91 protein-coding genes, 3 pseudogenes and 6 riboswitches (1 of these 100 running past the window's edge) are annotated in these 115,343 nt (G+C 47.4%); of the genes and pseudogenes, 59 read left to right on the top strand and 35 right to left on the bottom strand.

All coding sequences use genetic code 11. From position 1 onward, the window contains the following. From AC0TWI_RS10235 to AC0TWI_RS10210, 6 genes are all read left to right on the top strand, one after another. On the top strand, positions 1–1,015 hold the 3' portion of the coding sequence (locus tag AC0TWI_RS10235) for a YhfT family protein (protein WP_488126248.1). The gene continues 278 nt to the left of window position 1, outside the view; the window shows 1,015 of its 1,293 coding nt (coding positions 279–1,293); its start codon lies off the left edge, out of view; its stop codon occupies positions 1,013–1,015. Between the two features lie 57 nt (positions 1,016–1,072). Beyond that, the gene (locus AC0TWI_RS10230; RefSeq protein WP_488126247.1) at positions 1,073–1,993 is read left to right on the top strand and encodes a phosphotriesterase family protein; all 921 of its coding nucleotides are present in this window, start codon (positions 1,073–1,075) and stop codon (positions 1,991–1,993) included. After that, positions 1,990–3,126 (top strand): aminotransferase class V-fold PLP-dependent enzyme, encoded by a 1,137-nt coding sequence (locus tag AC0TWI_RS10225; protein WP_488126246.1) that lies wholly within the window; start codon positions 1,990–1,992, stop codon positions 3,124–3,126. Before AC0TWI_RS10230 ends, AC0TWI_RS10225 begins: the two co-directional genes overlap by 4 nt. A gap of 34 nt (positions 3,127–3,160) precedes the next feature. Further along, the gene (locus AC0TWI_RS10220; protein WP_488126245.1) at positions 3,161–4,321 is read left to right on the top strand and encodes a YhfX family PLP-dependent enzyme; all 1,161 of its coding nucleotides are present in this window, start codon (positions 3,161–3,163) and stop codon (positions 4,319–4,321) included. Between the two features lies 1 nt (position 4,322). Further along, positions 4,323–5,513 carry a phosphopentomutase gene (locus tag AC0TWI_RS10215; protein WP_488126244.1) on the top strand — a complete coding sequence of 397 codons (1,191 nt, stop codon included), beginning with the start codon at positions 4,323–4,325 and terminating at the stop codon, positions 5,511–5,513. Positions 5,514–5,745: 232 nt separating this feature from the next. Continuing rightward, the gene (locus AC0TWI_RS10210; RefSeq protein ID WP_488126243.1) at positions 5,746–7,128 is read left to right on the top strand and encodes an alkaline phosphatase; all 1,383 of its coding nucleotides are present in this window, start codon (positions 5,746–5,748) and stop codon (positions 7,126–7,128) included. Positions 7,129–7,180: 52 nt separating this feature from the next. Here the strand turns inward: AC0TWI_RS10210 and AC0TWI_RS10205 are convergent, their stop codons facing one another. From AC0TWI_RS10205 to AC0TWI_RS10175, 7 genes are all read right to left on the bottom strand, one after another. Continuing rightward, positions 7,181–7,864: a hypothetical protein gene (locus tag AC0TWI_RS10205; protein WP_488126242.1), complete on the bottom strand. Its 684-nt coding sequence runs from the start codon at positions 7,862–7,864 to the stop codon at positions 7,181–7,183. 145 nt (positions 7,865–8,009) lie between these two features. Further along, positions 8,010–8,612, bottom strand: coding sequence for a stalk domain-containing protein (locus AC0TWI_RS10200; protein WP_488126241.1), 603 nt, complete (start codon positions 8,610–8,612; stop codon positions 8,010–8,012). Positions 8,613–8,765: 153 nt separating this feature from the next. Next, positions 8,766–9,860 (bottom strand): nitric oxide synthase oxygenase, encoded by a 1,095-nt coding sequence (locus AC0TWI_RS10195; RefSeq protein WP_488126240.1) that lies wholly within the window; start codon positions 9,858–9,860, stop codon positions 8,766–8,768. A gap of 208 nt (positions 9,861–10,068) precedes the next feature. Beyond that, on the bottom strand, positions 10,069–11,067 hold the full coding sequence (pdxA, locus tag AC0TWI_RS10190; protein WP_488126239.1) for a 4-hydroxythreonine-4-phosphate dehydrogenase PdxA: 999 nt from the start codon (positions 11,065–11,067) through the stop codon (positions 10,069–10,071). After that, the gene (locus tag AC0TWI_RS10185) at positions 11,060–12,355 is read right to left on the bottom strand and encodes a four-carbon acid sugar kinase family protein (protein ID WP_488126238.1); all 1,296 of its coding nucleotides are present in this window, start codon (positions 12,353–12,355) and stop codon (positions 11,060–11,062) included. Before AC0TWI_RS10185 ends, pdxA begins: the two co-directional genes overlap by 8 nt. 30 nt (positions 12,356–12,385) lie before the next feature. Next, the gene (locus AC0TWI_RS10180) at positions 12,386–13,372 is read right to left on the bottom strand and encodes a 2-keto-3-deoxygluconate permease (protein WP_488126237.1); all 987 of its coding nucleotides are present in this window, start codon (positions 13,370–13,372) and stop codon (positions 12,386–12,388) included. Between the two features lie 193 nt (positions 13,373–13,565). Then, positions 13,566–15,302 (bottom strand): PrpR N-terminal domain-containing protein, encoded by a 1,737-nt coding sequence (locus AC0TWI_RS10175; protein ID WP_488126236.1) that lies wholly within the window; start codon positions 15,300–15,302, stop codon positions 13,566–13,568. Positions 15,303–15,436: 134 nt separating this feature from the next. Between AC0TWI_RS10175 and AC0TWI_RS10170 the strand changes: the two genes are divergently transcribed. Continuing rightward, complete coding sequence (locus tag AC0TWI_RS10170) at positions 15,437–15,832, top strand: hypothetical protein (protein WP_488126235.1); 396 nt, start codon at positions 15,437–15,439, stop codon at positions 15,830–15,832. A gap of 141 nt (positions 15,833–15,973) precedes the next feature. Here the strand turns inward: AC0TWI_RS10170 and AC0TWI_RS10165 are convergent, their stop codons facing one another. Next, a complete protein-coding gene (locus tag AC0TWI_RS10165; protein ID WP_488126234.1) occupies positions 15,974–16,465 on the bottom strand; it encodes a DinB family protein in 492 nt (163 codons plus the stop codon). Positions 16,466–16,799: 334 nt separating this feature from the next. Then, positions 16,800–16,891: riboswitch (cyclic di-GMP riboswitch) on the top strand. 93 nt (positions 16,892–16,984) lie between these two features. Between AC0TWI_RS10165 and AC0TWI_RS10160 the strand changes: the two genes are divergently transcribed. From AC0TWI_RS10160 to AC0TWI_RS10140, 5 genes are all read left to right on the top strand, one after another. Then, on the top strand, positions 16,985–17,830 hold the full coding sequence (locus AC0TWI_RS10160) for a M48 family metalloprotease (protein WP_488126233.1): 846 nt from the start codon (positions 16,985–16,987) through the stop codon (positions 17,828–17,830). Positions 17,831–17,860: 30 nt separating this feature from the next. Further along, a complete protein-coding gene (locus AC0TWI_RS10155; RefSeq protein ID WP_488126232.1) occupies positions 17,861–18,256 on the top strand; it encodes a hypothetical protein in 396 nt (131 codons plus the stop codon). Next, positions 18,253–19,194 carry a hypothetical protein gene (locus AC0TWI_RS10150; RefSeq protein ID WP_488126231.1) on the top strand — a complete coding sequence of 314 codons (942 nt, stop codon included), beginning with the start codon at positions 18,253–18,255 and terminating at the stop codon, positions 19,192–19,194. The genes AC0TWI_RS10155 and AC0TWI_RS10150 overlap by 4 nt, the downstream gene beginning before the upstream one ends. Positions 19,195–19,328: 134 nt before the next feature. Continuing rightward, the gene (locus AC0TWI_RS10145; protein ID WP_488126230.1) at positions 19,329–20,357 is read left to right on the top strand and encodes an NADP-dependent oxidoreductase; all 1,029 of its coding nucleotides are present in this window, start codon (positions 19,329–19,331) and stop codon (positions 20,355–20,357) included. Positions 20,358–20,413: 56 nt separating this feature from the next. Further along, on the top strand, positions 20,414–20,893 hold the full coding sequence (locus AC0TWI_RS10140) for a glutathione peroxidase (protein WP_488126229.1): 480 nt from the start codon (positions 20,414–20,416) through the stop codon (positions 20,891–20,893). A 59-nt stretch (positions 20,894–20,952) separates the two neighbouring features. Here AC0TWI_RS10140 and AC0TWI_RS10135 read toward each other — a convergent pair whose 3' ends face one another. After that, a complete protein-coding gene (locus tag AC0TWI_RS10135) occupies positions 20,953–21,264 on the bottom strand; it encodes a hypothetical protein (protein WP_488126228.1) in 312 nt (103 codons plus the stop codon). Beyond that, complete coding sequence (locus AC0TWI_RS10130; protein ID WP_488126227.1) at positions 21,254–21,865, bottom strand: competence protein ComK; 612 nt, start codon at positions 21,863–21,865, stop codon at positions 21,254–21,256. The genes AC0TWI_RS10135 and AC0TWI_RS10130 overlap by 11 nt, the downstream gene beginning before the upstream one ends. A 324-nt stretch (positions 21,866–22,189) precedes the next feature. Beyond that, positions 22,190–22,298, top strand: a riboswitch (SAM riboswitch). A gap of 82 nt (positions 22,299–22,380) precedes the next feature. Here AC0TWI_RS10130 and AC0TWI_RS10125 point away from each other — a divergent pair. The 3 genes from AC0TWI_RS10125 (at position 22,381) to AC0TWI_RS10115 (ending at position 25,835) form a co-directional block, all read left to right on the top strand. Further along, on the top strand, positions 22,381–23,580 hold the full coding sequence (locus tag AC0TWI_RS10125) for an acyl-CoA dehydrogenase family protein (protein WP_488126226.1): 1,200 nt from the start codon (positions 22,381–22,383) through the stop codon (positions 23,578–23,580). Beyond that, the gene (locus AC0TWI_RS10120) at positions 23,570–24,940 is read left to right on the top strand and encodes an LLM class flavin-dependent oxidoreductase (protein ID WP_488126225.1); all 1,371 of its coding nucleotides are present in this window, start codon (positions 23,570–23,572) and stop codon (positions 24,938–24,940) included. The genes AC0TWI_RS10125 and AC0TWI_RS10120 overlap by 11 nt, the downstream gene beginning before the upstream one ends. A gap of 70 nt (positions 24,941–25,010) precedes the next feature. Then, complete coding sequence (locus tag AC0TWI_RS10115) at positions 25,011–25,835, top strand: MetQ/NlpA family ABC transporter substrate-binding protein (RefSeq protein WP_488126224.1); 825 nt, start codon at positions 25,011–25,013, stop codon at positions 25,833–25,835. A gap of 56 nt (positions 25,836–25,891) precedes the next feature. On the opposite strand, the gene AC0TWI_RS10110 is transcribed toward AC0TWI_RS10115, so the two are convergent. Then, complete coding sequence (locus AC0TWI_RS10110; RefSeq protein ID WP_488126223.1) at positions 25,892–29,875, bottom strand: NHL repeat-containing protein; 3,984 nt, start codon at positions 29,873–29,875, stop codon at positions 25,892–25,894. Between the two features lie 322 nt (positions 29,876–30,197). On the opposite strand from AC0TWI_RS10110, the gene AC0TWI_RS10105 reads away from it, so the two are divergent. The 10 genes from AC0TWI_RS10105 to AC0TWI_RS10060 all read left to right on the top strand — a co-directional run bounded on the left by AC0TWI_RS10105 (position 30,198) and on the right by AC0TWI_RS10060 (position 43,213). Beyond that, positions 30,198–30,959 carry an IclR family transcriptional regulator gene (locus tag AC0TWI_RS10105; protein ID WP_488126222.1) on the top strand — a complete coding sequence of 254 codons (762 nt, stop codon included), beginning with the start codon at positions 30,198–30,200 and terminating at the stop codon, positions 30,957–30,959. Positions 30,960–31,092: 133 nt separating this feature from the next. Continuing rightward, positions 31,093–32,505, top strand: coding sequence for an APC family permease (locus tag AC0TWI_RS10100; protein ID WP_488126221.1), 1,413 nt, complete (start codon positions 31,093–31,095; stop codon positions 32,503–32,505). An 18-nt stretch (positions 32,506–32,523) separates the two neighbouring features. Further along, positions 32,524–33,333: a creatininase family protein gene (locus AC0TWI_RS10095; protein WP_488126220.1), complete on the top strand. Its 810-nt coding sequence runs from the start codon at positions 32,524–32,526 to the stop codon at positions 33,331–33,333. Between the two features lie 169 nt (positions 33,334–33,502). Beyond that, positions 33,503–35,530, top strand: coding sequence for a methyl-accepting chemotaxis protein (locus AC0TWI_RS10090; protein WP_488126219.1), 2,028 nt, complete (start codon positions 33,503–33,505; stop codon positions 35,528–35,530). A gap of 272 nt (positions 35,531–35,802) precedes the next feature. After that, positions 35,803–36,852 carry a LacI family DNA-binding transcriptional regulator gene (locus tag AC0TWI_RS10085; protein WP_488126218.1) on the top strand — a complete coding sequence of 350 codons (1,050 nt, stop codon included), beginning with the start codon at positions 35,803–35,805 and terminating at the stop codon, positions 36,850–36,852. Between the two features lie 119 nt (positions 36,853–36,971). Then, entirely contained in the window at positions 36,972–38,252 is a 1,281-nt protein-coding gene (locus AC0TWI_RS10080) for a Gfo/Idh/MocA family protein (RefSeq protein WP_488126217.1), read from the top strand. Between the two features lie 91 nt (positions 38,253–38,343). Continuing rightward, positions 38,344–39,612, top strand: a complete 1,269-nt coding sequence (locus AC0TWI_RS10075) for an ABC transporter substrate-binding protein (protein WP_488126216.1) — start codon at positions 38,344–38,346, stop codon at positions 39,610–39,612. A gap of 54 nt (positions 39,613–39,666) precedes the next feature. Then, positions 39,667–40,575 (top strand): carbohydrate ABC transporter permease, encoded by a 909-nt coding sequence (locus AC0TWI_RS10070; RefSeq protein WP_488126215.1) that lies wholly within the window; start codon positions 39,667–39,669, stop codon positions 40,573–40,575. A 26-nt stretch (positions 40,576–40,601) separates the two neighbouring features. Continuing rightward, complete coding sequence (locus AC0TWI_RS10065; RefSeq protein ID WP_488126214.1) at positions 40,602–41,417, top strand: carbohydrate ABC transporter permease; 816 nt, start codon at positions 40,602–40,604, stop codon at positions 41,415–41,417. Positions 41,418–41,458: 41 nt separating this feature from the next. Then, on the top strand, positions 41,459–43,213 hold the full coding sequence (locus AC0TWI_RS10060) for a glycoside hydrolase family 35 protein (protein ID WP_488126213.1): 1,755 nt from the start codon (positions 41,459–41,461) through the stop codon (positions 43,211–43,213). A 53-nt stretch (positions 43,214–43,266) separates the two neighbouring features. Here the strand turns inward: AC0TWI_RS10060 and AC0TWI_RS10055 are convergent, their stop codons facing one another. The 4 genes from AC0TWI_RS10055 to AC0TWI_RS10040 form a co-directional block, all read right to left on the bottom strand. After that, complete coding sequence (locus AC0TWI_RS10055) at positions 43,267–44,952, bottom strand: methyl-accepting chemotaxis protein (RefSeq protein ID WP_488126212.1); 1,686 nt, start codon at positions 44,950–44,952, stop codon at positions 43,267–43,269. A 303-nt stretch (positions 44,953–45,255) separates the two neighbouring features. Beyond that, positions 45,256–47,229, bottom strand: a complete 1,974-nt coding sequence (locus tag AC0TWI_RS10050; RefSeq protein ID WP_488126211.1) for a methyl-accepting chemotaxis protein — start codon at positions 47,227–47,229, stop codon at positions 45,256–45,258. Between the two features lie 280 nt (positions 47,230–47,509). Continuing rightward, positions 47,510–49,471 carry a fructose-specific PTS transporter subunit EIIC gene (locus AC0TWI_RS10045; protein WP_488126210.1) on the bottom strand — a complete coding sequence of 654 codons (1,962 nt, stop codon included), beginning with the start codon at positions 49,469–49,471 and terminating at the stop codon, positions 47,510–47,512. Positions 49,472–49,622: 151 nt separating this feature from the next. Then, complete coding sequence (locus tag AC0TWI_RS10040) at positions 49,623–51,554, bottom strand: BglG family transcription antiterminator (RefSeq protein ID WP_488126209.1); 1,932 nt, start codon at positions 51,552–51,554, stop codon at positions 49,623–49,625. Between the two features lie 316 nt (positions 51,555–51,870). Here AC0TWI_RS10040 and AC0TWI_RS10035 point away from each other — a divergent pair, with 316 nt between their 5' ends. The 8 genes from AC0TWI_RS10035 (at position 51,871) to AC0TWI_RS10000 (ending at position 63,634) form a co-directional block, all read left to right on the top strand. Continuing rightward, complete coding sequence (locus AC0TWI_RS10035) at positions 51,871–55,680, top strand: DEAD/DEAH box helicase (RefSeq protein WP_488126208.1); 3,810 nt, start codon at positions 51,871–51,873, stop codon at positions 55,678–55,680. Positions 55,681–55,715: 35 nt separating this feature from the next. After that, the gene (locus AC0TWI_RS10030) at positions 55,716–56,450 is read left to right on the top strand and encodes a hypothetical protein (RefSeq protein WP_488126207.1); all 735 of its coding nucleotides are present in this window, start codon (positions 55,716–55,718) and stop codon (positions 56,448–56,450) included. 30 nt (positions 56,451–56,480) lie between these two features. Next, positions 56,481–56,927, top strand: coding sequence for an OsmC family protein (locus AC0TWI_RS10025; protein WP_488126206.1), 447 nt, complete (start codon positions 56,481–56,483; stop codon positions 56,925–56,927). Between the two features lie 658 nt (positions 56,928–57,585). Continuing rightward, a riboswitch (cyclic di-GMP riboswitch) is annotated at positions 57,586–57,681 on the top strand. Between the two features lie 80 nt (positions 57,682–57,761). After that, positions 57,762–58,223, top strand: coding sequence for a chemotaxis protein CheX (locus AC0TWI_RS10020; protein WP_488126205.1), 462 nt, complete (start codon positions 57,762–57,764; stop codon positions 58,221–58,223). A 396-nt stretch (positions 58,224–58,619) separates the two neighbouring features. Beyond that, complete coding sequence (locus tag AC0TWI_RS10015) at positions 58,620–60,704, top strand: glycoside hydrolase family 3 N-terminal domain-containing protein (protein ID WP_488126297.1); 2,085 nt, start codon at positions 58,620–58,622, stop codon at positions 60,702–60,704. A gap of 23 nt (positions 60,705–60,727) precedes the next feature. Further along, positions 60,728–62,017: an exo-beta-N-acetylmuramidase NamZ family protein gene (locus AC0TWI_RS10010; RefSeq protein ID WP_488126296.1), complete on the top strand. Its 1,290-nt coding sequence runs from the start codon at positions 60,728–60,730 to the stop codon at positions 62,015–62,017. 166 nt (positions 62,018–62,183) lie between these two features. After that, positions 62,184–63,134 carry a hypothetical protein gene (locus AC0TWI_RS10005; protein ID WP_488126204.1) on the top strand — a complete coding sequence of 317 codons (951 nt, stop codon included), beginning with the start codon at positions 62,184–62,186 and terminating at the stop codon, positions 63,132–63,134. An 83-nt stretch (positions 63,135–63,217) separates the two neighbouring features. Further along, positions 63,218–63,634 (top strand): GNAT family N-acetyltransferase, encoded by a 417-nt coding sequence (locus AC0TWI_RS10000; protein WP_488126203.1) that lies wholly within the window; start codon positions 63,218–63,220, stop codon positions 63,632–63,634. On the opposite strand, the gene AC0TWI_RS09995 is transcribed toward AC0TWI_RS10000, so the two are convergent. Further along, positions 63,598–63,999, bottom strand: coding sequence for a VOC family protein (locus tag AC0TWI_RS09995; RefSeq protein ID WP_488126202.1), 402 nt, complete (start codon positions 63,997–63,999; stop codon positions 63,598–63,600). The genes AC0TWI_RS10000 and AC0TWI_RS09995 overlap by 37 nt on opposite strands. 259 nt (positions 64,000–64,258) lie before the next feature. Here AC0TWI_RS09995 and AC0TWI_RS09990 point away from each other — a divergent pair, with 259 nt between their 5' ends. Next, a complete protein-coding gene (locus tag AC0TWI_RS09990; RefSeq protein WP_488126201.1) occupies positions 64,259–65,362 on the top strand; it encodes an NAD/NADP octopine/nopaline dehydrogenase family protein in 1,104 nt (367 codons plus the stop codon). A 51-nt stretch (positions 65,363–65,413) separates the two neighbouring features. On the opposite strand, the gene AC0TWI_RS09985 is transcribed toward AC0TWI_RS09990, so the two are convergent. From AC0TWI_RS09985 to AC0TWI_RS09965, 5 genes are read right to left on the bottom strand one after another with little or no spacing between them, the layout of a single operon-like run. Beyond that, positions 65,414–65,596 (bottom strand): hypothetical protein, encoded by a 183-nt coding sequence (locus tag AC0TWI_RS09985; RefSeq protein WP_488126200.1) that lies wholly within the window; start codon positions 65,594–65,596, stop codon positions 65,414–65,416. Further along, the gene (locus AC0TWI_RS09980) at positions 65,583–66,788 is read right to left on the bottom strand and encodes a M20 family metallopeptidase (RefSeq protein WP_488126199.1); all 1,206 of its coding nucleotides are present in this window, start codon (positions 66,786–66,788) and stop codon (positions 65,583–65,585) included. The genes AC0TWI_RS09985 and AC0TWI_RS09980 overlap by 14 nt, the downstream gene beginning before the upstream one ends. 23 nt (positions 66,789–66,811) lie before the next feature. Then, the gene (locus AC0TWI_RS09975; protein ID WP_488126198.1) at positions 66,812–67,642 is read right to left on the bottom strand and encodes a MetQ/NlpA family ABC transporter substrate-binding protein; all 831 of its coding nucleotides are present in this window, start codon (positions 67,640–67,642) and stop codon (positions 66,812–66,814) included. A 20-nt stretch (positions 67,643–67,662) separates the two neighbouring features. Beyond that, complete coding sequence (locus AC0TWI_RS09970; protein WP_488126197.1) at positions 67,663–68,313, bottom strand: methionine ABC transporter permease; 651 nt, start codon at positions 68,311–68,313, stop codon at positions 67,663–67,665. Further along, complete coding sequence (locus AC0TWI_RS09965) at positions 68,303–69,334, bottom strand: methionine ABC transporter ATP-binding protein (protein WP_488126196.1); 1,032 nt, start codon at positions 69,332–69,334, stop codon at positions 68,303–68,305. Before AC0TWI_RS09965 ends, AC0TWI_RS09970 begins: the two co-directional genes overlap by 11 nt. Before the next feature lie 86 nt (positions 69,335–69,420). After that, positions 69,421–69,525, bottom strand: a riboswitch (SAM riboswitch). Between the two features lie 85 nt (positions 69,526–69,610). Next, positions 69,611–69,715, bottom strand: a riboswitch (SAM riboswitch). Positions 69,716–70,143: 428 nt separating this feature from the next. Between AC0TWI_RS09965 and AC0TWI_RS09960 the strand changes: the two genes are divergently transcribed. The 9 genes from AC0TWI_RS09960 to AC0TWI_RS09920 all read left to right on the top strand — a co-directional run bounded on the left by AC0TWI_RS09960 (position 70,144) and on the right by AC0TWI_RS09920 (position 81,196). Continuing rightward, positions 70,144–71,301 carry an ROK family transcriptional regulator gene (locus AC0TWI_RS09960; protein WP_488126195.1) on the top strand — a complete coding sequence of 386 codons (1,158 nt, stop codon included), beginning with the start codon at positions 70,144–70,146 and terminating at the stop codon, positions 71,299–71,301. A gap of 15 nt (positions 71,302–71,316) precedes the next feature. Beyond that, complete coding sequence (locus AC0TWI_RS09955; RefSeq protein ID WP_488126194.1) at positions 71,317–72,309, top strand: asparaginase; 993 nt, start codon at positions 71,317–71,319, stop codon at positions 72,307–72,309. A gap of 19 nt (positions 72,310–72,328) precedes the next feature. After that, on the top strand, positions 72,329–73,903 hold the full coding sequence (locus tag AC0TWI_RS09950; protein WP_488126193.1) for a glutathione ABC transporter substrate-binding protein: 1,575 nt from the start codon (positions 72,329–72,331) through the stop codon (positions 73,901–73,903). 54 nt (positions 73,904–73,957) lie between these two features. After that, on the top strand, positions 73,958–74,878 hold the full coding sequence (locus AC0TWI_RS09945) for an ABC transporter permease (protein ID WP_488126192.1): 921 nt from the start codon (positions 73,958–73,960) through the stop codon (positions 74,876–74,878). A gap of 28 nt (positions 74,879–74,906) precedes the next feature. Then, on the top strand, positions 74,907–75,800 hold the full coding sequence (locus AC0TWI_RS09940) for an ABC transporter permease (RefSeq protein WP_488126191.1): 894 nt from the start codon (positions 74,907–74,909) through the stop codon (positions 75,798–75,800). 14 nt (positions 75,801–75,814) lie between these two features. Continuing rightward, entirely contained in the window at positions 75,815–76,819 is a 1,005-nt protein-coding gene (locus AC0TWI_RS09935; RefSeq protein ID WP_488126190.1) for an ABC transporter ATP-binding protein, read from the top strand. Continuing rightward, the gene (locus AC0TWI_RS09930; RefSeq protein ID WP_488126189.1) at positions 76,809–77,825 is read left to right on the top strand and encodes an ABC transporter ATP-binding protein; all 1,017 of its coding nucleotides are present in this window, start codon (positions 76,809–76,811) and stop codon (positions 77,823–77,825) included. The genes AC0TWI_RS09935 and AC0TWI_RS09930 overlap by 11 nt, the downstream gene beginning before the upstream one ends. After that, positions 77,794–79,158 (top strand): leucyl aminopeptidase family protein, encoded by a 1,365-nt coding sequence (locus tag AC0TWI_RS09925; protein WP_488126188.1) that lies wholly within the window; start codon positions 77,794–77,796, stop codon positions 79,156–79,158. The genes AC0TWI_RS09930 and AC0TWI_RS09925 overlap by 32 nt, the downstream gene beginning before the upstream one ends. Before the next feature lie 385 nt (positions 79,159–79,543). Next, the gene (locus AC0TWI_RS09920; RefSeq protein WP_488126187.1) at positions 79,544–81,196 is read left to right on the top strand and encodes an alpha-L-fucosidase; all 1,653 of its coding nucleotides are present in this window, start codon (positions 79,544–79,546) and stop codon (positions 81,194–81,196) included. A gap of 89 nt (positions 81,197–81,285) precedes the next feature. On the opposite strand, the gene AC0TWI_RS09915 is transcribed toward AC0TWI_RS09920, so the two are convergent. From AC0TWI_RS09915 to AC0TWI_RS09905, 3 genes are all read right to left on the bottom strand, one after another. Then, the gene (locus AC0TWI_RS09915) at positions 81,286–81,447 is read right to left on the bottom strand and encodes a hypothetical protein (RefSeq protein WP_488126186.1); all 162 of its coding nucleotides are present in this window, start codon (positions 81,445–81,447) and stop codon (positions 81,286–81,288) included. Continuing rightward, the gene (locus AC0TWI_RS09910; RefSeq protein ID WP_488126185.1) at positions 81,444–81,587 is read right to left on the bottom strand and encodes a hypothetical protein; all 144 of its coding nucleotides are present in this window, start codon (positions 81,585–81,587) and stop codon (positions 81,444–81,446) included. Before AC0TWI_RS09910 ends, AC0TWI_RS09915 begins: the two co-directional genes overlap by 4 nt. Before the next feature lie 86 nt (positions 81,588–81,673). Then, a riboswitch (SAM riboswitch) is annotated at positions 81,674–81,773 on the bottom strand. A 52-nt stretch (positions 81,774–81,825) separates the two neighbouring features. Further along, positions 81,826–82,299, bottom strand: coding sequence for an S-ribosylhomocysteine lyase (locus AC0TWI_RS09905; RefSeq protein ID WP_488126184.1), 474 nt, complete (start codon positions 82,297–82,299; stop codon positions 81,826–81,828). Positions 82,300–82,471: 172 nt separating this feature from the next. On the opposite strand from AC0TWI_RS09905, the gene AC0TWI_RS09900 reads away from it, so the two are divergent. Both AC0TWI_RS09900 and AC0TWI_RS09895 read left to right on the top strand, forming a co-directional pair. Continuing rightward, positions 82,472–83,803 (top strand): Na+/H+ antiporter NhaC family protein, encoded by a 1,332-nt coding sequence (locus AC0TWI_RS09900; RefSeq protein ID WP_488126183.1) that lies wholly within the window; start codon positions 82,472–82,474, stop codon positions 83,801–83,803. 327 nt (positions 83,804–84,130) lie between these two features. After that, positions 84,131–84,850 (top strand): ZIP family metal transporter, encoded by a 720-nt coding sequence (locus tag AC0TWI_RS09895; RefSeq protein WP_488126182.1) that lies wholly within the window; start codon positions 84,131–84,133, stop codon positions 84,848–84,850. Positions 84,851–85,481: 631 nt separating this feature from the next. On the opposite strand, the pseudogene pulA reads toward AC0TWI_RS09895, so the two are convergent. From pulA to AC0TWI_RS09870, 5 genes and pseudogenes are all read right to left on the bottom strand, one after another. Beyond that, positions 85,482–88,013 (bottom strand): annotated as a pseudogene (gene pulA, locus AC0TWI_RS09890) (type I pullulanase); the annotation flags it as partial. Positions 88,014–88,043: 30 nt separating this feature from the next. After that, positions 88,044–88,199 (bottom strand): annotated as a pseudogene (locus AC0TWI_RS09885) (pullulanase-associated domain-containing protein); the annotation flags it as partial. 131 nt (positions 88,200–88,330) lie between these two features. Further along, positions 88,331–90,484: pseudogene (locus AC0TWI_RS09880) on the bottom strand (glycoside hydrolase family 13 protein); the annotation flags it as partial. A 649-nt stretch (positions 90,485–91,133) separates the two neighbouring features. Then, positions 91,134–92,834, bottom strand: coding sequence for a glycoside hydrolase family 13 protein (locus tag AC0TWI_RS09875; protein WP_488126181.1), 1,701 nt, complete (start codon positions 92,832–92,834; stop codon positions 91,134–91,136). Beyond that, the gene (locus tag AC0TWI_RS09870; protein WP_488126180.1) at positions 92,827–94,608 is read right to left on the bottom strand and encodes an alpha amylase N-terminal ig-like domain-containing protein; all 1,782 of its coding nucleotides are present in this window, start codon (positions 94,606–94,608) and stop codon (positions 92,827–92,829) included. Before AC0TWI_RS09870 ends, AC0TWI_RS09875 begins: the two co-directional genes overlap by 8 nt. Before the next feature lie 250 nt (positions 94,609–94,858). On the opposite strand from AC0TWI_RS09870, the gene AC0TWI_RS09865 reads away from it, so the two are divergent. The 7 genes from AC0TWI_RS09865 to AC0TWI_RS09835 all read left to right on the top strand — a co-directional run bounded on the left by AC0TWI_RS09865 (position 94,859) and on the right by AC0TWI_RS09835 (position 102,282). Then, complete coding sequence (locus tag AC0TWI_RS09865) at positions 94,859–96,142, top strand: sugar ABC transporter substrate-binding protein (protein ID WP_488126179.1); 1,284 nt, start codon at positions 94,859–94,861, stop codon at positions 96,140–96,142. 87 nt (positions 96,143–96,229) lie between these two features. After that, positions 96,230–97,525, top strand: coding sequence for a carbohydrate ABC transporter permease (locus AC0TWI_RS09860; RefSeq protein WP_488126178.1), 1,296 nt, complete (start codon positions 96,230–96,232; stop codon positions 97,523–97,525). Further along, positions 97,525–98,367, top strand: a complete 843-nt coding sequence (locus tag AC0TWI_RS09855; RefSeq protein ID WP_488126177.1) for a sugar ABC transporter permease — start codon at positions 97,525–97,527, stop codon at positions 98,365–98,367. Before AC0TWI_RS09860 ends, AC0TWI_RS09855 begins: the two co-directional genes overlap by 1 nt. Positions 98,368–98,461: 94 nt before the next feature. Beyond that, complete coding sequence (locus AC0TWI_RS09850; protein ID WP_488126176.1) at positions 98,462–99,487, top strand: LacI family DNA-binding transcriptional regulator; 1,026 nt, start codon at positions 98,462–98,464, stop codon at positions 99,485–99,487. Positions 99,488–99,609: 122 nt separating this feature from the next. Further along, on the top strand, positions 99,610–101,280 hold the full coding sequence (locus AC0TWI_RS09845; RefSeq protein WP_488126175.1) for a glycoside hydrolase family 13 protein: 1,671 nt from the start codon (positions 99,610–99,612) through the stop codon (positions 101,278–101,280). A 397-nt stretch (positions 101,281–101,677) separates the two neighbouring features. Further along, the gene (locus tag AC0TWI_RS09840) at positions 101,678–101,932 is read left to right on the top strand and encodes a hypothetical protein (protein ID WP_488126174.1); all 255 of its coding nucleotides are present in this window, start codon (positions 101,678–101,680) and stop codon (positions 101,930–101,932) included. Positions 101,933–102,135: 203 nt separating this feature from the next. Next, positions 102,136–102,282, top strand: coding sequence for a hypothetical protein (locus tag AC0TWI_RS09835; RefSeq protein WP_488126173.1), 147 nt, complete (start codon positions 102,136–102,138; stop codon positions 102,280–102,282). A gap of 89 nt (positions 102,283–102,371) precedes the next feature. Here AC0TWI_RS09835 and AC0TWI_RS09830 read toward each other — a convergent pair whose 3' ends face one another. Further along, positions 102,372–103,046, bottom strand: coding sequence for a TetR/AcrR family transcriptional regulator (locus tag AC0TWI_RS09830; protein ID WP_488126172.1), 675 nt, complete (start codon positions 103,044–103,046; stop codon positions 102,372–102,374). A gap of 375 nt (positions 103,047–103,421) precedes the next feature. Here AC0TWI_RS09830 and AC0TWI_RS09825 point away from each other — a divergent pair, with 375 nt between their 5' ends. Continuing rightward, positions 103,422–104,003 (top strand): hypothetical protein, encoded by a 582-nt coding sequence (locus AC0TWI_RS09825; protein ID WP_488126171.1) that lies wholly within the window; start codon positions 103,422–103,424, stop codon positions 104,001–104,003. 383 nt (positions 104,004–104,386) lie between these two features. Next, entirely contained in the window at positions 104,387–106,096 is a 1,710-nt protein-coding gene (mdcD, locus tag AC0TWI_RS09820; protein WP_488126170.1) for a biotin-independent malonate decarboxylase subunit beta, read from the top strand. Positions 106,097–106,194: 98 nt separating this feature from the next. Here mdcD and AC0TWI_RS09815 read toward each other — a convergent pair whose 3' ends face one another. Both AC0TWI_RS09815 and AC0TWI_RS09810 read right to left on the bottom strand, forming a co-directional pair. Then, entirely contained in the window at positions 106,195–107,463 is a 1,269-nt protein-coding gene (locus AC0TWI_RS09815) for a methyl-accepting chemotaxis protein (protein WP_488126169.1), read from the bottom strand. Continuing rightward, positions 107,460–107,813, bottom strand: coding sequence for a hypothetical protein (locus AC0TWI_RS09810; protein ID WP_488126168.1), 354 nt, complete (start codon positions 107,811–107,813; stop codon positions 107,460–107,462). Before AC0TWI_RS09810 ends, AC0TWI_RS09815 begins: the two co-directional genes overlap by 4 nt. A gap of 182 nt (positions 107,814–107,995) precedes the next feature. Between AC0TWI_RS09810 and AC0TWI_RS09805 the strand changes: the two genes are divergently transcribed. Both AC0TWI_RS09805 and AC0TWI_RS09800 read left to right on the top strand, forming a co-directional pair. After that, the gene (locus tag AC0TWI_RS09805; RefSeq protein WP_488126167.1) at positions 107,996–109,291 is read left to right on the top strand and encodes a DUF6612 family protein; all 1,296 of its coding nucleotides are present in this window, start codon (positions 107,996–107,998) and stop codon (positions 109,289–109,291) included. Between the two features lie 108 nt (positions 109,292–109,399). Then, complete coding sequence (locus tag AC0TWI_RS09800) at positions 109,400–109,846, top strand: hypothetical protein (protein WP_488126166.1); 447 nt, start codon at positions 109,400–109,402, stop codon at positions 109,844–109,846. Between the two features lie 72 nt (positions 109,847–109,918). On the opposite strand, the gene splB is transcribed toward AC0TWI_RS09800, so the two are convergent. Together splB and AC0TWI_RS09790 are read right to left on the bottom strand one after the other, a co-directional pair. Then, on the bottom strand, positions 109,919–110,947 hold the full coding sequence (gene splB, locus AC0TWI_RS09795; protein ID WP_488126165.1) for a spore photoproduct lyase: 1,029 nt from the start codon (positions 110,945–110,947) through the stop codon (positions 109,919–109,921). Then, entirely contained in the window at positions 110,941–111,198 is a 258-nt protein-coding gene (locus AC0TWI_RS09790) for a transcriptional regulator SplA domain-containing protein (RefSeq protein WP_488126164.1), read from the bottom strand. Before AC0TWI_RS09790 ends, splB begins: the two co-directional genes overlap by 7 nt. A gap of 129 nt (positions 111,199–111,327) precedes the next feature. Between AC0TWI_RS09790 and AC0TWI_RS09785 the strand changes: the two genes are divergently transcribed. From AC0TWI_RS09785 to AC0TWI_RS09775, 3 genes are all read left to right on the top strand, one after another. Next, positions 111,328–112,254 (top strand): AEC family transporter, encoded by a 927-nt coding sequence (locus AC0TWI_RS09785; RefSeq protein WP_488126163.1) that lies wholly within the window; start codon positions 111,328–111,330, stop codon positions 112,252–112,254. A gap of 63 nt (positions 112,255–112,317) precedes the next feature. Then, positions 112,318–113,070, top strand: a complete 753-nt coding sequence (locus tag AC0TWI_RS09780) for an NAD-dependent epimerase/dehydratase family protein (protein ID WP_488126162.1) — start codon at positions 112,318–112,320, stop codon at positions 113,068–113,070. A gap of 251 nt (positions 113,071–113,321) precedes the next feature. After that, positions 113,322–114,815: an extracellular solute-binding protein gene (locus AC0TWI_RS09775; RefSeq protein WP_488126295.1), complete on the top strand. Its 1,494-nt coding sequence runs from the start codon at positions 113,322–113,324 to the stop codon at positions 114,813–114,815. A gap of 430 nt (positions 114,816–115,245) precedes the next feature. Here AC0TWI_RS09775 and AC0TWI_RS09770 read toward each other — a convergent pair. After that, on the bottom strand, positions 115,246–115,343 hold a 98-nt coding region (locus tag AC0TWI_RS09770; protein ID WP_488126294.1), incomplete at its 5' end, for an IS3 family transposase.

Raw genomic sequence — 115,343 nt, 5'->3', positions numbered from 1 at the left:
AACTCCACTTGCTGCTCTGATCGGCGGTACGTACGGTGCCGCCTTGCTGGTCGGCCTTGAAGGCTTCGTCAAACTGTTTACGTACTTGCCAGTCAATTTCCTTGAGGCGATGGGACAGGTCGGGACGCCAGTCGTTGTTACATTCATGGCATTTCCTGCATTGGCGGTTGCTATGCAGTTCAGCATTAGAAAAGGGGTCATCACGTTCATTGTTGCGGCTCTTGTCCGTCAGCTTGCAGTTGCCTTGAATGACAGCGGTTTATTGAAGGTTTCCGGTTCAGCGATCACGCTCAACCAGGAAGGAATGGCACTGATTACTGGAATGATCTTTTTATTAGTTTTTGCCATGAAAGAAAAACGAGAAGAAGGGACCTCGATCGATTTGGCTGCCGTGTTCAGTGACAAAGTTGCCAAGATCCGGAAGAATGTCGTGTTCTTCATGATCATCGGCGGTTTGATTGCTGCTGCAACAAACTTGGCGATCATGGCGGGCGATCCCATTTCACTTACGCTGTTAGCGGAAGGGAAGAAGTCGGATGCAGGGATTGCAGCGGCTGCCCGGGCGCTCGGCTTCATTCCGCTTGTCGCCAGTACCGCAATCGCTACAGGGGTGTACAGTCCGGTTGGTTTCACACTCATCTTCGTAGTCGGGTTCTTCTCGCCAAATGTGTGGGTTGCGTTGATTCTTGGGGTCGCCGTCATCTTCCTTGAAGTCATGCTTTTAAGTTCGATTGCGAGATTCCTTGATAAATATCCAGGGGTTCGGAATTCTGGAGAAAACATCCGCGGTGCGATGACGAAGCTGCTCGAGGTGGCATTGCTCATCGGTGGTGCTAATGCGGCGAATGCGATTGCACCGGGCTTCGGGTTCTTCTTTATCGCAGGCTTCTACCTGCTTAACGAAATTGCCGGACGTCCGATTGTGCGGATGGCGGTTGGCCCGGTCGGTGCGATTGCCGTCGGCGTTATCGCCAATATTTTAGTCGCCATCGGGTTAATGAACATACCGCAATAAAAGCGGGGCGGCCTTGCATAATTGGAGGCCGCCCATGGAAGGGAAGGAGCATCGAGAATGATACAGACAGTGTTAGGGACGATTGCAAAAGAGGAGCTTGGGATCTGTGCCGCGCATGAACATTTATCAATTGATCTATCCCGGATTAAAAAAGATCCGGACACGATATTGGATGATGAACCGGGGATGCTCTCGGAATTGCGGGACTTTAAAGCGGCGGGCGGCCGTTCGCTTGTTGAGGTGACAAATGAAGGCATGGGCCGGGATGCGGAAAGGCTGAAACGGCTTAGCAAGGAAACGGGTGTTCATATTGTCGCTTGCACCGGATTTTATAAAGATCCATTTATCCCTGAGTTTGCTGCCGGCTGGGGTGCAGAAAGATTCGCCGAGTATTTTATCGGGGAGGCAGAAGAGGGAATCGGTTCTACCGGCATCAAGCCCGGGATTATCGGGGAAGTGGGGACGAGCCATCATGAAATGAAGCCGATTGAACGTGAACTGCTGATTGGTGCCGCTCTCGCCGGAGTCGAAACCGGCCTTACGGTCACTACCCATACAACGCTTGGAACTTTAGGGTATGAACAAGTCGAACTGCTGACAGGGAAGGGACTGCCTGTAGACCAGATCATTATCGGCCATCAGGATTTGAATGCGAATTTTGAAGAAGTGCTGTCCGTCCTGGAAACAGGCGTGTATATCGCCTTTGATACGATCGGCAAAGAAAATTATCGGCCGGACGAGGAAAGACTTGAGTTCCTCCTTGAATTTCTGGGCAGGGGCTTTGAAAAGCAGATTTTGCTTTCGGCAGACCTGACGAGAAAGTCCCATTGGAAAAAGCATGGCGGACCGGGATACGGCCTAGTCCTGCGTGATTTCATCCCCAGACTAAAAAAGGCGGGTGTTGAAGAGGGCATTATCCGGCTTTTGCTTGAGAAAAACCCGGCAGAAGCCCTTTCCAGGAAGGAGCGAACAAGATGACTTATGACCCGAAAACATTGAAATATGCAGATTCCGTCCTGCCGGCACTATCGATACAGGAGGCCCAGGAGAAGCAATTTGCGCTCGTCGGGGCGATGAGCCGGCATTTTGAAGGTCGGCAATTCCTCTCGCTCGGCGACCTCGGTGTGTCTCCGGAATGGAAGCGGCCGGAGCAGACGTATCGGGCTGAGCAGGTACTGGCTGACTTTTTCGGTGCAGAAGATTGCGCACTTGTGAGAGGGGCCGGGACCGGAGCGATCCGCTCGATTCTCGCGGCACTTATCGCACCGGGTGAAAAAATGATAATCCACAGCGCCCCGGTTTATACGACGACAAAAGAGACAATCCGCATGTTTGGAATCGAGACCGTTTCCGCCGATTACAATCAATTGGACGAAATAAGCCGGGCGTTGGAGGCGCACTCCGACATCAAAGTGTTCTATGTCCAGCATGCACGGCAGCAGCCGACCGACCATTATTCGCTGAAAGAAGTCATCAAGCTTGTGAAAAGACTGCGGCCGGAACTGCCTATTGTGGTCGATGACAATTACTGTGCCTTGAAAACACATGGAGTCGGTGTCGAGTACGGAGCGGATTACTCGACATTCTCCGGTTTCAAGCTTCTCGGTCCGGAAGGGGTCGCCGTCATTGTCGGTAAAAAAGATGGGATTGACCGGGTGCACAAGCTGAATTATTCAGGTGGAGGCCAGGTGCAAGGCTTTGAAGCGATGGAACTGCTTAGAATGATGACACTCGCTCCCGTCTCGCTGGCCATCCAGAATGAGCAGGTGGAAGCGTGCTGCCGGATGCTGAATGAAGGAGCGGTACCGGGAGTGGCGGCGGCGTATATGACGAATGCGCAGTCAAAAAACGTGATTGTCGAACTGACCGATCCGGTTGCCGAGAAGGTGATCGCTTTAAGTGACAAGGCGGGCGCGGGCACGCACCCGGTTGGCGCTGAATCGAAGTATGAAATTCTCCCGATGATCTACCGGGTTTCCGGGAGCTTTTTAGAGGCGCAGCCTGAGCTGAAACAGTACGGCTTGCGGATCAATCCGATGAAGGCGGGTGCAGGCACAATTATCGAGATTTTGCGGCGTGTCATTCCCGAGGCAAAGGCTGAAGCGGAATGATGGGAGCACCGGGAGACAAAGGGAGGGAACTTCCATGTTTTTAGACATTACGAAAAAGAAAAATCCACAGCTGATCAAAACGGGTGTATCCCTGCATCAAAACGCAATTATTCCACCAAACACCTATGTGATTGACTTGGATACCGTTGCGGAAAATGTGCGTGCCCTGGCAAAGACGGCAAAGGAAAACAAGATGACGCTTTATTTTATGAGCAAGCAGCTCGGCCGCCTGCCTTTCATCGGCGAACTCATCCGGGAGAATGGAATCGAGAAGGCGGTCGCTGTCGAGTTCGATGAAGCAAAAACTTTGGCGGAAGCGGGCGTGCCGATCGGAAACGTCGGGCATCTTGTCCAGCCGGGAAAACACCAATGGAAAGAAATTTTAGGCTGGAAACCGGAAGTGGTAACGATCTTTTCAGTGGAAAGGGCACGGCAGTTGTCCCAGACCGCCCAGAAGCTTGGTGTGGAACAAGCTGTTATTTTAAAGGTTTATCGCGAAGAGGATTTGATTTATCCGGGACAGGAAGGCGGATTCCCCTTAACCGAACTGAAAGCGCAGCTTCAAGAGCTGAAGAGGCTGGACGGCATCCAGATTGTTGGGGTGACCACGTTCCCGAATCTTCAGCTCTCTGAAGACAAACAGTCGATGGAACCGACTCCGAATCTTGAGACACTTCTGCTCGCAAAAAAGATTTTGGAAGAGAGCGGCATCGAGGTCCAACAGGTTAACGGGCCGAGTGCGACAAGCTGTGCGACGATCCCATTTTTAGCGGAGCAAGGTGTAACACATGGGGAGCCGGGACATGCCCTGACGGGGACAACACCGCTCCATGCTTACCGTGATGATTTGCCCGAGAAACCGGCGATCGTTTACGTGACAGAGGTTTCGCATGAAGATTCGAACCATTTTTACGTGATCGGCGGGGGCTATTACGGGCGCTCCCATTTGCACGGCTGCCTAGTCGGCCATGATGAAAATGTACTGGGGCAGTTTGTCGAGGCCTTTGAACCCTCCCCAGAATCGATCGATTATTATGGGGCGATTGCAAAGCCGGAAAGTGTTCCGATCCAGATTGGTGATACGGCCGTATTTGCCTTTCGGACCCAGGTATTTGTGACACGGGCGCATATTGCTCTCGTCCGCGGCATCCAGAGCGGGAAACCGGAGCTCGCCCATTTTGAAAGGAAGTGGTGACGTGGCGAAGGCGATTGTACTCGTACTCGATAGTTTTGGCATCGGAGCAATGAAGGACTGTGAAGAGAAGGAGAGCAAAGCCGATACATTCCGGCATATTCGGGAAATGGCGCCTCATCTGCATATCCCTACGCTCATGTCATTGGGTCTCGGAACACTCGTTGACGGGGATGCTGCACCAGATAACGCCTATGGCTATTCCGCTTTGGCCCATCATGGGGCAGATACGTACTTGGGGCATCAGGAAATTGCCGGCAGCACGCCGAAAAAGTCGAATAAAAGACTGATGAAGGACATCCACCGCAAATTGGCAGAAGCATTGCGAAAGGCTGGCTTTACTGTCGAATATCCAATCGACGGCGTGCCTGTCCTTCTTGTGGACGGTGCATGCGTAGTCGGGGATAATCTCGAATCAGCCGTCGGCAACATCATTAACCTCACGGCGGACTTCAATAAAATGCCTTTCGAAGAACTGAAAAAGGTTGGCCGGCTTGTCAGGGGAAATGTTGACACGACGAGGGTCATCGCTTTTGGCGGCCCGTACACGACGATTGAACATATCCTGTCTGTTGTCCATGAGAAAAACCCTGGTCAGTGGGGAGTCGACGCCCCGAAGGCGAAGGTATATGGCCCAGGATATGAGGTGTATCATATGGGATATGGCGTGGACATTGACGCTCAGTTCCCGATGATTGCTGCTGAAAATGGCCTAAAAGTATACCGGATCGGGAAAACAGCCGATGTTCTGCACGGAGAAGGTCCGGCGATGCCAATCGTTAATACGGCAGAAGTGCTGGAGACGTTGGAGAAGTGCTACTTGGAAGAGAAGGGGAATGCGGCCTTCCTCGTCAATGTCCAAGAAACCGACCTTGCCGGACACGCGGAAAACGCGGAATGGTATGCCGACCTGCTGAATTTGGCGGACCGCTGGCTCGCCACCTTCCTTCCTCTACTTGATGATGAAGACCTAATGGTCATCATGGCCGACCATGGGAACGATCCGACGATCGGCCATTCCAACCATACACGGGAATATGTCCCGCTTTTGATAACAGGACCGAAAGTGAGGAAATGCTATATTGGCAAACGCGAAACGATGGCAGACGTCGGCGCGACATTATGCGATTTCTTCTCTTTGCCGCCGACTGCTGAAGGGAAGAGCTTTTTAAGAGAAGTCATGGAGTGGCAGTAAAACATATATCAACATTGAAACATCGCCATTTGGGGGCGGTGTTTTCTTTAGCTATCGATAAAAACATTAGCAATGAGGAAATCTTTAAAAGATGTACTCCATCTGTTTTTTTTAGGAAGCATTTTGACTCCAAAGTCCCCCTCACCTTTTCCCTATTGTTAGGGAGCGAGTATATTTATTATACTAGAGTTCAATTGGTAGACTTTTCTAACTATTCAGGGAGGGGATTCATTTGTTGAACTTTATCAGGAAGAAGCCGTTCATTCTTTTGGCTGCACTGGTGCTTGTCCTTGCTGGTTTCGGCGGTATCGGGGTGGCCAAGCCTCAGGCTGAGGAAGAAACAAAAGTCAAAAATGTGATATTCCTGATCGGTGACGGAATGGGCATTGCGGCCATGACAGGTCACCGGTACATGAGCAGTGAAGACACATCCAGTTCCTTATTGAAAGATACCGGATTTGATCCGTATCTTGTCGGCATGCAGTCTACATTCCCGGATGACGACGATGAAAATGTCGTCGACTCGGCTGCGGCGGCTACTGCCATGGCTTCAGGAATCAAGACTTACAATGGCGCCATTTCCGTCGATAAGGACAAGCAGCCGGTAGAGACGGTGCTGGAGTGGGCGAAAAAAATCGGCAAATCGACAGGGGTTGTCTCGACATCCCAGATTAACCACGCTACGCCGGCCTCATTTGCGGCACATAATGAATCCCGCAGCAACTATGATGAGATTGCGGATGCAATGTATGACGAACTGATTGACGGAGAGCATAAGGTGGACGTCATGCTTGGCGGAGGGACGCAGTATTTTGTCCGCGACGACCGCAATATTGCAAATCTGTTCAAACAGGATGGCTATAGTTACGTAACAAACCGCGAACAATTGCTGAATGACAAGAGCGATAAGCTACTCGGTCTGTTCGCGCCGGTCGGGCTGCCGATGGCGATCGATCGGACAGAAGACATCCCATCTCTCGTCGAAATGACAGAGGCAGCGATTGACCGGCTGAACAAGAATGAAGAAGGATTTTTCCTGATGGTCGAAGGTTCCCAGGTTGATTGGGCAGCACATGACAATGACATTGTCGGAACGATGAGTGAAATGAAGGATTTTGAAAACGCCTTCAATGCGGCGATCGAGTTTGCCAAAAAAGACGGAGAGACGCTCGTACTGGCAACAGCTGATCATGCAACAGGCGGTCTGACAATCGGCAGCAACGGCAAGTACAACTGGGACCAGGACGTCATCAAAGCCGTGAAGCGCTCGCCTGGATTCATTGCGGAGCAGATTGTAAAAAGTGGAAACATCAAACCTGCCATGGAAGAGTACATCAACTTTGAACTGACTGAGGAAGAAGTTCAGTCTGTCATTGATGCGAAGGCGAAAGCCGAAGCGAAGGAAGGGGTCAAAGCAGAGGATATAACGGATGATGTGGCAGCAGCGATTAAGAAAATCATCGACCTCCGCAGCAACACAGGCTGGCATACGGGCGAGGACGTCCCGGTCTACGCTTTCGGGCCTGGAAAAGAGAAATTAGCCGGTAAGATTGACAACACCGATACGGCGAAGACGATTTTTGAGTTTTTCGGGAAGAAAGTAAAAGAGGATTAATAGAACAGAAAAAGCACTCCTGCGCAAAAGGAGTGCTTTTCCATGTGGTGGGTTATCCTTTCATCCGGTAGTCCGGATTGGATTGCTCCCAGCCATTGTATGTATTTACGGATGAATTGCCGTCACCGTCCACCCATATTGTTTCCCCGGAAGGAAGTGTGCGGAAATGTGGAGACACATGGTGTGAATTTGGATTCTCGGCAAGCTGGACATCATCTTGTACCGCCGCAATATTTGCATCTGCATGCATGTCGCCAGCTTGAGCCATATCAGTGCCGGGGTTGTCCAGACCGCCATCTACTCCGTCGACAAGATCAATGACTCCGATGGAAAGGGCGCCTACAACCCCAACTTTGATGAGACCCTTTGCTCCTTCCTTCAGCCGGTCTGAATCCCCGTCGATGAGTCCGCCAACAACATTTGCTCCGTTGTCGACTACGTTGCAGACAGCATGTCCGGCTGAGACTACCGTATCGCCTACTGCTTTTCCGATATCTTGAAATCCGGCCTCGAACTGGCTGGAATCCTGAGTAATGATTCCCGCAGCCACATCCCAAGTGCCACTTGCGGCTTCGCCTAGTTTTTCACCTGCAAAGGAGGAAGCCTTCTTAATGCCATCGCCAATTTCCCCAATAAATTCACTGCCAGTCAGCTCGCCGACGACATTAACAGCCCCTCCGACAACACCGCCTGCCACATCTCCCACTAATGTTCCTAAACTCTTTAAAAATCCCATATGATGCCCTCCTGCCTAATCAAGTTTATTATAAAGCCATCTGGCAGGGTTGTATAGATATTTTGGCATAGGATAAAAGGTGCTGATGAAGGCGTAAAAAAGGCAGTTGCCGAAGAAAAGCGCAACTGCCTTTTATGATGCGGGTTTAATTTTGGGTGATATAAATTGCCTGGTTTGCAGAGTCAAATTCGACTTTCGCTCCGAGTGCCTCTCCTACAAAGTGCAAAGGTACGAGTGTTCTGCCGTTTGTGAGTTTTGCCGGAACATCAATTGCCTTCGCCTTTCCATTTACAGTCGGTGATTTAGAGCCGATTTTTAATTTGACGACGGTATTTTCACGATTTGCTGTTACGGTCTGACTGTTTGCGTCCCAATTCACGCTTGCTCCTAAACTTTCAAAGATGGCACGCATCGGAACGAGTGTCCGGCCGTTGTCGATAACGGGGGACTGGTCATAGTTTTGCTTAATGCCATCGATATAGACACTGATCGGTTTCGCTGCTGGCTTTGGTTTTGGAGCTGGTGCAGGAGCTGGAGCCGGTTTTGCTGTTGATGGTTTGGTTTGTGCCGCAGATCCACCCGAGTTGTGGTAATGGTACTCTCCGGTTTTCAATCCCCATTTTGCACAATTTGTCCGGCAATAATGACCGCCATTCGCGTCCGTTCTGCCCGGATGGGCGAATGCCTGGTCTGCAAATGGCAAGAGAATAAGTGCAAGTGCTAGAATCACTGGTGCAAATCTTTTCAAACTGAACCCTCCTAGTTATTTGGTACTACCAGTATATTACATAATTTACAGGAGGGAAATACCATTTTCATCTAAGAGAAAAAAGATTTTGAGAAAGATATAAAGCCGATTCTGCATTTTTCACTATGTATATTTATATTTCAGTTCATTTAATTACTCAGGGTCTGGCTGGTAAAAATAGTTCGGCGTTTGAATCTCATTTTTATACGGCTTGTGGTAAATATGAGTCGTTGCCGGAGAGACAGGCGGAATGAGCCATGTCCAATTTCCGGTAACGGGCCGGCCGGATTCCTGTTCCTTTTTCTCGAAGGCTTTGAATTGCTTGGCAGCGGTATGATGGTCGACGATCGTCACTTTTGCCTGCTGGTAAGAATGAAGCACAGCGATGTTCAGCTCCACTAGGGCCTTGTCCTTCCAAAGGGAGCGGTTGGACTTTGTGTCGAGCCCCATCAGTTCTGCAACTTTCGGCAGCAGGTCATAACGGCTTTCGTCCGCAAGATTTCGCGCGCCGATCTCCGTTCCCATATACCAGCCGTTGAAAGGGGCCATCGGATAGTCGATTCCCCCGATTTCAAGGCGCATATTGGAGATGATGGGAACCGCATACCAGCGCATCCCCAGTTCTTTCATCCCTCCTAGCTCTGGATGGACAATCGGCACCTCCTTGATGATTTCTTTTGGCAGTTCAAAGAAACGCGGTGCCTTGTCTTGCTCCTGCAGGACGAGAGGAAGGACATCAAATTGCGTTTTCTCGCTATGCCATCCTAAGCTTTCACACATTTGGGTGAATTGTAGAGAGGTAGAATCCCCGATAATCGTTTCCCCGTCCTTGTAGCCTGCATACCGAATGAGTTGATGATTCCAGATCCGAATCGGATCTTTCCCATCTCTTCCCGGCGCAAAGATGGTAATAGCGGAGCGGATGTCCCCGCCGTTTGTAGCAAAGTTGATATGCTCGACTAATTTTTTGAACGCTGAATCTGCCGTATCCGTTTTTCGCTCATCAAACACTTGTAACGTTTCCCATAACAAGCGTCCAATGCAGCGATTGCTGTTGCGCCAGGCCATTTTAGCCCCATGTTCCAATTCCTCAGATGTATGCGTATATGTCCCTTCGGATGAAATTTCCGCTTTGATTTCTTCAATTCTCTGCAGCTGCATTTCTTCAGGCAATCCCAATTCCCTGTAACAGATGTGGATGAATTGGATGGCCTTTTGCAATAAGCTCTCGTTTTGATGTGCATCCATTGTGATCAACTCCTTGCGGCTAGTGTAGCATGGAAACCTTTGACAAACGCAAAGCGATTGGGGTGATTTGTTGAACGAAAAAGAACTTTTAGGTTACAGGAAGGGGGGAGGGGGCTTTGATAAGTAAAGAAGCTTAGCATGGGAGAGACACTTTGCTGTATGTAAAAAAACTGGTCAGAACATCATGTCCTGACCAGCGTGGCTGCTATTATTTTTTTGGAGCCAGTTCAATTGCCTGTCTTAGTGCTTCAAGCATGCTTCCTTCATCGACAATACCTTTTCCCGCAATATCAAATGCGGTTCCATGGTCAACGCTTGTCCGGATGATTGGAAGTCCGACCGTAATGTTTACACCTGATTCGAGTCCCAGTACTTTGATCGGGCCGTGGCCTTGATCATGGTACATCGCTACAACGATGTCGAAATCGCCGCGCTGAGCACGGAAGAATAACGTATCGGCAGGAAGGGGGCCTTCTACATTTATGCCTTCAGCAGTCGCTTTTTCAACAGCAGGGATAATTTTTTCTTCTTCTTCACCGTAGCCGAACAATCCGTTCTCACCAGCATGGGGATTGATGCCGCAAACGCCGATTTTCGGATTGGCGATTCCGGATTTGGTCAATGTGTCGTGGGCCAGCCGGATTACTTTGTATACACGTTCTGGGTTGATCATATTGATGGCATCAATCAGCCCGACGTGGGTGGTGACATGAATGACTCTCAGTTTCGGAGAAGACAGCATCATCGAAAAGTCTTTAGTGCCTGTCAGTTCTGCCAAAATTTCAGTGTGGCCCGGATAGATATGGCCGCCTTTATGCAATGCCTCTTTGTTTAGCGGTGCGGTGCAGATAGCATCAATTTTTTCCTCGTTAGCCAGTTCAATCGCAGTTTTTAGATATTGGAAAGCTGCATTTCCGGCCTCGGCTGAAACCTTGCCGACAGGAAGATCTGCCGGTAGGAGGTCAAGATCCAGGCAGGCAATTTCGCCAAATTTGGTTTGGGTGAAGTCATCATCTTTGCCAAGTTCTTTTATAGTAATATTGACGCCAATGGAGTTTGCTGCGCGTTCCAGCATTTTTGCATCTCCGATGACGATCGGATGTGACTGTTCATATACTTTTTCGTGCTGGAGGCTTTTGACAATGATTTCTGGCCCAACGCCTGCAGCATCGCCCATTGTAATACCGACAATCGGTTTGTTATCCATGTAAATGATCTCCTTTCAGAATACGCATTGCGTGATAAAGGGAGTTTTCTTTGCCGAAAGCTCCTGCTTTCGTGACGACAGTGAACTCTCTCTCTGTACCTATTAATGTACCCAGCGGAATGCCCGCTTCAATCTGCCGGATCAGGCGAAACCCGATTGCTCCTAGCTGCTTCGCTGTATCTTTTGCCGTATCTCCGCCAGTCATGACAAGTCCAGTCAGGTTGCTGCGATCAGCAATATATTTTACCACTTGTCCGATGGACCTTGAAATCTGCTCTCCGATTTCAGCTCCGGAAAGCTGTCTTTCTTCACCGAGCCTCTTCACCTGTTCACGGATTTGCCCGTCAGAGGGAACATATAAAACGAGATCATTTCCTTCTTCTAACTTTTTCAGGCACTCATTTCCATAGTTCTCAGCAGCCCGGCCCCAGCCTTCTTCGAACATTAGCAGTGTATTCATTTCTACAGAGTCGACTCCAGGCTGGTTCAACGTATATTGCACTTGCTCATTGGAAGTCCGTGACAAGCTGCCGCTCACTGTCATCACTTGATTTGATAGAGGAGCAGCCGCCTTTTCTTTGTTGGTGCCACTGATACCGAGTACATCAGGCAGAATTTCAGCCAAACCCGCTGAACCGGACCAGATAATATTCTCCGAAAAAGCAGCCAGTTTTTCCGCCGCTGTTTTTAGATCCGCCTCGGTTTCAGCGTCACAAACGATGTATCGTACCTCACCTGCAATCAGTTCCTGCATTTTCTCCCTGAATTGGGGTTCAGCGAAGTCTGTTCTTTTTAATAGACCAACAGGCTGATTGATTTCCTCTTCAATTAGAGTAGGGATGGAGGAGACTGTTACAGGGTGTTTCGGGTCATTGGCCATCTCGGTTTTAATGATTTCAGTTCCGTTAACGAAATGAATTCCTTCTTTTGTTGTTCTGCCGAGAGCCGGGAAGGCAGGCGCAACGATGATGAAATCAGGTTGGAATGTCTCCTGCAGAACTTGGAGCTCGGCAGCGACATGGCCTCTCAATGTTGAATCCATCTTTTTATAAATATACCGGTAGCCGGTCTTCTTTAAAAACTCTGCAGCTTCTTTTGTTTTCTCAATCGCTTTTTGCTTGGACAGTGCCCGGGAATTGGTATCGAAGACAATCCCGCTGTCCAGTTTTTCAATGGAATCCGGTACATCAAAGAGCACAGATGTCCGGATTCCTTTTTCCGCCAGTTGGACCCCGCTGTCATTCGCACCTGTCAGGTCATCAGCAATGATGCCAATCTGTTTATCCATGGCGTTTCCCTCCTTTTCCACTTGTAGCCTTCACGCTTCTTTGATGTAGTCTTCCGGGAGTTTTACACCTTTTTTCTCCAGCCGCTTCACCAAAAAGGCTACATACAGAGGAAGAAGAATAGCAGTTGTAACGGTGGAAGCCGCTACCTGAACGGTTGCAATATCAACGTTAGATGCAAAGCTGGCACTCGCTGCTGCAATTGCGGCTGGAGTGGCTACGGCGTTTCCGGCAGTTGAACCTTCAGAGGCGCCGACAATCGGATTCCATTTAAGAGCTTTGAAGACGAAGTATCCTGCTGTTCCTGTAACGAATACTGTTAAGACACCAAGGATAATTCCGCCCAGTCCGCCTTCAATGATTTTTCCAAAGTCAATCCCCATACCGAGCGCAAAGGCGAAGAATGGAATGAGCATGGAACTTCCTTTATCAAGAAAATCTCTCATCTCGTCATCCAAGTTGCCCAATACCATACCGACAATGATCGGCAGCAATACGGCGATGAAGGAAACAAAGGAGAACATGCCGTTCACAAAGCCCATTGCGCCGAAAATGGCGAGGGCAACCATTGTGAAAAATGGTCCGTCGTTCAACGCCAGCAATGAATAGGCAGCCCGGTCTGTTTTGTCTCCGTATTGACCGACGAGTGCAACATACAATCCGCCGTTGCTGTTTGTCATGGCAGCAATGATCGCAATCGGTGCAAGCCCGAGCCAGAGCCCGTTCTCATTTGCAAACATGTACGCAAGCAAGCCGACAGCAGCGCCGACAACCCATTTTGTTGCTAAAAGAGTAGCGCCTTTCCCAAGACTTACCCCTACATTCCGGAAATTGATCTGTGCTCCGGTACATAGCAGGAAGAGGGCGATAAGTGTGCTAGACCCGTCAACGAATAGTGCCTGTGTGAAATTGCCGATTCTCAGCAAGTCCGGCACGAAAGTGTTTAAAATTGCAGCTAACAGCAAAGGCACAACCATCATGCCTCCTGGGATACGTTCCAAAGTTGCTTTAATTTTCACGATTATTCCTCCTTAAATAGATAAATTGTTTAAAAGTAAAGCAGATAAGTAGAAATGCAACGCTTACAAAAAGTATTGTAACCCCTTTCGTTTTAAAAAGCAACATAATATTTTATTTTTTCGAGTTACGTATGTTGCAATTTGAGACAAAAAAAGACTGCGCTCAATTGAGTAGCAGTCCTTCAAGATATTATTATGATTTCAACTTTCTCCATAAAGTGGAACGGTTAATGCCTAATCGTACGGCAGCCTTCGATTGATTATTGTCTTCCTCAGCCAACACCTGCCGGATGATTCGCTGTTCCATCTCCTCCAATGTTCCATTCAGCGGCATGCCGGTTGGTTGCGACTCTGCTGATTTATATTGATGGATTAGCGCCTTTACCTGTTCAAGTTCGATAAAATTTCCTGGAGCAGTTAAGCTAAGCTCCTTGATTGCTTGTTTTAATTGGTGAATATTCCCTGGCCAGTGGTAGCTTTGCAGGAATTCAAGAGCGTCACGTCGGATCCCAAGAATATTGCTGCCGTTTTCGGCGTGGAACTCGGCGAGAAAATAATCGATGTACGCAGGAATATCCTCTTCCCTTTCACGTAAAGCGGCCAAGTGGAGAGGGTTTTTTGACAGCAGTTTGTACAATCGCTTGTCAAATGATCCTTCCGTAAAGGAGGCAAGTGGCCTTTCGGAAATTGTAATGGGATAAACCGCGGAAGCGTACGTTTGAAGCAGGGAAAAGAGACTTTCCTGCGCGGCAGGCTGTAAATACTCCGGACTGTCTATGATGAGCGTTTTCTGAAGAGAACCTGTATGAATTGCCTGCTTCAGGCCCTCGATGTCTTGAGGGGAAGCCTGTTTCCCGGCAATCAAAATGGCAGGGGATTCCAGGCCGAATCGCTCAAAATGCAGGATGCGTGCGACCGTGTTCTTTCCTGATCCGTGCTCGCCCGAAATCCAGACGGAATCTGTGGCGGTTGCATATTTTTTTATTGTTGTCCGCAGCTGTTTTGCATAGTCACTTTCCCCTGGGATCGGCCTATGTGTGATTTGCCCCTGTATTAGAATAGCCGAGCTCGTCTGTTTTTCTGCATTTTGGAAGAGAAGGCCGATGGAGTTGTCCTTTTTGCCAGCCAAAAATATTTCTACATCATATGTCTGGCCTTCTGTTACTACTCTCGCCCAGCGGCCTGTACCATCTTCAGCGACGCTAGTGACCGCCTTTTTTAATCCCGGGTGATCCTTGAGCTGGAATTGTTGGAATTTCCGCTGAAAAGTGGCATTCGATTCGATGGGCTGGCCGTCCGTATGTGTCAGCAATACCGGACAGGGGAGCGAATGAAATGCGTCATGGATAATGCGGTTTTGACTTGTTATCTGTTTCAGCTGCCGATGCATCTCCCGGCTCGCGTCAATTGCATCTAACAGAGCCTCTCTTCCGGACGTAATTAATATGCCGCGGAGCCCCGTCATTTCAGCAAACTGTACAGTGACCACATCACCGATGACAACGCTATAACCGTCTTTCTTCAATTCTTCCAAAGCCGTCCGTACTTCTTCCCGATTATGAATGGTGATGCGGTGTATGTCGTATTCTAGTATATTGCAGATTGTCGCTGCTCCATCGGTAATATTTTTGTAACCGACTAGTGCAACCCCTTGTTTGATTCCTCGTATCAATGTGAAAACCCGTAGCATGTCATACCCTGTAATCCCTATATGAACCACAGGTATTGAAACCGCTTCTTGAAGCAGAGAGGCTGTTCCGCCGCGGCTGATGATCACATCAAAGCCTTCTGACTCCGCCGCTTTTGCAGCTTTAATGCTCTCTTCCAGGTTCGCTACCGTAATCTCCAAAAAGATATCATCGGGCAAGGTCAGATTTTTTGCTACTTCAGCCATGCCGGAATACGGAGCCACTAACAGAACCTTTATCATATTAATCCCTCATTCGTTGCATATTTCAACAATTGTATTATCACATAACTGGAAGAGGATGTCATTTATTTGTTGGTCCAAAGTTAGAGTTCATATTATACAAGGGGAGAAGAAGATAAGGGAGGAAGAAAGTGATGCGAAATCCAAGACTTACTGGAGTGAAAGCGGCTCTGTCTAGGCTGGAAGACCATCACCCGATGTACACCGCTTTAGCAGCAAAGCGTACGAGCCTGGAAGCTGGTATTGCTGGAGAGCAGAGAGTGAAAATTGTTTTTACCCAGCCATCATTTTTGATGAAGCATCAAGTTCTTTTTGACCTTTCCGGCATCCAAGAATGGTTCCTCCTCATCGGTCAAAATATGACAAACAAAGATTGCCGAGAATTCCTTCACGCTAATACCGACACCGCTTCCCGCCTCCTCAAAAGCTCCAACCTCCCGTGGACCGCCGCCAAACGCAACCGTACATACTACCCTAATTTGCAGATCATACAGGGGAACTGCGAATTACACACGGCTATGCAAGAGTAGGGAGCATCCATCTGAGAATAACCGGCGGCTATACGAGAATAAGTAGCGGCTATCCGCGAATAGCGCACACCCATCCGAAAACAACCGCCCGCCCATTCAAAAAAACGCTCCTGATGGTTCACTTCCCATCAGGAGCATTTTTCAGGCCAGACCTAATTTCCTTTTCACTTCTCTAATTTGATCTGTATGGCGCATTTCATGATAGGCGACGAAGGGGATCCATTGTTTTAGATTCATTTTTCCGAAGGCGGGATGCGGGTAGGATTTTGATTCAAGTATTGAGTCGTTTGAACTTTCAGCAAATGATCGTAAAGCAGCATGGGTGTGGTCGAGTTTCGCCTTTAGCTCGGCGAGGGTTTTGTAGTCTTCGCTCGGTACGGCGAAGTGAGGAGCGTCTACTTTTGTTGAGCGGTTGACGGACAGTTCGATTGGTTTGTCTTCAACATGGTTTTCTTCACCGGTTTTGTAGTGTTCTGCAATGGTCTGGGTGATGCCCCCTTCCATAAGGACGAGATGCTCCAGCACTTGGGCGATGGACCATTCGTTTTCGGCTGGTTTTTTGTTGATTTCCTCGTCAGTCAGGCTGTCTACTTCCTGTAATAGATCTTCGCGTGCTTTGTCATTGATTGTCATGTTTGTCACTCCTTCACTAGGTTGATTTATTATAGCATTACGGTTTGCCGCGGCAGCCTAGTTTTGACTTGAAGTAGCGGTGTGTTTATTGGAAGCCGCATACACATCGAACAGTTGGTGAAGCTGAGAATGGAGCGGACGACTTGGAGTCACGTAAAAAGAGGGTAATAGCTCATCGGTTGTTTTTGAATGTGAAAGCTGCCCCCTCTAATCTAAAAAGCTGTTTTTATAAAAACTAGCTCTTTTTACCTGGTTATTTAGTAGTAAAATTTTAATTTACAAAGAGAAGTTTCGGTTTTATAATTACCATGTTATAAAACTTTTTTCCTAAAAATCATAATAAAGGCAAACTTTTCGAAAGGGAAGGACGCAAAGCCATGAGTCTAAATCGCTGAAATAAGGCGACATGATTGTCAGGCTGCCGCAAAGTGGGAAAGCAATGTCTTCCTCTGAAGGGGCTATGGTTAGGAGACCATGGTTTTTTGTCGTGGAAAATTTTAAGTGAAAGGAAGGATGCATGTGTATATTGTTGATTTTGCAAAGCGGTTACTTAGGAAGCAGAATACAGGCCTTATCGTTTATCTTGTGCTGAATACGCTCATCGTAATGTTGCTTTTCCAAAATTGGCTGCTGGGACTCACTTTGTACGTTGCTTCGCTTGTTGCAGCACTTTCGCCATTGGGAGAGTGGATTCTCCGTATTCAGAACGGCTGCCGTCGAGTGGAGGAAGGGGCAATGAAGGAGCGATTGCAACCATTGTTCGAGGAGGTTTATGAGAGGGCGAAGGAACTGGATCCGAGCATTTCGGACAATGTTCAGTTGTTTGTGACAGATGAGCAGAGCCCCAATGCATTTGCGACAGGGAGAAAAACGATTTGTCTGACGACCGGTCTAATCGGTTATAGCGATTCGAAAATCAAGGCAACGCTTGCCCATGAGTTTGGCCATTTATCCCATAAAGATACGGATTTGGTACTGGTCGTGGCGGTCGGAAACATGATTGTTTCGTTCATGTTTTTGCTGTACCGATTGTTCATCACGGTTGCAGGTACGGTGGTGAGTATCGCTAACAGGAGTATCGGTTCATTGATTGTCTCATTTTTTATCGATTGGGTGCTTGTAGCGATGATGTGGCTTTGGACAAAGTTTGGAACCGCGCTTGTCATGCATACATCAAGGCAAAATGAGTTCGAGGCTGATGACTTTGCTCGTCGGATTGGTTATGGGGAGCCGCTAATCGATGTTTTATCTAGTTTCGAAAGAATGGAGGCGGAAGGTGCAAAAGGGCTGTGGGCGAATTTGGCAGCAAGCCACCCGGCGCCTACGATCCGGATTGAGAAGTTGAATATGAAACAAGCTGTTTGATTGGAATACATATATTGAGAGGCTGATAGAATGATGTTATATAAAAGGGAACTTAAAAAGATTCTAGCTTTGTTTGCCATAGGTCTAATTTTGGCGATTTTTACGCTTGTTTACGCAATGGTGACATACTCCGGAACGGTTTTTCGTTTCGGCATCAATGATGCCCTGATATTATTGATGATTCTTTGCTATCCGGTCGGAATCTTCTATGGATGGCGGCAAATCCTTGGCATCTATAACCGGATCAGACGCTCGGACAGGGAACATTGGGCGAATGGAGGAGGCCGTGGATATACGACGTTTGTCATCACGTTCCTTAACTTTTCCCTTGCCTTTATTCTAGCTGTGTTTTTTGCTTGGATTGTCGGCGTGTATAATGCTTTTGTGAAACTGCGATATTTGAAAAGGACGGAGACACAAGCGTGAGAAAAATATGGATGCTGCCTGCTATTGTACTAATGTTTGCTCTTGTCGGATGTTCAAGTACGGAAGAGGCGGGAAGGACAAAACCAGAATCCGCTGTTGAAAAACCGACTGATAAAAACGTGGACGCCGAGAAAAAGATAGAGGCAAAAGCTGTGGAGCCAGTCGCAGAAAAGCCGGCCGCAAAGGAAGAAATCGATTGGGAAGGGAACTGGGTTTTCCTAAGCGATGACAACCTCGGTCTTTTGAAAATTACAAAGACTTCAGAGGATGGGATTCAATATAATCTTACAGGCTCTGCTTACAATTCGTATAATGGCAATTCATACGGTAATGCTTTTGAGGGCCCCGGTAAGATTGCAGGGAACAAAATCGAATTCACTGATGACCTCACCGGCCATTGCAGCGGGGTGATGACAAAGGATGACAACATGATTACAGTGAAATTTGCCGACGAAAGCTGCCATACGCCTGCCGTATATTTGGATGGGACGTACAGAAAAGAAGGAACTGCGACAGCTCCGGAAAAACTAGTGCTTAGAGACGGCAATTTTGTTGTTGCCGGAGTTGCGCTCGGGGATAGTCTTTCAGTTGCAAAGAGTTACTGGGACAATCCGGAGTATGAGGGGCCGGATGAGGATGGATTCTATCTATTCATTCAAAAATTTCCGGCTGCTGATTTGATGCTTTCCTATGATGGGGATGATACGGTAGAGTCGATCGTCACATCAGCAGGGGTACAGGAGCTTGATACGTTTGCTGAGAATTTCGATGGAGAAATATATGCCGATGAACAATCCGTTTACTTATTCAATCCGAAGAACGGGCAATTATTGATTTATGCGGACCGTGGTGATGGCAACGCCAGTATACTGGTAACGATGGAGGACGGGAATTTCCGTGCCAGCGTGGAGAATGGCTGGATCCAAAAGAAAAATTGATTTGAATAGGCCTTTTTTGCATAATGCAGAAAGGGCCGTCTTTTTGAAAAAAACTGTCTCTACGCAGTATCTTTGCTGTCCTTCTTCTTCTGTGATACGATTTTTTGGATAACAAAAATGAAGGAGGAAGGGCAATGGAAAAGTTGAAGGTGCGCGAAATCCATTTAGCTAACCGACCAGTCGGTATGCCTGCTGAAAGCGATTACAGATTTGTTGAGCGGGAGATGCCGGTTCCAAACGACGGTGAAGTGCTACTTAGAACGCTGTATTTGTCAGTGGATCCGTATATGCGCGGACGGATGATCGATGCAAAATCCTATGTTGAGCCTTTTAAGCTCAATGAAGTGATTTCCGGCGGAGTGATTGCCGAAGTGGTTGAATCGAAGTCTGACCGTTTTCAACAGGGGGATGTTGTGATTGGGAATCTCGGCTGGGCGGAGTATTCGGTAGCGGGTGAAAGAGAAATCCGCTCGATCGATCCTTCAGTTGCACCAGTGACAACCCATCTCGGCATTCTCGGTATGCCAGGACTGACAGCTTATTTTGGCCTGCTCGACATCGGGAAGCCGAAGGAAGGGGAAACCGTTGTTGTTTCCGGGGCGGCCGGTGCTGTAGGCTCAGCTGTCGGGCAGATTGCGAAAATCAAAGGAACACGAGTTGTCGGTATTGCCGGTTCCCAGGAGAAGATTGACTACTTAATCAATGAACTCGGTTTTGATGCCGCGGTCAATTATAAGAACGAGACGTTCCGGCAGGATTTAAAAGAAGCTGTTCCTGACGGCGTCGATATTTATTTTGATAATGTTGGCGGTGAAGTTTCTGACGTAGTGTACACCTGCCTGAACGACAATGCCCGCATTCCGCTTTGTGGCACGATTTCTTCTTATAACGTGACAGGTGAGGACATTGGGCCGCGCGTCCAAACGATTTTGATTAAAACAAGTTCACTAATACAAGGTTTTACCGTTGGCAAATATGCTTCCGGATTCAAAGAGGCTGGTGCACAGCTCGGCAAATGGCTTGGTGAAGGCAAACTGAAATATGAGGAAACGATTGTTGAAGGCTTTGAAAATACGCCGGATGCGTTTCATGGCCTGTTTAAGGGGACCAATCTCGGAAAACAGATTGTGAAGGTCGCCGATCCGGAGTACGCAAAGTTTTGATGGGAAGGTAGATAAAAGCTGGTTCTCGATGAATGATTTTTTTAGGAGATGAGGGAATGGGCGTATATGATTTTGCGGCAAATACGATTTCGGGAGAGGAGAAATCGTTGGGGGATTATCAGGGAAATGTGCTTTTGATCGTCAATACGGCGAGCAAATGCGGCTTTACCCCACAGTTCGAAGGGCTGGAGAAGCTTTATACGACATACAAAGAGCAGGGTTTTGTTGTCCTTGGCTTTCCTTGTAACCAGTTCGGAAGCCAGGATCCTGGCAGCAACAGCGAGATTGTCGAGTTCTGTCAGCTGAACTACGGAGTGAGCTTTCCTATGTTCAGCAAAGTTGATGTCAAAGGAAAAGATGCCCATCCGTTATTCCAATACTTGACGAAGGAAGCAAAAGGATTGCTGACGGATGATATCAAGTGGAATTTCACCAAATTCCTTATCGACAAGAACGGGAATGTAATTGACCGTTTTTCTCCACAAACCAAGCCCGAAAAAATTGCTTCCGATATTGAAAAAGCGCTTGAGGCCTAAGCTGGCAACAAGGACACCAATCCTTCCGAGGATTGGTGTCTTTTTAAGTTAGGAGGCGATCAGCACTTTTTTTGAAAAGAGACGATGGCGACTCTTTTCGTCTGCGGATGGATGGTAGCAAAAACCGAACCCCTGCTAGCGTGTTCTTCCAGCTCGCTTTTTAAATTGAGGACGGCGAGTTTGATCGCTGTCTGTACATCAGATCCTGTTCCGGATCCGATAATGCTGTCCCCGCTTTTGTAATAATAATGGGCGAAAGCTTTAAAGTACTCTGGATAGACGAAAAACTCAATTTCGGTATGAAGTTTGCCCATCCGGATTTCGATGAATCCGTGATCGGACGGCTGCATTTTATCATGACTATATGTCATTGTATTCCCGGTCAATCCGGTCTGGCAGCCTGGAACGATTTCCGCCTGAACCTGACGGTGGGCTCTTTTCTTTCCGGTAGTACCGTCCATTGCTTTCTTTCACAATCATATAGCGCCGATTCAATATGCCGTCGTTTTTTGCACGATTGTCAAAAATCGATTTGAGTTTCCGTGTGTTGTTCACCCTGTTTTCAAAACGGGTGATACTGATATCTATCAGAGTGGAGCCGCCGTCTTTAAAGTGAACGAGCGTCTTATCCGGATGTTGTGAGGATTTTTCGTTATGATCGATATGGTCAAGTGCCAGCAGGCAGTTGTCTTCCCGTTCTGCCGAATAAATCATCAGCCAGTACATATTCAGACTCCGGCTGATTTTGACAGGAGGCATCTGAATATTACCCAATGCAAGTTTCGTTGCCCTGGCCGCGCTTTGTAGGCATGTTCCGTGGTATTGTAAGCTCTGATTCAAAATTTCCCGCGGTGATTGCTTCACTTTCATAAGCTTCCCGCACTCAAGTACTGAAGAAATACAGTTGCCGTGATCATCGAATTCTCCGCGTATCATGGCGGTATTCTGGTTAATAATATAGTACTTTGACATTGCTCTCTCCCCTATCTCCATATTTCGGTCCCACTCTTGCTGTGAGCCTGCCGTTCTGATAAGGAATAAACATGGAGGTATGTTGACTAAGGGGTAGAGCGGCAGGTCTTTTATACTGGAACCTATTTACCACTATACATAAAATTTACAAATAATTCTATACTTTTACAAAACTTTATTTATATGGTTGTCGAATAAGGATACTTCTAGGCATAAAAGAAAGAAAAATAAAAAGTGGAAAATAAGTATTGACTATTCAAAATTCATCAACTATACTCAAGCCAAGTTGAATTTACGGTTCTTTTACAAGTGAATACCGATTTTTTCTTATCAAGAGAAGCGGAGGGACTGACCCGATGAAGCTTCAGCAACCAGCAATTTGATTGCCCGGTGCTAATTTCAGAAGGATGTTTTACGATCCTAAAGATGAGACGATTGTTTATGTAAGCTGCCCTTCTCTCATCTTTTGCAGAGAAGGGCTTTTTGATTTTCAAAAAGAAGAGGGGGATTGCCGAATGGCAGTGGTGACAAGGAGAAGGAAAGAAAAGCTGAAGCCGGAGGAAGTGGAGGCAGAGATTCGAGAGCTGGCATCCCGGGTGATCGCGCCCAATGCAGAAAGGATTGACAGGGAAGGGGAATTCCCAAAGGAAAATATGAGGGTGCTCGGCGAGGAAGGATGGAACAGTGTGCTTTTGCCGGAAGAAATCGGCGGCCTGGGGCTCGATTATCAGGCATACGGAATCGTTGTTCGTGAGATTGCGAAGGCCTGTCCCTCGACTGCGCTTGTGTACACAATGAATATTGGCGCTGCGCTAATCATTTATCATTACGGGAATGAGGATCAGTGGAACCGGTGGCTGAAGCCGCTTCGGGCCGGAAAGTTCGGAACGATTGCAAACAGTGAGCGTGCATCAGGCGGGCAATTTTGGCTAAGTCACAGCCGGGCTGAATACGGGGATGATGGATATGTGCTCAATTTGGAAAAATCCTTTGCGACGAGCAGCGGATTTGCAGACTTTTATGTGCTACAGACGAGATCACCCCAAGCAGAACAATTTTCGGATCTTTGTTACTTTATCGTAGATGCAAAACAGGAAGGAATTGAGACAGGAACCTGGGACGCTCTTGGCGTGCGAGGAAATCATAGTTCTCCGATAAGGTTAAATAGCATAAAGGTCGGACGAGAGGATTTGATCGGCGAGGAGGGGACAGGCAAGCGGATTGTGGAGAACAGCAATGCCTATCTTTTTGGGCTTGGTGCCGCATGGACCGGAACAGCCTCTTCAATTTTTGAAGAGGCAGCGGCTTTTGCCAAAAGATCGGCTGGAAAGCAGCAGATTATCCGCCACCAGTTGGCTAAAGCGAAAATATTGGTCGACTCTTTGTCTGCCTGGCAAAATGATATCGCATCCCGGTTGAATGTTTGGGTCAGCTCGGGCGAAAATCTTTCCGATGAGCTAAGGACGCTTCTCTATGAATTTAAGGTGCATGCTTCAGAAACAGCCAATGAGGTTGCACAGATTGCAATGGATGTTGCTGGCGGCTACGGCTACAAAAAAGGAAAGCTAGAACGGCTGTACCGTGACGCAAGGGCAGGAATTGTTATGGGGCCATCCAATAATCTGGCGAAAGAGCTGATAGGCAAACAGATTGTATTCGGAGGAAATCGGCTATGGCCGGAAAACGAAGAGGAGGATAAGGAAAATGGGAAATAAACGAATTTTGCTGAACGCATTTGTCATGAATTGTCCGGGCAACCAGTCGCCGGGATTGTGGTCGCATCCGGAGGACCAGTCGCACCGATATAAGGATCTGGAACATTGGGCAGAGCTCGCAAAGACGCTGGAGGCGGCGAAGTTCGATGCGGTGTTTCTTGCTGATGTGCTTGGCCCGTATGACGTGTATCAGGGGAAGAGGGATGCGGCGCTACGCCAGGCGGTCCAGTCGCCGATCAATGACCCGCTCCTTGTGATTCCGGTAATGGCTGCCGTTACGGAACACCTCGGATTCGGAGTAACGGCATCGGTAACACATGAACATCCGTATACGTTCGCACGCCGGATGTCGACACTCGATCATCTGACGAAGGGCCGGGTCGGCTGGAATGTCGTCACCTCATATTTGAAAAGTGCTTCGATCAATATCGGACTGAAACAACAGATTGCTCATGATGAGCGGTATGATATCGCCGAGGAATATCTCGACGTGTGCTACAAGCTGTGGGAAGGGAGCTGGGAGGACGATGCGGTTGTTAGGGACACAGAGAGGAAAGCTTTCGTCGATCCGGAAAAGGTCCACGATATTGGCCACGAAGGCGAGTATTTCAGCGTTCCGGGCGCCCATCTTTGTGAGCCGTCGCCACAGCGGACACCTGTGATTTACCAGGCTGGCCTCTCATCAAGGGGGAGCGCCTTTGCGGCGAAGCACGCGGAAGGAATTTATATTTCTGTACCGACCCCATCCATAGCGAAAAAATTCATTGGCAAAATCCGCGGGCAGGCTGGCGATTACGGCAGAAAAGGCGAGGATATCAAGATTTTTAGCTTGTTCACGCCGATTGTTGGAAAGACACGCGAAGAAGCGGAAGCAAAATATGAAGAATACAAGCAGCATATCAGCCATGAAGGAGCGCTCAGTCTGTTCAGCGGCTGGACAGGGGTGGACCTTTCGGAATTCGACTTGGATGAGAATTTGCAGTACGTGGAAAATGATTCGATGCGTTCAAGACTCGAGATTTTTACGAAGGTTGATCCGGATAAGCAGTGGACGGTCCGTGAGATTGCCGAGTTCGTCGGTCTTGGCGGCATCGGACCGGTCGTTGTCGGGACAGCGGAAGAGATTGTTGATGAAATGGAGAAATGGATCGAAGAGGCCGGGGTGGATGGATTTAATATCACATATGCGGTCATGCCGGGTTCATTCGAGGATTTTGCTGAGCTTGTCGGACCGGTACTCGAGGAGCGCGGGCATCTCCGCGGTGAAGGGGAGCCGAAAACATTGCGCGGCAAGTTGTCAGGGCAAGAACAGTTGAAGTCCAGCCATCCGGGGAAACAATTTTCATTCGTCAAGGCGTAAAAAAGGCAAGTGCAGCATCAGGGAGCTGACATAGCGGAGGAACAATATTCTTTAAAACAGGAGGACGGAAATGAAAAGAATTTTGCTTGGCTTCATGATGATTGCAGGACTGCTCGGCCTTGTGGGCTGCGGTGCGGATGATGCAGGGACGGGAAAAGCAGCGGCTAAGAAGGAAATCACAATCGGTGCGACGGCCGGGCCATACAGCGATCAGATCAAAAACAGCATTGCCGGACTGCTGGAAAAGCAAGGATATAAGGTGAAGGTGATCGAATTCAGTGACTATGTCCAACCGAATAACGGGCTGAATGAAGGAAGCCTGGATGCAAATGTGTATCAGAATTTATTGTATCTGGATAATTTCAATGAGGAACACAAGATGGATCTGGTGAACACGATCATGGTGCCGACTGTTCCGATTGGAGCTTACTCAGAGAAGTATGAGTCTGTCAAAGATGTAAAAAAGGGAGCGAAGGTATCTTTGCCGAATGATCCAGTGAACGGCGCTCGGGCGTTGATTATGATGGAAGAGCAAGGATGGATTAAGCTGAGTTCCAATGTCGACGCGACGAAGGCATCAATTAATGACGTAGTGGAGAATAAACTTGATTTGGAATTCATCCCGCTTGAAGCAGCACAGTTGCCGCGTTCCATGAAAGATGCTGACATTGCCTTTATCAACGGGAACTTTGCCATTGCTTCTGGATTGAAGTTAGAAGAAGCGCTAGTTTTAGAAAATACTCCTGATCATTACATGATTCAAATTGTCGTCAAACGAGGAAACGAAAACGAGCCGTTCGTCAAAGCACTGGAAGAGGCTTATAAATCCAAAGAATTTCTCCAGTATACGGAAGAACAGCTTAAAGGATTTGTACGTCCGGATTATATGAAGTAAGGCAATTAAGTTTAGGCGCCAGAACCCGCGCAGGGCGGTGGACTGGCGCCTAATTCTTATTCAGTGATGAAATGTTCTTTTGATAATGGTGTCATGTTCGGATGCTGTTTTTTTCCTTCCCAGGCTGTGACCCGCAGTTTGTATCCGTTAATGTCGGCCGGAAGTTTTAGCTTGGCCGTCATTGTCTTCGTTTGGCTGGCGGGGATGGACCGGGAGGACGAGGTTTGATCTACCACCTTGCCGCTCTCATCGATCAGCTCCATCAGGATCAGGATATCGAGTTTTTTGTTTCTCGTGTTGGCTGCGCTGACTTCAGCAGTGACCATGTCCTGCGGAGTCAGTTTTGTAATGGAGTTCCCTCTTTTATCCTTGAACAATACATCAATGCCGATCGGGTATTCAGGTTGTGCCGGATCTTGGTTGGAGCGGATTTCATATTCTTTGACAGACTTGCCATCGGGTGCTGTCACTCTGATAAGGGTGATGCTGCCGTTTTGTTGCACATCCACCTCGGCCCCGGTTTGGCTTGCTTTTGCTTCAACCGTTCCGACTGTTTTATTGATTTGGTAATGCAGGACACCCGGCGAGAAATCCTGAAGCGGCATGCCATTAATTTGGATGGACTGCAAGGTAGCATCTGTCTCGGGGACTGCAATTTTAAATAACTCATTCCCTAAAGCGTAGTAAATGCTGCCGTCCGTACCGACTGTCATGTTGTTCATGAAGTCTTCTACGATCACCTGATAATCGAGGCTCTCCGGATCAATCGCGATCAGCTTTCTCGAGAGAGTCGTATAAAGCATGCCATCCGGTCCCCATTGAAGACGGTAAGGAAACCACTTGCTGCTATTGTACAGGCTGGGGCGGATCACCTTGCTCTTCACCACTTCCTTCGTATCAGGATTCATGGCGAAAATGGTACCGTCGACGGCTCCCCATAAATTCCCGTCAGGGCCGAATGACAGCTCGCCAATCATTTTCGGCGTTTCGTCTATTCCCGGTATTTCCGGAGTGAATTCTTCGATTTTCATGCCCTTCTCTACATCCCAGACGAATATTTTCGCTGCAGATGCTTTCGGGTCAATGCCGAGCCCGCCCCATACCGATGTCCCGCCATAAAGCATGCCATCCTTGTAAGCGAGGCCGATGATGCTCTGGTCTTGGACGACATTCCGGTACTGAGTCCATTTATCGGCCGCTTTGTCGTAAGTGGCCAATACCCCGCCAAGAACACCGTAGTCCGGCACAGTTCCGACGAAAAGCTGATCATCACTGTTTGTGATGGCAAACGGTCTGTCCTGCTGATCCTGGATATCGTACTCTAACGCAGGATTTTCCGGCAAATCAATGGGCTTTGAAGGATCAAAGCTGTACATGATGGCTCCGACGTACGTTCCATAAAACACTTTATCTCCTAAAAAGCCAATTCCTTCAGGCTGGGCGAACGAAGGAGCATTCACTTCGATTTCCTCTGTAAAGGGGTTGTATATGCTCATTCCGCGCTGATACCCGCCCATATACAGCTTGCCGTCCGGTCCTGTTTTCAAAGCTTGAATGGCAACCGCTTGAGAAGAGATGTCCAGTTCAATAAACTTCAGCTCGTTTGTCTCGGGGTTATACAGCATATATTCACCGTATTGCGTGACCATCGCCAAAACCTTTGAACCGGCAAACTCTCCCGAAGCCGGGGTGATCCATTGCATATCCTTGACCCGCACCGTATCGGGAAGAAGCGGGATGTTTTCATTGGCCGCAGATTTATTCGTGCTGACATTATATTGGTAGAGTCGGTTTTCAAATTTGTAATAAAGCAGGTCAGGGTTAAGGGGAGATGGGCTTGAGATCATATTGCTGTATTGAAATGTGTCGACAATCTTATTTGTCTTTGAATCAACCACAAGCATCGTAACGGAACCCGCCGAAACAAAAAGCTTGTCATCGATGACAAAAATGTTTTCAATCATTCCTTCTTCGCCGCTATGGCCCTCGATGATGATTTCTTCTTTTGCACCTGTTTTTCGGTCAATTTTGAGTAGATGCTTTGTCGTGCCAATTCCGACATAGATGGCATCCTCTGTAACTCCGATTCCGCGCGCGTATTGCTGCCCTTCTTTTATTTGTCCATAATCCTTGAAAGTGCCGGCAGCGATGTCATATTCGAATAGACTTGCATGCGGGTAGGTAGATCCATAGATTTTTCCGTCAGAGGAGGCTTCCAAGTCCCACACCCAATCATCGGACGGATTCACACCCAATTCCTCAATCTTTTTCAGCGACGGCACATAACGGTACAGCTTTCCGTCGCCTGTGCTGGCGAAGTAAACATTCTTATCTGGACCGACGGTCATGGCCCACAAAGCTTCCGTGTTCGGAATCACCTGGGAATACTTCAGTTTGCCGGTTTCAGCATCAAGCACAGAAAAAGTTCCCGGGAGGCCGTTGGAATGGTAGTAGACCTCATTTTCACCAAGCTCGTTTTCCTGAATGACTGCTGCCTGTCCAAGCTGAACTTGTACCATTGGCCCAAGCTTGACGGGCTTTGCGTACTCTCTTTCCAAAGGGACTTCTTCTTTCGCCAATTCAAAGGAAACATCGTCGAAATATGCTTCCGTCAAGCTGATGCCGCCAGAGTAAAACGCCAATCTGGCATAAGCTGCATCGGCAGGGGTGTCCGTAAACACCTTCAGCTCATTCCATTGATTTTTCGGCAAGTTTCCGAATAGCTCAATTTTCACTTTGTCTTTCAATTCCTGATCTTGCCCATTATAATAATGGATTTCATAGACAATATTATGCGTCTGCTGCACGGCGTTAGTGTAAGCAGTTGCCAAATAGGGTCTTCCCGGAGCAATGGAAATTTTATCACTGATCACGCGCAGTCCGCTTTTGTCCGAGGAATCGTGGAAATGAAGACTTTGTGTACCGGACCTGGACAGGTCTTGGCTGATCGAAACGCCGGCCGCACCTCCTTCTGTTTTCCACCCCGGGATGCTCCCATCATCAGTGAGAGGCATTTCGAAGCCAGGGTTGGGCACTTCCTCAGAAATCTCTTCTTCGGGAGGCTGATTCCCGATTTCTTCTAAATTAACGTCATCAACATACACATCCGTTATGCTTGGTTTTCCCGAACTGAAGGCAATTTGCATTGTTGCTGCGTCAGCCGGGGCTTTATCTTCAAGCGAGATATCGATCCATCCGAGTCCGGCCTTTGCTTTATGGAGTTCGTTTTTAAAGCCAACCTGCTTATTGTTCCGGTCATAAAAACTGATCGCGGCTTCAACAGAATGGGATTGCTGCTTCACATTCATTTTTGCGGTCATTTTATAGGTTTTTCCGCCAGTGATGGAAATAGGCCTTGTTTTTGCCTGAACTTGCAAATCAACAGAAGTATCATAGATTCGCAAGTGTTTGCCATTTTCTCCTAATGCAACGGTGACAAGGGACCCTGTGGAAATCCATTCCGGAATTTGTGGATCGCTTTCGAAGCTGCTGTTTTCTATCGGAATCACTTCACTTGTGTCGGCAGCCAAAAGCTTTACGTTATCAACATGCGCGCCTATTCTGCTGCTGACTACTAGATTGATGTGATCCGTTTCCGTTGGAGCTTCTGTTTCAAGACGAAATTCCTGCCAATTTGCCGAACCAGAGGCGGTTGCATATTCCTCGCGCAGTAGAGTTCCGTATTGGTCGTAAAAGAGGATGCCAAGCTGAAATGCCTCCTCCTTGTCAACATGTACCTGGGCAGTCAGAACATATGAGCCTTCTTGCAGCTTAATATCATGGCTTTGAATTTCCGCTTTTTCTCCTGCAGGCATCATCTGAAGGCTTTTCCTTCCATCTGATGCCATGTCTCCGGAAACGGTCGCTTCCCCGCTTGTGATGTTCCAGCCGGGAAGAATCAGTCCTTCTTCAAAATCAGAGTTCGGCACGGGAATACCCTGATCTTCCGCCCCTGCAATTTTCGGGTAAAACGGAAGCATTCCAAGAAACAGTACAAGAGAGACAACGATTGATCCTAGCTTTTTTATTGTAAACTCCACCATCCCACCCCTTTTATGTGTTGATGAACATTTGCAGCGTGAAAGATGTCGTATCTCTCTGTCGGTTTCTCGCCTATCCGCCACATGTTCAAGATAAGTGTAGGTGAGCCTTTCGATGGGAGTCAATATTGGTTATTTTCAGACAAATTTTCGTCTGTAAAGATCGAAAAGTGATGCAGGTATAAAGTATGAGGCTCGGCCGGCAGGAAAGGGATACGGAACTTTGCTTTTTGACCTTGCCCCCTCTCTACAATATGGATATTATAGGGGGGATTACTAGTATCCTATTTTTTCAGGATTCGGGAAAGGGACAGGGATTGTTATGAAGGAAGGGAAGAGGGCACCGTCCAGTATTCAAAAAGCGTTTGATGTGATGAATATTTTTACAAGAGAAAGTCCCGTATTAACATTGGAACAAATTTCGGAGAAGACGCTCATTCCGAAGACGACTGCTTTTCGTATACTGTCTCAGCTTGAGGATAACGGTTATATTCTCAAGCAGGACCAAGCGGGAAAGGTCTTTTATTCACTGGGCTATGCATTTTTGGAGAAGGGCCAGATGGTAAAAGAACAGATGAACATAAGGGAATTGGCGCGTGAGCATATGATCTCTTTGCGGAACGAACTGAACTTGACCATTCAATTGGCAATACGCAATAGAGAAAATGCTGTCTATATCGAGCAATTTGAATCTTGGCGGCCGATCCGGGTTTTCCCTTCAATCGGGAAGCAGGTTCCTTTGTATTCGGCAGCCTGTCCCCGAGTATTGCTGGCTTTCACAGACTCCGTAGAAAGGGATTGGCTGCTTAACCAGTACTCTTATGAACGATTTACGGAACATACAACTGTAGATCCAAAGCGGCTTGCTGACCTGCTGCTTGAAATTCGCGAGTCCGGGTTCAGTACAAGCAGGGGGGAGCTGCATGAAGGAACATTTGCCATTGCTGTCCCATTGATCGATCCGGCTTCAGGCGAGGTATTGGCGGCCTTGAGTGCGATCGGCATGGAATCGGATTTTGATGGAGATTATGCAAAGTATATTGACGTACTGAAAAAAGCAGCCGAGGATATTTTCCGAAAATGAACGAGACATTGGTTGGACTGGGAACAGTCCTTTTTTTGTTTCGTAACATTTCAGAATATTCATTGTAAAAGAGAGGTCTGTTGATTATAATGGAATAAACATTCCACTATACGGAATTAAGGAGGAGAGAAAATTGGCACTTCCAGCTGGTAATATGAATTCTGGTTCGGCAGTTGAGCCTAGCGGATTGAAAAGAGGGCTTGGGTTTGTAGACTTGTGGAGTGTGGGTGTTGGTGCACTCATTGGCGGAGGAATCTTTACTGTCATTGCTCCTGCCGTAGCCCAGGCCGGCCCTGGTTTGTTTATCGCGTTTATTATTGCCGGAGTCGTGGCTCTGTTGTCTTCCATGAGCTACGCAGAAATGGCATCCATTTGGCCTTACCAGGGAGCATCTTATGCCTATGCAAAATTTGCATTTGAACCCATCTCTAAATCGCTTGGGCAATTGATTGCATTATGGTGTGCAGGGCTTTACTTTCTCTCGTTCGCTTTTGCTGCAGGAGCAGTGAACTTGGGATTTGCCGGTTACTTAAGCTTTCTTTTCCCAGGCTTGCCGCCTGGAATCTCGGCACCGGTTATATCCATCTTGATCACTCTGATGCTGCTGGTCGGCATCAATGTAGCGGGTAAAATCAATACATTCTTTTCTATTATTCAGGTAGTCGCCTTATTTGCGATTGCAGCTATTGCGATCATTGCCAATCCTGCCGGTCCCTTTGAATATACAACATTCCTGCCAAATGGCTGGACTGGTGTATTTGCCGCAACGGCTTTGATTGCCTTTGGGCAGATGCAAGTAGAGGCAGTATTGACGCTTGGCGAGGAGGCGAAAAATCCAAGGCGGAATCTGCCGCTGGCACAAATTTCCGCACTCGTCACCGTTGTCATCCTATATATTATGACCGGCTATGGAGTTGTCTCAGCTGCCAATCCGGAAGAGCTTGCCGCTTCGGCAGCACCTCTGTCGTTAGCGATGGAAAATGTATTGCCGGGTATTGGTGCTGTCCTGATTGCCATTGCGGCACTGACAGCGACGGGCACCTCTACGATCGGCTGCCTGCTCGGCTCATCCCGAATGTTGTACGCAGCGGCCCGCGAACATGCAGCACCGAAGATCTTCGCAAAAGTCAGCAAACGATCCTCGGTGCCGACATATGCAGTGATTTTTACTGGGATTATTGCGCTGCTGGCCACTTTTACAAGTGCATATGGATATGGAAAAGCGATCGGGCTGCTCGTGAGCGCAGCAGTATTTGCCAACTGGTTTATGATGGCGTTAATCAATATTGCGCTCATCATTGTCCGAGTAAAACGTCCAGAATTAATAGCTGGTTTCCGATATCCGCTGAATATCAAAAACATTCCTGTGTTGGCGATCATCGCCACGATCGGCTGTCTCGGAATATTGACGTATATTGACTTAATTCCGCTTTTAATCGGCTTTTCCTGGATTGTGCTGTTAACTGTGTGGTATTTCGCCTATGCAAAAAAACGCTGGGTCTATTTGGATGAAGCGGCTATGGAGAAAATAGCTGAAAATGAATGACAGAGAGGAAGACATCTAATGAAATCAATATGGCTGCATGAGAATAAGTGGGAAGATGTTGAAAACTACCTTAAGAAAAAGAAGACAGTTATCGTTCCGTTTGGAAGCGTAGAACAGCATTCGCGGCATTTGCCGCTTGGTACCGATTCATTTGTTGCCCAAAAAGTGGCGGAGGATGCAGGAAAGCTGACAAATACACTCGTTGTGCCTCAATCTTGGTTTGGCTGGGCTCCTCATCATATGGCCTACCCGGGGACAATCACACTCCGTCCCGAAACTTTGACGGCCTTGGCAGAGGATATTTGCCAGAGCTTGATCCATCACGGGTTTGAAAAAATCATCCTGATCAACGGGCATCGCGAGGCGAATTTGCCGCCGCTGCGGATTGCGGCCACACGCCTCAGAAATAAAACCGGAGCATTTTTGCCAATCGTCGATCCTTTCTATTTTAATTTTGAGGCCGGAGAGGAAATTCGCAAATCGGAACCGGGTGGAATCGGCCATGCCGAGGAGTTGGAAAGCTCTCATATGTTTTATCTTTATCCGCATCTCTGTGAACCTGAAAACGTTGCTACCAATGTTCCGGACAAGCACAGATTTCTCGAGCATGATCCTTTTGTTAAAGGAGATCGGGTTCTCACTGCAAGCGATGTTCATGGATATCGGGAAGCAACAAAAGGAATTGGCTTGATGGGAGACGCTGCTCCTGCAACAAAAGAAAATGGAGAAAAATATCACCGCAGGTTCTTAGACAACCTAATAGAGCTTATCTACTACTGTGAAAACGAAGTGAAAGTAGAAATCAGGGAACCCGGCATCCCATTATAGGGGATAGATCTCTTGAATCCGCCTGGCCATGTTAACTCCATGTGGTCGGGTGGGTTCTTTTTTTGAATTTTCGGACTGTGACTTGGTAGATAAATAACTGGATTGCCCCGCCGATATATAGAAAGTCCGACTTTTTGGTGGAGTCGAGAGAATAAGCGGGGGATTCAAGATGAAGTTTAGAAGTATTTCTAGCAAAGTATCAGCTGTGTTATTTGTAGTGATTGTGATTGTGCTGTCTCTTACTTGTATAATTGTAAATTTATACACGAAGGATATGTTAACAAAGAATATTGAGGATCAAGTGGAGAGCGAGAGCCGTTCGGCTGCGGCACAGATCAATAGCTTCTTTCAGGATAAGGGGAAGTTGGTTGATGACGTGACGAGCAACCAAACGATCGTTCATTATTTGGAGTCTGCCGCGTCGCGTGATGAGGCAAAGACCAATCCTTATTACAAAGATATGATTCTTTCATTGGAAGACATGAAGAAGCAAAATCCTGATGTGGCAATGATTTGGGTTGCAAGTGAAAAGGCGAATTTTTTAACAGGGACGGGAGATGTCCTCTCCGCCCCAGATTTCGATCTGGCAGAACGCCCTTGGTATAAGCCTGTTTCGGAAGCGGAAGGGCTGTACTATACCGATCCATATATGGACCAGGTTTTTGGAAAAGTGATCATGAGTGTCATGAAGGTTGTCAGAGTAGGCGACAAGCAGGTCGGCGTTGTGGCAGCCGATCTGTTCCTGGATTCGATACCTTCCATCATGGAAGAGGTTAAGCTTGGCGAGACAGGGTACAGCATTCTTTTGGCACCGGATGGGAATATCATTTATCATCCTGATGAAGAGCAGGTCATGAAAGAGCCTCTGACGAAAAAACAGGGTGATCTCGGAACAATTGCAAAAAGCATGGTTGCCGGAAAGGACGGTTTGGAGACAGCGAGCATAGACGGAAAAGACTACTATGTCGGTTTTGAGCCTGTACAATCCGCCAACTGGTCTGTAGCGACAATGGTTACACAAAAAGAAGTTTTTGCGCCATTAAAAAGTATGACGACAAAGCTCATGATTTATTTTGCTGTGGCAGCACTGCTGCTGACGGGGCTCGCTTTCGTGTTGGTAAAATACATGCTGAGAAACCTTGGGAATATGTCAGAGATTATTAAAAAAGTGGCCTCGGGCGATCTCACTCACCGGCTCGCTGTACAGTCGAAGGATGAACTTGGACAAGTGTCCTCTGACCTTAACGGGATGCTGGAAAACTTGAATGGACTCATCGGGATCGTCCAGGAAAACGCAACACAGGTCGCTGCGTCGTCCGAGCAATTAAATGTCAGTACGGAAGAAACGGCGAAAGCGGCTCAGCTTGTTGCCGGATCGGTTGATTCTGTGGCATCGGGAACAGCCCGCCAGATGGAAAGTACAGGAGAGGCGAAATTGAAAGTTACAAGCATGTCTGCTACATGCGGCAATGTGTCCAGCAGCGCAGAGTCAGCTGCAGAGAAATCTGAAGCCGCCGTCCAGATGGCTAAGCAAGGCGAAGCAGCGGTAAATGCGGCGATCGAGCAAATGGATACGATAAATGAAACGGTACATGCGGCGGCTGGCATGATGCACAGGCTCGGGGAACGGTCTTCTGAGATTGGACAGATCGTCGACGTGATAACCGGAATTTCCAGACAGACAGACCTGCTCGCGCTCAATGCATCGATTGAAGCGGCACGTGCCGGAGAACATGGCAGAGGCTTTACAATCGTAGCAAATGAAGTGAAAAAGCTTGCGGAGCAATCCAATCAGGCGGCTGCCAAAATCAGCGACTTGATCGTGGAGACCCAAACAGACACAGCACAAGCGATCGATTCCATCAACAATGGAACCGATGAAGTGGAAAAAGGCACAATGGTCATGAAGGAGGCCGGGCTAACCTTTAATGAAATCACCGGAATCAGTAATGAGGTTTTCGGGCAAATGAGAAATATTTCTGCCTCCATTCATGGATTAGCTGCTGAGGCGAAAGAGACGGTGGAGATGATTGATGCGGTTGACCAAATTGCCCAGTCAGCACGGGAGAGCTTTGAAAGCATTGCTGCTGCTACAGAGGAGCAGACAGCCACTCTCGAAGAAATCGCAGCAGCGAGTGAGGATACCTCATCGAGAGCCCTTCAATTGCAGGATGCAGCAGCGAAATTCACAATATAATACTCCCTTTTAAGACAAAGGGGCCTGTCCCTGTCTCAGCGAGACGGAGGAACAGGCCCCTCTTTTTAGTATTTGAATTTTTTCGCCAGGCCTCTCAGGTTTTTTGGCCATATCCGATAGTGTTTGGCGGATGCTGTGAAGATAATACATGCCATCTGGATGACGATCCAGAGGCCAGGTGCCATTTTTTGTTGACAGGCAGTTTTGGAAGCGTTATATTCTAAGTAGTTTAAAAATTTCAAGAATGTGTTTTGCTTTGAGGTGTATGGTGAGTGGTTAGACTTAAGGATATTGCGGAGCACGTGGGAGTTTCAATTTCGACGGTTTCGCGGGTCATCCAGAATGATCAGACGAGGAATGTAAATCCGGAAACGAAGGCAAGGGTTTGGGAGGCAGTGAAGGAGCTCGGTTATACGCCGAACCAACACGCCAGGAATCTGGTGACGAACCAGCAACAGAAGGATCCAGTAAGGACGATGAAGGTTGGCTGGGTGGCAAACCCGCAATTTGCCGATTTCAACCCGTATTTTGCCGATATCTATACCGGTATTGTCGATGGGCTTTCGGCCGAAGGGTACAGCCTGGTCAGCATTACAAAGGACGAACTGGAGAACGAGACACTGCTGCTTAAGATCATTCATGATTCTGGCATTGAAGGCCTGCTGTTGGTTGATGAAATCGAACAGAGCATTGTCGACTATATTCGTCCATACATACCGCTAGTCGGCTTGGATTTTTACTACAGCAACAGAAATATGGCGATTGTAGACTTTGACCGCGAAGGATCGATTAGAAAGGTAGTCGAGTACTTTGTCGAGCAGGGCCATACGAAAATCGGCTTTGTCGGCGGCGGGATCGGCTCAGATTCCGAGCATTTGGAAGTCGAGCCGCGCTTTAAAGGCTATAGGGCCGCCATGGCGGAGGCAGGATTGGACATCCGGTCTGAATGGGTGATCAATACGAAGTGGAAAATGGATTTGAGCTATGAAAAGATGAAGACGCTGATTGAAGCGGGCAAAGGGGATTTGCCAACCGCGATGGTGTGTGCAAGTGACATGATGGCCATTGCTGCGATGCGGGCTGCTATTGAGTTTGGCCTTGAAATTCCACGAGACATCGCCTTTTTCGGGGTAGACAATATTGAAATGGCGAAGTATTCATCACCACAGCTATCATCCGTCGACATTCCGAAGTTCGAGCTCGGGAGAATGGCAGCCAAAGTAATGATGGACATGGTAGAGGGAAAAATTACGCTGCCAGTCAAAACGATTTTGCCGGCTGACCTTGTCATTCGGGAATCTTCAAAAATAAAACGAACCTGATAGGTTCTTTTTTAAGCCGCATTGGGAAAACGTTTGGATAATACCGGGAAAATATAAATCTGTTTTCCGTAGTGCGTTTTCCGGTTTTCCCGGTGACTTTACAAAAAGGAGATTACAACATGAAAGCGTTAACAGCGATTTTAATCGGAGCGGGTGACAGAGGGGCGAGGGCCTATGCCCCATATGCCTTGCAGTACCCGAATGAATTGAAAATTGTCGGGGTGGCCGACCCCAGGCAGGAAAGAAGGGAAAACGTCCGGAAAGAGCATGGGATTGCGCCGGAGTTTTGCTTCGATTCTTGGGAGGAGGCACTCGCTATTGAGCCGAGGATTGCTGATATTGCGATCATCTGCACACTTGATCGGGAACATTTCGAACCGACGCTCAAGGCCTTCGAAAAAGGATATGACGTACTTTTGGAAAAGCCGATGTCCCCGGAACCGGCAGAGTGCCTGATTATGGAGCAGGCCGCCAAGAAATATGGCAGGCAGTTCGCCATCTGTCATGTGCTCCGGTATACGGAGTTCTGGTCGACGATCAAACAGATTGTTGATTCGGGGCAAATCGGTGAGATTGCTTCGCTCCAGCTCAATGAAAATGTTGAAGTGATGCATATGTCCCACAGCTTCGTCCGCGGCAATTGGAACAATAAAGAGCGGACGAGCCCGATGATCCTGCAAAAATCCTGCCATGATATGGACATCATTTCCTTTGTCATCGGTAAGGACTGCAAACGAGTCAGCTCTTACGGTTCATTGATGCATTTTAAAGAAGAGAATGTTCCGCCCGGAGCGCCTCTCCGCTGCCTGGACGGCTGTCCGGCAGAACAGAATTGCCCATTCCATGCGGGCCGTTATTATCTCGGCGAAGGCCGGGGCTGGGCGCGAAAATTCACCGAGGACATGTCCAATGAGGGAATCATTAAGGCGCTGTACGAAACTCCTTACGGGAAATGCGTCTATCAGTCTGATAATGACGTCGTCGATCATCAGGTCGTCAATATGGAGTTCGAGGGCGGAGCAACGGCGACCTTCAGCATGTGCGGGTTCACGAGGGAGCAGACGCGGATTGTCCAGATCATGGGCACGAAGGGAGAAATCCGCGGCAATATGGAAGAGAACGAGATTTCCATCTTTGATTTCCTGACAAAGCAGGAGACCATCATCAAGTTCGACAATCCGGCGGGCGGTCATGGCGGTGGAGACAACGGTATTATGAGAAGTTTTCTCCGCGGCATCAAACAAGGCCGCCAGGATAGCAAATCCTCACCGGCCGCCTCGGTCCGCAGCCATATGATGGCATTTGCCGCCGAGGAATCACGCCTAGAGCGCGGGAGGTCGATTGAACTGGATGAGTATTATATGAAAGTGCTGGATAGAGAGAAGGCACGAAACGCATGAACAAGGTAATGCCCTTGCGCAAGCTGGGTCTAAAACGGCCAAGTAAACTGCCAAGGTGAAAATATAAAACAAACTTTGAGGGGGAAATCGTTTGAAAAGAATTGCTGGTATTTTAATTGCAGTGTTGATGATGTCGGTGCTTGCAGCTTGTGGAGGTTCTTCTTCCAGCGGAGGTTCGAAGGGAGATGGAAAACTGACAATCTGGTATTGGAATAGGGGTCTTGATGAAAGCGTCCTTGAAAAGGTAAAAGAAGAATTTCCTGATGTAGAACTTGTAGCACAAAAGCTGCCTCCGGGTGGCGATTACAAGACGAAGTTGACGACGCTGTTGTCGACAAAGAATAGCAAGGATAGTCCAGATTTGGTGCTAATGAACATCTGGGTGTCTGAATTTTTGCCTTATGCAGATAAATTTGTAAACATTTATGACTATGGCGGCAAGGACCTGGAGAAGATGTATCCAGCTTGGAAAACGAACCAGGCTGTAACAGGAGATGGGAAGAAAATGATCGCTGTACCGGTGGATACATCACCGACGGGGCTCTTTTACCGAGAGGATATTTTTAAAGAAGCGGGCATTGCCAATTCGCCTGAAGAGCTTCAGGATAAATTCAGTACATGGGAAGGCTATGTTGATGTACTGGCTATGTTAAAAGAGAAGCAAAATGCTTATATCGTTTCTTCGATGGGAGATGAATTCTCCAACATGATCAATAAACTGGACAAGCGTTATTTTGACGAAAATGATGAATTCATTGGGGACCAGGCACATATCAAAGACGCTTGGGACAAAGTTGTAGAACTGAATGAGAAAGGCCTGGTCATGGGGAACTCCGCAGCTTTTTCCGAGGAATGGAATGCTGCTCTGAATAACGAAGACATCGTCGGATATGATGGACCGGTTTGGGCAAAAGATCTAATTGTTGACACAACTCCTTCTACATCCGGCAAATGGAAGGTGACAAGATCGCCAATCAGTGACGGAAACGATGGTGGCTCTTTCCTCGCTGTCTTGAGCACTACAGATCAACCGGAAAAAGCAGTGGAGATCGCGAAATTTATCAACTCGCCAGAAAACCAAATCACTTCGTATAAAAACATGAGTTTATTCCCTTCTGCATTGGAAGCGCTTGAAAGCGATGAAATCAATCAGGAAGAAGAGTTCTTCGGCGGACAGAACACAACCAGTATCTTTGCCGAGTCTGCCAAGAACATCAAGGAAGCCTATAAAGGGCCGAAAGAAGCGATCGTATATAGCGCGTTCGCTTCTGAACTCGAATTGATTTCAACGAAGAAAAAGGATCCTGAAAAGGCATGGAATGATGCACTCGCGAAAATCGAGAAAGACCTCAGCATGTAAAAAATTGAAAAGGGGGCAGCAAATGCTCCCCTTTTCTCCTTTGGTGGTGAAGAAATGAGAACTGCAGGCGCAAAGCAAAAAGGTGTACTTTGGAGAGAGATTAAGAAAAACAGGGGTGCCTATCTACTCATCTCTCCCTTCTTTATCGTCTTTCTAATCTTTGGGGTGTTTCCAGTCCTATTTTCTATTTATCTAGCGTTATCCAGTTGGGATGGAATAGGCACGATGGAGTTTGTCGGTTTCCGGAACTTTGAGTTCCTATTGAAAGATCCGCTGTTTTGGAAATCCATTGTGAATACGTTCATCATTTTTATCATATCAACCATACCGATGGTGCTGCTCGCCCTGATTGTTGCATTCTTGCTGAATTCGGCATTTCTGAAGTTTAGTAACTTCTATAAAACAATGTACTTTTTACCGAATGTGACAGCAATTGTGGCCGTGGCTATCGTTTTCGGTGTTCTATTCGCGCCGAATTACGGTTTCATCAACTATATATTGACACTTCTTGGGCTGGATGCAATTGACTGGCATAACAATTCTATTGGTATAAAAGTGGCGATCGCTGCGATGATTATCTGGCGGTGGACCGGTTACAACGCCATTATTTTCCTCGCTGGACTGCAGAAGATCCCAAATAGCTTATATGAAGCAGCCAGAATCGACGGAGCCAGTACGTTCCAAATTTTTACAAGGATTACTGTGCCGCTGCTTCAACCGGTCATGTTATTTGTCGTTGTCACCTCAACAATCGGTGGAATGCAGATTTTCGCAGAGCCGCAGATTCTTGTAGGGAATAATGGTGGTGCCGGGGGAGAAGGACTGACAATTGTGCTTTATTTATATCAGCAGGCTTTCGTCAAAAACCTTTACGGTTACGGATCCGCAATCGCAATTGGTCTGTTTATAATCATTATGCTTTTCTCGCTCTTCAATTGGAAAGTCGTCCAACGAAAAAACTAATCTAAACAGCGGAGGTGAACGCGACGATGGTAAAGAAAGTATTATTGCATGCAGGGTTACTCGCAGGTGTCGTTGCTTCGATATTCCCGTTTTACTGGCTTGTCGTCATGGCGACCAATGATTCCAGCGCAAGTTACAGCTTTCCGCCTACCTGGACATTTGGCGATCAATTCATCATTAATGTAAAGAAGGTTTTTTCTGAAATACCATTCATGCATTCTGTAATGAATACGGTTTTTGTTTCAACGCTGTCTACGATCCTTACTTTGTTTTTTAGTTCCTTGGCTGGTTTTGTATTTGCAAAGTTCCACTTTCCAGGCAAAAACAAACTTTTTGTCTTCACTTTGTCAACCATGATGATTCCGGCACAGCTTTCACTGATTCCCATGTTTATCATGATGCAGGAATTTGGCTGGATTGACAGCTACAAGGCGCTGATTATACCAGGACTCGTTAGTGCGTTCGGTATTTTTTGGATCAAGCAGTATGCTGAGGGTGCTATCCATGATGACCTTCTTAATGCGGCAAGGATTGATGGCTGCGGGATATACAGGATGTACTGGAGCGTTGCTTTGCCTGTTTTGAAGCCGGCATTGGCGTTCCTCGGTATTTTTAACTTTATGGGCGTCTGGAATGATTACCTATGGCCATTGATTGTGCTGAATGATCCATCGAAATATACATTAATGGTATCTTTGGCCAATCTGAAAGGACTCCACGCGACCGACCATGCCGCGGTCATGACGGGGACGCTACTTGGGACATTGCCTTTGATTGCGCTGTTTCTCATCGTAAGCAGGCAATTTATCTCCGATATTGCGGAAGGTGCAGTGAAAGATTAATAGAATACATCGAATTAAGAGGAAATGAGGGAGTTGTAACTGTGAAAAAGCTGAATGTAAAGGGTAAAGAATTTTTTATGGGGGATGAAAAGATCCAAATTATTTCTGGAGCCATCCATTATTTCAGAATCGTTCCAGAGTATTGGGAAGACCGGCTGCTGAAGCTAAAAGCATGCGGCTTCAACTGTGTTGAGACGTATATCCCATGGAACCTGCATGAACCTGAGGAAGGGAAATTCGAGTTCAGCGGGATTGCCGATGTGCAGGAGTTCATCCGCACGGCTGAACGTGTCGGGTTGTATGTGATTGCCCGCCCTAGCCCCTACATTTGTGCTGAGTGGGAATTCGGAGGCCTGCCATCCTGGCTCCTAGCGGATGATAATATGAGAATCCGCTCGTTTTATAAACCATTCTTGGAAAAAATCGCTCGGTATTACGATGTGATGCTGGAAAAACTGCGGCCGTTGCAGCAAACGAATGGCGGTCCAATTATCGCGATGCAGATTGAAAATGAGTATGGTAGTTATGGAAATGACTATCGATATTTGGACTATATTAAAGAGGCGATGATCAGTCGTGGAATTGATGTGCTGCTTTTTACATCAGATGGACCGTCCAACTTGATGTTGCAGGGAGGAACCGTGGAAGGGGCGCTTGCGACTGTCAATTTTGGTTCGCGTCCTGAGGAGGCGTTTGCTGTTTTACAGAAAAACTTCCCGGGAACGCCGAATTTTGTGATGGAGTATTGGAATGGCTGGTTCGATCATTGGGGTGAGGAACACCATACGAGGGACCCGCAGGAGACTGCCGACACGTTTATGTCCATGTTGGAAAACGGGGATTCCGTCAATTTTTATATGTTCCACGGTGGGACCAATTTCGGGTTTTACAACGGTGCAAATTATGGGGACAAGTATGAGCCGACTGTTACGAGTTATGATTATGACTGCCCAATCAGTGAGACGGGAGATTTGACGCCGAAATTCCATGCGGTTCGGGCGGCGATTGGCAAAAAACGTGATCTGGGAGATCTCGTTTTGCCGGATCCCATCCCCAAAATGGCATACGGAACAGTAAAAATGGAGGAAAAAGCAGGGCTATTTTCCACATTGGATACGATCAGCGAGCCATTGCATTGCATCCGACCGGAAACAATGGAAAAAGTTGGACAGGATTACGGCTTTATTTTGTATCGGACATTCCTAAAGGGGCCTCATGCGGAAGCACCGCTTTCAATTCTCGGAGTTCGTGATCGTGCGCTTGTATTTGTGAACGGCGAGTATAAAGGCGTCATAGACCGCTGGGATAATGCGACGATTCCTGTTGAGGTACCGGCAGAAGGTGTGCAACTGGATCTTCTGGTAGAGAACATGGGACGTATCAATTACGGGCCGAAAATGCGGGATCCGAAAGGGATTGTGGATGGCGTTCGCTTCTCCCACCAGTTCCTGTTCGACTGGACGATCTACCCGCTGCCGCTGCGAGATGTGGGAAAAGTTGTGTTTGATAAGACGGGCGTATCTGCAGGAAGATCCAGTGGAGAACCGACATTCTACAAGGGTGAGTTCAATGTTGAAACTATCGGTGATACGTTCGTAGAGCTGCCGGGATGGACGAAAGGCGTCGTTTGGATCAACGGGTTCAACCTGGGGCGCTACTGGGAAAAAGGTCCGCAGCAAACACTTTACCTCCCAGGTCCGCTCCTAAAAGAAGGAAAAAACCAAGTTACCATTTTCGAAATTCACGGCACCACCTGCCCAGAAATTAACCTTATTAACAACCACAACCTGGGCTGAAAGAGAGGCGGCCCCCTACTGCGTTGACGCTTTTGCAGTGGGGGGCCCCTTATTTATAATTTGAATTGCTGAATGGTTTGCTGAAGGTTCATCGCCTGTTCGCTAAGGTCGTGCACAACGTTGTTAATTTCTTCGATGGTTGTCATTTGTTCTTTGACAGCGTCGGTATTTTCTCTGTTCTGGATGGAGGCATCGTCCGCGGAGGCGGCGATTTCCTCGACAGAAGCAGAGACCTCTTCGGCACCTGCAGAGATTTCTTCTGCTGCAGCTGAGATTTCTTCAATTTGGTCGTGCATAGCGGCGACAGCGGCTGAAATTTTGGAAAATGCTTCTCCTGCTTCTTCAAACGCCTTGACTCCCTGTTCCGCATTTTTTACTGTATTTTCTACCGCTTGCTCTGCGTTTTTCGTATCCGTTTGAATTGTTGCCGTCAGGCTGCCAATTTTTTGCGCCGATTCTTTCGATTGCTCAGCAAGTTTCCGAACCTCATCGGCAACCACTGCAAACCCTTTTCCTTGCTCTCCGGCCCTTGCCGCTTCGATCGCCGCATTTAGGGCCAGTAGATTGGTCTGCTCGGTAATTTCAGTGATTACTTTTGTTATGCCTTCAATTTCAACGGTCTGTCTGCTGAGCTGCTGAATCAGCTCGCTTGTCCGAAAGGAAGAATGATAGATGATGTTCATTTGTTCCTTCGCTCGTGTGACGGAGCTTTCACTATCGCCTGCAAGAGTTTCCGTATCATTGGCGCTCGAATTCAGTGTCTGGGCGGATTCAGCTATTCGCTGGACGCCAGATGCCGTTTCATCCATTGCTCTTGCGCTTTCCTTAGCGCCGGCAGCAGCAGCTTGGGAGCCGGCTGTAATCATATCCATATTACGAGTAATTCCTTGGGAAGCCCTTGAGACTTCCTGTGTACTGGCTGACAATTCTTTTGCAGAGGAGGTCAGATGAAGGGCATTGTCGTTGATATCGCCGATCAGCCCCCGTAAATTTCTTTTCATCGTATTGAATGCAGAGGCGAGTACCCCAATCTCGTCTTTTGATTGGATGAGAATGTCCTCGTTTGTCAAATCACCATCTGCAATATTGGCAGCTGCATCTGCTACCTTCTTAAGCGGTCTTTTTACAGATCGAACGATGAAAAAGGCTACTAAGATGGCCAATACGGTATTAGTAATTGTTGAGAAAATGACGGAACGTTTTGCCATGTCGGTTGTATCGTCGATAGCTTTTTGGTCTGTTTTCATATGGTTTGATTGAAATTCAATCATTTTCGCAGCAGCATTTTGGATGGCCATGTTCGCTTCGCGGGCCTGTCCGTTCATGACTCTTTCTGCGGAGCGAATGTCATTATCCGCTACAGAGCGGATAATGGTATCTGCGCTTTCATCGAATTTTTTGCTGTTGACCGTTATTTCGCTAAGCAAGTCTCTCATTTCACTTGCCTGAACGTAGGTTGACAACTCTGCAACCGCGTCTTTTAAAAGTTGCTGGTGTTCGACGAGATTATCCAAAGACCTCTGGTTCTTCTCCAAAATATGAGCCCTTATATACAGGCCCTGCATCGCCATTTCCTTTTGGATTGACTCCGCAAGCTCTGACTGTTTGATCCGGAAATCAATCATCGTCTGGTATTGTTTTGTGACGGTGTTTAATTGATACAGACTGAAGGCTGAGAACAAAAATAAAATTACTAATACAAATGCAAAACCGCCGTAAATCCTCTTGCTGATGGTCATAACTGCTTCCTCCCGACCTAAATTGAATGCTGCTCCTGAGGCAATAGTGCCAGCCCTGCCAAATTCGCTTCTGTACTTTTTATATCGGAACCAGATTCACAGTTTGTAATAAAAATTTAGAGAAAAAATGGCAAAAAAAGGTCTGAGGAAGGGGCGAGAGGAAGCTGTTAGAACAAGGTACAGCTTCATCGTGCGAACAAAAGAACAATCCATTTTCAGCAAAGATAGTATTAAATCGTCATCGAAAAGGTGAGATAAAGAAAAGGCACGCCGGGGCGTGTCTTTCTTTTTCTATTTCAGTGTTCAGTATTTGAACCTCATAATAAGTTCCTGCAGCTGCTCGGCCATCAAGGAGAGGGTTTTGGCAGACGCGGTGATTTCCTCCATCGATGCAAGCTGTTCTTCGGTTGAAGCTGCGACTTCTTCCGAGGATGCTGCATTGCCTTTGGCGATGGCCGACAGGTCATTGGCCGTTTCGTTCACTTCCCGGGCAGCAGAAAGAACGCTCTGGGCAGTCTCTGAAATTTCTTCCATCCTCGGTGTGATTTCCTGTGTGCTCGCCAGGATCTGTCCGAATTTCTCGATCGCCTCCTGGGAAACGTTGACGCCTTCCTGGACATCTTCCGTCACGCGCGCCATGACATGAACCGAGGTTTCCGTATCTTGTTGGATGCCTTGGATGATCGCCGAAATCTCCTTAGCGGAAAGTTGGGATTGCTCAGCCAGTTTTCTCACTTCTTCTGCCACGACCGCGAAGCCTTTGCCTTGCTCGCCTGCACGTGCCGCTTCGATGGCAGCATTCAGTGAGAGCAGGTTCGTCTGCTCAGCAATATCGGTAATTGCGCTTAATATCGTATTCACTTGTTTGGAACGTTCATAGAGCGACTGAATCATTTCATTCGACTCCGCAACAGATGAATGGATGGAATTCATCTGGTTCACGGTATTGGTAACCGCATCCCCGCCGATTTCAGCTTGTGCTCTTGTATGAAGGGCAAGCTTGGCCACTTTTGACGAGCTTTCGGCGATACGGGAAATTCCGTCTGTCACAGTTTCTACTGAGCGGACATTTTTCTCAATTCTGTTCATCTGTTGATCGGCGCTTGAAGCAACATCTTGCACTGCCTCTGCGACATGCTCTGTAGCGCTCGTTGTCTGTTCGGCGCTTGCCGTCAACTCCTCGGCAGAAGCAGCAACTTGCTCTGTATTTTGTTCAATATTTTGAACAAGTGCTCTCAGGCTCTCCTGCATCGTGTTGAATGCTTCACCAAGGTGGCCTATCTCGTCGTTCGTGCGAATTTCAATTTTTTGTGTCAGGTCTCCCTTGCTTACTGTGATCGCCTTGTCCCTCATTTCTTTGATTGGCCTGATGATGGATCTGATGATTAACAGGCTCGCAGCGAGACCGAGCAAAATTGAAATGACAATGACAATGACAGTAGTACGCAAAATCGGACTTGCTTTTTCGTGGATCGTTGATTCATAAAGGGTTCCGCCAATTTTCCAGCCCGTTAATTTATTGGTCATAAAGGTCATTACTTTCTTATCGCCGCTGAGGGTGTAATCGAAAGTCCCGCTTTCTTTATCATACATTTTATTGTAAAAGTCCTCAGTAGCTGCAGTACCTGCTTTAATAGATGGATGGGAAATATACTTCTGATCGCTATCGAGCAGGATGGCATACCCTTTATCCCCGATTTTCACTTGCTGTACGAGCGTGTTTAGGTAATCAAGAGTGATGTCGACAGCGATGACTCCGGATTGATCCTTTGTTGTTTTGGCAACTGTCACTACCATGGCATCTGCAGTTGCGTCAGGGTAGGGCTTGGAAATCGTGATTTCTCCGGCATGATTCATTGCGTCCTTATACCAATCCCTTTCAAGAGGGTTGTAAGTAGTCGTATCATTGATGACCGGCTCTTGAATGTAGAGAGCTTCTTTCGTTCCTACATAGATGCTTAGCGCTTCCGGATGGAGCTTCGCGTACTGCGCCAATTTCTGGCGGAGGGCAGGGCTCTTTTCCCCGTCATACAGGGAAGAGGTGATGTCTGCGCTCAGCGTTTCAACATCTTTTATTTTCGCTTGGATGGTATTGTCAATCGTCGTGTTCAGCAGTTTTACATTTTCGCCGGCACCAGAGACAATTTCATTTTTTACTGCATCGGCGGCAGTTTCGTAGGAAAGATACCCGACTATCGATGTGGGAATTAGCAAAAGCAGTGAAAATGCAGTAATCAGTTTGGTTTTAATGTGGCTTAATCTTTGTAACAATGTCATTCGCTCCCTTTGCTATGTGAATAAGATAAGGATAAAAAATTATAAATCCTTACATTTTCTTATCGGCGCCTTAGTGTGGGAAGTGAATAGAAAAAAGAAGCAAAAACTACAAAAAACGACAAAAATTTCAAGGGTAACAGGTGAATAGGCTTTGGTAGCATCCCGCCTAATAGCTCGGTGTCATGAATATAAGTGCAAATGCGACTTGGATTGCTTCTGAATCCTTTATACCGGAAATGAGAAAAGAGAGCGCAAAGCGCTCTCCTTAAAATCTCGCTAGTTATTGAATTGTATCCAGCAGTGCAAAAGCTTCTTTGTTTGATGCAGCTGCGATAAGCTGCTCTCTGAACTCCTCATCCATCAACTTTCTTGACAGCATTTGCAGGATCTTCAGATGGGCATCCCCTGCGGCTTCCTCAGGGACGGCAAGCATAAAGATCAGCTTGGCATCTTCGCCGTCAAGGCTCTGCCAGTCGACACCGTTCCGCTGTATGCCAAATGCAACAGCAGGGCGTTTTACGGCAGCTGACTTCCCGTGTGGAATGGCAATGCCCATCCCGAGACCTGTCGTACTTTCAGCTTCTCGGTTAAGGATCGCTTGCTTATACTCAGTACTTGATAATAAGAGGCCGGATTGATCAAACTTGGCGACAAGTTCATCAATGACCTCATCGCGGGTATTTCCTTTGAGGTCAATATCGACCAATTCCAAGTTGGTAATATCCGTCAGTTTCTGAATGTCTGCAGTCTCGGTTTCTTCTTGTGCTGCTGGCTCGGTCTCAGCTGCTGGAGCAGTCTCCATAGGGGAAGCTTGCGCTGGCGCACCTTCTGTGGCGAGGACCGGCCCTTCATTAACCGTTTTTTTCAAAGCTGTAACCATGAGCACTGTAACTGCCACACCGACAATAACAGCGACAAAGAACATGAGCACATTGTCGACAGCTCCAAGTACAGCTACAATTGGACCGCCGTGAGCGACTCTGTCGCCGACATTGCCGAGCATGGCAACGACAGACCCAGCCATGGAGCCTACAACAATGCTTGGGATTACGCGAAGCGGATCCTGTGCGGCAAACGGGATCGCACCCTCTGTAATGCCGAATAGTCCCATAGTGAAGGATGCTTTTCCAGCTTCCCGTTCAGTTGGGCTGAACTTCTTCTTGCTTAAGAAGGTTGCCAATCCGAGACCGATTGGCGGGATACAGATCGCCGCTGCAATCGGGCCCATGATTTCATAGTTGCCTTCCCCAATCATCGCTGAGCCGAATAGGAACGCCACTTTGTTGAATGGTCCACCCATGTCGACAGCGATCATGGCGCCAAGAATCAGCGCCAGGACAATCGAGCTTCCGCCCTGCATACCTGCCAGCCATCCGCTCAGCGCTTCAAATACGGAGGCGACCGGAGCACCGATCACATAGATGAACAAGATGCCGACGATGACAGTTGAGAGAATCGGAATAAAAATAATTGGCATGACAGGCTGTACGGCCTTGGGAACTTTGATTTTTTTGATGGCGAGCGCAACATACCCCGCCAGGAAACCTGCGATGATTCCGCCGATGAAGCCGGCGCCCGCATCACTTCCATAAAAACTGCCGTTGGCCGCGATATATCCGCCGATCATCCCTGGAACAAGGCCGGGGCGGTCAGCGATGCTGACGGCAATAAATCCGGCCAATATTGGAACCATGAACATGAATGCTGTTGCCCCGAGGCTTTCGATCTGTTTCCAAATCGAACCTTCAGGAATGACAATTCCACCAGGGGTCTGCTCGCCGCCCAAGGTAAGCGCCAAAGCGATCAGCAGTCCGCCCACAACAATAAAAGGCACCATATAGGATACACCGCTCATCAAGTGACGGTATATCGGATTTTCCTTCTTTTTACCGCCGGATGATTTGCTTGCGGAAGCAAGTTCTGGTTTGTAAACAGGAGCATCGCCTTTGATAATTCGGTTGATCAGTTCCTCTGGTTTTCGAATTCCATCCTGAACACCGGTGACGATTACCTTCTTACCGGCAAATCGATCTTTTGGCACCTCTTTATCCGCTGCGATGATAATGCCGTCCGCTTCTGCGATATCCTGTTCGGTCAGCCCATTCTCCACGCCGATAGAGCCTTGTGTCTCCACTTTTATATCTATACCTAAAGCTTCGCCCGCTTTTTGCAAGTTTTCGGCAGCCATATATGTATGGGCGATGCCGACAGGGCAAGCTGTAACGGCTAAAACTTTCTTCATGTTCTTTCCTCCATAACTGCATTGATTTCGTATCTTTATCATAGCGCTTTATTCCTAGTTGGATTTCCCTTTTTCTTACCGGAAGTTGCGGTAAAAACGCTTTATTGAATACAAAAAGAGACAAATCCGGAATTGGAATTGTCCCTATGTTTCATTTCAAATTGCCAAGCATTTGCAGAAAAGATCGATAGTCAGCTGATTTGCTAAGGTTTTCGACTTTCTGCGGCGACTCACTCAACGCGGAAATCTGGCCAATAATGCCGCGGATCTCTTTTTGATGGTCCGGTGAAATAGCTAACAGAAAAACGGCGGAAACTTGTTCAGTGCCCCAATCCATCGGCTTCGGGAGCAGGGCAACTGCGATTGCTGAAGTGTGGACGAATCCGGGATCGCCGTGAGGGATCGCAACGCCGCCGCCAATGGCAGTTGCGGATTTTCTCTCCCTTTGTACACTGCTGTGGATGAATTTTATATCCACATAGCCTTTGTTGAATAGTGCTCTTGCCAGCATTTCGACAATCTCATACCGGTGCTCCTTTTCAGGGTGGAAGAAAACGAGGGCTTCGGAAAGGAATTGCGAAATAACATTTTTTACTGCCGTACTTTGTTCCCGGCGTTCCTGCTCTTTGATAAACTGGGTCAACTTCATCTTGTCATCCGGACCGAAAAGGGGAGAAATCACGATATGGTTGATTGGCGCTTTAGGCAGCGAAATCGTGGAAATGATGAAATCCACTTCGTGAAGCTGCAAATATTCATCCATTTCCCTCTGGCCGATGCATGCCAAAATGTCGATCTCTTGATAACGTTGCTCGATTTTTGCTTCCAAGAGATGGGACATCCCGATTCCCATATGGCAAACGATAATCGCTTTCTTACGCGTTTCTGTTTTGTTATGCATCCGCTCAACTGCAGCCTGGAAATGGAGCACGATGTATGCAGCCTCGTCTTCTGGAATATCCATACTAAACGTGTTCTTGATTTCAGCAAGTGTCAGTATGACCATGTTGAAAATATACGGGTACATTTTTTTGATGGTCCCAAGAAGCGGGTTTGTGATCGGGAAGCCGAAGCGGATCCGATTGATAACTGCATGCATATGGACATTCAGTCCGTGCTGCAATATCGGATCATCCGCAAAGGGAGTGAACGTAAGCCTCGCCATTTTTTCTATGATTGCTTCGACAAGCTGGAGGACCTCCTCATTTAAGTGGATACCAGCCCCTGTCTCTTCATCCAGCCGCTTGCTTCCCAAGAGAAGCCATGTAAAATACACCTTTTCTTCCTCGGGTAGAGATAGCCGGAAAGCCTCCTCTATTCGGTTGAAAAGCCAGTTGGCGTACTGGTATTCCTTTTGAGCGAGTGCACGCTCCTTTTCCTGGGGCTCAACAAAAACGTGAGCTCCTTGGCGTGAGCGTTTGATGATGATAAGCGTGTGAACCTGGAGGCTCTCTAACGCTGCGTCGGTAAAAGGAAGACTGAATCGTTTAGACAGCTCAAGCAGTGCTTTGCGAACAGTCGATATTTCATATGGAAGGAACAAATCCAAAACATAGCTTTTCTGTGTAGTAAGGATTGGAAGAATGCCGGATAAATGGGCGAGTGCATGGCGTTTTTTCAATTCGGTACCTTGGATTACATTGCCCACCCCTTGTTTGGAAACGAGCTGAAGGTCGTACCGTGCCAGCCAGACTGCAATTGCATCCATATCCAGTTTGATTGCCGATTTGGAAACATAATAGCGTTTGGCGAGCTCTTGCAGTGTGAGCGCTTTGTTCGACGTTAGCATTATGTAGGCGATTTCCATCAGACGCTCTTCGGCCGTTTTATGTTCGTTTGTGAGCAGCTGCTTCAATATCTTTGTGCGGTCGTCTTCCGTGCACTCGATAGAAATCCCGATCCCCGGCCTGCGCTGCAGCAAAACAGCTGGAAAGCCTTCCAGATATGTCTCGATTCTGTCCAAATCATTCCGGACAGTTTTTTCGCCGCATCCGAGCTGATGGGCCACGTCTTTTACCTGCAGCACCCCGGATTCATGGATGAGCAAGAGCCTTAATAAATCTTTTTGTCGTTGGTTAAGCATTCCTGTGCACCTACTCTGGGTCTAATATAAAAAGTGTAACGATTCCGGATGGGAGAAGCAAATGCAATACCCATTCAACCGTCGGCCATACCCACCCTGCCGTATTTTTGTTATAATGAAGGATAGTGACTTAATGGAACGAGCGCAGGGGAAATGCGCCGTATGAGGAGATACGTAAGGAAAAAATTATAACTGCAGCATATTTACGATCCGCGTCGATCTATATGCTGCTTTCTTATTTAGTAAACGCCGCAGTCTCTTCAGTATGCATGATGGCATAAAGCCGCGAAGGACAGACCAGGGGAGGTGAATGATGATGAAGTGCCGCTTGGATTTGACACATCGAGTACGGGGTGAGCTGGCAAAGTGGGCTGCAGACGAGGGGCAGTTTTTTTCGTTGCAGAATCATTTTGATGTACATATCGAGAGATTGCCAGAGAAGGATGAGACAATGGCGTTCTCTTTTTTCTTTGACAATGAGACAAATGGTCCGCTGTCCCGCTTGCTTGACGGCCGCGTGGCAGTGATGGATTGCCTCTATAAAAATGACGGTTTTCTCGCTATCAATTTCAGGGTGAAGGGCCGGAGGGAACCTGTCCGGACGAACCGCCGCCACTCCGCTCGGCTCTCCTTTATGATTGGCGGACATGTGCCGATGCCGCTGCCCTTGTACAACAGCCTGCGCCGGCTCCCGGTAGCGAAGGAACGATCGGAATATGTTGAGAAGCGGATTGCAAGCTGGGAAGGGTATTTGCGAATTGAAGAGAAGAACGCCGATGTGGAGGACATCCATGCCAAATTCTCTCATGGCGTGATCAACGAAAACTTCACCCGCCTTTCTCTTGTATGCAGCGGACTGAATGGAAAGCAACTGGCAGCGGTCACCGGTTTCAGCGCCAAGCTGAAAGGACAGAAGGAGGATCTCGGAACCGTAGTCGATGTTGACCGTTCTCGGATGGCAGTAAAAATTGAACTGAGCCGGAAAAACCAGGGACTTGCAAGGAAGGGAACGCTTTTACCTGAGCATGCGGGGGAAGTGGTTTTCAGCAATTTTGCCCAGCTGAGCCAGGTGCGCCGGCTGCGAAAAGGTTTCAAGGATTTGCAGTACGGTATGGCGGCGAATCCGAATCTCGAGAAGATCTTATTTGAAGAGCGGCCAGTCGTACAGGTCACGAACGAGCGCTTGGAGCTGGACTTTCACCATAACCTGAATGAGTTTCAACGGGAAGCGGTGACTGGGGCGATGTCATCCAAAGATTTATACGTGATCCAGGGACCGCCCGGGACGGGGAAAACGACAGTCATTTCCGAACTTTGCCATCAGCTTGTGAAAGCGGGGATGCGGACGCTCGTTGCTTCCCAGTCGAACCTGGCCGTCGACAATGCGCTCGGCCGGCTTTTATCCGATCCCGGCATCCGGATTCTGCGCTATGGCCGTACAGAAAGCATCGAGGAAGAGGGGAAACGGTTCATCGAGGAAAATGTGGCCCTTCATTGGAAAGAAGAAACACTCGCGATGCTGAAGGAACAGGATGGCCAACAATCAGCACTAGAATCAAAACTTGTCGCTGAGCTGGATAGGATCGAAAAAGAGAAAAAGGCCCTTCAGCTCGAGTTGCCGGCCCTTGAGGAAAAAATAGAACTAAAAAAGACGGCGGAAGCGGAAGTCAAGGAACGGTCAGAGAAACTGAAGGAGCTCCGCAGTGTTGATAATGAAAAGGCTGAGCTGATGGAGGAAGCGGAAAAGGAGCTTGCAACTGCAAAGGAGGAGGCATTCCGCGCTGCAACGGATATGGAGGCGTTGACCGCTCTGCTTGAACGGGAAGCGATCACCCAGTCTGTTGAGGAGGAGATGCAACTGCTCTCCGAAAGAGTGGCCGCATGCCGGAAAACACTCCTTTATTTTCAGGCAAAGGATGCAGTTGAAGCGGCTGATGGCATATACGCAAGGTTGGCCAGGGAAGCGGAAGATCTTCGGAAAACGACGGGAGCGCATCTCGGTTTTCTTGAAGAAATGAAGGGGGTCCGCAAGCTCGAGGCATTCCAACAGTTGTTGGATTCACTCGGAGTGAAGCCAAGCTTGCAGGTGGGCCTGGAAATCAATGCGCTTCGCAGACGGATCAGCGATATCCAGACTGAAATCTATTCGCAGGAATATCTGGACTGGGAAGGGATTGATACCCGGCTTACGAAGGCAACCGAGATGCTGAAAAAGCTGCTGGGATCTTGCGGCTATCCTGTGGATACGATCCAGTTAAGACGGGACAGCCGCTACCCGACACCGGAAGAGATGACGAACATGATCGATAAAATTGGTCGATTCATCGTCTCCCCCGGCACAAAGTCCGTACTTGCCCTGCCTGACCGGGACGAAAGAAAAACGAAACTCTTGTCGCGGATTGCGGAGAACGTCGCTTTTCTGCTCGGGAAAAAGGAAGAAGTCGGGCAGCGGCTGGAGAGCATCAAGGTCAGCTCACGCAGGCAAGCGGCCGAGAAGTTTTCATTGATAAAAGCTAATACAGCCAAAGAAGTGGCGGACAAACTGCCGGGTTTTGCAGAAGAAGAGAAGAGGCTGCGCGAAGAGATGGCTGAGAGCAGAGGGCAGCTCGATCAATTGAAGGCCGAATTGGCAAGCCTGGCCGAGACCGCTGACGTTCGAGCCGACCGGGATGCGATTGATCAGGAAATCGCCGATGGAGAGAGGATGCTTTCCCTTTTTGAAAGGAGAAAGGTTGTTGTAGCCGAATCGGAAACAGCACTTTCGGAGCGGAAACTGCTGGCTGAGAAGGCGGAAGAGCGGATCACCCGTTGGCAAGCCGTTTTGGAAAAGGAGCGGGCAGAACGCGAAACATGTAAAAAAGGCATAGAAGATCATGAAGCTCGGATTGCCATGCTTTCATCATTATTGGAAGAAAAACCGGAATTCGTATACAAGGAGAAGCTGACAACGATCGCCCATTTGGCGGAAAAAGCGAAAAGTGTGAAGAAGGAGCAGGCACGGATTCCGGTTATTAAATCTCTGCAAAATCAATGGCTCGGACTGCTCGAAGAAGCGAGCGAGTATGATTTGGATGAAATCCGCAAGCTGTATGTAAAGTATGCGAACGTAATCGGTACTACCTGTGTAGCATCAGCAAGGCGTGAATTCATGGAGGATTATCCGGTGTTCGACGTGGTGATCATTGACGAGGTATCAAAAGCAACGCCGCCGGAGCTTCTTTTGCCGATGTTGAAGGGAAAGAAGATTATCCTGGTTGGTGACCACCATCAGTTGCCGCCGCTTGTCGGCAGGGAAACGATGGAGGAATTCGTCGAAGAAATAGAAGATGAGCATGAAAAAAACGAGCTGCGCAAGCTTTTGAAGGAATCGCTGTTTGAACGGCTGTTCCGCACTTTGCCGAAAGGAAACAAGACGATGCTCGGGATCCAATACCGAATGCATGAGGAGATCATGGAGACGATCGCCCCGTTTTACGAAGAAGGGGACTACAGCTTGAAATGCGGTCTAGAAAATTCGGATGATATTCGCGATCATAAGCTTGAAACCCGATTCTTTGACAGGAAGGACCATATTGTCTGGCTTGACGTTCCCAATAAGCCGCCGTTCTTTGAAGCGAAGGTAAAAGGCGGGACAAGTCTATACAATGAGGCCGAGCTCGGAGGAATTGAGGAGCTGCTCGCCGCTTTGGACAAGTCAGTAGAAGAGGCGAAAAACGAAGGGGAAATTGGCTTGGAAGAAAAGAAAAGTGTCGGGATCATCAGCTTTTACGGAGAACAGGTGAAGCGGATTGACCGGCTGATCGAACAGAACGTAAAACCGAGACATTTGCATTGCCGCACCGGCTCCGTCGACAAGTTCCAAGGGATGGAGATGGACGTGATCGTCCTGAGCTTCGTCCGGAACCACGACCAGCCGAGCGGCACGATTGGCTTTGCCGAGGATTACCGGCGTCTGAACGTCGCCCTGTCCCGCGCTCGGGAACTTCTTGTCATTATCGGCAGCTCCGACATGTTTACCAAGCGGCCGAAAAATCCTGCCGCTAAAACGATGTACACACGGCTTTATCAACACGTCAAAAACAAACAGGCAATCAAGAATTTGTCCACCGTTGCGGCAACGCATTAAAGTACTGGGATAGATTCAAAAGGGGGTGGACGTTGATGCAAGAGCAACTGAAGGCAGAGCTGTTAAAGGATCCTGGCGTACAGCTGCTAAAATCGGAACAATGGGTGCTGCCGGTTTATGAAGTGGAAATCGAATTTGAGACGGTGAAGCGATCAAAGATGGATGTGCTGATGAAGATGCTGCTGCTTTCATTCCAGCAGTTGGAACTATCAGCAGCCGAGGATGTCAGTGATATTTTGATGGTCGAGCCTTTGTTTGTCGAGGACCTGATTCAGAAGATGATGCTCACGGGCATGATCGAAAGGAAAAAGGATGTTTTTTTGATCACGGACAAAGGTGAGAGCCTGCTCGAGAACGGTATTTTCGTCCATCCGCCTGAGCAGGAAAAGGAGACTGCTTATTACAGTCCGGCACATCATCGTTTTTTTTCGAGTGAAGGCGGAGAAAGCACTGAAACGGGCAGCAGCTCTGAAAAGTACCGACACCTTTCTGCAGAGAAGGTCGATGTGTCCATGCTTGATGAATCGATTGTGAAGGAGTTTTTGAGCAGCACGCTTTTGCCAGAAGAGGACGGCGAGGAAGGATCCCTGCAAGTGGAGGTCGAGAGAATAGCCGGGGTGGCAGAAGTGCAAGAGATCAACATCCCCTGCTATGAATTTCAGCTTCATCATACCGGGAACGAACGGAAATATGTCAGGGTCTGGAATACGCTGATAAACCAGTGGGATGAAACATTGGAAAAACAGATTTTTGACAAGCAAGTTTTATAAAAATACCTGAATAGGGAGAGAGTTTTTCTTATGAGCAATGTAACGACTTTATCTGTGAGCGGAAGTTTGGAATCCAAGTTAAAAAATATTGTCCAAGTGCGCGATTTGCCGCCATTTATCGTAGATGAACCTGAGCGGCTCGGCGGTTCCAATGCAGGGGCGAATCCGCTGGAATACTTCCTTGGCGCCTTGTCCGCATGTACTTCAATCATGATCGCCTATGTCGCCAAGGAGCAAGACTTCAGCTATAGAGGCATCGACTATGAAACGGATGGCACTCTCGATCCGCGCGGCTTCAAAGGAGTAGAAGGGGTTCAGACCTATTTTCAAGCCGTGACGGTTGAAGTGATTCTGGATACGGATGAAGAGGACGAGGCAATCCGGAGGCTCAAGGAAACGGTCGAAAAGCGTTGCCCTTTGTGGAATTTGCTGAAAGACGCTGGTGTCACCTTAAAAGGCGAATGGAAGAAAAAGTAATAAAAACTGCACCCCATCTCGCTCAAGATGGGGCGCAGCATAAAAAGAGATTATGAATTCCCCCTGTCGTCCCCGAGTCTGTCGATACAATCATCCACCGGTCTACGATATCCCAGTATGCGAGAAGGGAAAAACTTCGGAGGTATCCGATTCTTTGATTGTCTCGGCGGAAATTTTCAACATCCCTCAACTGGTTTATCCCTACCTGTTCTGCGTCAAGGCAATAATATTTATCTTGGGGTCGGGGCTGAGCCCAGCGAACGCTTTTGCCCCAGCAACCGGGTAGTCCCCGCATGTCTGGGCCACGTCCTCGTCGCTAACAAATTAAAGAGTCAGATTGCCGCTTGTATCTTCTGCCTGATCCCTTCGAACTTGATTGCTTCCGCTATTGGCGATCACTTCCCCCCGGATTCGCTGCCCAATCCTAATTCCAATATAACAGCAATCGAATAGATGAATGATTATAGCTTCGAAAGAAATGAACTTTCCAACTCTATCTCATGATGGGGAATCACGTGAACAAGTTTTTAGCTACCCCATTAGATTTAGGTCAAAAGACCTGAAATGATAAAAACATTGTTGAAATAGGAAGAAATATAGCGGATAACCTTGTCTTTTGATTGACTTTATAGTAAAAAGGATATAGACATTTTTCATATTTAGTAAAAGGCAAACTGTCTGAAAAGGCAGGACGCAAAGCTATGGGTCTAAGGTGTGATGAAGAGAGTCGCGCTATGATTGCCAGGTTGCCAAACACTACTGAATGATTGGCTGATTCTGTATTTTTTGCGGAGAAGCCTTTTTTTAATTTCATTGAAAGGGGAGTGGAGATGGGTGGCTGTTTCACTTGCAGACAGGAATAAAGTTGTCGGGCATTTGCTCAATGGTACGTATACATCCTTAAAAGCAATCTTGCCGATTAAACAGGAAATGAAGCAACCGGATTTATTAGGGAATTCCCTGCAACTTCAATTCGGAGTGCTGATCGGCATCATTGGAGATGTGAAAGGTAAGTTGATAATCTCTGGCGGCACGGACGTATTCAAATCAGTCGCAGAAGCGATGTTCGGAATGCCGGTGGAAGGAGAGATGCTCGTCTCATTCAGCGGTGAGCTTGGCAATATGATTGCCGGTTCCCTTTCTACAATCATCGCCACGGACGGAATTTCAACGGACATTACATCTCCGACAATTTTTGAAGGAGATACGAAGCTGTCAGGCTACGAAAAAGCAATACGGCTAGGTGTTGTGCTGGAGAATTGCGGAGATTTGGATATCTATTTATTAATCGATTAACGATGTTGCCCTGCAGAGAATACTCTGCAGGGTTTTATTTTTGGAAAAATAAATAAAGATTGCATAGAGACGATATTGGAGATAATATGGATACAAACGGTTGCAAACGTATGTTCGGTTCATATGTAACAGTTCAAAAGTTGGATTATTTGCATGAATGCTGAGTGGGAAGGTACTTCTGAATCATGGAAAATTTTATGCGGATTCGTTAGAGTGGAAATGAAAAGGTTTTCAAGGAGGGAGGGAGTGAAAACGGATTTTAGCAAGAAGGGCTTCTCTGGGGAATCGATACCAACTTGCCAGTCTGCAATGCAAATGGGTTTAGATTCAAAAAAATTAACATTATGAGATGGGGGAAGATCATTGGTGATTTTGCGAAAATACTTATTAGTTCCAATTATCATTGCAGCACTTGTTCTCTCTGCGGGTGCAGTAGGCGGAGGGAAAGTTGTACAAGCTGCCGAAAATCAGGATGTAAGCGACCTGGTTATTTTGCAGAACCTTCCCGAATCTACAGCCAAGCTTGAAGGCGAAAAGTTGCAGCTTCGTGGGGTTCATGTATATGGGGAGGGGCATTTCATGGGTGCCTCGAAAAACCTCACTTGGACATCAACAAATGAAAATGTCGCTAAAGTGGATCAAAGCGGCGTCGTAACCGTAACCGGAAAACCAGGAAAAACCTTCATCGAAGTGTCGGATGGAAAGTATTCAGATCGGATCGCCATCCAAGCGAAGCCCGACCCGGCAGCACGGGAAGGGAAAGGCAAGCCTCCTGTTACAGCTGAAATTGATAAAAGCAAAGGCAGCCGCTACAATCTTGTCGATCGTGCTATCGGAAGCATGACACTAGAAGAAAAAATCGGCCAAATGCTGATGCCTGATTTCCGTACATGGAAAGGCAAGAATGTAACAGAAATCAATAGTGAGATTGAACAGCTTGTAAAGAAATATCACCTGGGCGGCGTCATTTTGTTCAGGGAAAACGTAGTGACAACGGAACAAACGACAAAGCTTGTTGCCGAATACCAAGAGGCTGCGGAAAAATACGGACTGCTCATAACAATTGACCAGGAAGGCGGAATCGTGACAAGGCTCCAATCGGGCACTGACTTTCCGGGGAACATGGCTCTTGGCGCCACACGTTCTGAGGAATTGTCCCGCCAAGTCGGCAAAGCAATTGGTGAGGAGCTGCATTCGCTCGGCATCAACATGAACTTCGCCCCGTCTTTCGACATAAACAACAATCCGGATAACCCTGTTATTGGTGTTCGCTCATTCAGCGAGGATCCGGCGTTGACAGCAAAGCTCGGTGTTGCCTACACGCTGGGACTGCAAGGGACGGGAACATCTGGAGCGGCAAAGCATTTTCCAGGACATGGGGACACTGCTGTCGATTCGCACCTTGGATTGCCTGAAGTGCCGTATGACAAGGAAAGGCTGAAGGAAGTTGAACTTTATCCGTTCCAAAAGGCTATGGAAGCAGGCATCGATGCGATAATGACGGCTCATGTCACATTCCCGAAAATAGACGATACAAAAGCGATTTCGAAAAAGGACGGGACAGAGATCAATATCCCGGCAACTTTATCGCATAAAGTGTTGACAGAATTGATTAGGGAAGAAATGGGCTATGAAGGTCTAATCACTACAGATGCACTTAACATGCAGGCGATTGCCGACCATTTCGGACCCGTTGATGCAGTCATCCGTGCTGTGAAGGCCGGAACAGATATTGTCTTGATGCCGGTCGGGTTGGAAAGCGTGGGAGATGGCCTTATCGAGGCGGTCAGAACAGGAGAAATCTCTGAAAAAAGAGTTGAAGCATCTGTAAAGAGAATCCTTTCGTTGAAAATCAAACGAGGAATATTGAAGGAAGAGGATCCGCAGCCGATTGAGGGCAAAGTAGCTAATGCATTGAAAATAGTCGGATCGGATGCTCACAAAAAAATTGAACGTGAAGCCGCTGAAAAATCGGTCACTCTTCTTAAAAACAGCAACAGCGCATTGCCTTTAAAACCGGCTTCGTCCGATAAAATTGTCGTTGTTGGCAACACGTATATTGATGATTTGTATAACGCTATAAAAAGTCACCATGAGAATACGGTGCTGATCAAGACAGATAAGCCGCTTACAGAAGCACAGATGGAAGAGGCAAAGGGAGCGAAGGCTGTTATCGCTGGAACAACAACTTCCAATGTTGCGGGAAGAGATCCGGCAAATCCACAGATGGCAATGGTAAGTGGACTGGAGAAGGCAATCGATGTACCGGTCATTGCAGTCGGCATCCGCAATCCGTATGACATCATGGCTTATCCGGATGTTGATGCGTATCTCGCCCAATATAGCTTCCGTCCTGCGAGCTTCAGGGCAACGGCTTCCATCCTATTCGGAGAGACAGCACCATCAGGCAAGCTTCCGGTCACAATCCCGAATCCTGCGGGCGGAGACCTGTACAAATTTGGCCACGGGCTGACCTATTGAATGGGGGAGAGAATTGAATGAAGATGAAAAAGTGGCTGATTACGATTGTTACCGCAATCTTGGTCATGTCGTCGCTTTCTGCAGTATTTGCAGAAAGCGGCAACCAGGGCAACCGAGGAAATCAGAATAACCAAGGCAATAACGGCAACGGCAAAGGTCAGAATTCCGGAAAAGGGAACAAGTTTTCTTTGGGAGTAGAAGTACTGCTCGATGGGCAGAAAGATCTTATTAAAGGAAAACGTGTCGGACTGATTACAAATCCGACAGGCGTGGACCAAAACTTGAACAGCATCGTTGACCTGCTCCACAACGACCCGGACGTGCAGCTGACCGCTCTTTACGGACCGGAACATGGGGTGCGCGGTGATGCACAGGCGGGACAGTATGTAGAGTACTATATTGATGAAGTAACGGGCCTTCCGGTTTACAGCCTGTACGGGAAAACACGAAAACCTACACAAGAAATGCTGGAAAATGTGGACGTCCTCGTTTTTGATATTCAGGATGTCGGATCCCGCTTCTATACTTATATTTATACGATGGCACTTGCAATGGAAGCAGCGAAGGAAAAAGGCATTCCTTTCATCGTCCTGGACAGGCCGAACCCGCTTGGCGGAACAAAGGTCGAAGGGCCGGTACTTGATCCTCAATTCGCTTCATTCGTTGGACAGTATGCAATCCCGCTGCGCCATGGCATGACGGTTGGGGAATTGGCTAAATTGTTCAACACCGAATTTAAAATCGGAGCGGATTTAAAGGTAGTCGAGATGAAGGGATGGAAGCGCAAATCTTATTTTGATGAGATGGATCTTCCGTTCGTCATGCCGTCACCGAACATGCCGACACTTGACACTGCGATCGTTTATCCGGGAGCAGCACTGATCGAAGGCACTAATGTATCGGAAGGCAGGGGCACAACAAAGCCATTTGAATTGATTGGTGCTCCATTTATTAACAGTACGGAACTTGCCAGCAAATTAAATAATTTAAAACTCCCGGGTGTCAGCTTCCGAGCCGCATCATTCACACCGACATTTTCGAAGCATAGCGGTAAGCTTTCCCACGGAATTCAGATCCATATTACAGACAGAGAGGCTTACCAGCCGGTCGAAACAGGTTTGCATATCGTAAAAACGATCCATGATCTCTACCCAGAGCAAGTGACTCTTACATCCTTCTTCGACAACTTGATCGGAAACGGATGGGTCCGTGAAGGGATTGAAAATGGCATGACTGTAAAACAAATGAAATCCCGCTGGGAGCCGGAATTGAAAGATTTCGAGAAAGTGAGAAAGAAATATCTTCTTTATTAATAGGTAGCGGCCGGACTTATGAGAGTCCGGCTTTTTTTCTATGAAGTCGGGAAAGGAACTTCCCGTCCTTCGGCCTTGCCATTTTTAACGTGTAAGTCAAAAGTCTGGAAAAATTGAAACCTCCTATAAATCTCATCCGTATGATAGATAAAGGAGTGTACGAATTATGAACCGAGAAATCCATGAGCGGCAAATGGAATTGACGATGAGACGGAATGAGTGGAAGCGGATCAAGAGGAGACTTGATGCGGGGGAAGCTCTTTTGAAGGACGCGATTTTGGAAAAAGACCGGCTTCAACGTCAACTGACGAAAGAACAGCAGGACGTTATCAATCTGGGCAAGTTCTCATTCGCTAAAAAGCTGAAGGAATTGACCGGCAAATGGGATATCGAAATGGAAAAGGAAATGAGAGAAGTAGCCGAGGTAGAACTTCGCTATCATGAGGCCGAAAAAACAGTGATCGATCTGGAGGCAGAAGTGAAAAGGCTGCGGGAAGACGTGAACCGGAGGGACTTGGAGTTTGTTGAGGAAGAGTGGGAAGAGTTCCTGAAAGAAAAGGAATTATGGATTCGGCAGAATGATACAACCGCGAATCGGACACTGCAAAAAATTGCCGATGACCGGATCCGAATCCGCTCCCTGATGCGAGAAATCGGCGAGGCAGAAGAAGCCGGGATTCGGGCAATCCGAGCACTTGACCGGGCTCTCGATAAGCTTGGAAACGCGGAAGGGCTGTCGATGTGGGATACCTTTCTTGGCGGAGGTCTGATCGTCTCTGCTTTAAAATACTCGGAAATGAACAGCTCCGATGACTATGTCCATCAAGCTGAACGTGCCCTCCGTCATTATGAGACGGAATTGCATGATGTGCAGCAGCTTGCAGCTGAGTCCTTTAAAGTGAACAAGAACGATGTGTTCACATTTACGGATCTCTTTTTCGATAACATATTTTCTGACTGGATGGTCCATTCCCGGATCACCGATGCAAAAGGTCAGCTTCATGAGGTACTGCAAGATGTTCGGCAGACACAGGAAAGACTGCGGCGGAAACGGGATGAAGCTGAAGAAGAATTAAAGGAGCTAGACCGGCAAGAGCAGAATATCATCGTTTCATAAGGGGTTGAAGATATGCTGCTTCACTTTTAATCCTGAATCATCTTTTGAAGAAGAAAGATACGAGAAAAAGGAGATGGATCAGGATGAAATACCAACACACACTAGACGGAATAACAGCAGATATGCTGAAAGGCTTTTTTGACGGCTGGCCGAACCCGCCGTCGCCCGATACGCATCTGGAACTGCTGCGGCGGAGCAGCGCCTATATTCTGGCCGTTGAGGAAGAAACGGGCAGGGTAATCGGGTTTATTACGGCGATCAGCGATGGCGTGCTCTCTGCCTATATCCCGCTTCTGGAAGTTTTGCCGGATTACAAGGATCAGGGAATCGGCAAGGAACTTGTCAGAAGAATGCTTTTGGAACTGGATCATCTTTATATGGTTGATCTTTGCTGTGATGATGATCTTGTCCCTTATTATGAAAAGTTCGGCATGATGAAGACGAACGGGATGCTTGTAAGAAATTATGAGCGGCAGTCCGGTTCAACACGTTCAGAATAAGCCAAAAACTCAATCCGATTTCCGAATGGATCCTCGGTAAAGAAGCGCTCCCGGCCAGCGATAGGTTTGTCTTCGGTTGCCGGGAAACCCGCTTCCCTTAATACGTGCTTCAAGCCTTCCAAATCCTCGACAATAAAACCGGGATGCGCCTTTTTAGCCGGTGTAAAATCAGGCTGAATCCCGATATGAACCTCTTGGGCTCCGCAGCGAAACCAGCAGCCCCCGCGGCCCTTCAGACTAACCGGTTTCTCGATTTCGTCCATGCCCAATACACCCCCATAAAAGCGTCTTGCCTCCTTTTCCGAGCCAGGAAGAGCGGCAAGTTGGATATGGTCAATCCCTATCAATCTACTTTTTTTCTGCATCATTTTTCCCTCCTTACTACTAGTGTAGATTAAGGAAACGAACAACGCCAAGACAGATAGTGAATGGCAGTGATAAGTAATACTGATTGCGCCGCTCGTATCCTAACTTTGCGTTTAATCGCTTGGTATATAGGGAATAGAATACTAGCCATCACATTGCCTTTCCCCAAGGCAGGTTCTTTTAGAAGGATAATGTGAAAACTATCACAAACAATTAATTTTCACAGCGAGAACAGAATTTCAGGAGGGAAGATTGAAAATGAGGATTACGATTGTTGGTTCAGGGCATGGCGGTTCTGCTGCGGCAGCATGCATGTCAAAAGAGGGACATGAAGTAAGCATCCTGAAATTGAGCAGCCGTCCGGATAAACATTTTGAAAAGCTGCGAGAGACCGGGCACATCAAGCTGGAAGGAATCGAGGGCGAAGGTGTCTTCCCGCTGCAGCAAGTGACATGCAATCCAGCGGAAGCGATTCCAAACGCGGATGTCATCCTCGTTTATTATGTATCCAATTATCATGAAGAGTTGGCAAGGGCGCTTGCTCCGCATGTGAACAAAGATCAAATCGTCTATATATGCCCTGGTTATCTGGGCAGTGTGATTTTTATGAATGAGCTGAAGCGGCTTGGGCGGGAGGACGATGCCCCTCTGTTTGTTGAAGGGGAGACTTTGCCATACAGCTGCCGCGTGACGGAGCCGGGAGAAGTGAAGATTTACTCGAAAAACTATGGGCATCCGATTGCGGCCCTGCCGTCTGATCGTGTCGGAGAAGCATGTTCTGTCTTGACTCCGATCATCGGAAATTGCGTAGAGCGGGATAATATTGTCGAGGTAGCGCTTCATAATCCGAATTTAATTATGCATACAGTCGGAATTGCTTTAAATGCGGCGTATATTGAAAATTCCAATGGCAACTTTTCGATGTATACCGAAGGGTTCACGCCGTCCACATGGAAAGTGGCCAATGAACTTGATGACGAAAAGATGGAGGTCCTGGTAAAAATAAATGCACAGCCGCGATCCTATCTTGATGAGTTCATGGTCAGGACGTTTGACGATCCGAGCCGTTATACGAAAGACGAAGCGTTCGATATTTACGCCAACAGTGTGGAAGATTTACGGACGGAATCGGTCGATAACCGCTATATCACGGAAGATGTCCCAATCGGGCTTGGCCTGCTTCACTCTTTCGGCAAACACTTGGGCGTACCAACACCTGTTGCGGATTCAATTATCACGTTATCCGGCATCATGGTCGGAGAGGACTACTTCGCCAAAGCCCGGACGATTGAGAGCCTTGGATTCCTAAATGCCGAGGATTTGCTTCAGACTCTCGGAGCCCAAACACTTATACATGAATAAGAAAAGGCTGACCCGTACAGAGAATTTCTGGCCGGTCAGCCTTTTCTTATTTTACTCTTCATGTTTAAAACACGCCCATAGTTTCCCGTCATGCTCCACGATTTCAAGGCTGTAACCAGTGTTCCCTTGCTGTTGCATGGATTGTTCAAATGCTTGGGCAAGCTCGGCCAAATGAATGCTTTTTCTCAGTTCGACCCAGAATGTGCAATCTCTGCATTCATCAGCCTTCTGCATCTTTCCTCTCCGCAAACTCCAGTTTGACTGAGGCAAGCAGGTCAGGCTTTGTCACGAGTTCAAACGCAGTCAGTGCAAGTGCTTTTGCTCCTGTGATCAGCGCACGGTCGCCTTCTGGAGAGGCTGCCGCTTCCCGGAACGGTACAGTGTGACCGACGAGGTCGTCTGCTCCTATTTTAATGTACGGATGGATTGTCGGGACGACCTGACTGATGTTGCCGGCATCCGTCGAGCCAATGCCGCTGTCTTTATCGGCTATGACGGTTTCGCCGAGTGCCTCAATTACATCTTTGAAAACTGCATCATAGGTTTTATTTGCAAGCAGATTGTCGACTTGGTTCTGGAATGCGATGATGTTCAGCTCTGCTCCGGTGGCAAGGGCCGCGCCTTCCGCCACCGCTTTGACACGCTTCGTCACTTCGTCTAAGCGAGCCCGGGTAGATGCGCGGATAAAGAATCGCGCCTTTGCGTATTCCGGGATAATGTTTGGTGCATCGCCGCCATCAGTGATAATGCCATGGATACGCACGTCGTCCTGCAATTGCTGGCGCAAGGCGTTAATGCCGTTGAAAAGCTGGATGACGGCATCAAGCGCATTGATTCCTTCATGCGGAGCAGCCGCAGCATGGGCCGGCTTTCCAATATATTCGAAGTCGAGCGGATCAACAGCGAGAGAGGAGCTTGTCAATCTTGTTTGATTGGATGGATGAACCATCAGCGCAGCGTCGATTCCTTCCACTAGGCCATGTTTGACGAAGCTTCCTTTCGCGCTTCCATTCGGACCGCCTTCCTCGGCAGGGGTACCGAAAACAACGACTTCTCCTCCTGTTTCATCAATCACTTTGCTGAGGGCGATGGCTGCGCCGACGCTCGTTGTACCGATGATGTTGTGCCCGCACGCATGGCCGATGCCCGGTAATGCATCATATTCGGCCAGGAAGGCGATTGATGGACCCGGTTTATCAGCCTTTTTTCTCGCTAAAAAGGCAGTTTCATGGCCGGCGACGGCTTTTTCCACGGTAAATCCTTCGTTTTCAAGCAACGAGGCAAGGAGGGAGGAGGCGAAGTACTCCTCGTTCCCAATTTCCGGCTTCGCGTGGATATCATGGCTCACCTTTACGTACAATTCCCGATTGATCTCCACATTTTCAATGATGGCGTCTTTTAAACCTGCTTGTAGGGTAGTTGACATGAATGTTTCCTCCTCAGTTATGATTACCAGCCGATCTTGCTGAGCGGCACGAAAGTAGGGATGGCGTTTCCTTTGAACTCTTTATTGATAAAATCGGCAGTATCGTCTTCCTGGTATAATTCAGCTAGGCGTTTTAATGTTTTATTGTCTTTGTCTTTTGCCTGGACGGCGATAATATTGATATACTGTGTAGCCGTTTCGCTCTCATGGAAGAGTGCATCTTCTGTCGGCGTCAGGCCTGCGTCAACTGCCACGCCATTATTGATAACTGCTGCTGCAACGTCAGGCAGTGAGCGGGGAGCATGGCCTGGAACAACCTGGACAATTTCAAGTTTCTTCGGGTTCTCAACAATCTTTTCGACCGCACCGTTTCCATCAAAATTGTCTTCCAGCTTCAGCAATCCTGCCTCTTGAAGCAAAAGCAGCGCTCTGCCCATATTCGTCACTTCATTTGGAACGGCAATTTTTCCGCCTTCCGGAATGTCTTTGATCGACTTGTATTTTTCCGAGTAAATGCCCATCGGTGCGATCTGTGTTGTGGCGATTGGAACGAGGTCGAGCTTATGTTCTTTGATGAAAGAATCGAAATAGGAAACAGTCTGGAATGAGTTTGCATCGAGTTCTCCCTCTGAAAGGGCAATATTCGGCTGAACATAGTCGGAGAATGTGATAATCTCCACATCGATTCCTTCTTTTGCCGCTTTTTTGCTGACGAAATCCCACACCCTTGTGTCAGTTCCACTGACGCCGAGTTTCACCTTTTGATTCTTCTCTTCTCCGCCTGCCGATTTCGAGCAAGCTGCGCTGAATAGTGCCAATGTTAGGATGCTGATCGCTAAAAGTAGTTTTTTCATTGTGTTTGTTCCTCCTGAAGTTATCTTCTTCTGATTTTTTTCGATAAAATATTTCCGAATGATTGGAGACCTTGGACCATGATGACGAGAATGCCGACAGTAATCAGCATGGTGGTCGTATCAAAACGCTGGTAACCGTAAGTGATGGCTAAATCTCCGAGTCCGCCGCCGCCGATTGCGCCCGCCATTGCAGAAGCGCCGATAAGTCCGATGGTTGCGATAGTAAATGCAAGAACGAGAGAGCTGAGTGCCTCGGGAATCAAAAACTTGAAAATAATTTGTGCAGGCGTTGCGCCCATTGATTCTGCCGCTTCAATCACGCCCGGGTCGACCTCAAGCAGTGAGTTTTCAATCAGTCTTGCAATGTAAGGACCTGCATAAAAGACGAGCGGAACGACTGCCGCGGCTGTTCCGATGGATGTCCCGACGAGAAGGCGGGTGATCGGGATGATGGCGACCATCAAGATGATGAACGGAATCGACCGAAGCACGTTAATGATGCTATTCAGCACGTTGAAAAACGGAACGTTCTCGAGCAGATGGCCTTTGCGCGTCACAACGAGCAGAACGCCGAGCGGGAGGCCGAGAATGAGCGAGAATAAGAGCGAGAATGCGACCATCTGCACGGTCTCAATCAGGGCATCAATGATCTGTTGCGAATTAACTAGCATGTGCGGTTACCTCCTTGATGTTCACTTCTTTTTGGGCGATATACAAAAGGGCCCGCTGGATTTCCTTATCTTCACCCTGGAACTCGACAATCAGATTGCCAAATGGTATTCCTTGCAACTCGGTAATATTTCCGAAAAGAACATTGATGTCGAGATTGAATTTCTTGGCGAGTTCGGATAGAAGCGGCTGTCCAGCTGACTCTCCGATAAAATTGATTCGGAAAACCTTATTCAGCCCATCATTGTTTTGGACAATCTTCCTAATTGACTCCGGAAGCTGATCGTTCATAACTGTAGAAACAAAATTCCTGGCAGTTTCGGTCTTTGGTGCTGAGAAAACATCAAACACTGAACCTTCTTCTATGATTTTGCCTGCTTCCATGACGGCGACCCGGTCACAGATTTCACGGATTACAGCCATCTCATGGGTGATGAGCAGGATGGTGATGTTATACTCCTCGTTGATTTTCTTTAGCAGCTGCAAAATCTGGCTCGTCGTTTGCGGGTCGAGAGCCGAAGTCGCTTCATCGCAAAGCAGGATGGAAGGCTGGGTTGCGAGCGCCCGGGCGATTCCGATCCGCTGCTTCTGTCCGCCGGAAAGCTGATCTGGATAGCTGTTCGCTTTATCGCCGAGCCCCACGAAATCAAGCAGTTCTTCTACACGCCTGCGAACTTCATCCTTTGGTGTTTTGGAGAGCAGAAGGGGCATGGCAACGTTGGCAAACACCGTCTTTGAATTGAGAAGGTTGAAGTGCTGGAACACCATCCCAATCCCGCGCTTTACTTCACGTATCTCTTTTGGCGGGAGAGTGGTCAAGTCATGGCCGTCGACGATGACTTTGCCTGATGTCGGACGCTCCAGCAGATTCACACAGCGGATGAGTGAGCTTTTTCCCGCACCACTGAAGCCGATTACCCCATAGATCTCTCCTTTTTTAACTTTAAGATCCACTCCATCCAACGCGGCAACTCCATTTTCGCCGCTCCCATATACCTTCCGAACATTCTGGAATTCAATCATATTCATGTCTCCTTTGCATTTTCATAAAAAAAGCCCTCTTCGGAAAAGAAGAGGACGAACCGGCAAATCACTGCTGCCGGAAACTCTCCTTATCTCCCAAGCTTAAAGCTTGCTGGAATTGGCACAGTGCTAAAAAATAGCCTGTTGCCGAGGTGTCACAGGGCCAGTCCCTCAACCTCTCTGGATAAGAAATTGCTATTCAGTTGTTTTTGTCTTTGAGAAAAAGAAAACCTCTTCCGGATGGGGAAGAGGGCAGAATTTAAACATTCAGTCCTCTTCTCATCTCTCAAGCAGTACGCTTGCTGGAATTGGCACAGTACTTGAAACAAGTCTGTTGCCGAGGCGTCAATGGGCCAGTCCCTCAACCTCTCACGATAAGAAGATTCTCAACTATTCAACTAAACAATCAACTTGAACTTGAATATCACTTTACAGCTTGAAAACAAGAAAGTCAACAACAATTTTTAAAAGTTTTTAATTCTCCTCCGCAAGTAAAGTATTTCTCCGGGCGAGAACCTCATGCAATTAGGAAGGAGCGCAAACCTAATAAGTAAGAAAAAGATCCGGCTCTTTTCTTCCATCATTGGATTAATTCCGTCTGTTTTTATCGGAAATAGCGCATACATTTCTAAAAATACATTATTGACTAAATTTTTACCTTAATTTATACTTTCAATTAACACCACTGGAGAAAATAACGCCAATAGTGGTTTGAAAATGCAATATTACATAAAAAAATTGAATTTATGGCCGGGAGGTACTGGAATTAATAACATGGTGGGATAAGTGGTCCCTAAGGGGGTGGCAGAATGAAGATTAAAACGCAGGATTTTCTTAAAAAAGAGAACCAAAGTCTCGTGCTTGAACTGATTTTGGAATCTGGTCCAATTTCTAGGGCTGAAATTGCCAAACGGACGACGATGAGTCCGACATCAGCATCCCGGATTGTTTCTTCCCTGCTGGAATCAGGATTGATCAAGGAAGTCAGCATCAATGAAAGCACCGTCGGAAGAAAAGCAACGTACTTTATTCCTGACGGGGGATCGGTCATTTCCGCAGGAATAGAAATTGATGAAAATGAAATCTCAATCGGATTCATGAATCTGTTGATGGAATGCGTAATGAAAAGGATTTATACATACGAGAATACAGGACCTGCGGATACAGTTCGCTTTATCGCTGAAAAGACGGAAGAAATGATGCGAGAAGCCGGAATTCGCGAACAGCAAATTGCCGGTGTGTGTGTGGGCTTGCCGGGTTTGATACTAAACGAAACGGGCTTTGTCGAATTGTCTGCCCAATTGAATTGGCAAAAGGTGCCGCTCGGTGACATGCTCACAGAAGAGCTTGGTCTCAAATGTTATGTTGACAACGAATTAAAGCTGAAGGCTCTTGCTGAATACAACAAAATGAAGGGGAGCGAGGATGAGACGATGGTGATGATCACTTTCGGCTCAGGGGTCGGCTCGGCTCTTGTCGTCCACGGGGAAATTTACCGGGGAGGGGATGGTTTTTCCGGAGAGGTCGGTCATACCATTGTTGATCCGTACGGAATCTACTGCCCATGCGGCAACTTCGGCTGTCTGCAGACATACATCGCAGAAAAATTCCTGATAGATGAGGCGTCGAAAACGGAAGCGGTCGAGTCGGTCGCAGACATAATCTTGGGTTACGAGAAAGGCAAAAAATGGGCAGTGAATATTATCGACAAAGCGATCATATACGCCACGATCACAATCAATAATGTTGTCTGCATGTATAACCCGGATACTGTCGTTCTTACAGGCAGTCTGATTGAAAAATACCCCGAGTTCCGGGAAAGGGTGTTCGAAAATGCACTCAAAAAGCTATGGACACCCGTCAGCGACACCTTTCTAATCAGGACAGCGGAAGAAAGTGAAATGGGTGTCGTAAAAGGTGCAGCAATGAGTGTTCTCCGGAAGTTCATCAAGGAAATTGATTTTTAGCAAGGAGGCATAATCATGAGCAATCCAATCATTGCGGAGGAATACCGCGGCGGTACGCTGGAAAACGTCCATCAGGGTGCTATTGCAGTTCTGGACGGGAACAAGGAGGTGATCTATTCCAAGGGGAATATTGACCAGAATATTTTTTACCGGTCAGCCATGAAGCCAATTCAGGCGATTCCTGTTTTTACGACGGATATCATAGACAAATACAACCTGACCCTCGAGGAAGCAGCACTTTTTACTGCATCCCAGCGAGGAGAAATCTATCATCAGGACGCACTCGAAAGCCTTGCCGGAAAGCTTGGACTTGCAGAAGATCTGCTCGTCTGCGGCGAAAGCCTGCCCCTTAATGAGGAACCGAAGCTGGAATATGTCTGCGCCCATAAGACAAAACGAAAGCTGATGCATAATTGTGCGGGCAAGCATCTTGGTTTCCTTGGCTATGCAAAAGAGAAAGGGTATGACCTCCATACATATGACAAGCCGGAGCACCCGCTGCAGCAGGAAATCTTCCGTCTCGTCGCCGCCCTTTCGGAAACAGCGCCCGATAAGATTGCAAAAGGGATGGATGGATGCGGCGCGCCGGTATATGGGGTTCCGCTAAGAAATATGGCGATTTCCTATTTGAAATTTGCGGTACCGGAGATGATCGATGAATCGGAAACAGCGGCAGCAATTATGAAGATTGGCGAAGTGATGAATGCCCATCCGGAAATCGTCGCATCCCACCGCTTTATCTGCACCGCCCTATTGGAAGACAGCAATATTGTCGCCAAAGGAGGCGCGCAAGGGGTGTATTGTCTGGCACTAAGAAAGGAAAAGATCAGCATTGCACTAAAAGTGCTGAGCGGCACAGAGCTCCTTTGGCCGCTGCTTGTGGCAGAAATACTTAAGAAGATTGGCTACAGCAACAAAGCGACAATCGACCGATTGCTGGATCTGCGTTCAAAAGACATATTCAATGACGGCGGCAAGGTCATCGGCGAAGCGAAAATCATTTTATAACACATAAGGAGGAAGGAAAATGAAGAAAAGATTTTTAAGTATGTTCATCATTATTGCGGCATTGATCATTTCGGCCTGTTCTTCTGGCGGAGAAAAGGCCGGCAGCGACAGTAACGGGGGCAAGACCGCCAGCAAGAAATCGAATGAAATCAATATTGCCATTGACCAGAACTTTGTTACGCTCGACCCGCATGAAGCAGGGGATACCGTTTCCATCTTCGGAGCAAGAGCAATGTATGAAGGGCTTGTCGGTTTTGACCAGGACATGAACATCGTACCGGTGCTGGCCACAGATTACGAAGTCAGTGAGGATGCACTCACTTATACGTTCAAATTGAGAGAAGGCGTAAAATTCCATGACGGCGAGCCGTTTAATGCCGAAGCGGTAAAAGCGAACTACGACCGCATTATGGATGAGGAAAAGAACCTTCGTGCAAAACGTAATTTCATGTACGTTGACTCAATGGAGATTACCGGCGACTACGAAGTGAAATTTACACTGTCTCAGCCGTTTAGCGCGATGATCAACAAATTTGCCATGGTTTCAATGATCTCCCCAAAAGCGATTGCTGATGAAAGCAAAGATATCGCTCGCAACCCTGTCGGTACAGGCCAATTCCAGTACAGCAAATGGAATCAGGGAGATACGCTTGAAGTTGTGAAGTTTGACGACTACTGGGCAGAGGAAGCTACAAATGTCGAAAAAATAACGTTCCGCCCTGTTCCAGAGAACGGCTCCCGTGCAGCAATGCTAAAAACAGGCGAAGCAGACTTTGTCTACCCGGTACCGCAGCAAAGTGCGAAAGACTTTGAAAAAGCAGATAATGTAAAGCTTGAGGAAACACCGTCTACAATCGCAAGATATGTTTCCATCAACACATTCAAAGAGCCATTTACTGATGAAAAAGTCAGACAGGCTATGAACTATGCAGTCAATAAAGATGCGTACATCAAGGTAGTTAAGAATGGTTACGGAAAAGTGCTCGATTCGACGATGTCTTCCGAAACGCAGTTCTACTCTAAGCAAGAAGCCTATGATTTTGATGTGGAAAAAGCAAAGAAATTAATGAAGGAAGCAGGCTATGAAGACGGATTTGAAGCGGAGATTTGGGGGAATACGACCTCCGAAACAATTAAGGGCATGGAATTCATCAAGCAGCAGCTCGCCCAAATCGGCATTAATGTAACGATCAAGTCGATGGAAGAGGGTACGCTGTCCGACGAAATCTACACTCCAGCTACACCTGAGGAAGCAAAAGTGCAAATGTGGTATGTGAGCTGGTCTCCATCTTCAGGAGACGCAGACGGCGCGACTCGCTCCCTGTTCAGCAGTGAATTCTTCCCTCCAAATGGGGCGAATACAGCTTATTTCCATAACGAAGATGTTGATAAGTGGATCAAGGAAGCGAATGAATCTGCAGATCCAGACAAGCAGAAAGAAATTTATGCGGATATCCAAAAGACAGCCTACAGCGCAGCACCTTGGATCTTCCTCGCATCTGATACAATCCTTTCTGCTCACAGCAAGAATTTGGAAGGTGTCTACGTACTTCCAGACGGCTCCATCAGTGTGACGAATGCGAAATTAAAGTAAAAATGGATAGGGGCTGACAAATTCAGCCCCCTTCTTTATTGGAGGTGCTAGCGAATGTGGCAATACATCCTGAAACGTATACTCAGTCTTATCCCCCTGCTTCTTGTCGTCTCCTTCTTCATATTTATGTTCATTCACTTGATTCCCGGAGATCCGGCGCGATTGATCGCGGGCAAAGAAGCGACAATTGAAGAAGTGCAGGCCGTCAGGGTGAAACTCGGCCTTGATAAGCCCCTGCTTGAGCAATATGTCGTGTACTTGAAAGATTTGCTTACCGGAAACCTCGGTTATTCGGTCAAATCAGGCGTGCCGGTGAGTGACTTGATTGCCGAAAGAATCGGGCCTACGCTCGCGTTGACATTTACAAGCATTATCTGGGCGCTCGTAGTCGGTATTCTGATTGGAGTCGTCTCGGCAGTTTTTCGCAATAAATGGCCGGATCATCTCGGAATGCTTGTCGCCGTATCTGGTATTTCCCTTCCGAACTTCTGGGTCGGCCTGGTGCTCATCCAGCTGTTCTCCGTAAAGCTTGGCATTCTGCCGACGGGCGGGGCGGATGATTGGAAAAGTTACATATTGCCCTCGTTCGCACTCGGGGCTGGAATCATGGCGATGATCGCCAGGTTTACACGCTCTTCCATGGTGAACAGCATGAAGCAGGATTACATCAGAACGGGCAGGGCGAAAGGGCTTGGCGGAAACCAAATCGTATTCGGCCATGCGCTGAAAAACTCGCTTATCCCGGTCGTAACAGTAGCCGGGCTGCAGTTCGGCTTTTTGCTCGGCGGCTCAGTCGTCGTAGAGACGGTTTTCAGTTTTCCGGGGCTTGGAAGGCTTCTGATTGATTCGATACAATTCCGGGATTATCCGGTTGTTCAGGCGGAGATCCTCTTATTTTCTTTCCAATTCATTATTGTGAACATGCTCGTAGATATCATCTACGGTCTGTTGAATCCAAAGATCCGATACGAATAACATCATAACTAAAAGGGGGGAGACTGCATTGAGCAACCTACCAGTAGAAGCTGTCACACCAAAAGTGGAAGCTCCAAAAACAGAAAACCGGTTTAAAGAATTTTGGCGGGCGTTCCGCAAAAAGAAACCGGCACTAATATCCCTGGGTTTTATCCTATTTCTAGGGCTGATTATGCTAGTCGGACCTATGGTTGTCCCATATGACCCGGCAGAACCGAATTATGAATCGATTTTGGAAGGGCCTTCGGGCAAGCACTTTTTCGGAACCGATGAATACGGACGGGATATATTGAGCCGGCTTGCCGTCGGTGCGCGGATCACATTGAGTGTCTCATTAGCGGCAGTTTTGATCGGAACAATTGTCGGGACGGTTCTTGGACTGATCAGCGGTTATTTCGGAAAATGGCTGGATAAGACGATCATGCGGGTCTGTGACGTCCTGTTTGCCTTCCCTGATCTGATTTTGGCGATCGGTATCGTGGCCATTTTAGGGCCGGGCCTGAAGAACGTAATTATCGCTGTTGCATTCTTCAGTGTTCCATCATTTGCAAGGATTGTTCGTGGGGCCACGCTTGAAGTAAAAGAGCAGCTTTTTGTCGAGTCGGCAAGGTCCATCGGTGCAGGAAACAGCCGCATCATCTGGAAGCATATTTTCCCTGAAACAGTGCCGACAATCATCGTCTATTTCACGATGAAAGTTGGAGGGGCCATTTTGGCTGCAGCCAGCTTGAGCTTCCTCGGACTGGGAGCGGAGCCTTCTTCGCCTGATTGGGGAGCTATGCTGAGCATGTCGCGCGACTATATTGACTCGGCTTTCCACATTGTATTTTTCCCGGGACTGATCATTTTCCTGACGGTGCTCGCCTTTAACCTGCTCGGAGACGGGCTGAGAGACGTGCTGGATCCGAAGACGAAAGAATAAGGGGGAGAGAAGCGATGGAAAAATTACTCGAAGTAAAGAACCTGAGGACAGGATTTCGGACGGATTCCGGTGTTATGCCGGTCGTCCATGGCATCAGCTTTGATATTTACAAAGGAGAGATCCTAGGGATTGTCGGCGAGTCGGGCTGCGGCAAAAGTGTCACCTCCCTCTCGATTATGAGACTATTGCACGATACTCCCGGGGAAATTATCGGCGGGGAAATCCTTTACAACGGCCAAAACCTCCTTGAACTTCCTGAAAGAAAAATGAAGAACTACAGGGGAAAAGAGCTGTCGATGATTTTCCAGGAGCCGATGACCTCTCTGAACCCTGTGCTGAAAATCGGCAAGCAAATGCGTGAAACGATCCAGCTTCACTTGAAGATGAACCGCAAGCAAGCGCATCAGCATGCGATTGCAACGCTGCAATCGGTCGGCATTCCCCGGGCTGAACAGATCATGGAAGAATATCCGCATCAGCTTTCCGGCGGTATGAGACAGAGGGTTATTATCGGCATGCAAATATCCTGCAGTCCTTCCCTGCTGATCGCTGATGAACCGACGACCGCCTTGGACGTGACGATCCAGGCGCAGATTCTTGATTTGATGAAGAAAATCCAGACAGAAACGAATATGGGGATTTTGATGATTACCCATGACCTCGGCGTTGTTGCGGAGATGTGTGACCGGGTTGTTGTCATGTATGCAGGCAGAATTGTCGAGGAAACGACGGTCAATGATCTGTTTGAAAACCCGAAGCATCCGTATACGCAAGGGCTGATCAGTTCCGTGCCGAAGCTTGGTTCCAATGCGAAGCGTCTTTACTCGATTCCCGGAACCGTGCCAAATCCGTCCGCTATGCCAAAGGGCTGCAAATTTGCGCCAAGATGCAAACATGCGATGGCCATTTGTCATGAGAAAGAACCGGATCTCGTCAATGTAGAGGGCCACTCAACAAGATGCTGGCTGTACGAAACGGAAGAGGAAGCGGAAGGGAGGGAGTTTGCATATGGAAAGTGAAGTATTGCTCGAAGTAAAAAACGTAAAAAAACACTTTCCCCTCGCTAAAAATTGGTTTGAAGAGAGGAAATATGTAAAAGCGGTCGACGGTGTCTCTTTTTCGATTAAAAAAGGGGAGACCTTCGGACTTGTCGGTGAATCGGGCTGCGGGAAGTCAACGACTGGCCGGCTCATAAACGGCCTGATCACACTTGATTCCGGGGATCTCATCTTTAAAGGGGAAAATTTGGCGGGTGCTTCGGATAAAAAATGGAAAAGTTACCGAAAGCAGATGCAGATGGTGTTCCAGGATCCGCTCGCTTCCCTGAGCCCAAGGATGAGGGTCAAGGAGATCCTGATGGAGCCGCTCACCGTGCATTATCCGAAAATGTCCTATGCTGAGAAAAACAATATTGTCAGGGGACTGCTGGAAAAATGCGGGATCAGCGAATTCCATCTGAACAAGTTTCCTCATGAATTCAGCGGCGGGCAGCGGCAGCGGATCGGCATCGCGCGGGCGCTCATTCTGCAGCCTGAGCTGATCATTGCCGATGAGCCTGTATCCGCCTTGGATGTGTCCATCCAGTCCCAGATCCTAAACTTGATGAAGGATCTCCAAGATGAGTTGAAGCTTACGTATCTATTCATCTCGCATGACCTCAGTGTCGTCGAGCATGTGAGCGACCGGGTAGGTGTCATGTATTTGGGCGATCTCGTTGAAGTGGCGACAAAAGAGCAGATCTTCAAGAGTCCAAAGCACCCATACACGCAGGCATTGCTCGCCTCGATTCCGCAGCCGGATCCAAAAAAGAAGAGAGAACGGATTGTACTGACCGGGGAAATTCCAAATGCGGCAAATCCACCGAGCGGCTGCAAGTTCCATACACGCTGCCCGTTTGCGATGGACATTTGCAAGCAACAGGTGCCGGTGCCTCGCGATCTTGGGAATGACCAAGTCGCAGCTTGTCATTTATATGGAGAGGGAGGCATGGACGATGAACTTACAAGTCGTGACAGTCAAAGATAAAACTATAGAGGGGCTGGGCGAAAAGAGCCTTTCATTCGGAAGCCTTTGCCTTGTCAGGGAACAAGAGGGTCTTTTTCTGTATGCGGGCATCCGCAAAGAACAACTGACATTGGATGACATCAGAAATCTGGGCGGGTCTATTCGAAAGGAAACGAGAAAAGTTGAAGCGGAACGGATAACGGTTGATTTTGCCAACATGATCGATCAATGCGACGGGTTTCGTGCGGATGAACTTATTCCTGCTTTCCTCGAAGGCTGGTATTTGGGCGGATATGTATTCCAAACGTACAAGCGGGAAAAAACATCAGGAGACACGGTCCTCCTCGTTGATGAATCGTATAAAGAATACGAGCGTTTGGCATCCATCCGTGCGGGTGCGGTCAATATTGCTCGGGATCTTTGCAATGAGCCTGCGAACAAATTGACTCCGGAACTGTATGCAGGCAGGCTGACGGAAATCTTTGCAGATACCGACGTGAGCGTTGAAATTATTGAAGCAGACGAGCTGGAAAGGCGGGGCTTCGCGGCAACAGCCACGGTCGGGAAAGGGAGCAGCCATAAACCGAAAGTAGCGGTCCTCGAGTTGAAGAACAAGGAAGGGAAGAAAATCGGTCTCGTCGGAAAAGGGGTCACCTTCGATTCGGGCGGCACGAATGTCAAGACGGGCGGCGATATTGCCGAGATGAAGATGGACATGGGCGGCTCTGCAGCCGTTGTCGGAGCAATGAAACTGCTTGCTGATCTTGCAGCACCAGTTCATGTTGCTGCGGTATTGCCTTTGGTGGAAAATGTGGCAGGCGGGAATGCATTTCTGCCTTCGGATGTTATCGAGTATTCGAATGGACTGACTGTAGAAGTCGGCAATACCGATGCAGAGGGACGGCTTGTTCTGGCTGACGGCATGCTTCATGTGCAGGAGCTCGGCGCGGAAACAGTCATTGACATTGCTACGTTAACCGGGGCGATTGGCCAGGCGCTCGGACTGAAAGTCGCAGGCGTATTCAGCAATCAAGAAGACGGACTTTGGAGCCTGAAGGAACTGGGAATAAAAACAGGCGACCCGGTATGGCCAATGCCGGTCATCCAAGAGTATATGCATTATATGCAAAGCGAAAGCGCAGACCTTAACAACATGAGCTCCAACCGATTCGGCGGAGCGGTAACAGCTGCAGTCTTCCTAAGCAACTTTGTACAGAAGGACCGGAAATGGATTCACATTGATATGGCAAACACGGTCAGCCCTTGGCGAGTGAGAGGCTATCATGTTGCTGGAGCTTCTGGCTTCGGAGTCAGACTGCTTTCGGAAATTGTGATAGAAGAGACAAAGGGTTGATTATTGAAGTCAACGTACAGAATGCAGAGGTGGAGAAGCTGTCCCAAGCCCTTTAGGCAGGTCGCTTGGACCACGCATTGATGAAGCTGGATTGACACCGAGTTACAGCCCAATCAAAGGTATGCTGAACAGACAACCATCCCCTTGCAAATCAGATTAGGCCGCATAGCCACTTCCGCTATAATGAAGACCCATTTCAAGACTATGCATGCCGATATTCAAGGCTTGGCGGAATAAGCCTCGTGAGTGGGATGATGATTTAGGACGGGACGATTCATGAGAGGGGATGGGAAGTGATCAGCCTAGCCCCTGATGCTGATATCAGGTTACCACAAATACTGTAATTACAGATTAGAGGGTGGAGAAGTTGGGAGGCAAAAAAACCATGGAAACTCTTAGTAAAGGCATTTCCGGTGAAATCATATTTGATAATAATGATAGGATAAAAGCTTGGCAAGATCTTCAGTTTGGCATGTTCATACATATCGGGTTGTATTCTGAACTTGGCGGTGTATGGAAAGGCGATCCGATTAAAAAGGGGTATAGTGAGCAGATACAAATGTGGGCTGATATTCCTGAGGAAGAGTATATGGAAGTGGCAGCCCGGCTGACGCTGGAAAACTTTGATCCACAAGCCATTTGCACGTTGGCCAAACGGACTGGAATGAAGTATATAGTGGTAACAAGCAAACACCATGATGGCTTTTGCATGTTTGATACAAAAACAACAGATTACAATATTGTAAAATCAACGCCTTTTGGCAAGGACCTGCTGAAAATGCTCTCAGACGAATGCAGAAGACAGGACTTAGGCTTCGGTGTCTATTTCTCGCTGGTTGATTGGCATCTCGGCCATGAGTTTGACTATAACAACAATAATGCGATACCGGCAACGATGGAGCCGGTTATCGAGGAACAATTAAAAGAAGTAATGACGAATTATGGGGCGATTTCAGAAGTGTGGTTTGATATGTCGAGCCCGTCCGCTGAACAGAGCAGCAGGTTTTCCGAGGTGATCCGCCGCTATCAGCCTGATGCCGCTATAAATGGAAGAATATGGAATAATAAAGGAGACTTCCGAACGCTGGATGATAATCAAATTCCAACCGAAAATCTAGATGGTGCATGGCAGACTCCAGCATCCATCTACCATGCAACGTGGGGGTATAGAAGCTGGCAGGAGCGAAATGATATTGAGGGGAAAGTCCGCGACCTATTAGAATGTTTGATTTCGGTCCGTGCCCGCGGAGGAAATTACTTGCTGAACATCGGACCGCGAGGCGACGGCTCAGTCGTAGAGTTCGAGGCTGAGGTGCTGACTGAAATAGGAGAGTGGATCAGCCGCCATCCTGATGCTGTTCTAGGAACGAATCCTACCAGATTTGGCCAGCAGCCATGGGGAGAGATTACAGCAAGGGGAAAACAACTCTTCTTGCATGTAATCAAATCACCTGATGATGGGAAAATCGTGCTTCCGGGACTGGTAACCGATGTCGAGCGTATTGTGGAAGACGGTTCCAATCGGGAACTACACTGGATAAAAAAGGGGCAGGATATTGAAATTACACTCCCTGATCAACCTTGGGATGAACTGGTTACAACGGTCAAAGTTGTACTGGCAGGTGATTTATACCTCCTTCCAAGTATGGTTATAGCTAATTCGGATAAAGAGTGGGAACTCCATTCTGCTGATTTAGAAAAAGGGTACAATTTTATGGACGACGGAAACTACACGAGCCTGTCCCAGTCAAATGTCAGGCTGTCTGCGTACCTTTACAACTCACAGGAAGGCCAGGCGTTCGTAGAAATAGAGGGAGAGGTAAACCCAGGGCTCTTCTATTCGATTCAATTAGGACCTGAAACGAAGATCGTCAGTGGTGACGAACTGATTAACACCAAGATAGGGCCGTTCACAATAGACACGAAAGATGAGATCATACCAATCCATATCAAACTAGATCGGCCGGCACACAAATATCAAGATTTGGATGTAAGGGTTGACACAATTACGATAAAAGTAGAAACAAATAGAGACTGACTCTCGACTGCAAGAGGCTGACATGGTGAAGAAACAGGAATCAGCCAGGGGAATAGATGACCCCTGGCTAGTCTTCTCCCATTCATCCCTCACTCCATATTCCAATCCCCAAACATTTCAGATGCCCCCAAATAACCGAAAACGGCCGCACTAAGCACTATCACTTCAGCCTGGATGAGGCCCGTGATGAACAGCCTCCTGCGTGTCACGCCGATCAATTGGAATCGTTTATTTCGGAACAGGCCAGTCATCGATGATTTCCTCTTAAAATCGTCCGCTGCTCAAGAAACTCAAGATGCAACCTAGCTCGGCGGAACTCTTCCTCGGTCACCAGCTCACACCCAACTTTAATCTGCTTGCCATAATCCGCTCTAAAAGGCAACTTCATCAATGTATACCTTCCTCCTTCCCAACGAGTTTTTGAAAATAACAAAAACCCCTTCTTGTTAAAAGAAGAGGTCTCTAGAAAATCCGCACTCCTTATCTTCAAGCATTGCACTAATAGAATTAGCACAGTGCATGTATGTCTGTTGCTGAGGGATCGATGGACCAGTGCCTCCACCTCTTTGGATAAGGAAGTTTGCTTATTCAATTCTTGCTTGTTTTCAACCTTCAAAAGAAGTCTTGCTTTATGACTTTGCGAATTCCTTTGTTTTGAATGGATCATCGCTGATGCCTGCTTTGAGCACTTGGCGGGCGTATTCTTGTGCAGAGAACAGCGAATGGTCGCGGTAATTTCCACATTCCTTCGCTGAAACGGCCGGGACGTAGTCCGTCTCAATCACCTTTTCGAGCACGCGGGTCAGCGCAGCTGCAACATCCTTTGGTTCATGCTCATCCCAAATGATCAAGTAGAAACCTGTTCTGCATCCCATCGGAGAAATATCAATAATGCCCGAGAGTTCATCGCGCAAATATGTCGCGAGAAGATGCTCAAGAGTGTGGACGGCTGCGGTTGGCATTGCGTCTTGATTCGGCTGCAAAAAACGAAGATCATATTTTTGCAGGGAACTTCCCTTATCATGCTTTTCCGTACCTGCCAGGCGTACATACGGTGCTTTTACAATCGTGTGGTCAAGCTGAAAACTTTCAACTTCTGCCAATTTTCTCTCCCCCTTACATTTTGATTCTTAAGCTAACATATCCATCGGCAAAAAGTAAATAGAAAATTGAATATTGACAGATTCCATGTCCAGGAGATAACATATAAATCAATTATTCACATTGGATTACTATGATATAAAGCCGCAACTCATACGAGGAGGGGGAAGGAACATGGTGGAGCAAGTTATGGAAAAAGGCCGTCCGTTGGCACTGATGCCACTTATTTTATTTGTCCTGCTTTTTATCGGGACAGGTATTTTTACAAAGGATTTTTCCAATCTGCCACTGAATGTGGCAGCGGTGATCGCTGCCGCCGCAGCATTGATGATGAATCGCAAGGAAAAATTCGCTGATAAGGTGGAGAGGTTCGCAAAGGGGGCAGGGCATCCGAATATTATTCTGATGAGTTTGATCTTCATTATGGCAGGAGCTTTTGCCGGCGTTGCCAAAGGAATGGGTGCGGTTGATTCAACGGTGAATCTAGGGCTGTCTCTTCTGCCTGAAAATTTACTGATGGTCGGTCTGTTTGTAATTGGATGCTTCATTTCCGTTTCAATGGGAACCTCGATGGGGACAGTTGTCGCACTCGCGCCGATCGGCATCGGAATCGCCGGAGAGACAGGCATTCCGATGGCGCTCGCAATGGCCACAGTCATTGGCGGAGCGATGTTCGGTGACAATTTATCAATGATTTCAGATACGACGATCGCCGCAGTCCGGACTCAGCAAACGAAAATGAGTGATAAGTTCAAGGTGAACTTTTTCATCGTATTGCCCGGTGCGATTGTGACAGCTTTGATTCTCGGGCTGATCACCAAGGGGAATTCCGCCTCATTGGGAACCGAGTATTCCTATGAACTGATAAAAATCCTTCCGTACCTTGCCGTTTTGGTCGCTGCATTGGCAGGGGTGCATGTACTGATTGTCCTGCTTGGCGGGACCATTTTTGCCGGTGCAATCGGCATCTTTGACGGCTCCTATACATTCAGCAGTTTCTTGAAAGCGGTCGGTGAAGGAATGATCAGCATGGAGGATCTGGCAATCATCGCCATCCTGATTGGCGGAATCGTGGAAATCATAAGGCATAACGGAGGAATAGATTTTCTCCTTCACTTTATCACAAGCAGAATCAAATCGAAGAAAGGGGCAGAATTCGGGATTGCTGGCCTTGTGAGCGTAACGGATCTCGCAACTGCCAATAATACAATATCGATCGTCATTACCGGACCATTGGCGAAAAGCATAGCGGATGAATACGAACTCGACCCGAGAAAATCGGCCAGTCTGCTCGATCTGTTTTCCAGCTGCTGGCAGGGGCTTGTTCCGTATGGAGGGCAAATGCTTGCTGCCGCGGGACTGGCGTCCATTTCGCCAGTCAGCATCCTTCCATACTCATTTTATCCGTTTCTCATGGGTATCTGCGGCGTCATCGCTATTCTCATCGGCTATCCAAAGCTGAAACGTGTGATTAAAAAAGACGGCAAAATCAGCACTGGCGTATAAGCCAGGGGTATATTTATAGACCAGGGGTTTGACTCCCGATGCTTTAACAGCGCAAAGAAGGGTTTTTACACCAAGCCTTCAGCGCCTTACCGAAGCGGGGGGTTAAACTCCTTTTTTGTTTGATCAATTAAACTTGCACCAACAAAGGAGTGGTCAGGATAACTCCGGCAAACTTGAGCTTACTAAACGTAATGGAATGAGGGAGGCAGGCATCAATCAGTCAGGCAGAGAAATTGAAAGATCTGACAACCCCTTTAGCGCTTTGAACGAGCAGGGGTCAGACCTCTGCAAATTGGGGTATACACAGTTTGTAGAGGAGGGATGTAGATGTTGCAGGCAATGTTGTGGGGAGTGGTTGCCGGTTCAGCGATTTTGATTGGAGCCTTCCTATCGCTTTATGTGCCGATCAAGAAGAAGTTCGTTGGTTACATAATGAGTTATGGGACGGGCGTCCTGATGGGAGCTGCCGCTTATGAGCTTTTATGGGAATGGGAAGAAGAAGCAGGGTTAAAGCCGATTATAATCGGTTTTGTCACCGGTGCACTTATTTTTACTGTTTTTGATATGCTGTTAGCCAGAAAAGGCGGGGGGAATAGGAAGCGGTCGGAGCGTGAGGAAACGGCAGGCTCCGGATTGGGACTTTTCCTTGGTACGATTATGGACTCGATTCCGGAAGCTGTCATGCTGGGAGCCAGTCTGGTTGTCAGCCACACGGTCAGCCTCGTTCTTGTTGTGGCTATTTTTATCAGCAATATTCCAGAAGGGCTTTCGAGTACACTCGGTATGATCAAGAGCGGGTATTCGAGAAAGAAGATTTGGTTTTTGTGGATGGCGGTACTATTGGCTACAACGCTCGGCTCTTGGGGTGGCTATGTGTTGCTTGACGGCGCCTCAGCCTTTACTCTTGCTATCATTGCCTCGTTCGCAGGAGGAGGAATCATTTCGATGCTGGCTTCCACGATGATGCCGGAAGCTTTCAATGAAGGCGGCCCAATCGTCGGTTTCGTCGCTTCGATGGGCTTGCTGACATCGTTGGCACTGGTGTAAAAGGGCCTCGTTATGTAAAAAAAGCGCGGTGCCCATGTCGGGCATCCGCGCTTTTTGAGGTTTGGCCAGTATGCTTTATTGTTTTAGAGCGGTGAGGGCATGCCTCTTACTTGATGATTAGGGGAAGCAATTTTTTGATCTTGGCAGTGATTTGCCCGTTTTTGGCTTGGCCGCCAAGCCGAACCAGTTCCCCGTTATCTCCTAGTTCATAGAGTGCTGCCTTTTTGCTGTCCGCGACAGCGGACCCGTCGAATGGCAGCTCCACGTCAATCGGCGGTGTTGCATTTTTCAGTGCAGTCGCCTTGCCGTCTTTGACTGTTTCTATTTTCAGCTCATGGATCGTTCCATATGTCTTATCCTGTTGCACGCTGAGAGAGATGACTGTTTTATCCTGCTTTTGTTTGGCGAGCTCCGCTAAAGTCTGTTTCGGAATGGAGATAGTTGTCTTCTTGCCTTTTTCAAGAACAAGGGTATTTCTCTCGTTCACCAGTTCCGTTAAAACGTCGGAAGGAATCTCGGCTTTCACGGTGCCGAATGAGCCAGCGTCAGGAAGGGAAACTACCGTCGTTTTTCCTTTCTCACCGATCCTGTTCTTATCAAGAATAACCGTTGTAGAACCTTTGCTTTTCCGTTCCAGTACAAGGGCGCTAAGCCGGTCGACTTGGACCTTGTTCCCGGTAATCGTTTCAATCGGATTTGTTCCGGCTTTTTCCCCGTTCACTAATGTATGCCACTCAGCATTTGCCGGCAGTGTGACGGTCACCGGTTCTTTGTTTGCATTGTAAATGACGGCAAGTTCATCAGATTCGTCACCGTTTGCGTTGTTTTTCAATGTGAAGGCGACCGTGTTTTCTGGTGAATCCAAGAAGTCCAGGTTCTCCCTGATTTGTTCCGCTGACGTCATTCTGAAGGCAGGATGACTTTTCCGCAGCTCGATCAGGCCCTTCATATACTCAACCTCATCCGCGAATTCCGCCTTGCGCTCCCAGTCCATCTGGTTGACGGAATCGGGGGATTTATAGCTGTTATGGTCTCCATCTTTCGTCCTCATGAATTCCTGTCCCGCATGGATAAAGGAAATGCCCTGGGATGTCAGGATGATCGAGGAGGAGAGCTTATGCATCTTCTTCCGGTCGGCTTCGCTGTCGTTCGGGTTCGTCAGCATTAGCTTATCCCAAAGCGTATGGTTGTCATGGGCTTCGACATAGGTGACTGTCTGATCAGGCTGGTCTGCAAATGTGCGGATGTCATCGCTGTATTTGATGCCGCCTGTCACTCCTTTTTTGATCCGGTCTTCCATTCCAGCTTTGCCGTTGACAAAACCGGCGTCCTTCTCGTCAAACACGCTGCCTTTGATGCCATCCCGGATGTCATCGTTAAAATGCGCAACCCTTTGCATTTTTCCGGCGTTGTTCTGGTTCGCCTTGAGGGCCGGGTCAAGCGGCGTTGCCAGATCCCATCCTTCACCGATGATGAGGATGGAAGGGTCGATTTCATCAAGAGCAGCCCGCACTGCGTTCATCGTATCCACATCATGAATTCCCATCAGGTCAAATCGGAAACCGTCAAGATTGTATTCCTTCGCCCAATAGGTGACAGAGTCGACGATGAATTTTCTCATCATTTTGCGCTCGGAAGCTGTGTCATTTCCGACACCTGTTCCATTGGCAAGTGTGCCGTCCTCGTTGTAACGGTAAAAGTAGCCTGGAACAAGCTGGTGGAAATTCGATTCGAACGCGCTGAACATATGATTGTAGACGACATCCATGACGACGCGCAGATCATTGTCGTGCAAGGTTTGGATCATTTGTTTCATTTCATTGATCCGGACAGCGGGTTCGTAAGGGTTTGTGGAATAAGAGCCTTCCGGCGCGTTATAGTTTTTTGGATCATAGCCCCAATTGTATTGAGGGGTATCGAGTTTTGTTTCATCGACGCTCGCTGTATTGAAATCATACATCGGCAAAAATTGAACATGCGTTACGCCGAGATCCTTGATGTGGTCAAGTCCGGTTTTTACACCGTTCGGTCCCTTTGTCCCGGCTTGGGCCACACCCAAAAACTTACCTTTCCATTTGTCATCTGTTCCGCTTTCTGGATGGATGGTTAAATCGCGGATCTGGGCTTCGTAAATGATAGCATCGACCGCATTTTTGAAGGCGGGCTTGCTTGAGGACCAGTCGTCAGGATTGGTTGCGTTCAGGTCGACAACTGCTCCTTTGTCTCCGTTAACCGCTACTGCCTTCGCATACGGATCGACCGCTTCGCTCCATTTGTCGCCGATTTTCACCTTATACGTGTAAAGAGTGCCGAGCTGGTCACCCGTTAGCTTGGCAGTCCACGTACCTTTTTCAGCCTTCTCCATCGGAACTTCAGTGCCGGAGTCGCTGTCCCATTTTTCATAGGTTACAAGTTTAGCTTCTGCTGCAGTCGGTGCCCAAAGACGGAAGGAGGTCGCATCTTTTGCATACTGATTGCCGAGATCTTTGCCGTCATAATAAAATTTTTCATCGAAGGTTTTGCTGCCGACGACTTTTCCCATCGTTACCGTCGCCTTTCCGTATCCAGCGATTTTTACAACGTAATCTTTACCAAGGTCGAGCTCCTGTTTCGTTTTGATGACCGCTTTTCTCGTTTTTCCATCAACAGCGTCAACCGGTGTGATTTGTTGAATCTCTGCGCCTTCCAGTTCAATACCGGCGTCTGAGAGGGCGAAAGGGACGTTTGTCTCAATCGTAATTTCATTCATTTCATCAATGGCGGCCTTCGTGATTCTTTGTGTCCGGTCCACCTTTCCGGGATGATCATATATCCTGTTTTGTCCTTGGACAAGCCATACTTCGGCCTTGCCGTCATCTGTGAATTTGGTGATGAATCGGTCTTCTGCGATGTCCTTCTCTGACCAATCCGATTTGCGGACGATGAAGCCGAGTTTTTGCACAGGCTCCAAATTGGAAAGCTTCACGGTCGCTTTTTTGCCAAAATCGGTCTCCTGGTCGAAGGCGAGGGCCTGTCCATCCTGTCCATCCGGCCATAGCCAAATATCCCAATCCCTGTAATTCCCGTCGTATCTGTAATAGTGGAAAGTCACTTCAAGATCGGTAAAAGTCTTAGGTTTCTCGTCGGGATTTGAAGTGTAGACCTGTTTATCTCCTGCTTTCACCCACACTTCATCGTTCCCGGACCATATGCCTTCAATAAACCGGTCGTCCGATTCCTTGATCCAGTCTCCGTGCTTGATAATGAACCCAACCTTGTCATGATCGCCAGGGAGGGAGATGTCGGCAACTTTGCCGAAGTCATCTTCGCCTGTAAATGGATAATCTTTCCGCTCATGCCATCCGGCCAGACCCAGAGGTTCCAGTCGTTCTTGTCTCCTTCTGCAGGCTGGAAGTGGATTTTCACATCGGTTGTGATCTCCTTGTCACCAACCGGTTTATCCCCGGCTTCGAGCGTCCCTGAAATGGAATACACTGCGAACGATTGACTGCCAAGTGTAAACGAAAGCTGTCCGTTCTCCACACGGACCGTTTCGTCATTCTGCACATTTTTCAATGTCAGCTCCGGCAGCTGGTCTTGATTGTATAGGTCATTCAGATTGATTTCTTTCGGCTTGCCCGCCTTGTTGATGGCGACAAGCATCCGTTCTTCGCCGGCTTGCCTTTCGTACACATAGAGGTCCTGGTCTGCGAGGATCTTTTTATAGTCTCCAGTCCGAAGTGCAGCATGGGAAGATCTCAATTCAGTCATCTCTTTGTAAAATTGCAGCAGCTCTTGATCCTGCTGTTCCCCCCAAGGCATCATTTCCCTGAAGTATCTGTCCTTCCAGTCGGCCACGCTATTGTGGTCCTTGCTTTGTGAGAGGCCGACCTCATCGCCGTAATAGATGACCGGCGCACCCGGCAAGGTGAATTGTGCGGCAACTGCCAGTTTCAATTTATTCTTATCGCCGCCGGATTCGAATAAGAAGCGGGAGTGGTCATGGCCGTCAAGGAAGGAGGCCATCACATATTCCTTCGGGTATGTGCTCACGTTTTCTTTGATCGTATCGGCGATTTTTCTCATCGAGCCGTCTTTCGCAAAGGTTTCAATCATGGCATCCCTGACGCCGAAGTCCAGAGCGCCATCCAGGCTCCCCGCATAGGAATTGATCTTCTCGCGGTTATCCCAAATTTCGCCGAAAATGAAGGCGTCCGGATTTTGTTGTTTAACGGCATGGCGGAAATCAACCCAGTAACTGTAGCTCGGCCCTTTTGCATAATCGAGGCGGAATCCGTCAAAGCCGAGTTCCGTCAGCCAGAATGGGAAAACGTCACCCAGCATATAGTCACGGGTTTCACGGTTGTCGTTATTCAACTCGGGCAGCTCCGATATGCCGGAGAATCCTTCATATTTGTCAGGCCAGTTTGTGAACTTGTACCAGTTATAGTAGGGACTGTCCGGACCATTTTTCAAGGCATCCTGGAAAAATGGATGCTGGTTCGAGGTGTGATTCGGCACGAAATCATAGACGACCTTCAAGTCCTTTTCATGGGCTTTGTCGATGATTTTTTTCATCAAATCTGCGTCGCCGAATCGTTCATCGATTTTCTTAAAATCGGCAGGATGGTAGCCATGGGAATAGGGACCGGCAAACACCGGGGAAACCCAGATCGTATTGGCGCCAAGTTCTGCGATGTAATCGATCTTCTCCAGCAGTCCTTGCAAATCGCCGCCCATCCAGCCTTTCAGTTTTTCATCTTCGGGAAGATCGGCAGAAGCCGGGTCGTCGTTCAATTTGTCTCCGTTATTAAAGCGGTCGACGAAAACATGATAAATGATTGCGTCCTTTGCCCATTGGGGAGATGTGAAATCATCTACATAATAGGCGAATTCCGTTGCATCCTCTGATTGCAGGCTGTTCGTATCGGCAAATTGCGATCCGATTCCGTCTTTGTCCCATACATCAATGATGTATTTAACACGTGTGCCGTTCGGCTGCTGTGGAATGGCCCCTTTGAAAGTCGTGATCCGTTTTCCGTCTGCATCTTTTTCAGTATGCTTTGCCAAAGGGGTGGCCTGGCCGTTTTCGCTGCTGCCGCGCTCGCCGCTTGGTGAGGTGCCGTCAGTTGTATAGTAAATGGCCCCGTCTGTAATCGGGCCGGCATGCTCGACCGTCACCGTCACTTCAACCGGATCGTTTTCGCCGGGAACGGCAGGGGAGAAGCTGAAATCATGGAGGACATTGTGGGCAACAGGCAGTGCCGGCCACTCCTCCACTTTATCTTCGTAACGGGTTCCTTCTTCCGTAAATGTTGCTTTTCTTGTGTTTCCGCTTTCAACAAGACGGCTGCTGCCTAATGCATATTTATACTCAAAGGTGTCGCCGGCCTTTCCTGAAAGCTCAATCGTCCAAGTACCTGAATCTATCTTTGTCAGTTTGGCAACCTCATAGTTGAACCCATTCAACGAAGTGCCGACAGTAGGGGTGGACCAATCCGGTGTATTTTCCGGCAATGTGACTTCCAATACCGCTTTTCCAGTATATCCGGCGGTGTCGAGCCGGACATCGACCTGACGTTCATTGTCAGGGTGAAAAACAAAAGTGTACAAACCGGACTGTGAAGGAGTAAATACAAGATTTTCACCTTCCATCCAATTCCCATCCATCACAAACTTGTACTCTACTTCTTTGCCGCCCGGCAGCTGAATAGGTGCACTTTCCCAAACAGCCTCCCGATCGTTGAAGCGGAGAGGGTTGTTATTCGAAGCCCAATCCAACCCTTCTGCATTGCCGCGCAATACAACAGACTCGTATGTATTTTTGCTTGCGGATGAGTCATGAGTGGTATCGCTCGTTTGTGCAATCGTTTGCACAAAAGTCGACAAAAAAAGCACGAGTGCAATTAGACTAACAGAGAACTTTTTCAAATCATTTCGCTCCTTTACTTGTAGTTTAGGAAAACGTTTGCACAAAAAGGCAGAAAAATGCAAACGTTATCTTCAAATTGAATGCTATCACAATCCATCCTGCCGGACAAGAGCAAAAGAGAGGAAGATGGACAAATTGAACAACTCCATTCCTCATTCTCGGTTTTTCACTTTGAATCCGTGGATCTACGTTCCAGGCTGGCGCTTTCCGCGGGGCTCAAGCCTAGCCCCGCGGAAAGCGTGCCCCGGAACGGAAAGCAACCGGAACCACAAACCGGTTTCTACATACACAGAAGCAGGGCTGCCACAGTAAAAATCAGTTTTCACTGGCTCTCTGGACAGACCCTAACAAATTTCCCTTGCTGCACCGGGGTCAAATTCTGGATTTTTTATGAAGGACTTTGACTTCGTATGGCTGCAAATGCAGAGTGTTTTGCTCGGTTTCCGTTAATTGTGCGGAGCCGGGGTAGTTTCCGATTAGAAGGTTTGCCTGCATCCAGTCGGCCTCTCCCTCAGGCAGAGGGAAGGTTATGCTGTTTTCGGTAAAGTTGCTGACGACGAGCAACTGCTCATCCTGCCATCTTCTCCGGTAGGCGAAAATTTCCTCGCTGTCCGGAAGCAGTAACTCGTAGGAGCCGTGCTGGATGAGCGGCATGTTCTTCCGCAGATTGATCAGTTTTTTATAAAAGTGAAAGATCGAATCAGGATCGTTGATCGCTTGGGCTGCATTGATTTCCTTAAAGTTTGGATTGACGCCGATCCACGGGTTGCCGTCTGTAAATCCGCCATTCTCACTGTCATCCCACTGCATCGGGGTTCTTGCATTGTCCCGCGACTTAATATAAATCGTTTCCATGATCGCTTGCGTTTCGGCCCCGGCTTCGATTTTTTCTTGATACATATTCAGTGTTTCGATGTCACGGTAGTCGGAAATGGACGGGAATTTTACATTCGTCATCCCGATTTCCTCACCCTGATATACGTACGGCGTTCCTTTCATCATATGAAGAGTCGCACCGAGCATCTTTGCCGATTCAAGGCGGTATTGTCCGTCATTACCGAACCGGGAAACGACTCGGGGCTGGTCATGATTGTTCCAGTACAGGCTATTCCAGCCAACGCTCTCCAGTTCTGTCTGCCATTTGGAGAGGATGTTTTTCAATTGGACGAGCGACCATGGCTGGATATCCCATTTCCCGCCGGGACCAGAGTCGATGTCCATGTGCTCGAAGTGGAAGACCATATCCAGTTCTTTTCTGTCTTCTGCTGTATACAGTTTTCCTTCCTCAGGGGTGACACCCGGCATTTCCCCAACCGTCATGATGTCGTAATGTGAAAGCACCTTCTCGTTCATTTCCGCTAAAAATTCATGGACACGCGGGCCATTCATAAAATACTCATGACCGGATACGTACTTTTTCCCTTGCTGAGGTTTGCCGTCTGGAAGGCGAGGGTCTTTTGAGATGAAGTTAATGACGTCCATCCGGAACCCATCCACGCCTTTCTCGAGCCACCATTTCATCATTTTATACACATCATTTCGCAGGTTGGGGTTCTCCCAATTCAAATCCGGCTGCTTTTTTGAAAAGAGATGGAGGAAATATTCATCCGTTTCTTCACTGTATTGCCAAGCCGACCCGCTAAAGGCTGCCTCCCAGTTATTCGGTTCAGCGCCATCTTTTCCCGGCCTCCATACGTAGTAATCACGGTAGGGATTGTCCTTTGACTTCCGGGATTCAAGAAACCAATGGTGTTCATCTGACGTATGATTCACAACGAGGTCCATGATCAGCTTCATGCCTCGTTTGTGGATCTCTTCTAGCATCCGCTCCCAGTCCGCCATCGTTCCAAATTCATCCATGATCGCCTGATAGTTGCGGATATCGTATCCGTTGTCATCATTCGGCGAGTCATAGACAGGGGAGAGCCAGATTACGTCAATCCCGAGTTCCTTTAAATAGTCCAGTTTTTCAGTGATACCGTTAATATCGCCGATCCCGTCCCCGTTGCTGTCGCGGAAGCTGCGGGGGTATATTTGATAGGCTGCACTTTCTTTCCACCATTTCTTACTCATTGTCAATCTCCTCTGCTGTCGTTTCTTCTAAAATTTTGAAGCCGTATGGCTCGATCTGTATATCTTGGAGGTCTGCCTGTTTTTTCAGGAAACCATCAGTTGTCAAAACGACTTCTTCAAGCCCGGCCGGAAGTCCGATTTTCGGGACGGCTGGTGTTGCGCCATTATTAATGATAATGATCGCCCGTTTTTTCTTATTGACTCTTTCATAGGCAACGATATTTTGTTCGTCGTCAGCAAGCAAGAAGCGGAAACTTGCTCCGTTCCGGTAAATAGAGTCCGATTTCCTTAGGGCAACCAGTGATTTCATATACGTAAATAGCTCCAGATTCTGTCCTTCTTCCTCCCAGATCATGCAGGCGCGGCAGCCGGGATCCTGGCCGCCGGACATGCCAATTTCATCTCCATAATAGATGCACGGTGATCCAATGAACGTCATTTGGAAAAGATACATTAGCCTCGCCCGCTCGATTTTCTCTTGGGCAAGTGTCAATACCCGCGGCGTATCATGGCTTCCGAGCAGGTTGAAGGCGACCTCATTTACGTTTTGTGGATACATATGCATCACTTCTGTGATCGAGTCGGCAAAAGACGTTGCTTTGATGGACTGTTTGGCGAAAAAGTCGATCGCATCTGTTGTGAAAGGATAGTTCATAACCGCATCAAACTGGTCGCCTCCGAGCCAAGGCATCGAATCATGCCAGATTTCCCCGAGTATGTATGCATCCGGCTTTGCCTCTTTTACAACTTTGCGGAAGTCACGCCAAAAAGCATGGTCGACCTCGTTCGCCACATCAAGGCGCCAGCCGTCAATGTCGAATTCCTCAATCCAGTAGCGTGCGACATCCAGTAAATAGTTTCTCGTATCGGGGTTTTCCGTGTTGAGTTTCGGCATTGCTCCGACAAAGGCGAACGCATCATAGTTTGGAACCGGCTCAGGACGGACGGGGAATTCCCGCAGGTGGAACCACTCGGAATAAGGTGATTTCTCCTGGTTTTTCAACACGTCTTGGAATGGCGGGAAATAATAGCCGCTATGGTTGAAAACAGCATCGAGCATCACCCGGATACCGCGGCTGTGACACTCTTTTACAAGCTTCCGGAATGTCTCCTTGTCACCAAACTGCGGATCGATTTCCATATAATCGATCGTATCGTATTTGTGATTGGAATATGCTTTGAAAATCGGTGTCATGTAGATTCCGTTTACGCCCAAGTCGACTAGATGGTCAAGGTGCTGGATGATGCCTTCGAAATCGCCGCCGAAAAAGTTCTCCGGCGTCGGATCAGCCTCCCCCCAAGCAAGAGTGCCTTCCGGGTCGTTTGCCGGGTTTCCATTTCCGAAACGCTCGGGAAAGATTTGGTACCAGACTGTATCCTTCACCCATGAAGGAGCGTTGAATACATCCGCCTTATTCAGATAAGGGAAACAGAAATAGAACGATGTATCTGCAGGGGTTTCACCGAAAAACCCTGCGGCCGTATACGTGAATGCTTCCTCACCGCTGATACAGCGGAAGCCATAGCGCATTCTTTTAAATTCAGGAGAAACGCTCGCTGTCCAATAGTCAAAAAGAGCAGTCGAACCGCTTTTATCCATTGGTAAAGAATGATGGAGCCATTTGCCGTCTTCCCATACATACGGATCACCGTAAATCAGCTCAACCTGTTCCACGTCATTTTTCTTTGTCCGCAGTTGGATGTGCAAGACGTCGTGATTATAAGCGTAGGCAAAATTATTTTTGGGACGGTGGTAAATCGCTTCTTTTAACAATATTTATTCCTCCTTTGTACAAACGTTTGCATTAATTGTGCATAAAAAGCATTGATATTGTCGAAATTCAATGAGAACAAGTTTAGTATAACAACCCCTATTTAAAATTGAAAGCGGTACATTCATTATGAATACTAGATTAGTAAAAAATAAAATAATAGTTGTAAAGGCGAAAAAATTATGTATAATAAAGTCAAGTGATGCGCAAACGTTTTCACTAATAGATCAAAATTTTGGGGAGGTCAATCGAATGAAGAAGTGGTTAGGGTCATTTTTATCATTGGTTCTAATTGTTGGAATGCTGGCAGCTTGCGGTCCCGACAATGCCAAACCGTCAAGTGAGGGAGAAAAAGAGAAATCTCCAACTGCAGGTGAGATGCCTGAAAAGCCTAAATCTCTGAAACTGTGGATGAACGCGGAAGAAAAGCAACAGGAAGCAGTTAAACAAATTACAGATAAATACACAGAAGAGACTGGTATTGAAGTAGAGATGGTTCCGATCAGCATGCTTGACCAAATTGAAAAGCTCGACGTTGAAGGTCCTGCAGGAAAAGGCCCGGACGTCATTTTTCAACCGCATGACCGAATTGGGGACCTAGTGAACAGGGGACTTGTAGATCCTGTTGATCTCGGAGATGTAGAATCCGATTATACGGATACGGCACTTGAGGCGGTAACGTATGATGGGGACAAATGGGGATTCCCGGCAGTAGTTGAAACATATGCGATGTACTATAACAAATCGCTTGTTGAAAAAGAGCCGACGACAATGGAAGAAATTCTTGCGATTGCAGAGAAAGATACTGATGCGTCTCAGGATAAATTCGGTTTCCTAATGGAAGCAGCGAATCTTTACTTTGTATATCCATTCTTCGCAGGAAACGGTGCCTATGTTTTTGCCAATGATAACGGAAAGTATGACATTTCCGATATCGGCCTTGATAACAAAGGAGCAATCGAGGGCGGGAATCTCGTCCAATCCTGGTATAAAGATGGCTATATCCCTCAGGATCTGACGCCTGATATTATGAACGGCCTATTCAGAGAAGGTAAGGTTTCTACTGTATTGAACGGTCCATGGATGGTTCGTGAATACAAGGAAGCGCTTGGCGACAATCTTGCAACTGTTCCGCTGCCAGTTTTGGACAACGGCGAACATGCAAAGTCTTTTGTCGGCGTGAAGTCTTACATGCTTTCGTACTACTCGGAAAACAAGGAATGGGCACAGGATTTGATGAAGTTCATCACAAACAAAGAGAATGCTATGATTTACTATGACGTGGCCGGAGAAATGCCAGCCCGTACCGATTCTTTGGAAGACCCTGTTATTGCTGAAGACCCAATCTATTCCGCTTTCGCAGAGCAGACGAAATACGGAGAGCCTATGCCAAGCGTACCTGCGATGCAGCAAGTGTGGGAGCCATTCAACAATGCGCTTAACTTTATCTCTAAAGGAGAGCCGGTTGAAGAAGTGCTGAGTGAGGCAGTTCAAACTATACATGATCAAATTGATGCTTCTGGAGCCAATAAATAATTTTTGGAATGGTATGGGGGCATATGCCCCCATATCATGTTTAACGGAAACCGGCTTCGTTTCAAAAGCCATTTAGGAGGCATATTTATGGAAAACGAAGAAAAGAAGAAGGGAAAGCTGGGGCAGCCCCGCAATCTGGCTACTTTGCTGTCTGTTGTGATTCCCGGTCTTGGACAGCTTTATAATAGAAGGTTCTTAAAAGGAATCCTGTTGATGGTCATTGCGGCTTCCTTTCTAGTAACAACTTGGAACTTTATTGATATCGGCCTCTGGGGGCTGTTCACACTAGGAACGATCCCTCGTGAACACCACTCGATTCAGCTTCTGTTGCAGGGTTTAATCGCACTAATCGTGCTTGCTTTTGGGATTGCCATTTATATTTACAATATCCGCGATGCACGCCAAGATGCGATCAGGCGTGAACAAGGCGAGCCAAAAATGACGCTCTGGCAAGGCATCAGAGCCTTCTATGATAAGGGCTTCCCTTATTTCATGATTCTGCCTGGCCTTATCATGCTTACGTTCATTGTTATCCTGCCATTGCTGTTTATGCTTTCACTGGCATTTACAGACTATAACCAATACAATTCGCCGCCAAGGAATCTCCTGCATTGGGTCGGATTTGACAACTTCGTCAATCTCGTCGATGTTGGCATTTGGAAAGACACCTTTTTCAGCGTCTTTACTTGGACCATTGTCTGGACAGTCATAGCGACAACGATGCAGATTGTCCTCGGCCTGTTCCTGGCACTGCTGGTGAACGACAAGCGGATCAAGTTCAAGCGGACAATCCGGACGGTTCTCATTTTGCCATGGGCTGTGCCCGCCTTTGTATCAATCCTGATTTTCTCAGCATTGTTCAACCCGACTTTCGGTGCGATCAACCGAGATCTTCTCAGTCATTTCAATTTGATGATCCCTTGGCTTTCCGATCCTTTCTGGGCAAAAGTCGCACTGATCATGATTCAGACATGGCTTGGCTTCCCGTTTGTATTCGCTTTGTTTACCGGGGTGCTCCAAAGTGTGCCTGCTGATATGTACGAAGCGGCTGATGTTGACGGCGGTACGAGATGGCAGAAACTGCGCTTCATTACATTGCCGCATGTATTGTATGCGACTGCTCCGCTATTGATCATGCAATATGCCGGCAACTTCAACAACTTCAATATTATTTACCTGTTCAATGAAGGGAACCCGGCGATCCGCGGACAAAATGCCGGCGGTACGGACATCCTGATTTCATGGGTATACAAACTGACATTTGAGACGAATAACTACAATATGGCTGCTGCCATCACGATCATCATGGGCCTTCTGGTCATGGGCTTCGCCTTTTTCCAATTCCGGAAGACAGCAGCATTTAAAGAGGAGGGACGTTACTGATGAGCCGAAAATTGAAGTCAAGACTGGAAGTAACGTTCATCTACCTGTTTTTCCTGATTATGTTTCTTATCATCGCTTATCCGTTGTTTTGGGCAATCATGATGAGCCTAAATCCAGGCTCCAATATGCTTGTGACAGAGCTTTTCCCGAAGAATCCAACACTGGCCCATTACAAATGGCTGTTTACAAGTCCGAAGAGCGATTACTTGCTTTGGTATAAAAACAGCTTGATTGTCGCTGTTCTCAACTCGGTCGGTTCGGTTGCGATCACATCCTTGATCGCGTACGCCTTCTCAAGATATAAATTCATCGGCCGCAAATACGGGTTGTATATGTTCCTGCTGCTGCAGATGTTCCCGGCTTTGATGGGGATGGTCGCTCTTTATATCCTCTTGAATACGATCGGCCTTGTTGACTCGCTATGGGGATTGCTCCTGATCTATCTCGGCGGTCAGATTCCGTTTAACGCTTGGCTTGTGAAAGGATATTTTGACACGATTCCGAAAGAGTTGGATGAATCTGCGAAAATCGATGGTGCGGGGCATTTGCGGATTTTTTGGACGATCATACTTCCATTGGCAAAGCCGATTCTGGCGGTTGTCGCACTGTTCAACTTCATGGCGCCATTCATGGATTTCCTTTTGCCGCGGATTGTGCTCACAAGTCCGAAAAATTACACGCTGGCGTTGGGATTGTTCAATTTCATCAATGATAAATTCTCGACGAATTTTACAATCTTTGCTGCCGGTGCCATCTTAATTGCCCTTCCGATTGCTCTCGTTTTTGTCCTGCTGCAAAGATACTTGATTTCCGGCCTCACTTCTGGTGCAACGAAGGGATAATTCTCTTAGATCGCCATGAATTAGGGTTGAAAAAAGGTTCTGCAGGACGCATAGTATTGATATAGGAAAAAATTTGAAGGTAGAGGGCTGATGCATGATGGTGACAATAAAAGATGTGGCAAAGGCTAGTGGGGTATCACCCTCTACAGTATCGAGAGTCATTGCCGATAACCCGCGAATCAGTGAAGATACGAAGAAAAAAGTGCGCAAGATCATGAAAGAGCTAGGCTACCATCCGAACATCAATGCGAGGAATCTCGTTGTCAAATCGACCAAGTCGATTGGTGTCGTCATGCCCTCTTCAGCAGACAAAGCACTCCAAAACCCGTTTTTTCCGGAGATTTTGCGCGGCATCGGTTCGGTTATTCATAAGATGGAATATTCAATGCTCCTATCAACAGGAGAAACAGAGGATGAAATTTTCAACGAAGTGACCCGCATGGTATATGGAAGCTATGTTGACGGGATTATCCTGCTATATTCCCGTGTCAATGACAGGGTGACGAACTTCCTGCACGAAAGTAAATTTCCGTTCGTGATTGTCGGCAAGCCGCAACAATATGAGAACGAAATCACCTATGTGGACAACGACAACTTCCGGGCAGGCCGGGAGATCACGGAATACCTGATTGGCAAAGGCCACCGGAAAATCGCCTTTATCGGGGGTTCGGGGGACAGGCTCGTGACAACAGACCGGCAAGCGGGATATGAATTGGCATTGAAAAATGCAGATATTGAAATAAAAGATGAATATAAAATTTATACAGAATTTCTGAGGTCTGGAGGACAGGAGGCAGTGGAAAGCCTTTTTGCCCTCGAAAGCCCGCCGACAGGGCTGGTGGTCAGTGATGATCTGATCAGCCTCGGCGTACTTGGCATGCTGAAGGAGCATGGTTATTCGGTTCCCGAAGATATTTCGCTTGCCAGCTTTAACAATGTGTATTTGTCGGAGATTTCCAGCCCGGCGTTAACAACGGTAGATATTCAAATTTATGAACTTGGCGCACAATCGGCCAAGGCGTTGATTGAAATGACGACGGTGAAAGAAGAACCGGCAAAACGAATTATCATTCAGCATAAGATCATTCACCGTGATTCCGTGCAGAGCAGGCGGGACTGATTGAAGTTTTCAGGCAAAAAATGAGATTCATTTGCCGAAAAGGCATATGAATTTTATTTTTGCTGTTAGTGCAAACGATTTCCCATCTTTTGCACAGTTGATTGAATGAGGAGGACTTTTTCATGAAAAAAACATGGTGGAAAGAAGCAGTCGCGTATCAGGTATACCCGCGTAGCTTCATGGACTCAAACGGGGACGGAATCGGCGATCTCCAAGGAGTAATTTCGAAGCTTGATTATTTACAAGAACTCGGTATCGATGTGATCTGGATTTGCCCGATTTTTGAGTCCCCGAATGATGACAATGGCTATGATATCAGCAATTATAAAGGGATTATGGAAGAGTTCGGAACGATGGACGATTTTGATAGGCTGCTTGAAGAGGTGCATCGTCGCGGCATGAAGCTAATTCTTGATTTGGTCATCAACCACACATCCGATGAGCATCCATGGTTTATCGAATCACGGTCCTCGAAGGATAATCCTTATCGCGATTATTATATTTGGCATCCGGGCAAGGACGGAAAGGAGCCGAATAATTGGGAGTCGATTTTCAGCGGTTCCGCTTGGGAGTTCGATGAACAAACAGGTGAGTATTATATGCATGTATTTTCCCGGAAGCAGCCGGATCTGAACTGGGAGAATCCGGCTGTGCGTTCTGATCTCTATGAGACTGTCAACTGGTGGCTCGACAAGGGGATTGACGGTTTCCGAGTCGATGCGATTTCCCATATTAAAAAAGTGGAAGGCTTCCCAGACATGCCGAATCCGGAGAACCGGAAATATGTTTCTTCGATGGACGGACATATGAACCGGCCAGGGATTCAGGTATTTCTAGAGGAACTGAAAAGGGAAACGTTCGCTAAATACGACATTATGACGGTTGGCGAGGCAAATGGCGTAACGATTGCCGAGGCTGATGAATGGGTCGGCGAAGAGAACGGGAAATTCAATATGATTTTCCAATTTGAACATCTCGGTCTCTGGGCGAAAAGTGTTTCAGGCGGCCTGGACATACATGCCCTGAAAACAGCGCTTACCAAGTGGCAGAAGGGTCTGGAAGGCAGGGGCTGGAATGCTCTGTTTCTGGAGAATCACGATCAGGCGCGCTCGGTTTCCACTTGGGGGAACGACGGGGAACTGCGCGATAAATCCGCAAAAGGCCTGGCGACAATGTACTTCTTGATGCAGGGGACGCCGTTTATTTATCAAGGACAGGAAATCGGCATGACGAATGTCCAATTTGACAGCATCGACGATTACGACGATGTCGCCATCCGCAATATGTATAAGGATGAACTGGAGAACGGAAAAACGCATGAAGAAATAATGGAAGTCATTTGGAAAACGGGCCGTGACAACTCACGCACGCCGATGCAGTGGAGTGCGGAACCGAATGCAGGCTTTACGACCGGCAAGCCTTGGCTGAAAATCAACCCGAATTATACGGAGATCAACGTGGAAGAGTCCCTTGCCAATCCGGATTCGATCTATCATTATTATCGGAAGCTGATCGAGCTGCGGAAGAAAGAGGAGACGCTTGTATACGGCATCTATGATCTGATTCTGGAAAATGACGACAAAATTTACGGATATACGAGAACACTCGGTGATGAAGTATTCGTCATTTTGACGAATCTGTTCGCCGAAAAAGCTCCTTTCAACCTTCCGGAAGAACTGCAGAATGCACAGCTGGAGCTCTGCTTGTCCAACTACCCGGCAGAAAACACAACCGGCATCAGCGTGGCACCCCTCAGGCCATATGAAGCTCGTGTCTATAAAATGGGCGTCTAATCCTTTATGTCTTTAAGATCGTGCAGAAAGAAGCCAGTTAGCAAGGACATCTGAACGGGTCTCCAATGTCGACACATACTGTAAAAATTAGTACATCACTTATATGAAAGTGGTGTACTTTTTATTTATTGATCTATTAAATGCGCTCATTTACTACTGCTTTAGTTTATGGAATATTCCGATTATGGGAAAGCGTTCTGTGATACAATAAAACAGGAACGTTTAGACGAGAATGCGTGTATTCTTTATTAGGCGGTGTGTTCATTAAAAGAATAAACTGCTAAGCGTTTGCTTGTCTTGTTATCAAACAGGACGAAACGATTAAACTTTGAATACGTTGGAGTAATATAGCTGTCGTAGAGCAGGATAGTGTGATAATAATTTGGGAGTTGATTCAGTGAGCGAAATAGACAAACGAAACAGATTGAGTGAAGAACCTTTTACTTATCAAACAACGAAAAAAGGAACGGTAACAATCTTTTACAAAGGCAAGCAAATTAAAACTATAAAGGATAGAGAGGCTGAACGCCTAATAGCGAGAATTAATGAAGTCGAGGATAATATAATTGAAGTTCAGTTATTGTTAGCTAAAATTACAGGGAACTTTAAACGTGGCAATGAAAAGAAGATTGGTAAAAGTGAAAGGAAGTAAACAAAGCTGCTACTTTGCAGGTTGTCGGGGTAATGGAGTGCTTTGGTACAGCAATCAAAATAAAAGAGTTCCTGCCTGCAAGTGATCTTTTCCCGATGCTTGTTTTTATACAGGGTGGGTTAATTAGCGTTCGATGCGGGTAAACAGATCGGGTAGCCAAAATGGAGATCTGGGCATACCTTGCAGGCAAGGAGTGATATAGATTGAGTAGTGTTGAAAGTCAGCAGGAGATCTTCAAACAAGTTTTAATTGCCGCAACTGAAAAGGCGGAACTAGACCACACAACTTTAGAAGATATGATTAACGACATAACGCAGATGCTGCTGCCGATTGTAAAGTCAAACGTTTAAAAAAGCCGGGAGTCTGACTCTCTTTTTGTAAACTACGTTAATGTAGTGGGGGGTCAGGCCCTGAAAAAAGTAAAAACAATCTCCCTTGATCAGGTTGATTGTTTTTGGTCAGTGGCCAAGAATTCCATTGTCAGTGTACGGATGTAATCCATCGTCATGTCAGCAGTTTCTTTCGGTGAGTAAGTGATCCGGTTGTTGATTACAGAGGTGAGCATTCCTTTCCAAACCAGGATGGTGGATGAGAGCAGGATTTCCACTCTTTTACGGTCTAGACCGCTGCATGCTTCGGCCGCGTATATGAGTAATTTGTTGCGTTCGTGTAAGTCGTTTTCCAAAATAATTATTTTTACGTAGTCTGGCAGCAGTGCCAACTCTTTTGTATAAAAAGAATAATATCGTTCAATTAATGTATTTGGATTGGTTCCTAAATTCGACAAAAAGATGATATTAAAAATATCGGGCTTTTCGAATGAATTTTTGCAGAAACACTCCCAAGCTAGCAAATACCTTTCAACCGGTTGGTCGCTTCTGGCAATATACGCAGCAAACTCTTCGTTGTAGTTTTCCAGAAATCGCAAGGACGCAAAAAAGACCAAATGGGAAAACTCATCAAAATAATTGTAAATGGTGGAAGCTGTATAACCAGCTTGCTCTGCCACTTTTCTGACTGTAATATTATGAACGCCTTCCCTCTCAATTACCTTCGCAGCCGCTTCAATAAATTCGTTGTACATCGGGTTCAACTGGGTATCACTCAAACTCACGACTCGATCTCTCCTTGCAGTAAAAATTCCCCACGTATTTTTAGAATTATCTTCTTCTAGCCATCTTATCCTATTAAGCAATCGCAAGCAATGACCTGTGTACCAGTAGTCAGATGATTAATAGAAGTGAATGGATTCGGAAGATATAGGTAAAAAGTACTTCTTTACAAAAGGTGGTTTCGAATTCGAGATGAATTTATTGCTAATATAGGTATAAATACTTATAAAATCTTAGTTTTTTGGTTTTATTTTCAATTGTTTCTCGTTCTCTATTGTCAGAGGTATAGGAAAAAGGTATGATTAAGTTGCTAGAATATGACAAAAAAACAAGGTGACATAGGCACCATCCGAAAACCGAAATGAGGAAGTGCAGCGATGACAATAGACATAGAGAGTAAGTTGGATGCCATCAATATATTCAATTACTTTCCAACCATCGGAGGGACATACCGGGAATTCGAGATGCTGGGTGAAGACGGGATTATCGCAGGCAACAGTACGAACACGGTTGTTCCGCAGACAGGCAGAAGAGAGGCTTTGGAGACTCGCTTTGTAGTCGAGGAACAGCTGAAGTGGTTTCCCGAGTCAGATCCTGTCGACATTGTCCGGCGTTATACGTATGAAGTGACGGAGGAAAAGATTGTTCTCATACATTCTTACAGCAGCATGTTCGGAGAATTCGACCAAAGAGTCACTTGTCTTAAAAAGGCGGTCAAGTGGACGAGGGATGAAGAATCAGAGTGCATGATTACAGATATCAATAAAAAAATTGAAATTAAAGCGGGCGTGTTTGAAAATTGTATTGAAGTACATGAGAGAACAGGAGTCCTTGTCACAAAGAAATATTATGCACAGCATCTGGGACTTGTTCTGACCATGCTCGAAACAGCGAATAACGAATCGATTGTATTTGAAGAAATGACTGGATTCCATATCCCGGCAAGACAAATAAGCTAAGAGGCCTGATCCCCGGCGAGCTAACGCATGAATGCATTAGAACGCCGGGAATCAGGCCCTAATTTGTTTTGTCATATGATTATGTGAAAGCTTAGAGTGTTGATGCGAGTCCGATCCCCAGCCTCTATTTTACGAAAAGGTTCTGGAGATCGGCTATTTACGATTTACCCTTGAAAATCCACAGTTGTCAAAAAGAAAGGGCTACCCATTGGGTAACAGGTATTTCAGCGGAGGCGGGCACGTCGCCAAACCGTGGCTCGATCGATCGGCCGCTTACCCCCTGTCTCTATGCCGCCGGATATTGTAAACTGATTGAAAAGCAGCGGCCCTTCCCAGCTATTCGAATGCGTCAGTCGGTGGTGAAGGGCAGGGGAGGGATTGTAATGATGTTTTCGGAATTGGGAGCGAGGAATCGCAGTCGGGCTCTGCTGGACAGAGGAAGCCTTTCGGAGCTTGCGGGTCCTGATTGTAACGTTCTCTCGCCGCATTTGGCAGTACAGGGAATTTTGCCACAAAACGATGATGGCGTGGTCATTGGGAAAGGGGAAATGGAAGGCAGAGCGGTTCTGATCATTTCCATTGACGGCCATTTCCTTGGAGGCGGCATCGGCGAGGTGTCAGGCGCAAAGATTTCCTGCGCTCTAGAGCTCGCCTTGGGGGATGCAGAAGAAGGAGAAGGCGCTTTGCCTGCTATCATTTTGTTTGACAGTGGCGGAGGCAGATTGCCGGAAGGGAATTATGGACAGCTTGCCATTGCGGAAATCGCCTCCGCACTCATTGAACTCCGCGCCTATGTTCCTGTGATTGGGGTCATTCCCGGAAAGATCGGTGCCTATGGGGGCATGTCTGTCATTGCAGGACTGTGCAGTGATCTGTTGATGACGTCAGCCGGACGGCTTGGGCTGAGCGGGGCTAAAGTGATTGAGCAGGAGGCAGGAAGCACGGAATTAGACTCGTCCGACCGCGGCCGGATTGAGGCCATGATCAGTGGTAAGCAAAGGGTCGCCATGAGGTTTGCGGATAAACTCGTGGAAGACGATGCTGAAGAGATCCGGAGCCGAATTCTTACTGTTTTGCAAAAAAAGAATAGAGACCATGCACCTCGCAGCACCATGGTTGAGCAGCATTTGGAATTTTTACAAACAGCTTCACGGTATGGGAGACTTACGCCGGAGGAGGCCGTTCAACTTCGGTTAAACCCGGGGACTGCTCGGGGGGGAATCGTTACTCATAAGGGAATTGGCTCCGCATGGCAGGCAGAAGTCAGGCACAAGGGCAAGAGTTGGTTCAACCTTCTTACAAAGGACGGCGAGAATAGAAGTGATATTCCGTCCGTGCAAGTGGCAGATGATTGGATAGGCGGGAAAAAGACACGTTTCATAGCGGTTGTGGCCGATCCGCAGAACCGATTTCCCCGGGCAGGAGGAGGGGAAGTCGGACTTCTCGAGGGATGGATGATTGCAAAGTACGTGAGGGAGGCGATGGAAGAGGATATACATGGGGAACGCCGAGCGATTGTGGCGATCGTCGATGTACCGAGCCAGGCATTCGGTTATGTGGAGGAGCTGCTCGGTATCCATTTGTCGCTGGCAGCAGCCGTTGATGCGTATGCAGCTGCGAGAATGGCGGGGCATCCGATTGTATCGCTGCTTGTTGGCAATGCCAATGGCGGCGCTTTTCTCGCTCATGGAATGCAGGCGAACCGGATTGTCGCCCTTGATGATCCGGAAGTTCACATCCAGGTGATGTCAAAATCATCAATTTCCCGGGTGACGGGGAGATCGGTCGAGGAATTGATGGAGACAGGGGATAAAGTAAAGGCGTGTGCTTTTGATGTGCGCTCATTTGCAAGCCTGGGGGCAGTCCACCATCTGATCGCCGGTGGTTCAGCTGGTGCTCCGGGGGAAAAGGAGCGAGACAAAGTGCTTGCTATATTAGAAAGCACGATAATAGGCATCGAATCTGACCGGAAACGGAACCTCTCCAGCCGGAGAAACTCCCCTGCTGCCCGGAATGGCGGCCGCACTGCCACAAATCAAGTAAGGCAAAAAATAATAAGCGAGTGGGCGGCGTCTAATTCTTTGTCCCACTAAACACGTAAAGCGCCGGGGTCTTGTCCCGGCGCTTTACTATTGAAAAGGATGAAATGAGGTCATGTCCCCGGCTGCATGACAACCGGGACAGTTGCCCCTTATCGATTCATTGCCTCGTTGAGTGTCTGCGTTAACTCCTTCACTTGTTCAACGAGCGTTGTGCTTTTACTGTTTGCCGCACTTTGTTCATCAATCGAGTGACGGACCTCTTCGGCAGATGCTGCCGCCTCTTGGGAGATGGCGGAGATATTCTGGATCGCCGCTTGGATATGTGAGCTTTGGCCGATGATTTTGTCAATTTCAGTGGAAATGTTTTCCATCGCATTTACTGAGTCAACAACTGTGCTGTGAATACTTCCAAATTCCACTTCTGTTTTTGCAACCGCATCATTCATCTGCAGAGAGTGCGTCATCGTCTCTGACATCGCAAGGACTGTTGCTTCAGTTTCCTGTTCGATCTCGGCGATCATCTGCTGGATTTCAATCGTTGCCTGATTAGATCCTTCTGCAAGCTTTCTAACTTCACCAGCGACAACGGCAAAGCCTTTCCCATGCTCACCTGCTCGAGCCGCCTCGATGCTCGCATTAAGAGCAAGCAGGTTAGTCTGGGCTGTGATGCCGTGGATTGTATTTGTAATCTGGGATATGTTCTGGATTTTGTTATAAAGATTTGTAATGCCGATGCTAATCTTATCAGAAGAGGTTTCCGAATCGTCATTTGTTTTCTTTAAAAGTTCAACCATCCGTATGCCATTTTCGGCCGCTCTTTCAGATGAAGAAGTAATCTCCTTCAACACGCGGTAATGATCATTCATTTTCCCGATAGATTCTGTCAGCACTTCAATTCCTCGGCTCGTCTCTTCAGTGTTGGCCGCTTGGGTAACAATGCCTTGGGTAATTTCCGAAAGAGCTTTGCTTATTTCCGAACTGCTTTCATTTCTTTGCTCATAAGTGGTTGACAGTTCTTGCGTGGCTGCAACCAGATCATTGGATAAGCTTTGCAAACTGCCGGAGACGCTGCTATTCCTTCTCAAGGCATTGAGGGATGCAGAGGCAAGCCCAATTTCATCAGTTGTTTCAGGCAAAGGCTCGATATCAAGAGCTCCGGCAGCAAGCCCATCGGAAAAGGACTTAACTTTTTCCAAACCGCCCAGCTTCTTCTTCGCAAATGCATAGAAAATAATGGCTGCCACAGTACTCAGAACGATGCAAAGAAGAAGGTTGACGATAATGAATTGTGTCGAATTGGCGTCCGAACTGCTTATCAGCAGATAATTGACTGCACCCATGACGACGGTCGTTCCGAGGAAAAGAAGAGTGGCGGCGGTCAATAGCTTGCCTGCAACACTCTGTTTGACGGATTTCATGAGAACATAACCCCTTTTTCTGTATATTCTTTTACTAATTGCCGAGCTGCTTCCGTATGGGATATCCCTATAATGAGGTGTTTAATGAAGGGAGCAGGATCGGAACCTCTCTCCTTGATAATGGATAAAGCATTCAGCAGCTGAGTCAGTTTGTATCTGGACAAACAGCTCCATAGCAGTGTAGTAATTATTCCTTTTTTCAGAATCCAAAGATCTTCCTTACTTATTGGTATCGTCATCGGCTCTGAAATGTTTACCGCTTCATTTAATAAATTTTTTAGCTGGTTATCGCTTAGGCGAACTTTTGTGTAATCAACTGCATCCTTTTTCATTTCATCAGGCATAAACAAATGGCTCAATCCCTTCTGTCGCTTTGTTCCTGGGCGAAAAGTATTATGGTACCTAGTCATAATACCACATGATAATAATCCGATTGGGATTTTTCGTTTTATGAAATTATTCGAAACCTTTTCAATTCCTGCTCGTATAGGTAATTGTAAGTAAAAATAAAAGGTAGAGGAGAGAGACGTACATGAAGAAATTGGCGGTCTGGTTGATTGCGGCTGCATTCGCATTGTCGATGGCTTTGCCGCAATACACTGCTTTAGCAAAGGAGACTGGCCAACCTGCATTGTTTGTTGATGGGGTTGAGATGGAAGGGTTTAAACAGCTGTTCACTTCACAGGGCCAGATGCTTGTTCTAGCGGATAGTTTATTTTCTGCAGCAGGCTTTAATGTTTCCAAAGGTGAGGACGGAAAAGCTACAACGGCTACGAATGGTTATTTAACGGTTGTATTTAATCCGAGCGCGAAAAGTGTTACCGTAAACGGAGAGAAGGCGGATTTGGAGTTCCCGCTGACATTACAAAACGGGGGCAATTACATACCTGTAACCTTTTTGAATGAACTGGCAGGCTTTGATGCAGTTGTCTCGGAAGATGGACAAAAGGTTGAAGTCAGCACAAACAGAGTGAAAAATGTCGATGCGTTTTTGGAGAAGCTTGTTGCTGCTGAATTGAACAGCTATTCGGCGACTATGGACATCGAACAGACGATGCAGGCGAATGAGTTTGGAACAATGTCAATGAAAATGAAGCTGGCGATGGATGCAATTCAGGACCCGCTCTCCATGCATATGGTTACTGAAATGGAAATGGTTATGGATGAAGACAAAATATCGACGAGCTCAGAAGCATATATGACAGAAGAAGGGCTGTTCCAAAATGACGGCGAAGGCTGGTTCAAGTTTGATGAGAACCTGATTGAAGACATTCTCGGCAGCACGGCTGCGCAGGCAGACCCGCTGGCGCAATTGGAAATGATGAAGGAATTCATCTCGTCGCTTAACGTGTTCGAATACGAAGACCAATATGTAATGACATATACGGTATCGGATGAGGACTTTGAAAAATTACTCTCCAGTATCTTAGGTGATTTTGCCGGGATGCTTGAGGGCAGCTTGCCTGCAATTGAAGAAGACGGAGAAGCCGTTGAAGAAGGCGAAGTGAGTGAAGAACTCGAAGATGCTGTGAGCGAAGAGGACTTGGAAGAAATTTTGGGCAGCATGTCGATGAAAATCGAAGAATTCTATGCAATCACAACAATTGATAAGAAGACCTTGTTCCCGGTTGACACATCAAGCAAGATGAAAATGGTAATGACAATGGATGAGGAAGAAATTGTTACAAATCAGGTGATGACAGGTAAGTACAGCAACTTTAATTCCGTAAAACCGATCACCATACCAGAAGAAGTCATTAAAAATGCAAAAAGCTTTGATGAGTATTTGAAAGAGATGGAAGAAACACTTGAGACCGAAACTGAATAAAAGAAGCTTAAGACCGACGGAGCTGGAATCCGTCGGTCTTTCTTTTTTATGGAGGAGTTTTCGGCGAGACAGAAGGTGGAAGAAGGAGGGTAAGGAGGGTGAGATTTTATGATCAAAACAGTATGGAGAACGGCGGCTGTGATGGGATTGGTATTGTCGCTTGGGGCCTGTGGAGATAAGGCCGAGGATAAGGACAGCGAGGAGCAGGCGAAGCCGAATCAAAGTGAGCAGCAAACGGCGGACAAGTCTCCTAAGGAATCGGTGAATGAAAATATTGATAAGTCGGATTCCGAAATGACAGACGGCGCAATTAAAGAAGAGATGGAAAAAGAAGATGGTGTAAATGAGGCGAAACTGTCCGTCAATGAGGACAAAGAAGACCATGTGATTGCTGAAATGTCTGTTAATGAATCGATTGATAAGGACAAAGCAAATAAACTGGCCGAGAAATATGCGGGAAAATTGAAAGACAAATACAAAGAGCACACCATTGACGTCCAAATCCGCCAGCATGGGGACATCATCGGAGAAGCTTCAATGGAAAAGGATGCCTAATGGGATAATTGGCCGACCCCCCTGCTCTCTTAACGAAAGTTCGTTAACGCAGGGAGTGCCGGCTCTATTGTTTTAGGTGAAATATTCAATTTTACCGTGGGGGAAGTATTTTTCAATATAGTGATACAAAGCTTCTTTCATTTCATCTTCTTCGTCTTTCGGATAGATATACTTATGGATTCCGTAACGGCCCCATTTGGTGCGGCGCTTTTCTTCATCGAGTTCAAGCTTGGTCATTGGGTAGTTTTTCTGGATGACACGCTTTGCCGGTTTCGTGAAACGGTGCTGGATCAGTTCGAACGTCAGGTCCTTTTTCGCTTCGTCAGGCAGGTCCTTGCTCAGTCTTTCAAACAACACCCTGTATCCTTCCTGCCAGCCATCGAACAAGTAAATAGGGGCAATGATAAAGCCGAGCGGATAGCCGGCTTTTGCCACTTTCACAGCGGCCTCAATCCGTTCGTGGAGCCTGGATGTGCCGGGTTCAAAGTATTTGATGACATAGTCGGCATTCATGCTGAACCGGAAGCGAGTGCGCCCGTTGTGATCTGCATCAAGCAGGTGATCGACATGCTGAAACTTAGTGACAAATCGAAGCCGTCCGAGGTCGGATTTCCCAAAATACTCGATTGCATGTTTCAGCGTATGGGTAAGGTGGTCGATGCCGACGATGTCCGATGTACACGATGCCTCGAACCTCGTAATTTCTGGTGCCCGCTCTTCCATATAGGCCTGGGCAGCGTCGAGGATTTCTTCGACGTTTACATAGGTGCGGATATACGGTTTTGTTCCCATTGTCGTTTGCAAATAGCAATAATGGCAGTGGCCCATACAGCCGGTCGCGAATGGTATCGCGAATTCGGCCGAGGGCTTGGAAGTATCAAATTTCAGCGTTTTGCGAAGCCCGACGACGAGTGTGGACTTGGCAATCCGATACCGCTGGAAATCATTGTCGCCCGGCAAATTCCTCACCTGGTTATGGGAGGTCGTATAGCGTATTTCCGTTCCGTTGTCGCGAAATTTTTTCAGCAGCTTTTCGCCCAATGGGTATTCGAGCGCTTTTGGCTCAAAATAGACGAGCTGCGGATTGAACGGCCTTACCAAAAGGCGTCGCCTCCTTGCCCGTCATCTGTGCTGCCGAAGTAATACTGATAGGCTTCAGACGCTTCCTCTTCAGATTTGTATATCGCCATTTCATCTGTGAGCGGATAATACGTTTCATATAAAAATACAGCCAGCTGACCTGGATGATCCGGGTCATTGACAACGGCCGCCTCCTGGATTCCTGCAACATTCTGCGTATGGGGATTGCGGTACATGACATATACAACATCGCCCGGTGCATAAGATTCCATCACAGAACCCCCTTTCTCCTCATAATGTGGCAATATAACAGAAAAGTATGCACAGCCATTAGACAAAAAACTGCGGTACAATAAATATAATGCTAAAGGGACCCGTCCCATTTCGGGAGGAGGTGGAAGATGGGAGAGAGTGTGTGGTTTATTTTTGTGGAGGTGCTGCTTCCGGTATTTGTGCTGATCGGGGCAGGAGTACTGTTGCAGAGAAAGTTCCGGCTGGATTTGTATACGCTGTCAAAGTTAAATATTTACTATTTGACTCCTGCCCTGATATTCAACAAGTTGTATGAAAGCGAGTTTTCTCTGTCTGTTTTCTTCGGTGTGATCGGCTTTACTTCGCTGTTCGTCCTGCTTCTCCGGCTGATCAGTTACTGGCTCGGCAGGTGGATGAAGCTGGAGCGGAGGCTAAATACGGCTTTTTCCCACAGTATACTCTTTTACAATTCAGGAAATTACGGCATTCCGGTCAATGATCTTGTGTTTCGCCATGATCCGTTTGCCATGTCAATCCAGATTGCCGTCATGGTGTTCCAAAATACGTTTTTGTTCTCATATGGCGTATTTGCCCTCGATTCGATGCAGACCGGGAAGTTGAAAGCACTATTGAATTATTTTAAAATGCCGCTGTTTTACGCGCTGCTGCTCGGAATCAGCATGAATATGCTGGAGGTAGACCTGCCGGTATTTTTGCTGACGCCGATTACATATGTTTCAAATTCGCTTATTGCCATTGTCCTTTTGACGCTAGGAGCCCAGATAGCCAACCTGAAGATCAACCTATCTTATGCGCCGCTTTATCTCAGCCTGTTCGTGCGGCTGCTGGCCGGTCCGCTTATCGCTTTTCTCTTAATCAGGTTCATTGGCTTTGAAGGGATACTTGCTCAGGCACTTCTCATTTCCACGGCGATGCCAACGTCTGTCAACAGTGCGATGATCGCCCAGGAATATGGAAACGAGCCGGAATTTGCGGCACAGACAGTGATCGCTTCGACGGCTTTCAGCTCCATTACTCTCGCGATTGTCATATCGTTTGCCCTCCGGTTTTTTTAGGAAGGTTTAAATAACTTCGTAATAAGGGAACATGTAGGTACCATTGTGTCCAAGGAGGCTGTCATGAGAAAAAAAGTGGTGCTGATTGGCGGGGCAGGGACTGTCGGCAAGATTTTATATGAGGGATTGCATGAGAAGTATGATTTGACGATCATGGACTTGCATGAGCCGGAGCAGGGCGATTTCATTAAAGTGGATGCAACGAATTTTTCCGAACTGCTTGAGGCCATACCAAAGGATGCCGATGTACTGGTCAATCTTCTTCAGGTGAAAAAAGAGGATGACCTTGAAAAGGTAAACGAATTCAGGCAGATGACGGAGGTCCATTTTATCGCCTCTTTTAACATTTTTCATGCGGCTGTTGAACTGGGCATCCGAAAAGTCGTGTTTGCATCGACAAATCATGTAACGGATTATTATGAACAGGACGGGGATTCCTTGCTCGGCAGGGAAATTAACCAACATGATTATCCGCTGTCTAAAAGCTTATATGGCGTGCTGAAGCTCGCTTCGGAGAGCATCGGTCATATTATGGCAGTGGAGAAGGACAATGAATTGTCGGTCATCAATATCCGGATCGGCAGCGTCCGTGACGATGAGGAAAAAACCGTGAAGGAACAGGAGCGTCTTAAAAAGACATTGCTCAGCCATGAGGACACGATCCAGATTTTCGGCTTGGCGATTGAATCCACCGTAAAATTCGGCATCTACTATGGCGTCTCAGACAATCCTGGAAAGCCGTGGTCAACGGAAAATGCGAAAAAGGAACTCGGATTCGAATCACTCAAAAATGCAATTGATGTATTGGAAGAATAACAACCTGCCGCCTTCAGCGGCAGGTTGTTATTCTTTGAAGAGAAGACAAAAAATTTAGTGATTTCATAATCATCTCCTAAGACACCCCCAGAAAAAGCCTGTCCCATGGGGCTTTTTGGCCAGAGCTGAAGAAATGATTATTTACGGAATGAACCCTACAGCTTTACTTTTAAGGGGCAATCACAAAAAAACAGGGGGGAAGGAAATTGAAAAAACAGAAGTTGAAAGTGCTTAGTGTCAGCTTTGCGCTTATGATGGGAATCGGTTCATTAGCTGCGTGTTCAAATGAAAGCGCTTCACCCGTTGATAAGGGAAGCAATGCGAATGCGGAAAAGAGCAGTACACCGGAACCGGCTAAGTTCACGATCATGGCGAACTTGCATACACCGGAAGTGCCATCTGATAAGATCGAAAAGATTTTGGAGGAAAAGACCGGCGCTGATCTGACACTCCAATGGACGCCCGACAGCAACTATGAGGAAAAATTAAGCACATCCTTTGCGACAGGAACTTTTCCTGAAGCGGTTTTCATGAAAAACATCACGACTTTCCTTCAATTTAAAGAGGCGATCCGTGACGGCCAGTTTTGGGAGATTGGGCCATATCTCTCCGAGTTCCCGAATTTGAGCAAGCTGAATGAGCAAGTATTGAAGAATACGGCGGTAGATGGAAAGATCTATACACTTTATTCCGGAAGGCCATCTTCGCGCCAAGGGCTGATTTACCGAAAAGATTGGGCTGATAAGCTCGGGCTTTCCGCACCAACAAATATAGAGGAATTTTACGAGATGGCAAGGGCATTTACGGAAGATGATCCGGACGGCAATGGCAAAGATGATACATTCGGACTGACAGATCGGAGCGATCTCATCTACGGTGCTTTTAAAACGGTCGCATCCTGGCATAATACGCCAAACGGCTGGGGCGAGAAGGATGGAGAGCTGCTGCCGGAGTTCATGTTCGACGAATATATAAACACGATGGAGTATTTTAAAAATCTCCGCGACAACGGTTATATCAATCAGGATTTCCCGGTAGCGAGCAAGGAAGACCAGCAGGCGTTCCTGAAAAATGGCACGGCGGGGATGTATGTAGGTTCGATGCATGATGTACAGAGCTTGTATCAGGATGCAGTGAAAATCAACCCGGATATTGAGTTTGATGTTCAGAATAAGATTGTCGGTCCGGACGGCGAGTATCGTGTCTGGTCGCTTCCGGGCTATGGGAACGTGGTAATGTTTCCTAAATCGGCTGTAAAGGACGAGGCCCAGCTGAAAGGGATTCTTTCATTCTTCGATCAATTGATGTCTCCTGAATTGTCAAACGCTATTTATTGGGGCGTAGAAGGGGAGCACTACACCGTCCAAGATGGAAAAGCTCTTCCGACAGAAGACAAAGAACTGACAGACCGAGAAGTGAAGCCATATATGTCGCTTGAAATCGGCGAGCCGCAGACGAATGGAAGATATGAAGGACTTGCGACATACGAAGCAAAAGCAAAAGCAGATGAGCTGGTAATCGAGAATGAAGACTATCTGATCCAGGATCCGACGGTAGCCCTTGATTCCCCAACATTTATTGAAAGAGGGGAAAGGCTTAACCAGATCATCTCGGATGCCACATATCAATTTATCCTTGGCAAAATTGACAAAGCCGGCTTTGAAAAGGCGGTTGCAGAATGGAAAAAAGGCGGCGGAGATGACATCATAAAGGAATTTAATGAAGCATTCAGCGAAGTAAAATAATGCTGGAAGGTGACGGGGAAGCAGTCCCTTCATCGAAGTGAAGGCTGCCTGATGGGGCGGCCTTTCTTTCTCCTGTTTTTTCCTGGAAGGTATCGGGACGGCTCCAATAATCATTTTCTTAGAGTGTCGAAAAAAGCGCGGTGCTATTGGGTTTTGGTAATTGAACATGGTCCACTGATTATTTACGGAACTCAAATAGTCCGCTAGTTTTTATGTAAGCGCTTCATAGAAATTCTATGGACGGGCCATTGCCGAAAATAGTGACTTTTAGCAGAAAGGAAGAGAGCCATGAACGCAGAAGTAGAAGTTGAATCAACCGCGCCTGTAGTCAGCAAATCCACATACCGGTCGGAACTGATGCGGCGCATTAAGAAAAACAAGTGGCTATATTAAAGTGGTACCTATGTCAAGGACACAATAAAAAAAGAGATTAAGCAGTTTGAAGATGATTCCTATATTGAATAGGGGTCATCTTTTTTAAATTCCACTGATAACGATAATTATTATAATAGACCATATAATGGTTAA

Source organism: Lederbergia sp. B243.17, assembly GCF_057657925.1.
The sequence above is the reverse complement of the archived record's forward strand: the minus strand, read 5'-3'. Positions and strand labels throughout refer to the sequence as shown.

What these genes read in the sequence shown, in the direction of transcription:
- AC0TWI_RS10230 (WP_488126247.1), top strand. Translation starts at nt 1,073, where the DNA reads ATGATACAGACAGTGTTAGGGACGATTGCAAAAGAGGAGCTTGGGATC.
- AC0TWI_RS10225 (WP_488126246.1), top strand. Translation starts at nt 1,990, where the DNA reads ATGACTTATGACCCGAAAACATTGAAATATGCAGATTCCGTCCTGCCG.
- AC0TWI_RS10220 (WP_488126245.1), top strand. Translation starts at nt 3,161, where the DNA reads ATGTTTTTAGACATTACGAAAAAGAAAAATCCACAGCTGATCAAAACG.
- AC0TWI_RS10205 (WP_488126242.1), bottom strand. Translation starts at nt 7,864, where the DNA reads ATGGGATTTTTAAAGAGTTTAGGAACATTAGTGGGAGATGTGGCAGGC.
- AC0TWI_RS10195 (WP_488126240.1), bottom strand. Translation starts at nt 9,860, where the DNA reads ATGGATGCACATCAAAACGAGAGCTTATTGCAAAAGGCCATCCAATTC.
- pdxA (WP_488126239.1), bottom strand. Translation starts at nt 11,067, where the DNA reads ATGGATAACAAACCGATTGTCGGTATTACAATGGGCGATGCTGCAGGC.
- AC0TWI_RS10185 (WP_488126238.1), bottom strand. Translation starts at nt 12,355, where the DNA reads ATGGATAAACAGATTGGCATCATTGCTGATGACCTGACAGGTGCGAAT.
- AC0TWI_RS10175 (WP_488126236.1), bottom strand. Translation starts at nt 15,302, where the DNA reads ATGATAAAGGTTCTGTTAGTGGCTCCGTATTCCGGCATGGCTGAAGTA.
- AC0TWI_RS10170 (WP_488126235.1), top strand. Translation starts at nt 15,437, where the DNA reads ATGCGAAATCCAAGACTTACTGGAGTGAAAGCGGCTCTGTCTAGGCTG.
- AC0TWI_RS10165 (WP_488126234.1), bottom strand. Translation starts at nt 16,465, where the DNA reads ATGACAATCAATGACAAAGCACGCGAAGATCTATTACAGGAAGTAGAC.
- AC0TWI_RS10155 (WP_488126232.1), top strand. Translation starts at nt 17,861, where the DNA reads ATGATGTTATATAAAAGGGAACTTAAAAAGATTCTAGCTTTGTTTGCC.
- AC0TWI_RS10145 (WP_488126230.1), top strand. Translation starts at nt 19,329, where the DNA reads ATGGAAAAGTTGAAGGTGCGCGAAATCCATTTAGCTAACCGACCAGTC.
- AC0TWI_RS10140 (WP_488126229.1), top strand. Translation starts at nt 20,414, where the DNA reads ATGGGCGTATATGATTTTGCGGCAAATACGATTTCGGGAGAGGAGAAA.
- AC0TWI_RS10135 (WP_488126228.1), bottom strand. Translation starts at nt 21,264, where the DNA reads ATGACATATAGTCATGATAAAATGCAGCCGTCCGATCACGGATTCATC.
- AC0TWI_RS10130 (WP_488126227.1), bottom strand. Translation starts at nt 21,865, where the DNA reads ATGTCAAAGTACTATATTATTAACCAGAATACCGCCATGATACGCGGA.
- AC0TWI_RS10125 (WP_488126226.1), top strand. Translation starts at nt 22,381, where the DNA reads ATGGCAGTGGTGACAAGGAGAAGGAAAGAAAAGCTGAAGCCGGAGGAA.
- AC0TWI_RS10120 (WP_488126225.1), top strand. Translation starts at nt 23,570, where the DNA reads ATGGGAAATAAACGAATTTTGCTGAACGCATTTGTCATGAATTGTCCG.
- AC0TWI_RS10115 (WP_488126224.1), top strand. Translation starts at nt 25,011, where the DNA reads ATGAAAAGAATTTTGCTTGGCTTCATGATGATTGCAGGACTGCTCGGC.
- AC0TWI_RS10105 (WP_488126222.1), top strand. Translation starts at nt 30,198, where the DNA reads ATGAAGGAAGGGAAGAGGGCACCGTCCAGTATTCAAAAAGCGTTTGAT.
- AC0TWI_RS10095 (WP_488126220.1), top strand. Translation starts at nt 32,524, where the DNA reads ATGAAATCAATATGGCTGCATGAGAATAAGTGGGAAGATGTTGAAAAC.
- AC0TWI_RS10090 (WP_488126219.1), top strand. Translation starts at nt 33,503, where the DNA reads ATGAAGTTTAGAAGTATTTCTAGCAAAGTATCAGCTGTGTTATTTGTA.
- AC0TWI_RS10080 (WP_488126217.1), top strand. Translation starts at nt 36,972, where the DNA reads ATGAAAGCGTTAACAGCGATTTTAATCGGAGCGGGTGACAGAGGGGCG.
- AC0TWI_RS10070 (WP_488126215.1), top strand. Translation starts at nt 39,667, where the DNA reads ATGAGAACTGCAGGCGCAAAGCAAAAAGGTGTACTTTGGAGAGAGATT.
- AC0TWI_RS10065 (WP_488126214.1), top strand. Translation starts at nt 40,602, where the DNA reads ATGGTAAAGAAAGTATTATTGCATGCAGGGTTACTCGCAGGTGTCGTT.
- AC0TWI_RS10055 (WP_488126212.1), bottom strand. Translation starts at nt 44,952, where the DNA reads ATGACCATCAGCAAGAGGATTTACGGCGGTTTTGCATTTGTATTAGTA.
- AC0TWI_RS10050 (WP_488126211.1), bottom strand. Translation starts at nt 47,229, where the DNA reads ATGACATTGTTACAAAGATTAAGCCACATTAAAACCAAACTGATTACT.
- AC0TWI_RS10045 (WP_488126210.1), bottom strand. Translation starts at nt 49,471, where the DNA reads ATGAAGAAAGTTTTAGCCGTTACAGCTTGCCCTGTCGGCATCGCCCAT.
- AC0TWI_RS10040 (WP_488126209.1), bottom strand. Translation starts at nt 51,554, where the DNA reads ATGCTTAACCAACGACAAAAAGATTTATTAAGGCTCTTGCTCATCCAT.
- AC0TWI_RS10035 (WP_488126208.1), top strand. Translation starts at nt 51,871, where the DNA reads ATGAAGTGCCGCTTGGATTTGACACATCGAGTACGGGGTGAGCTGGCA.
- AC0TWI_RS10030 (WP_488126207.1), top strand. Translation starts at nt 55,716, where the DNA reads ATGCAAGAGCAACTGAAGGCAGAGCTGTTAAAGGATCCTGGCGTACAG.
- AC0TWI_RS10025 (WP_488126206.1), top strand. Translation starts at nt 56,481, where the DNA reads ATGAGCAATGTAACGACTTTATCTGTGAGCGGAAGTTTGGAATCCAAG.
- AC0TWI_RS10010 (WP_488126296.1), top strand. Translation starts at nt 60,728, where the DNA reads ATGAAAAAGTGGCTGATTACGATTGTTACCGCAATCTTGGTCATGTCG.
- AC0TWI_RS10005 (WP_488126204.1), top strand. Translation starts at nt 62,184, where the DNA reads ATGAACCGAGAAATCCATGAGCGGCAAATGGAATTGACGATGAGACGG.
- AC0TWI_RS10000 (WP_488126203.1), top strand. Translation starts at nt 63,218, where the DNA reads ATGAAATACCAACACACACTAGACGGAATAACAGCAGATATGCTGAAA.
- AC0TWI_RS09995 (WP_488126202.1), bottom strand. Translation starts at nt 63,999, where the DNA reads ATGCAGAAAAAAAGTAGATTGATAGGGATTGACCATATCCAACTTGCC.
- AC0TWI_RS09990 (WP_488126201.1), top strand. Translation starts at nt 64,259, where the DNA reads ATGAGGATTACGATTGTTGGTTCAGGGCATGGCGGTTCTGCTGCGGCA.
- AC0TWI_RS09985 (WP_488126200.1), bottom strand. Translation starts at nt 65,596, where the DNA reads ATGCAGAAGGCTGATGAATGCAGAGATTGCACATTCTGGGTCGAACTG.
- AC0TWI_RS09980 (WP_488126199.1), bottom strand. Translation starts at nt 66,788, where the DNA reads ATGTCAACTACCCTACAAGCAGGTTTAAAAGACGCCATCATTGAAAAT.
- AC0TWI_RS09975 (WP_488126198.1), bottom strand. Translation starts at nt 67,642, where the DNA reads ATGAAAAAACTACTTTTAGCGATCAGCATCCTAACATTGGCACTATTC.
- AC0TWI_RS09970 (WP_488126197.1), bottom strand. Translation starts at nt 68,313, where the DNA reads ATGCTAGTTAATTCGCAACAGATCATTGATGCCCTGATTGAGACCGTG.
- AC0TWI_RS09965 (WP_488126196.1), bottom strand. Translation starts at nt 69,334, where the DNA reads ATGATTGAATTCCAGAATGTTCGGAAGGTATATGGGAGCGGCGAAAAT.
- AC0TWI_RS09960 (WP_488126195.1), top strand. Translation starts at nt 70,144, where the DNA reads ATGAAGATTAAAACGCAGGATTTTCTTAAAAAAGAGAACCAAAGTCTC.
- AC0TWI_RS09955 (WP_488126194.1), top strand. Translation starts at nt 71,317, where the DNA reads ATGAGCAATCCAATCATTGCGGAGGAATACCGCGGCGGTACGCTGGAA.
- AC0TWI_RS09950 (WP_488126193.1), top strand. Translation starts at nt 72,329, where the DNA reads ATGAAGAAAAGATTTTTAAGTATGTTCATCATTATTGCGGCATTGATC.
- AC0TWI_RS09945 (WP_488126192.1), top strand. Translation starts at nt 73,958, where the DNA reads ATGTGGCAATACATCCTGAAACGTATACTCAGTCTTATCCCCCTGCTT.
- AC0TWI_RS09935 (WP_488126190.1), top strand. Translation starts at nt 75,815, where the DNA reads ATGGAAAAATTACTCGAAGTAAAGAACCTGAGGACAGGATTTCGGACG.
- AC0TWI_RS09930 (WP_488126189.1), top strand. Translation starts at nt 76,809, where the DNA reads ATGGAAAGTGAAGTATTGCTCGAAGTAAAAAACGTAAAAAAACACTTT.
- AC0TWI_RS09925 (WP_488126188.1), top strand. Translation starts at nt 77,794, where the DNA reads ATGAACTTACAAGTCGTGACAGTCAAAGATAAAACTATAGAGGGGCTG.
- AC0TWI_RS09920 (WP_488126187.1), top strand. Translation starts at nt 79,544, where the DNA reads ATGGAAACTCTTAGTAAAGGCATTTCCGGTGAAATCATATTTGATAAT.
- AC0TWI_RS09915 (WP_488126186.1), bottom strand. Translation starts at nt 81,447, where the DNA reads ATGACTGGCCTGTTCCGAAATAAACGATTCCAATTGATCGGCGTGACA.
- AC0TWI_RS09900 (WP_488126183.1), top strand. Translation starts at nt 82,472, where the DNA reads ATGGTGGAGCAAGTTATGGAAAAAGGCCGTCCGTTGGCACTGATGCCA.
- AC0TWI_RS09895 (WP_488126182.1), top strand. Translation starts at nt 84,131, where the DNA reads ATGTTGCAGGCAATGTTGTGGGGAGTGGTTGCCGGTTCAGCGATTTTG.
- AC0TWI_RS09875 (WP_488126181.1), bottom strand. Translation starts at nt 92,834, where the DNA reads ATGAGTAAGAAATGGTGGAAAGAAAGTGCAGCCTATCAAATATACCCC.
- AC0TWI_RS09865 (WP_488126179.1), top strand. Translation starts at nt 94,859, where the DNA reads ATGAAGAAGTGGTTAGGGTCATTTTTATCATTGGTTCTAATTGTTGGA.
- AC0TWI_RS09860 (WP_488126178.1), top strand. Translation starts at nt 96,230, where the DNA reads ATGGAAAACGAAGAAAAGAAGAAGGGAAAGCTGGGGCAGCCCCGCAAT.
- AC0TWI_RS09855 (WP_488126177.1), top strand. Translation starts at nt 97,525, where the DNA reads ATGAGCCGAAAATTGAAGTCAAGACTGGAAGTAACGTTCATCTACCTG.
- AC0TWI_RS09850 (WP_488126176.1), top strand. Translation starts at nt 98,462, where the DNA reads ATGATGGTGACAATAAAAGATGTGGCAAAGGCTAGTGGGGTATCACCC.
- AC0TWI_RS09845 (WP_488126175.1), top strand. Translation starts at nt 99,610, where the DNA reads ATGAAAAAAACATGGTGGAAAGAAGCAGTCGCGTATCAGGTATACCCG.
- AC0TWI_RS09825 (WP_488126171.1), top strand. Translation starts at nt 103,422, where the DNA reads ATGACAATAGACATAGAGAGTAAGTTGGATGCCATCAATATATTCAAT.
- mdcD (WP_488126170.1), top strand. Translation starts at nt 104,387, where the DNA reads ATGATGTTTTCGGAATTGGGAGCGAGGAATCGCAGTCGGGCTCTGCTG.
- AC0TWI_RS09815 (WP_488126169.1), bottom strand. Translation starts at nt 107,463, where the DNA reads ATGAAATCCGTCAAACAGAGTGTTGCAGGCAAGCTATTGACCGCCGCC.
- AC0TWI_RS09805 (WP_488126167.1), top strand. Translation starts at nt 107,996, where the DNA reads ATGAAGAAATTGGCGGTCTGGTTGATTGCGGCTGCATTCGCATTGTCG.
- AC0TWI_RS09800 (WP_488126166.1), top strand. Translation starts at nt 109,400, where the DNA reads ATGATCAAAACAGTATGGAGAACGGCGGCTGTGATGGGATTGGTATTG.
- AC0TWI_RS09790 (WP_488126164.1), bottom strand. Translation starts at nt 111,198, where the DNA reads ATGGAATCTTATGCACCGGGCGATGTTGTATATGTCATGTACCGCAAT.
- AC0TWI_RS09785 (WP_488126163.1), top strand. Translation starts at nt 111,328, where the DNA reads ATGGGAGAGAGTGTGTGGTTTATTTTTGTGGAGGTGCTGCTTCCGGTA.
- AC0TWI_RS09780 (WP_488126162.1), top strand. Translation starts at nt 112,318, where the DNA reads ATGAGAAAAAAAGTGGTGCTGATTGGCGGGGCAGGGACTGTCGGCAAG.
- AC0TWI_RS09775 (WP_488126295.1), top strand. Translation starts at nt 113,322, where the DNA reads ATGATGGGAATCGGTTCATTAGCTGCGTGTTCAAATGAAAGCGCTTCA.